The sequence below is a fragment of the Gammaproteobacteria bacterium genome, from assembly GCA_015709695.1.
Classification (GTDB): Bacteria; Pseudomonadota; Gammaproteobacteria; order Steroidobacterales.
The window spans coordinates 2,844,468-2,956,770 of the sequence record CP054183.1 but is presented as its reverse complement, the minus strand read 5'-3'; the positions used below and the strand labels follow the sequence as shown (position 1 = coordinate 2,956,770).

Sequence of the window (112,303 nt, the reverse complement as noted above, 5' to 3'; positions counted from 1 at the left end):
TGTCGTAGAGGCCGAAGGCATTGGGCGGGAACTGGCCGACGCGCGTCGTCATCGGCTGCGACCGCGAGAGCCGCTCGCCGTCGCGATCCCACCAGTCCTTCCACTGCTTGCGCGTGATGGCGTGGCTGATGTGCCAGGTTGCCGTGTTCGCCCCGTCGACCCGCCAGGCGTCGCCGAACACGTAGTCCTGCCCGTCCTTGCCACCGCGCGCGGCAAACTCCCATTCCGCCTCGGTCGGCAGCCGGTAGCGATTGCCAGTCACCCCGGACAGCCAGCGCGTGTAGGCGACGGCATCCTCGTAGCTCACGTTCACCACCGGGTGGTTCGGGTAGCGGTCCAGGTAGCCGTCCCAGCCCCGTGGTGGCAGGGGCGGCTCGCGCCGGGTCGCGCTGGTGAAGGCGAGGTACTGCGCATTGGTAACGAGGAAGCGGCTCATGCGAAAGGGCGAAAGCGTCACCTCGTGTACGTAGGCGAAGTCTTCGCTGGTCGTCGGGTTCACCGCGGGGCCGTTGTTGCCCATGCGGAAGTGCCCGCCGGGAATGGCCAGCACTTCGGGCAGCAGCACGCCCTTTTGCAGCACGCCGAAGCGGTCACCGTCCGCCGCCGCGGCGATGCCCGCCGCTGCCGCCGAGCCCACGATGGGCTGGGGCGGACCCGCCGGCGCGGGCCGTCGCCCGCGTCGTCCGCTGAAGGTCGCCTTGCCGTAGTCGCCGTACTCGATGCTGCCGCTCATGTGGTCTCCGTCCACCTTTGCCCGGTAGACCGCTGCCATGGGCTGGCCGCCGAACTCGAGCACGGCCGTGAACTCCAGTTCGTTGCCGTCGAGGTGGCCGACGAAGCGCCCGCTCGCCGAGTCGCTGCTGATGAAGCCGATCACGCGACTGCCCTCCTGGCGGAAGAGGAGTTCGCGCCAGCCTGGCCCGTTGGGCGACTGCACCTCGAAATACCACTCGCCGGAGAGATCGACTGCCGGGGTATCCGCCCTGGCCGCCAGCGCGAGTGCCATTCCCAACGCAAGCATGAAGTAGCGAAGCGTCTTCATCCGGATACTCCCGCCAGACCCTGGCAGCCATTCTAGAAGGGATGCCGGAAGCCACCCAATCGCCAGCTGTACCCGGCACGGACCCCGGCAAACGCCATCCCGGCGTGGCTGTGCTTCACACCCGCCACTCATCGTTGCAGTACCATCCGCGGAACAGCTCATGAGCGAAAGGATTTCCCGTGGAACTTCCCCCGAAGACCTGCACCATCGATCGCCTGGTCACCAACGAGGAAGGCGTGGCCCAGGTCCTTGCCGGCCGGAAGACCGCGCAACGCCGCAATGGTCGCTACGCCGACGTCGGCGAGACCTGGGAACTCGGTGGCAGGACGTTCCGGATCACGGCCGTCTACCCGCAGCTGCTCGGCGAGATGACCGAGGCCCAGGCCCGGGCCGAAGGCTATCCCTCGATGGAGGCCTACCGCGAGAGCATCCTCGCCCTGCATCCCGGCATGCCCTGGGTTCCCAAGGCCAAGGTCTGGGTCCACGAATGGCAGCCGGTTGCGGCGGGCTAGCCGGCCCTCCGGAGCAGGGCGTACTAGTCGCGGGGAACAGGTCGGCGACACAGTCGCTCGACCTTCTCACGCTGATGGCCTGCGGCTTGGCGGTTCGCGCCGGCGTTCGTCGAGTTACCGAAACCGTAACACCGGCACCGTCTTCCCCATCACCGGCTGGTCGGGTTGAAGCGGCGGATTCCGGCTTTTTCTGTGGCCTTTGCCAGCGCGATGTCGAGCGTGGCGAGCGGCAAGCCATTGCGCAGCGCGAGTTCGAGGTAGGACGCGTCGTAGGATGACAGGCGATAGCGACGAGCCAGCTGCAGCACGTCCGTCAGGGACTGCGGAAAGGTCCGCTCATCCGCGCGAATGCGGATCCCCGCCAGCATCTCCAGGAACGCCTCGCTCTGAGCCTCGGTGATGAGTTTCCTCGCCTCGGCCTTCGCGAGGACGTTCGCAACTTCCAGTCCCCAGGTCACCGGCACTTCAGCCACGGTATCCTGGGCCTTCATCGCCTCCAGAACGGAGTGCGCGTATCGGCGCTCGGCGGCACGGCCGTCAATCAGCAGCCAGGACAGCGTAACCGAGGCATCCAGCACCAGTCTCACTCACGACCCTCGACGATCAGCGCGCGGATTTTTGTCCGGCCCTTCACCGGGTTGGCCTGCATGAAACTCTGGAATCGCTCGATCGCCGCCCGCGGGTCGGTGGCGCCCACATCCTCACTCGGCACCAGGTCTGCAATGGCCTGGCCGCGATTGGTGATGGTGAAGCGCTGGCCGGCTTTCACTGCCCGCAGCAACTCGGGCAGACGCGTCTTGGCCTCATAAGCGCCAATTTCGTTCTTCATGCCAAGTCTCCCATGTGTTCAGACCAGACTATAGACCAGTTGGTGGCTGGTCAAGGAAGCTGATCGATGGAGCAGGTCGGCACCGGGACCCGGCGCCAGGGGGGCGGGCCCCGACCAGGAAACTGGCGTGCCGGCCCTGCGTCGCCGCCGGCCGGTTTGCCTGCCAGCAGCCTCGCCAGCCAGGCTGGCAGATCACCAGCCGGCTTTTCTGCGCGAGCGTTGCAAAAGGCGCGCGACGAGAATCTGCACCGAAGCCACAAAGAAAGAGCCCCGCCGAAGCGGGGCTCTCCATCTGACGCAGACGAAATGGTGACAGGCGGAAGCCTGTCACCATTCCCGCTGCCTTACATGTCACCCATGTCCGGCATCGGCGGGCCACCGGCGGACTTGTCGTCCTTCTTCGGCGCCTCGGTGATCATCGCCTCGGTGGTGAGCAGCAGGCCCGCCACGGAGGAGGCGTTCTGCAGGGCAGAGCGCGTCACCTTCGTCGGGTCGATGATGCCCATCGAGACCATGTCGCCGAACTCGCCGGTCTGGGCGTTGTAGCCGAAGTTGCCCTTGCCCTCGGCGACGCGGTTGAGGACCACCGCACCATCCTCGCCGGCGTTGATGACGATCTGGCGCAGCGGCTCCTCGAGGGCGCGCTTGAGGATGTTCACGCCGACGTTCTGGTCGTCGTTCTCACCCTTGACGCTGTCGAGGGCCTTCTTCGCGCGGATCAGCGCAACGCCACCGCCAGGAACCACGCCTTCCTCGACGGCCGCACGGGTGGCGTGCAGGGCGTCCTCGACGCGGGCCTTCTTTTCCTTCATCTCGACCTCGGTCGCGGCACCGACCTTGATCACGGCCACGCCGCCGGCGAGCTTGGCGACCCGCTCCTGCAGCTTCTCGCGATCGTAGTCGGACGTCGTGTCCTCGATCTCCTTGTTGATCTGCTCGATGCGGGCCTTGATGTCCTTGGTCTTGCCGCCGCCGTCGATGACGGTGGTGTTCTCCTTGGCAACCTGCACCTTCTTGGCGCGGCCGAGGTCATCCAGCTTGGCCTTCTCGAGCGACAGGCCCACTTCGTCGGAAATCACCACGCCACCGGTGAGGATGGCGATGTCCTGCAGCATGGCCTTGCGGCGATCGCCGAAGCCCGGGGCCTTGACGCCCGCGACCTTGAGGATGCCGCGGATGTTGTTGACCACCAGGGTGGCCAGCGCCTCGCCCTCGATGTCCTCGGCGATGATCAGCAGCGGCTTGCCGGCCTTGGCCACGCCTTCCAGCAGCGGCAGCAGCTCGCGGATGTTGGAGATCTTCTTGTCGTGCAGGAGGATGTAGGGGTTTTCCAGCTCGCAGCTCTGGGTGCTGGCGCTGTTGATGAAGTACGGCGACAGGTAGCCGCGGTCGAACTGCATGCCCTCGACCACCTCGAGCTCGTTCTCCAGGCCCGAGCCCTCTTCCACGGTGATCACGCCTTCCTTGCCCACCTTGGCCATGGCATCGGCGATGTTGTTGCCGATGACGGCATCACCGTTGGCGGAGATGGTGCCCACCTGGGCGATGGCCTTGTTGTCGGAGCAGGGCTTGGACAGCCGCTTCAGCTCTTCGGTGACCGCGGCGGAGGCCTTGTCGATGCCGCGCTTCAGGTCCATCGGGTTCATGCCCGCGGCCACGGCCTTCAGGCCTTCCTTGAGGATGGACTGCGCCAGCACGGTGGCGGTGGTGGTGCCGTCACCGGCGGTGTCGGAGGTGTGCGAGGCCACTTCCTTCACCATCTGCGCGCCCATGTTCTCGAACTTGTCGTCGAGCTCGATTTCCTTGGCCACCGAGACACCGTCCTTGGTGACGGTCGGGGCGCCGAAGGCCTTGTCGAGCACCACGTTGCGGCCCTTGGGGCCCAGGGTGACCTTCACGGCGTTGGCGAGGATATTGACGCCACTGAGCATGCGGCGGCGGGCATCATCGCCAAAGCGGACTTCCTTAGCTGCCATGTCTGTTTACCTCTCGAATGAAATGTCTTGCGATGCAGGGGAAGGGGCGATCAGCCCTCGATGACGGCCATGATGTCGTCTTCGCGCATCACGACCAGCTCGTCACCGTCCAGCTTGACCTCGGTGCCGCTGTACTTGCCGAACAGCACCGTGTCGCCCTTCTTGATGTCCAGCGGGCGGATCTCGCCCTTCTCGGTAATCCGGCCCGTGCCGACGGCAATGACCTTGCCGCGGATGGGCTTCTCGGTTGCGGTGTCGGGGATCACGATGCCGCCCGGCGACGTGCGCTCTTCCTCGAGCCGCTTGATGACCACGCGATCATGAAGGGGACGCAGCTTCATGTGACAATCTCCTTTGAATTCAAAGACTAGGCCGGATACCTGGGGGTCCCGGCATTGTTAGCACTCTCAAAAAGTGAGTGCTAATGGTATTCAGGAATCCGCCGTTTGCAAGCCCCGGCACCAGTCCGCATGCAGGCCATGGCGGTGGCGGGTATCCTTGCGCCCGGCACGGGATACGGGTTATTGCGGTGCAGCCATGGCTGAAGACTGTTTGCTGGTGCTGACCACCTGCCCCGGCCACACGATCGCGGCGGAAATCGCCACGGCGGTGATCGACCAGGAACTGGCCGCCTGCGTCAACCGCATCACCGGCGTCAAGTCCTGGTTCCGCTGGCAAGGCCATCTCCAGCAGGAAGACGAAGTGCTGTTGCTGATCAAGACCACTCGGGCGCGGTACGACCGGCTGGAAGCCGCCATCCGCACCCTCCACCCCAACGAGCTGCCCGAGATCATCGCCCTGCCCATCACCGCCGGTTCGGCCGCCTACCTGGACTGGATCCGCGGGAGCACCGCGCCGTGAGCATTTCGACGGTATCCCGCCGGCTGCTCCTCGCGGCCCTGGCCTGGCTGGCGCTGGCCGGTTCCGCCCCCGGTGCCGAGGAACCGCTGCGCCCCGAGCAGGCCTTCCGCTACACGGTGGCCGCCGAGGGGCGCGACATCGTTGTCCACTGGCGCATCGAGCCGGGCTACTACCTCTATCGCGAGCGCATGAGCTTCGCGCCGCGCAGCGCGGGCACCGAGCTGGGCACGCCGGCCATGCCCGAGGGACAGCCCTACAAGGACGAGTTCTTCGGCGACATGCACGTCTATCGCGGCGAGGCGGTGGTGCGCATCCCCGTGACCCGAGCGGCGGACGGGCCGGTGGAGTTCAGCATCAAGTCGCAGGGCTGCGCCGACATCGGCCTCTGCTATCCGCCGCAGAACTGGCAGGCCTCGGTGACACTGGCCGCGGCAGGCGCCACGCCCGGACCGGGCAAGGGCCTCGCGACCCTGCTGGCCGGTGATCACCCCGACGCGCCACTGCCCGCGGAGCAGGTCTTCCAGCCGGGCGCCGAACGCATCGGTGACAACGGCTTGCGACTGACCTGGGACATCCTGCCCGGCTACTACCTCTACCGCGACAGCATCAAGGCCAGGAGCCTGTCGCCGGGCGTCACGCTGGGTCCGCCGAGCCTGCCACAGGGCAAGGACAAGGAAGACGAGTACTGGGGCAAGACCCAGGTGTACTACGGCCAGGCCGTGGCCGAGGCCGCCCTGTCCGGCGCCGGCCCCGGCGCCGTGGAGATCGAAGTCTCGTACCAGGGCTGCAAGGAGGACAGCATCTGCTATCCGCCGCAGACGCGGATCCTGACGGCGGGCCCGGCCGCCAGCGGCGCAGCAGCCGTTGCCGGCGTCGCCGCTGCGGCACCGGCCGCGGCACCGATGGTGTCCGAGCAGGATCGCCTCGCCGCCATGGTCGGCAGCGCCAACCTCGCCCTGGTGATGCTGACCTTCGGCGGCCTCGGCCTGCTGCTCTCCTTCACGCCCTGCTGCCTGCCGATGGTGCCCATCCTCTCCGGCATCATCGTCGGCCAGGGCAAGGACGTGACCACCGGCCGCGCCTTTGCCCTCTCGCTCACCTACGTGCTCGGCATGGCGCTCACCTACACCATCGCCGGTGCCGCCTTCGCCGCCGCGGGCAGCCAGATCCAGGCGGCCCTCCAGCAGCCCTGGATCATCATCGGCATGGCCCTGCTGTTCGTGGCGCTGGCACTGTCGATGTTCGGGCTCTACGAATTGCAGATTCCCGCCGCGCTCATGAATCGTGTCCATGCCGCGAGCGGCCGCCAGCGGGGCGGCACCTTCATCGGCACCGCGGCCATGGGCGCCCTCTCGGCGCTGGTGGTCACCACCTGCGTGGCACCGCCACTGGTCGCGGCACTCACCGTCATCGCCCAGACCGGCGACATGCTGCGGGGCGCCCTGGCGCTGTTCGCGCTGTCCCTGGGGATGGGCCTGCCGCTGCTGGTGGTCGGCACCTCGGCCGGCAAGCTGCTGCCGAAGGCCGGCGCGTGGATGATCGCCGTGAAGGGTGCCTTCGGCTTCATGATGCTGGGCCTCGCGGTGTGGATGCTCGGCCGGCTGCTGCCCGATGGCGTGACCATGGTGCTCTGGGCCGTGCTGGTGTTCATGGCCGGCGTCTTCCTCGGCGCCTTCCAGGGTCTGGAGGCCGATGCGGAGCCGGCACGCAAGCTCGCCAAGGGTCTCGGGCTCCTCGCCGCGCTCTATGGCGCGGTGCTGCTGGTCGGTGCGCTCGCCGGCGGGCGCGATCCACTGCAGCCGCTCGGCACGCTGCAGGCCGGCGCGGCACGGCCTGCGGAGGTCCAGCCCGCCTTCCAGCGCATCAAGACGGTCGCCGACCTCGAGCAAACCCTCGCCGCGGCCGGCCAGGCCGGCAAGCCGCTGATGCTCGATTTCTATGCCGACTGGTGCACCTCCTGCATCGAGATGGAGCGCTACACCTTCAGCGACCCCGCGGTACAGGCCGCCCTGTCGGGCGCCATCCTGGTGCAGGCCGACGTCACCGCCAACGACGCCGAGGACCAGGCCCTGCTCCGGCACTTCGGCATCTTCGGTCCGCCGAGCATCATTTTCTTCGGTGCCGACGGACAGGAGCGCCAGGACTATCGCGTCGTCGGCTTCAAGGACGCGACCGCCTTCGCCAGCCACGTCCGCAGCGCCATCGGCCGCTGAAGCAGCGCGATGCATCGCACACCGCGCCTGCTTGTCCTGCTGGTGGTCTTCGCGGCTGCCGGCTACCTGGCAGGACGTGCGTTCTGGCCCGCACCACAGTCGGCCCCGCCGCCGGCACCGCCAGCCCGGCCTGCGCCGACGACGTTGCCGGATTTCCATCTGCGGGATCTCGCCAGCGGCCAGCAGCGATCCATCGGCGACTGGCGCGGCCAGGCCGTGCTGCTCAACTTCTGGGCAACCTGGTGTGCACCCTGCCGCAAGGAGATGCCGTTGCTGGAGCAGCTGCACCAGGACCGTGGCGCGCGCGGGCCGGCGGTGATCGGCATCGCCATCGACCGCGAGGAGCCGGTGCGCAGCTTCGTCGGCGAAACAGGCGTCACCTACCCCATACTGGTCGGCCAGGAAGATGCCATGGCGGTCGCCGAAGCCTTCGGCCCCTCTTTCGTCGGCCTGCCGCTGTCGGTGGTCGCGGCGCCGGGTGGCGAGATCCTCGCCATGCACATGGGAGAGTTGCATCCACAGGATCTCGCCCGCATCGTGGAGGTCGTCGACGCGCTGGCCGGGCAGGGCATGACGCTGACCCAGGCGCGGGAGGCGCTCAAGCTGCGCTGAGACAAAAAGCTTCTATTTGCTCCCAAAGTCATTAAACTTGCCGCCATCTGCCGTCAGCCAGGGGGTGCTCGCGGATGGCCCGCATCCTGCTTCTCAATGGGCCCAATCTCAATCTGCTCGGTACCCGCGAGCCGGGTGTCTACGGGCGCAGCAGCCTCGCTGACATCGAGCGCGCCACCGCGTCACTCGCCCAGTCGCTCGGCCACCAGCTCGAGGCCTTCCAGAGCAACGCCGAGGCCGCCCTCGTCGACCGCGTGCAGGCTGCCGCCGGACAGGCAGATTTCATCCTCATCAACCCCGGGGCGCTGACGCATACCAGCGTCGCGCTGCGCGACGCCATCCTCGCCGTCGGCATCCCCTGCATCGAGATCCACATCAGCAACGTGCATGCGCGGGAGGCATTCCGCCGGCATTCGTATTTTTCCGACATCGCGGTCGGGACCATCACCGGGCTCGGGCCCATCGGCTACGAGCTGGCCCTGCGGGCCGCCGACGAGCGCCTGCGCCATCCCGTGAAGTGATCCCCGCCGGAGGAGCAACCGCAACATGGATATCCGCAAGGTCAAGAAGCTGATCGAGTTGCTGGAGGAATCCGGGATCGCCGAACTCGAGATCTCCGAGGGCGAGGAATCCGTCCGCATCAGTCGCTATCCGCCGGGGGGTGCGGTGCAGCACTACGCCGTGGCGCCACCGGCAGCCGCCCCGCCTGTGGCCGCACCGGCAGCGCCTGCCGCGGCCCCGGGGCTGGCCGGCAAGGCCGCCGCAGCCGCTGCGGAGGCCGAGATCCCCGGGCACAAGGTGGTATCGCCCATGGTCGGCACCTTCTATGAAGGACCTGCGCCGGGCGCGGATCCGTTCGTGAAGGTCGGCAGCGAGGTTAAGGCCGGCGACACGCTGTGCATCATCGAGGCCATGAAGATGATGAACCAGATCGAGGCCGACAAGGGCGGCCGGATCGCCGCCATCATGGCCACCAACGGCGAGCCGGTGGAATACGGCCAGACCCTGTTCGTGATCCAGTAATGCTCGACAAGGTGCTCATCGCCAATCGCGGCGAGGTCGCGCTGCGGATCCAGCGGGCCTGCCGCGAGCTCGGCATCAAGACCGTCGCCGTGCACTCGACGGCCGACACCAGCCTCAAGCACGTGCTGCTGGCCGACGAGACGGTCTGCATCGGCCCGCCGCCGTCCGTGGGCAGCTACCTCAACATGCCGGCCATCATCAGCGCCGCCGAGGTCACCGACGCCCAGGCCATCCATCCGGGTTTCGGCTTCCTCTCCGAGAATGCGGACTTCGCCGAGCGCGTGGAGAATTCCGGCTTCGTGTTCATCGGCCCGCCGCCGGAAGTCATCCGCATGATGGGTGACAAGATCTCGGCCAAGGACGCCATGCGCAAGGCCGGCGTACCCACCGTGCCGGGCTCCGATGGCCCGCTCGGCGACGAGCTGGAGGAGAACCAGCGGCTGGCCAAGGACATCGGCTATCCGGTGATCATCAAGGCGGCAGCCGGCGGCGGTGGCCGCGGCATGCGGGTCGTCTACACCGAGGCCTCTCTGGCCAACGCCATCTCCGTGACCAAGGTCGAAGCCCGGGCCGCTTTCGGCAGCGACGTGGTGTACATGGAGAAATTCCTCGCCAGGCCACGGCACATCGAGTTCCAGCTGCTGGCCGATGGCCATGGGAACTGCGTCTACCTGTTCGAGCGCGACTGCTCGATGCAGCGGCGCCACCAGAAGGTGCTCGAGGAAGCCCCGGCGCCCGGCATCAGCGAGGAGCTGCGCCGGAGCATGGGCGAGCGCTGCGTCAGGGCCTGCCTGGAGGTCGGCTACCGCAGTGCCGGCACCTTCGAATTCCTGTTCCAGGACGGGCAGTTCTTCTTCATCGAGATGAACACCCGCCTGCAGGTGGAACACCCGGTCACGGAGATGATCACCGGCGTGGACATCGTGCGCGAGCAGCTGCGCATCGCCGCCGGCGAGAAACTCTCCTTCCGCCAGGAGGACCTGCGCATCAACGGCCACGCCGTGGAATGCCGCATCAATGCCGAGGACCCGAAGACCTTCATGCCCTCGCCGGGCCGGGTGGATCTCTGGCACCCGCCCGGTGGCCCCGGGGTGCGGGTGGACAGCCACCTCTACAGCGGCTACACGGTACCGCCCTATTACGATTCCATGGTCGCCAAGATCATCGCCCACGGGGACACGCGCGCCTCGGCCATTGCCCGCATGCACGTGGCGCTGACCGAGATGGTGGTGGACGGCATCAAGACCAATATCCCGCTGCACCTGGAGATCATCCAGCACTCCGCCTTCAAGAACGGCGGCACCGACATCCACTACCTCGAAAAGCGCCTGGGCCTCTGAACCGCTGGCTGCAACTGGAGTTCACGGTGCCCGTCGGCGCCGTCGACCAGGTCAGCGCCGTGCTGGACGCGGCCGGCGCGCTCGCCGTCTCGCTCGGCGATCCGGGAGGCGAGCCGATACTGGAGCCGGCCCCCGGCGCGACTCCGCTCTGGGACAGCGTGGTGGTGACGGCCCTCATGCCCGAGGGCACGGCGGAGGCGCCGCTGCGACGGGCCATCGAGGCCGCGGCGGGCGCGGCGCTGGCGGGGCTGTCCGCCTGCATCGTCGAGGAGCGCGACTGGATCGGCGAATTCCGCGAGAACCTGAAGCCCCTGCGCTTCGGCTCCCGTCTCTGGGTCTGTCCCGAGGGCAGCACCTGCCCCGATCCGGCCGCCGCCGTGATCCACCTGGACCCGGGCCTGGCGTTCGGCTCCGGCTCGCATCCGACCACGCGGCTGTGCCTGGAGTGGCTGGCCGGCATGGATCTCGCGGGCCGCCAGGTGCTCGATTTCGGCTGTGGCTCCGGCATCCTGGCCATCGCCGCGCTGGTGCTGGGCGCGCGGAGCGCCACGGCACTCGACCTGGATCCGCAGGCACTGCGTGCCTCCCGCGACAATGCCCTGCGCAACGGCTGCGATGCACGCCTGCGGGTCGTCGATCCCGCCGGCCTGGCAGCCGAGGCACGCTTCGGGGTGGTGGTGGCGAACATCCTCGCCGATACCCTGATCGCGCTGGCGCCGACGCTGGCACTTCACTGCCAGGCTGGCGCCCGCGTGGCGCTGAGCGGTATTCTCACCGGGCAGGCGAACCGGGTGCAGGAGGCTTGCGCACCGTGGCTCGACCTGCACCTCGCCGCCGAACTCGACGGCTGGGCGCTGCTCAGCGGTGCCCCGCTGCCGCACCGTTGAGCCGGGAACAGGCCACCCTTGTCCCAGGATCATGTACACCCGCTGCCCGAGTTGTAGCTCCACGTTCCGCGTCACCGCGGCCATCCTGCAGATGGCCGCCGGCGAGGTGCGTTGCGGCGCCTGCGGCGGCGTATTCAATGCCCTCGATACGCTGGTGGACGACTGGACCGGCTCCGACCTGCTGCTGCCTGGTGCGCCCCGCCTGACGCACCCCGACAATTCACCATCCGCACCCGAGCCGGAGCCGATGCCGGCTGACGGCGGGACAGCCGAGGACGCGCTCGAGTTCAATGTTCCCGAGAACGAGTGGCAGCGGTTTTTCCTGAGCCCGCCGGAGAACCCGTCCCTGGTGAACCCGCGACCGGAGCCGGCACTCGGCGACACCTTCCAGGAACCGGTGGACGACGCGGAGCAAGTCGCGGCAACCGTCGACGATGCGGAGACGGAGGGCGATGACAGGGAGCCCTGGCCGGACACGGGCGGCTTGCTGGATCGGGAAACCGCCGACACCGATACCTGGAAAGGGTTCCTGAACGAGGTCGAGCCCGAAGTACCCGCCATCCCGGAAGCGGACCTGGCGGAAGAAGCCGAGGACGATGCCGAGCCCCTGTTCGTCCTCGGCGACGAGGCCAACCATGCGGAGTCGACGCTGGTCATGCTCCACCGTCCCGGTGAGGCCGACGCCGGCCCGAAGGACGAGCCCGCCACGGTGGCGGAAGATCCGGCTGACGTCTGGGCCGGGCAGGTCGAGGCGGAGATCGAACCGGCGGACGACGCCGCCGGCGCAGGCCAGGTGGCCGGCGTCATGGCTGCCGCTGCCGCCCCGGAGACCGTGCTGGACTGGGGCCCCCCGCCCTCCTTCGGCACACGGCAGCCGGCCCGCGGGAGCCATGCCGGACGCTGGTTCGCCGCGAGCCTGGTCGCGGCACTGCTGCTGGCCGCACAGCTGCTGCACCAGTTCCGCGACGAACTGGCCGCCAGCCCGGCCTACGGCGCTGCGGTGCGCGGCGTCTACGCCCGGCTCGGCCTGCCGCTCGATCCGGACTGGCCGCTCGATGCCTACGAGATCCGCAGCCGCAAGGCGCAGGTCAGGAAATCGGCGCAGGGCACGCTCGATATCGCCGCCGAGATCGCCGTGACCAGCAGCTATCCGGTCGGCCTGCCGGTGCTGCGGGTGGTGTTGCTCGATCGCTGGTCGAACATCATCGCCAGCGGCGAGTTTGGTCCGGCCGAATACCTGGCCGAAACGCCGCCGTCTTCGTCGGTGTATCCGCCGGGCGCGCTGATCCCGGTCGCCATCAGCCTCGAGGATCCGGGCGACAACGCCACGGGCTGGGATCTCGACGTCTGCATGCCGAACCGCCATGCCGGCCTTCGCTGCAAGAAGGCGCGCGATCCCTTCCAGCGCTGAGCGCAGACCCCGGACCGAGTCCAGCCTGCGCCGACATCGCGTCGGCGGCCACACTCGCGCGCAGGCTTTCGGGTTCATGCACTTGTGGACGTCACGCCAACAGCAATCTAGTTTCCCGCGGTACCGTGGTTGGCATGTCGGCATCGCGTGTTATGATTCCGCCCCCGCAGAAGGAGGAGGGCGACGACAACGTCGCCGCTGTCGCAGCGAGGCACGACAAGGGCGCGCGGGATCGGCGCCAAGAACCACGCCTCGCACGGCATGCGCCCTGCGGTCATTCATCGTCGTCCGGCATCCGGCGCGGGGTTCCTGCGAGCCCGATGCCATCGCCGGAGAGCCGGGAGTCATTGCGGGAGCAGCCAGACCGTGGTCAATGCGAAGAAGAATTCCGCCACCCGCAAGTCTCCCTCCCGCCACCGCGACAGCGTCGTCCAGCTGCGCAACAAGCCGCTGCGCGACCTGACCGGCGATGCGCTGCGCACTTACTTCCGCGACCTGAACGGCCACAAGCCCAACGCCCTCTACGAGCTGGTGCTGGGCGAGGTGGAGCCGCCGCTGTTCGAGGCGGTGCTCGACTACACGGGTGGCAACCAGAGCCGCGCGGCGGAGATCCTCGGGCTGAACCGCGCCACGCTGCGCAAGAAGCTCAGGCAGTACGAGCTGCTCGGCTAGGGCAGGCTGCGGGGCCCCGGGCCCGCGACCGACGAGCCGGGTGACAGGCGGGTTGGCATGACAGGCATACAGCGGGCGCTGATCAGCGTCTCCGACAAGACAGGTGTCGTGGATCTGGCCCGCGGGCTGGCGGCCATGGGCGTCGGGATCCTCTCCACCGGCGGTACCGCCGCCGCGCTGCGCGCCGCCGGTCTTGCCATCACCGACGTCAGCGAGGTCACCGGCTTCCCCGAGATCATGGACGGCCGGGTGAAGACGCTGCATCCGGCCATCCACGGAGGGCTGCTCGCCCGGCGCGACGTCGATGCCCAGGCCATGGCGCAGCATGCCATCCGCCCCATAGACCTCGCCGTGATCAATCTGTATCCCTTCGAGGCCAAGGTGGCGAAAGCCGATTGCAGCCGCGAAGAGGCCATCGAGAACATCGACATCGGCGGTCCGGCCATGATCCGTGCCGCCGCCAAGAACCACGCCTTCGTCGCCGTGGTCGTCGACCCAGCCGACTACCCCGGCATCCTCGCCGAGCTCTCCGGCAATGCGGGTTCCCTGGGCGAGGCCACGCGCCGGCGCCTGGCCCGCAAGGCCTACGCCCACACTGCCAGCTACGATGCCGCCATCTGGCGCTACCTCGAGGATCGCGAGGGCGATGGTGCGCTGCCGGAGCGCCTGCCCATCGGCCTGAAGCGCCAGCAGGAGTTGCGCTACGGCGAGAACCCCCACCAGAGGGCCGCGCTGTACCGGCTGCCTGCAGCGGCGCCCGGCACGCTGCTCGAGGCACGACTGCACCAGGGCAAGCCACTGTCATTCAACAACCTTGCCGACGCCGATGCGGCGCTGGAATGCGCCAAGGCCCTGCCCGCTCCAGCCTGCGTCATCGTCAAGCACGCCAATCCCTGTGGCGTGGGCCTCGGCACCAGCGAGGGGCCGGACAGCGGTGCGAGCCTGCTGCGGGCCTACGAGAAGGCGTACGCCACGGACCCGGAGTCCGCCTTCGGCGGCGTCATCGCCTGCAACACGCTGGTGGATGGAGAGTTCGCCGCCACGGTCGTGGGCCGGCAGTTCCTCGAGGTGATTGTCGCGCCGGGATTCAGCGCCGAGGCGCTGGCGGCCTTCGCCGGCAAGCCCAACCTGCGCGTGCTGGCCACCGGCCCGCTGCCGGATGCCGCGGCGCCGTCGCTGCGCCTGCAGCAGATCGAGGGTGGCATCCTGGTGCAGGACAAGGACGTGGCAACGACTACCCGCGAACAGCTCCGGGTGGTGTCCAGGCGCCAGCCGGATGCAAAGGAACTCGATGACGCACTGTTCGCCTGGAGCGTCATCCGCTTCGTGAAATCCAACGCCATCGTCTACTGCCGCGATGGCGCCACGCTGGGCATCGGCGCGGGCCAGATGAGCCGCGTGATGAGCGCGCGCATCGCAGCCTGGAAGGCAGCCGAGGCCAAGCTCGACATCCGCGGCTCGGCGATGGCCTCTGACGCCTTCTTCCCGTTCCGGGATGGCATCGACACCGCCGCCACGCACGGCATCTCCGTGGTGATCCAGCCAGGCGGCTCCATGCGCGACGAAGAAGTGATCCGCGCCGCCGACGAGCACGGCATGGCGATGCTGTTCACCGGCGTCCGCCACTTCCGGCACTAGGAACCGCGGTGAAGGTCCTCGTGGTCGGCGGCGGCGGGCGCGAACATGCGCTGGCCTGGAAGATTGCCCAGTCCCGCCGCGTGGAGACCGTCATCGTCGCGCCCGGCAATGCCGGCACCGCGCTCGAGCCGAAGGTACGCAATGCGCCGGTGGCGGCCGACGACGTCGAGGTCCTGCTGCGGCTCGCCCGCGAGGAACATGTCGGGCTCACCGTGGTCGGTCCCGAGGCGCCGCTCGCCGCCGGCATCGTCGACCGCTTCATCGCCAACGGCCTGCGCTGCTTCGGGCCACGCAAGGCCGCGGCGCAGCTCGAGAGCTCGAAGCGCTTCGCCAAGGAATTCATGCAGCGCCACGGCATCCCCACGGCGCGCCACGAATCCTTCACCGACTTCGGCGAGTTCCAGGCCTACGTGGAAGCCCATGGCGCGCCCATCGTCATCAAGGCCGACGGGCTGGCGGCGGGCAAGGGCGTGGTGGTCGCGCAGAGCGTGGAAGAGGCGCTGGCGGCGGGCCAGGCCATGCTGGAGGGCAACGAGTTCGGTGCTGCGGGCAACGTGGTCGTGGCCGAGGACTTCCTGTCCGGCGAGGAGGCCAGCTTCATCGCCATGGTGGGTGTGGATGGCGCGATCCTGCCGCTGGCCACCTCGCAGGACCACAAGACCAGGGACGACGGCGACCGTGGCCCGAACACCGGCGGCATGGGCGCCTACTCCCCCGCACCCGTGGTGACCGAAGCCATCGCCTCGCGGGTGATGGCGGAGGTCATGCAGCCCGTGGTGGAAGGCATGCGGAAGGAAGGCGTGCGCTACTTCGGCTTCCTGTATGCCGGGTTGATGATCGGGCCCGACGGCACGGCACGTGTCCTGGAGTTCAACTGCCGTTTCGGCGACCCCGAGACGCAGCCGATTCTCTTCCGCTTGCGCTCGGATCTGGTGGACCTGCTCGATGCCGCGCTCGACGGCCGGCTCGGCAGCAGCCATGCCGACTGGGATCCGCGTCCCGCGGTCGGCGTGGTCATGGCCGCGGGAGGCTACCCGGGCAAGTACCGCAGCGGTGACGAGATCACCGGCCTGCCCACAGGCGAACTGCCCGACGCCAAGGTCTTCCATGCCGGTACCGGACGCGATGCCAGCGATCGCATCGTCACCCGCGGTGGTCGCGTGCTCTGCGTCGTCGGTCGCGGCGCCACCGTCGCTGCCGCCCAGCGCGAAGCCTACCGCCTCGTCAGCCAGATCCACTGGGAAGGCGCCCAGTACCGCCACGACATCGGCCACCGCGCCATCGCCCGCGAATAGCATGGTGCCAGGTCGGGCTTTTCGGGCTTATGGACATCCATAAGCCCGAAAAGCCCGACCGGCACCATTACAATTCCGCGGGCACCATTACAATTCCGCGGTGGAGCGCTGCTGCTCGTCGAGCATGGCTTCGATCCGTGAGGCGGGGACGACGCGCCCTTGGCCGACGCCGGGACAGAACGCGGCGATGGCTGTCCAGGCGCGGGCCGGCATGTTCTCGGGCCAGAACGGCCAGGTACGGCACTGGGTCGGCCGGTCCTCGTAGACCGAGCAGCGATGATCCACCAGGAAGCGGCAGTCGGGGCCGTCGTCCCTGAGGTGAAAATAGCCGTCGGTTTTCCGGCAGTGCAGCTGCGTGAAGCGGCGCGTCGGCAGGCCCAGCGCGGTGGCCAGCCGCCGGCGATCGGCGAGCGTCAGGTAGACGTAGCCGTAGGCACCCCGGGAAACGCAGCACCTGCCCGATCCCTGGCAGGCGAAGCGAACCCCACCGTTCCACCAGGGCTTCATGCCCCGCCTCAGCGCTTCATCGAATCGAAGAACTCGGCATTGGTCTTGGTGTCTTCCATCTTGCCGATGAGGAACTCGATGGCGGCGAGTTCATCCATGGGATGCAGCACCTTGCGCAGCACCCACATCTTCTGCAGTTCGTCGGGCTGGGTCAGCAACTCTTCCTTGCGGGTGCCCGAGCGGTTGATGTTGATCGCCGGGAACACGCGCTTCTCGGCAATGCGCCGGTCGAGGTGGATCTCGCTGTTGCCGGTGCCCTTGAACTCCTCGTAGATGACGTCGTCCATCTTCGAGCCGGTGTCGATCAGCGCGGTGGCGAGGATGGTCAGGCTGCCGCCCTCCTCGATGTTGCGCGCCGCGCCGAAGAAACGCTTCGGCCGCTGCAGGGCATTGGCGTCCACGCCGCCGGTCAGCACCTTGCCGGATGACGGCGCCACGGTGTTGTAGGCGCGCGCGAGGCGGGTGATGGAATCGAGCAGGATCACCACGTCGCGCTTGTGCTCGACCAGGCGCTTGGCCTTCTCGATGACCATCTCGGCCACCTGCACATGGCGGCTGGCAGGTTCGTCGAAGGTGCTGGACACCACCTCGCCGCGCACCGAGCGCTGCATTTCCGTGACCTCCTCCGGCCGCTCGTCGATGAGCAGCACGATGAGGTAGGCATCCGGGAAATTGGCGGTGATCGACAGCGCGATGTTCTGCAGCAGCATGGTCTTGCCGGCCTTGGGCGGCGAGACGATGAGCCCGCGCTGGCCGAGCCCGATGGGCGCCACCAGGTCGATGATCCGCGCGGTCATGTCTTCCTTGCTGCCGTTGCCCTGCTCGAGCTTGAGGCGCTTCTTGGGGAACAGCGGCGTCAGGTTCTCGAACAGCACCTTGCTGCGCGAGGAGTCCGGCGCGTCGTAATTGATCTCGCTGACCTTCAGCAGCGCGAAGTAGCGCTCGCTCTCCTTGGGCGGACGGATCAGCCCGGCGACGGTGTCGCCGGTGCGCAGGTTGAAGCGGCGGATCTGGCTCGGCGAGACGTAGATGTCGTCTGGCCCGGCGAGGTAGGAACCATCGGCGGAGCGCAGGAAGCCGAAGCCATCCTGCAGGATTTCCAGCACGCCATCGCCGAAGATGTCCTGGCCGCTCTGCGCGTGCGCCTTCAGGACCGCGAAGATGATGTCCTGCTTGCGCGAGCGTGCCATGTTCTCGAGCCCCATGGACTCGGCCATGTTCACCAGCGCGCTCACCGGCTTGTTCTTCAGCTCGGTGAGATTCATGACGTTGCGGTTGGCGAGGTCGAGCTCGCTGCGGGAGATGACGTCGTCCTCGCTGAAGGTCGGGGCGTCCTCCTCGTGGCCGCGCCGCATCCGCTGGTTCTGGTGCTGCTGCCGCATCATCGGATCGGCGACATTGCCGTTGCCGCCGCCCTTGTTGCGGTTGCCCTGCTGCTTGCCGCGGCCGCGGGCCGCGTTGCCGAGATAGCCTCTCACAGTTTTGAATCCAGTAGTTTCTTGAGGGTGTCCTTGGAGAGCATGCCGACCTGCTGGGCCTGGACGGCCCCGTCCCTGAAGAGAAGGAGCGTCGGGATGCTGCGTATGCCGTAGCGCATGGCGGTGCCCTGGTTGGAATCCACGTCCACCTTGGCGACGCGCAACCGGCCGGCGTATTCGCTGGATATCTGCTCCAGCACCGGAGCGATCATCTTGCAGGGGCCGCACCATTCGGCCCAGAAGTCCACCAGCACCGGGATGGAGGACTTCAGCACTTCGGAATCGAAGGTGCCATCGGTGATATGAACGATACTCATGTCTCGTGATCAGCCTTGTGGATGGTTTGGATTGGCGTTGGCCGCGCCCCCCAGGACGGCGGCAGGCAACATTCGAAATTGGGCGGCTTCAGCCCGTGGCGAAGCGGCCGGCCCGATCAGGCACAATGCTGGGATGAAGTGCGAAGCTTCCTTCGACCGAGTCAGTCAGCGTGGTGGCGTTGACCTGGGCAGGTGCGGTACTGGACCGCGGCGAACGAGTCCAATTTGAACCTGTCGCCGGTCAATTTGCAAGTACCACGCCACATTTTCGGCTATCGTTAGCGCCCCATGAACGGACCCAGGAACCTCTTGTTTTCAGAACTCGGGCTGCCCGAGCCCATCCTCGAGGGCATACGCCGTGCCGGCTTCCAGGCCTGCACCCCGATCCAGAGCCAGACCCTGCCGCTCGCCCTCGGCGGCCAGGACATCGCCGGCCAGGCGCAGACGGGCACCGGCAAGACCGCCGCTTTCCTCATCGCCACCTTCAACCGGCTGTTGCGCCATGCGCCGCCCGGCGCGGACCGGCTCGACGGCCCCCGCGCCGTGATCCTGGCGCCGACGCGCGAACTGGCGGTGCAGATCCACGCCGACGCGCTGGTACTGGGCGCCGCCACCGGGCTGCGCATCGCGGTGGTCTTCGGCGGCACGGACTACGACAAGCAGCGCGACCAGCTCGCCGCCGGTGTCGACGTGCTGATCGGCACCCCGGGCCGGCTGATCGACTTCTTCAAGCAGCACATCTTCTCCCTGCGCCACGTGCAGGTGATGGTGCTCGACGAGGCGGACCGCATGTTCGACCTCGGCTTCATCAAGGACATCCGCTTCGTGCTGCGCCGGCTGCCGCCCTTCGACCGGCGGCTGAACCTGCTGTTCTCCGCCACCCTGAGCTACCGGGTGCTGGAGCTGGCCTACGAGCACATGAACAACCCGCACCTGGTGCAGATCGAGCCGGACAAAAAGACGGTCGACAAGGTGACCCAGGTGGTCTACTTCCCCGCCAACCACGAGAAGCCCGGCCTGCTGATCTCCATCATGAAGCGCATGCAGGCCTCGCGGACCATGGTGTTCGTCAACACCAAGCGCGAAGCGGACCATGTGGCCGACATCCTCAATGCCAACGCCATCGGCGCCGCGGCGATCTCCGGCGATGTGCCACAGCCCAAGCGACTGAAGATGCTCAAGAACTTCCAGGAGGGTTCGCTCCCGGTGCTGGTCGCCACGGATGTCGCCTCGCGCGGCCTGCACGTCCCCGACGTCAGCCACGTGGTGAACTACGACCTGCCGCAGGATCCCGAAGACTACGTCCACCGCATCGGCCGCACGGCGCGCGCCGGCGCCAGCGGCGATTCGGTCAGCTTTGCCTGCGAGTCCTATGCGGTCACGCTGCCCGAGATCGAGGCCTATATCGGCCACCGTATTCCCGTCGGGCAGATCGATCCCGGCCTGCTGGTGGAAGTGAAGATTCCACCCCGCGAGGCACGACCGCGCTTTCCAGGCCGTGGTGGAGCCCGCGGCCGGCCCGGGAGTGGTGGTGGCAGCGGCGGCGGCCGCGGCCGCAGTGGCGGAAGCCGCAGCCGGCATCGGCCCGGTCGCGGCTGAGGATCAGGCCTCCAGCAGGCCCGCCACGCCCTCGACGCTGTGGTGCCGCTCGACCGGACGCGCTGGCGCCCGGCTGTCCGGCCGGCTGACACCGACGACGCCCGCGATGCCGAAATGCGCTGCCGCATCCAGAACCGGCAGGCTGTCGTCGACGAACAGGGTACGGGCTGGGTCGAACCCGATCACGGCCTGGAGCCGCGGCCAGAAATCCGCGGCCTCCTTCGGTGAACCGAGGGCGTGGGAGCTCACGCATGCCTCGAAGAACCGCCCGAGGCCCGATACGCCTTGCTTCACTTCCAGGGTCTCGGCATGGGCATTGGTGACCAGCACCAGCCGCTTGCCCGACACGCGTGCCTGCTGCAGGAACTCCCGCGCCCCGGGCAGGTAGCGGATGCGATGGCTGCTGGCTTCCTTGAGTGCCCGCAGGTCCAGGCCGAGTTCGCGGGTCCAGTAATCGAGGCAATACCAGTCCAGACTGCCCTGCTTGCGGGCGAAGTGCGCGAACAACCGCTCGCGCACCTCCGGCGCAGGGCCGCCGCTGGCCCGTGCCAGGCAACGCGGCACGGCTTCGCGCCAGAACCAGTTGTCGAACGAGAGATCGAGCAGCGTGCCGTCCATGTCCAGCAGGACGGTGTCGCACTCGCGCCAGAAACGGGCCGCAGGCCGGGCCGGGAGTGCCGCGCTCATGGCCTATACTCTGCTGCCGGATGCGCGCCCATGCGTTCATTCTAGCCCGATTCCGCCCTGCCACCCGGCCACCCGCATGAACCCCGATCCGAGTCGCCTGATGCAGCCGGTGCGAGCCATCGCCCGCGAGGCCGGGCTGCGCATCCTCGAGGTGTACCAGGCGGAATTCGCCGTCGAAACCAAGGCCGACCACACGCCGCTCACGGCGGCGGATCGCGCCGCCCACAGCCTCATCGTGCGCGAACTGGGCCTGCTCACGCCCGGCATGCCGGTGTGGTCCGAGGAGGGTGCTGCGGTTCCACTGGCGCAGCGCAGCCAGTGGCCCTGGTTCTGGCTGGTGGACCCGCTGGACGGCACCCGCGAGTTCATCGGCCGCAACGGCGAGTTCACCGTGAACATCGCGCTGGTCAGGGGACAGCAGCCGGCCCTGGGCATCATCCATGTGCCGGTGCTCGACCGCGACTACTGGGGCGGCCCGGATCTCGGCGCCTGGCGCGGCGACGGCGTGGGATCACCCCGCAGCATCCGCGTACGCCGCCCGCCAGCCCAGCCCCTGCGGGTCGCCGGCAGCCGATCCCACGGTGGCGATGCCCTGGCCCGCTTCCTCGCCGCGCTCGGCCCGCACGAACTGCTCTCCATGGGCAGCTCGCTCAAGTTCTGCCTCGTCGCCGAAGGCAACGCCGATCTCTACCCCCGCCTCGGCCCGACCTCGGAGTGGGACACCGCTGCCGGCCAGGCCATCGTCGAGGGTGCCGGCGGCCAGGTCGTGGACGCCCGCGGCCATCCCCTGCGCTACAACACGAGGGAGCAGGTGCTGAACCCCGATTTCCTGGCCTGCGGGGACACCGCAGCATCCTTCGCCAGCCTGCTGGCCCATGCCGCCGGCCGCCGGGATTTGGATTAGAATATGGGCCTCCAACGCGGCGCGCACGGAGCAACAACGAGAAGCGTGCCGGGGCAGGATCAGGGGGCTCGGGCGAAGAGCGTGATGAGCACCACCAACGTCGATACAGGCACTTTCGAAAACCGCGTCCGCCTCAAGGAGTTGCGTGTCCAGCACCGCGATCTCGACGTCGCGATCGCGGAACTTGCCAGGAACCCGCACGCCGACCAGCTGCGCGTCAGCCGCCTCAAGAAGCAGAAACTGCGGCTGAAGGACATGATCAGCAAGCTGGAGAGCCAGCTGATTCCCGACCTCAACGCCTGAGCCAATCCGGCACTTCCCCGGTGCCGCCGACCGCCGCAGCGTCGGTGAGCTTGACAGCAGGGCTTCATGCCCAAGCTGCTGATTCGAAAGCCATTCCAGGATAATCCGTGATGCCGGTCGCCGCCTCGCCTGGCCCGGCCTGTCGGCTGTCCTGACAACTGCCACGGCTCACGCCGGATCGCCCGGGCACCGGCAGGCCGGAGCGGGCAGCGGCGAGGCCGAAATGGGTGATCCCGCTCACACAACGGCCGTGCACCGGCGTCTTAGGTCAAGTCGCGAGACGCCGGCGGCATGCCTGGCACGTGGGGTGCATTGATATCCCCGAGACGCAAGACAGCCATTGCTCTCGCACACAACCCCAACGCAACGCAGACAACACAACGCACAACCCGAGGCCTGACAAGAACAAGAAGAAACAGGCCGCACAACAAGAAGAAGAACAAGACCGACAATTTCCGCGCCCATCCCTACCGCCCCCCACGGGGCGGTTTTTTTTGCCTCGCGGAAAGCCCGCTGCGTAGACTGTCGGCATGTCCCTGCTGGTGGCGGATATCGGTGGCACCAACACCCGCGTCGCGCTGGCATCCGGCGCGGGCATCGGCCCGGTCACGGCATTCCGCAATGCCGGCTTCCCGGATCTGGGCAGCCTCCTCGGGCACTATCTCGCTACCCAGCCTGCGGCAGAGCGGCCGCGGGCCGGTGCCCTGTCGGTGGCCGCCCCGATCCGCGGTGACGAGGTGCGCATGTCGAACATCGACTGGCACTTTTCGCGCGCCGGGCTGCGCCAGGCGCTGGTCCTGGACGAGCTGCTGGTCGCCAATGACTTCTCCGCCCTGGCCCGCTCGCTGCCCGAACTCGGCGCCGCAGATCTGGTCGCCGCAGGCGGCGGCACGGCCGTGGCGACGGCCCCACGCATCGCCATCGGTCCGGGCACCGGCCTCGGCGTGGCCGGCCTGCTGCCCATCGGCAGTGGCTGGCTCACGCTTCCGGGCGAAGGCGGTCATGCCACGCTGGGCGCCGCCGACGACCGGGAGGAAGTCATCCTGCGCGCCGCTCGCCAGCGCTACGGGCATTGCTCGGCCGAGCGCCTGCTGTCCGGCCATGGCCTGGCGTTCCTGCACGAAACCCTGCACGGCGGGACACCGCTGACGCCGGAGGCGATCGGCGCGCGCTTCGCCGCCGGCGAACGCGATGCCGCCGAGACGCTGTCGATGTTCTTCGGCCTGCTCGGCGGCATGGCGGCCAACGTCGCGCTCACGCTGGGTGCCTTCGGCGGCGTCTACATCGGCGGCGGCATCGTGCCCCGCTACCTCGACGCCTTCCTGCGCTCGCCGTTCCGCGAGCGCTTCGAGGCCAAGGGTCGCTACCGCGATTACCTGCGGGCCATCCCCGCCTGGGTGATCGTCGACCCCTATCCCGCGCTCAAGGGCCTTGTCGCCCTCGCCAGGGATGCGCGCCCCAAGCCGGCCGGCTAGCGGCCCTGCTCGTCGATCTGCGCGTCCATCGCGCGCTTCTGCTCAGCTTCGATCTGCTCGACGGACTTCGCGCGCTCGAGCGGGGCCTGCACCGCGTCCAGCAGTTGCCGGTTCTCCGCCGGCGCTTCTCTGGCGGCGGGCGTTGCGTCCTGGTCCGCCGACGGCCCGCCGCAGGCCGCCAGCACCAGCGTCGCGGCCAGGAGGATTCCCCATGCCATGTTCATCATTGCCTGCCTCCCCGTGTGCCGCTGGCCCCCACAGCAGCGCATCGAGCTGGATGCCTCCATCGAGGAGACGGCGGGGGACGCGGCCGTCACGCACCTCGATGCCCTCGGCACGCAGCCGGCGCACCTGCTCCCTGAAGCCGGCCGAAGCCGGCGGCAGGGCGATGCGGCCGGCGGCGTTCACCACCCGGTGCCAGGGTAGCTGCGCCGGGCATTGCGCGAGCGCCCGGCCCACCTGGCGCGCGCCGCGTGGCAGGCCGGCCCGCAAGGCCACCTGCCCATAGCTGGCGACCGCGCCCGCGGGAATGGCTGCCACGACGGCATGGATGCGCCGGTATCGCGCCGCCATCCCGGGATCCTGAACGCGGTGCCGGTTCGCCATGCGTCGAGTATGAACCATCGGCATTCGCGGCCGCAGGGCCTGCCATGACCTGGCAGCGGCCCGGCTTCCCGCACCCGACCGCTTGCAGTATGGTCCATGCTTGACTCAGGACATCGCCCTCTGCCTCGCCATCCTCATCGTCTCGGTGGTCTGCTTCGTCACCGAGGTGCTGCGCATGGACCTCGTGGCGCTGCTGGTCATGTGCGCGCTGGCGATCACCGGCATCGTCTCCCCGCCCGAGGCCCTCGCCGGCTTCAGCGACGAGGCCGTGGTCACGGTCTGGGCCATGTTCATCCTCAGCGAGGGACTGGCCCGCAGCGGCAGCGCGCAGATCGTCAGCCGTCGCCTGCTGCAGATTGCCGGGCACAGCGAGCCGGCGGTAGTCGGGGCGCTCATGCTGGCCGGCGGTGCACTCTCCGCCTTCATGCCGAACGTCGGCGTCGCCGCGCTCATGCTGCCGGTGGCGGTGGATATCGCCCGGCGCTCCGAGGTGCCGGCCTCCCGCCTGCTCATGCCGCTGTCCTTCGCCGCCCTGCTGGGCGGCACCACCACGCTCATCGGCACACCCGCCAACCTGCTGATCGGCAGCGCCATGACCGCGGCCGGCGTGGTGCCCTTCTCCATGTTCGACTTCGCGCCGGTGGGCATCGGCGCGCTGCTGGCGGGCACGGTCTTCGTGGCACTGGCCGGTCGCCGGCTGCTGCCACGGCAGGATCCGGGCCTGGAAGCGCAGCAGCGCAGCCAGCGCAACCTGCGGGCGCAGTACGGGCTGCAGGACCGCAGCTTCATGATGCACGTGCCCGAGGGCTCGGTCCTGGTCGGCAAGACGCTGGCGGACAGCCGGCTGGCATCGGCCGCCGGGATGATCGTCATCGCCCTGGAACGGCGCAACCGGGTCGAGGCGCTGCCCTCGCGCACCACGGTGCTCCAGGGGGGTGACCGTCTGCTGCTGCAGGGCCGTCCGGAACGCTTCGAGGAACTTCGGCACTGGAGCGAACTGGTGATCGAGCGCGAGGCGCCGGTGCTGCAGGGCCTGATGTCGGAGCAGGTCCACCTGGCCGAGGCAACCGTGGCGGAGAACTCCGCGCTGGCGAAAGACCTGCTCCACCATGCCGAGTTTCGCCGTCGCTTCAACGTCAACGTGCTCGCGGTGCGGCGCCGAGACCTGGTGCGGCGGGTCAAGCTCGCTTCCGTCCCGCTGCGCGCCGGCGACCAGCTGCTGCTGCAGGGTGACCCGGCGGCGCTGGCGGCGCTGGCGGCGACCCGGGAATTTGCCGACATCCGCGACATCACCGAGGCCGACCTGCGCGATACCTACCGGCTGCAGGAGCGGCTGTTCGTGGTGCGGGTGCCGCGGGACTCACGCCTGGGCGGCGCGACGCTGGGTCGCAGCCGGCTCGGCGATGCCTTCGACTTCCGCCTGCTGGCGACCTTTCGCGAGGGCGTGCTGCACATCATGCCGCCACCCGGGGAAGTGATCCTCGGCGGCGACCTGCTGCTGATCCAGGGCCGCCCCGAGGACCTCGATGTGCTGCGCGGCCTGCAGGAACTGAAGATCGGCGAACGCATTTCGCCGAATCTCGATGTCTTCGAGTCCGACCGGCTGGCGACACTGGAAGCGACGCTGGCGCCGCAATCACCGCTGGCCGGCAAGACCACGGCCGAGGTGAACTTCCACGACCGCTATGGCCTGGAGCTGGTGGCGGTCTGGCGCTCCGGGAAGGCCCGGCGCAGCGACCTCGAGAAGGTCACGCTGCAGTTCGGTGACGCGCTGCTGCTGGTCGGACCGCGACAGAAGCTCGCGCTCCTCAGCGACAACCCGGACTTCCTGGTGCTGACGCCGGTGAGGCTGGCGGTGACCGACAGCCGCCGCGCCCCGGCGGCGGCACTGATCATGCTCGGCGTGGTGGGCAGCGTGATCCTCGGCTGGCTGTCGATCGGCATTGCCGCGGTACTCGGCGCGGCCCTCATGGTGCTGTCGCGCTGCCTGACCATGGAACAGGCCTACCGCTCCATCGACTGGCACGCGGTGTTCGTCATCGCCGGCACCCTGCCACTCGGCGTGGCCATGGTGCACACCGGCACGGCGCAGTATCTGGCCGTGCACCTCATGGCGCTGCTCGCCGGCCTGGGGCCGTGGCCCATCATCCTCGGCCTCTACGTCATCACCGCGGCCGCCACGCTGGTGATCCCGACCCCGGCGCTGGTGGTGCTGATGGCGCCCATCTGCATCACCGCATCGCGCGAACTCGGCATCGCGCCGCAGACCGCGCTGATGGGCCTGGCCATGGCGGCGTCATCGGCGTTCGCCACGCCCATTGCCCATCCGGCCAACCTGCTGGTGATGGGCCCTGGCGGCTACCGGTTCAGCGACTACCTGCGCCTCGGCCTGCCGCTCACGCTGGTGGTACTGCTGGCGGTCATGGTGCTGCTGCGGCTGTTCTGGCCCGTCGGGCCCTGAACCGCCAGCGGTTACGGCAGCAACAGCGTCGAGCCGGTGGTGCGGCGCGCCTCGAGGTCGCGGTGGGCGCGCGCCACATCGGCCAGCGGGTAGGTCTGGCCGATGTGCAGCTTCAGCCCGCCGCCGGTGATCAGCGCGAACAGCTCCGCCGTGCCCGCCTCCAGTTCGGCGCGCTCGGCGATGAAGTCGAACAGCGAGGGCCGCGTCAGGTACAACGAACCGCGACGCGCAAGTTCCAGCGGCGTGAACGGCTCAACGGGCCCGGAGGCATTGCCGTAGCTGACCATGACGCCGTGCTTGCGCAGGCAATCCAGCGACTGCGTGAAGCTGGCCTTGCCGACCGAATCGTAGACCGCCGCAACCCCCGCACCCCCCGTCAGCCCGCGCACCCTGGCGACGAAATCCGGCGCGTCGGCGAGGATCACCTCCGCGTAGCCATGCGCCCTGGCCAGTTCCGCCTTCTCCGGCGTACCGGCGACGCCGATGGCGCGCACGCCGAGGCTGCGCGCCCACTGGCCGAGGATCAGGCCGACGCCGCCGGCCGCCGCGTATGCCAGCACCGTGTCCCCGCTGCGTACCGGATAGCTTCGCCGCAGGAGATACCAGGCCGTCAGGCCCTTGAGCATCGCGGCTGCGGCCATGCGGTCGTCCACGCCGGCAGGCAGTTTCACCAGCCGGTCGGCGGCCATGGCGCGCTTTGCGGCATAGGCTCCGGGCGGCGGGGTGCAGTAGGCGACGCGGTCGCCCGGTGCGCAGCTGGCCACGCCCGGCCCCACTGCTTCGACCACACCCGCGGCCTCCATGCCGAGGCCGGCGGGAAACGCCAGCGGATAGAGTCCCGAGCGATGGTAGGTGTCGATGAAGTTGAGGCCGATCGCCGTCTGGCGCACCACGGCCTGGCCTGGCGCGGCCACCGGCTCCGGCACATCCACGTACTCGAGCACTTCCGGGCCACCGCAGCGGTTGATCTGGATCGCCTTCATGAATGACTGGTCCTGTACTGAAGCCGGGGGAAGGTGGCGGCCGGCATGGCCGTCCACGCCAGTCAGTATAATCAGGGCAACAGTCCGAAAGCCTCCTTCATGCGCGATACCGTTGTCATTGCCGGGGCCGGCCAGGCGGCTGCCCAGGCCGTCATCTCGCTCCGCCACGGTGGCTACGGCGGGGCCATCCTCATGGCCGGCGACGAGCCGTACCTGCCCTACCAGCGCCCGCCATTGTCGAAGAAATTCCTCGCCGGGGAACTGGAGCAGGAGCGGCTCCACCTGCGGCCGGAGCAGTTCTACCGGGACCATGACGTGCAGCTGCGGCTCGGCACCCGCGTCGAGGCCATCGACCGCCGGCGGCGCACGGTATCCATCGATGGCCAGGCAGTCGGCTATGACAAGCTGATCCTCGCCACCGGCAGCCAGGTGCGCCGCGTGCCGATCCCGGGGCAGGATCTTCCCCAGGTGCATTACCTGCGGACCATCGATGATGTGCGCGGCATCCAGGCGGCATTCAGGCCGGGCCGGCGCATGGTGGTGATCGGCGGCGGCTACATCGGCCTCGAGGTGGCGGCGGTGGCGGTCACCGCGGGCCTCGATGTCTGCGTGGTGGAGATTGCCGACCGCATCATGGCGCGCGTGGTAGCCCCACCGGTCTCGCAGTTCTACCTGCAGGCTCACCAGGAAGCGGGCGTGCAGTTCCACCTTGGCGCCGGCGTCGCCGAAATCCGCAGCGACGGCGAGGGCGTCAGGGTGATCTGCACCAGCGGCGCCGAACTGCCGGCCGACCTGGTGGTGGTGGGTGTCGGCATCCTGCCCGCCACGCAGCTGGCCGAGGACGCTGGCCTGGAGTGCAGCAATGGCATCGTCGTCGACGAGTTCTGCCGCAGCAGCGACCCGGACATCTACGCCGCCGGCGACTGCACCAGCCACCCCAACCGCCTGCTTGGCCGGCGCCTGCGGCTGGAATCGGTGCACAACGCCACCGAACAGGGCAAGACCGCGGCGCTCGACATCCTGGGGCGGGCCGAACCCTACGCCCAGGTGCCATGGTTCTGGTCGGACCAGTACGACCTCAAGCTGCAGATGACGGGCATCGCCGACAACTACAGCTCCCTGGTCCTGCGCGGCGAACCTGCCAGCCGCAGCTTCGCGGTGTTCTACTTCGCCGGCGGACGACTCATCGCCGTCCATGCCGTCAACAGTCCGCGGGAATTCATGCTGTCGAAGAAGCTGATCGCCGATGGTGCCCGGCTCGATCCCGCCGCCGTCGCCGACAGCAGCGTGCCGTTCAAGGCACTGGCGGAAGCGGCCCTCGGCCACTGACCGCCTCGGCGGCGCTCACTCGGTGGCGAGGCTCAGCTGGCGCGAACCGGTGAGATCGCCCGGCCTGGCGGCGACAGGCGTGAATTCCTCGCGGAAGCTGCCATGGACCCCGGCAAAGGCTCCGGTGCCGGAAACGAGCCATGGCGCACCGAGGCGTGGCAGTGGCGGCAGCAGGTAATGTGCACGACCTGGCTGGTAGCCGCGGCCGCGCATCGCCGACCACAGCCCATCGCGAAAAGGCGCCCAGTAGTTCTCCGAGCCCGCCAGCATGACGCTGCCCTGGCCTGGCCACGCCAGGCTCCATGCCACCACCGTGCCAAGACGCGCCTGCAGCAGCGAGTTGCCGGTGCCGATCGCACTCAGCCGCACGCCCAGCACCGGCGGGCCGCCGCTGTCGTCGCTGAGTGCGACGATCTCCACGCGCGCATGCTCCAGGGCCGGATCACCGAAGGCCGCTGCACGACCCGCGGCGCTGCGCAGGCCCAGCAAGCCACCGGGCGTGAGCTCGAAGCCGCGGAAGCCGCCACCGGATTCCCAGGCGAGCACGCGCACCGCACCGGACAGCGCCGCCGGGGTGCCCTGCACGAGACTGATGGGATTGAGCATGAGCAGGACGGCACCGAGGAAGATGCCTGCCAGCAAGCCGAGCGTGGCGACCAGGATGCGCATCAGGGTGCAGCCTGCACGCGGGTGACGAGCGTGATCTGGCCGCTCGTGCTGCCATCTGCCGCCGGCTTGCCGGCTTCCCGGGCCTCATCGTAGCTGCCGATCAGCGCCGCGAACTCGCCGGTGCCGCCGGTGACCCGGCCGGACCCGCCTGTGCTGCCGCCTTCCGGCGTGGCACCACCGCCCTGCTGCCGGGACAGGAACAGGGTGCCGCGGCTCGGGATCAGCAATGCCCAGCTGGCGTCCTGCGTGCCGCCCGCATTGGCCGTGGTGCTGCGGCTCGCAAGGCCGATCACGTTGCCGGCCGCATCCCGCATGCGGAAGACCTCGACGCTGGCGCTGCCGCCGTCTGCCGCGGACAGGAACGAGGCGCCGCCCGCCGCCAGCACGATGGATCCGGCACGTCCAGCCTGCAGCGGCTGCACGCGGTCCTCGGGCCAGCGCATGATGAACCGCTCCTCGCGGCCGCCATCGGGTATCACGCTGACGATCGAGCGGTAGCGCGTGTGCTGCGGCAACGGGTAGACGCCGGCCAGCAGCACGGTGAGCACGACGCCCACGAGGACGCACACGTAGAAGAGTCGCGCCAAGCAATCAGACTCCGCGAAGAATGGCCCGCAGCATAGCAAATCACGGCCCCGGCGGGACCAGCTCAGGCGTAGTAGGCGCGGAGGTACTCGTCGAAGGGCAGGGTGTCGTGCTCCTCGATCCAGCACTGGCGGTCCAGCGAGGCGAGGGCCTCGGTCTCCAGCACGCGGTAGTGGGTGTTCGCCTCGTCTGCCATGGAGAGGAAGTGCTCCCGGTAACCGGCCGCGAGGCTCAGTCCGTAGCCGGAGAGCTGCTGTCCGCTGGCCCGCAGTTCGCGAAGCACGCGTGCCGAGGGGGTCGCCTCCGGCTCGCCGAGCAGCATCGCGCACTCGCGCAGGGCAGCCAGGCAGGCGCCGTCACCCCCATCGAGCAGTTCGGCCACACCCTGCATGGACTGGAGGATCTCGCCGGCCCAGTCACGCATGGCCACTTCGCGGCCCCGGCGCCGCAACACCAGGCCCGGCTCGCGTCCGCGCCGGGCGACGGCGCGATGGTTGAAATCGATCTCGCCCTGCTCCGCCGCGTCGATGCCGGGACTGTCGCACAGCAGGCAGTAGACCAGGAACACCTCGGCGAACAGCAGCTCGCGCAGGTTGACGCCGGTGGGCGCGAACGGGTCCAGGTCCAGGGCACGCAATTCCAGGTATTCGATACCGCCGCGACGCAGGGCCATCGTCGGGCGTTCGCCGCTCAGCGCCGAGCGCTTCGGACGGATGGTGCTGTAGTACTCGTTCTCGATCTGCAGCTGGTGCGGATTCAGCTGCCGCCATTCACCATCGACGTGCACGCCGATGCGCTCGAAGGCCGGGCTGGGTGTGCGGATGGCCCGGGTCAGGTCGGCGATGTACTCCTCCAGGCTGTTGGCAGAAATCCAGATGCCGTCCTGGCTGGCATTCTTGTAGCCGATGTCGCTCATGCGCAGCGAGGTGGCATGGGGTGCGAACCAGGTGTCCGGGCCGAATTCCGCCAATCCCGGGCCACCCTGCGGCAGGAAGCAGCGGCACACCGCGGGTGAGGCGCCAAACAGGTAGAACAGCAGCCAGTCCATGCGCCGCACGTTGCGCACCGCATCGAGGTAGGCCGCCGACTTCAGCTCGACGGCGCCGGCCCGCGAGCGCTCCAGTTGCGCGTACGCCGGCCAGAAGCCGCCGGGCAGCGAGAAGTTGAAGTGCACGCCGGCAATCGCCTGCATGAAGCGTCCGTAGCGATACCCCAGGCCTTGCCGGTACACGCTCTTCATCCGGCCGACGTTGGAGCGGCCGTAGCGGGCGATCGGGATGTCCTGCTCGCCGCGCAGCCGGCAGGGCATGGACAGCGGCCAGAAGAGTTCTTCGCCGATTGCCGGCCAGGCGAACTGATGGATGTCGCCGAGGAAGGACAGGGTGGCCGGCGTGTTGCGTTCCGGGGGCGTGATGAACTCGATGAGGGCCTCGGAGTAATCCGTGGTGATGTGGCGGTTGGTCAGTGCCGAACCCAGTGCCACCGGGTGCCCCGTCTGCGCCACCAGCCCGTCCGGCGTGACGCGCAGGCATTCCTTCTCCACGCCGCGCAGCCCGCCACGCAGCAGCTCCGGCTGCGCCAGCGTGGCCAGCGCCGCCAGGCGCTTGTCGAAGCGGCGCGTCACGGCTGGTTTGTCCCCTGGCTCATCCGTGCAAGGTTACACGGCCCGCGACCTCTGCAGTACCCATGTACCGCGACGCGGGGCAGGCTGTTCGCTGCATGGGCGTCAGGTGTCGAAGGCCCGGGCGACGAAGTCGTCGAGCCAGCTCTGCAGGCGGTATCCCTGCATGAACCCGCAATGGCCGCCATGGGCACTGCGATGCACGGTCAGCGCAGCCGCTGGCGCGAGCGCGGCCACGTCCGCGACCGGAATCACCGGGTCGTCATCGGCCAGCAGCACGTCGGCCGGGATCTCCAGCCCCGCCAGCCGGTCACCGGTGATGGCATAGCCCCGCAAGTAGGCATCCAGGTCCGGGAACCCGGTGAAATGGCTGACGAAGTATCCCGTCATCTCGCGCAGGCTGCGGAAGCGGCCGAGCCGGCCGAACTCGTAGAGATCGGGAAAGGCACGCCGCTTGCGCTCCAGCGAGCGGCGCCACTTGCGCAGGAAGTACAGGCGATACATCGGCAGGCCGCCGTCGAGTGCCTCCAGCGTGTGCCGCGGATCGAGCACCGGGCAGACGGCCACCACTTTCACCAGCCGCAGGCCGGCTGCCGGCGCAAGCGCCGCCACGCGCAGCGCGAAGTTGCCGCCCAGCGAGAAGCCCGCGAGGTGCAGGCGCTCGCCGGCAAAACGGTCCTGCAAGGTCGCCAGCGCGCCCAGCACTTCGTCGAGGCGGCAGGAATGGAAGATGCCCGGGTTCAGGTGATGCGAATCGCCATGGTCGCGCAGGTTGAGGCGCACCACGCGGAAGCCGTCCTGTACCAGTCGCGCCGCCAGGGAGACCATGTAGAGCGAAGCCGCGCTGCCCTCCCAGCCGTGGATCAGCACGGCGAGCCGCCCCGACCCGGCCACTGGCGGCGGCGTGTGCTCCGCGAGCAGGCGCACCCCGGCGCCGGCATCGAGCACCTCGCTGCGGGTGCCGCCCAGGGAAGCGCCCACGCGCCGCCACACCAGGTGCCGGCGCAATGGCAGGGTCGCGAGCAGCGACTGCAGGTGTGCGCCCCGCAGGCCGGGGGGAGCCTGGTAGATCACGTGGTTTCGCTGCGGTAGCCGGAATGCCACAGCCTAGCGCTGCGGCTGGCCCGGAAGAAGCGTGATGCTGACGCGGTTGTTCTGCCTGGCCACGGCGTTCCATTCGCCGGCGGTGAGGCCGGCCAGCAACGCCGGATACGGCACCGCCGGCTGCGCGTTGCCATGGGCCACGACCTCGATCCGCAACGCCGGATCGGCTGCACGGCTGCCGAGGTAATTGGCGAAGGCGACCGACTGGCGGGCCGATGCCGTGCGCGCCTCCTCCGTGCCGAGCCCCATGCGCGCGCAGCGCTCCACCGGCAGGTCGTCCGCGGCGAGCAGCAGCGTCCCGTCCGCGCCAGGCACGTAGCAGAAGTCACCGACATGGCCATCGAGGCGCACGGTGCCGGTGAAACCCAGGGCCGTCAGCCGGTCCACCAGGCCGCGCAGGACCTCCAGCCTCTGGCCGGCGAATGGCTCGCCACCCGGCGGAAACAGCGCCGCCTGGTTGACGCCCCATTCCACTGCAGCGATGAAGTCGGCATAGCGGCCGGCCGCCGCATCGCGCGCTGCCGCCACCTTCAGGGTGCTGTCATCGACAGCGGCCGCCGTGGCGTTGCGGCGTTCGTTGAGCGCATCCACCAGGCTTGCGTTCTGCTGCACGGCGCTGCGCCACTTGCGCTGCGCATCGAGGTTGAGCATGAAGAACGTGGCAGACACCGCGACCAGCGCCAGCAACACCAGCAGCAGCGGTGCGGCCCGGCGGCGGGCAGGCGGCGGTACTGCCGCGGCAGCCTCGCGCGCCGCCTCATGCTCGCGCAGGGCCCGGCTCACCGCGGCCTGCACATCGGCACGGATCTCCTGCGACTGGTGTGCCAGCAACGACTGCACCCAGAGTTCGAGATCGCCGCGGGGGTTTGCCTGGGCCTGGGCCTGGACCTGGGCCTGGGTCTGAGCCTGGGCCGGGACAGGGGCCGGATCAGCCCCGGCTGCCGGTACCGGCTCATCCGCGGCGTGGCGCCCGTCGGCGGCGGCTTCCACGAGATGCAGCGACTTCAGCAGCTCGGAAACTTCCACCGGCTTGATCTGCTTGGGCAGCACGCCGAGGGCGCCCAATGCGCGCGCCTGCCCGACATAGAGCTCGCCGCCCTGGGAGGTGTACATCATGATCGGGATGGTGGCGGTGGCCGGGTTGGTCTTGATGGCCTTGACGGCCTGGAGGCCGTCCATGCCCGGCATCAGGTGATCCATGAAGATCACGTCGGGGCGGCTGTGGCTCAGGAATTCGAGCGCCTCCTCCGCGGACGCCGCCGTCTCCACCCGCAGGCGGTTGGCTTCCAGCACGGTGCCCAGCGCCTGGCGGGCGGTCCGGCTGTCATCGACGATCAGCGCACTCTTGGACACGATGGTCAGGGGGGTAACCACGCTCGACACAACCCGGTGCGCGGCCATTGTAGCCCCGGCCCGGCCGGATTTTTCTGCGCGAGTTCGCACTGCGATGGAGAGCCCGCGGCGCAGGGGGGAAGGGACTGCCGGTGGGGGACCCGGTGCGCGCCTGGAGGGCGAGCGGCGCAGGGACAGCGAAAGCGAGCCCGACAGGCAGTGAGGCCGCACAGGGATGTGCGGCTGAACGGCAGCACCGGGTCCCCCACCGGCAGTCCCTTTCGCGCTGTCGGCCGCCCGGCCCCGCCGCTGCTAGAATCAGCTGCAAGCCGACCCGGGGCACCGGCACAACAACAAGCGCGAGCGGACGCATCGCGAGCCAGCCAATGAAGCCACTCAGCCTGCTGCCGAAGTACCTGCTGATCACCGCGGCCATCTGCGCCGTGGCGATCGCGCTCACCGGCCTCAGCCTCTACGTGGCCTTCCGCTCCTCGCTCGACACGGCGCTCAGCCAGAGCGCCCTGGTGTTCCAGGACCAGATGGTGGCGCGCATCGCGGAGCATGCGCACAGCACCACGCGCATCGTCGCCGAACGTGTCGGCACCCTGACGCGCAACGCCAGCCCGGCCGAGTTGGACACCACCCTGCGGCGCCTGTCGAGGCTCGACGGCGCCAGCCTGATCGTGATGTTCGACGCGGCAGGGAATGCCATCCATCATTCCGGTGACCCGGCGCTGATGGAGCGCTTCGCCGATATCGGTGTCGGCGAGGTGGAAACCCGTGACAGCTTCATCGTGGCGCGCATGCCGCTGCCCGGCGGCGACGGCGCCGGCTCGCTGGGCCAGGTCTTCGACACCACCATGACCAACGCCGATGCCAGCGTGCTGCGCAGCCTGCTCGCGGCGCTGGTGCTGAAGTTCGGCCGCGACACCGTCACCTGGGCCTTCGCCCTGGCCCTGCTGGTGATGATCGGCATCTTCTCCCTGCTGGTGGTGTTCGCCAGGCGCCAGGTCGGCGACATCCGCCTGCTCACCCGCGGCGCCGAGCGCATGAGTGCCGGCGATTACGATGGCGCCATCGTCCTGCCGCGCCAGGACGAACTGGGCCGCCTGGCCACCAGCTTCGATGAACTGCGCCGGAGACTGCAGACCACCACCATCTCCCGGGATTACCTCGACAAGGTACTCGGCAGCATGAGCGAGGCGCTGTTCATCGTCAGCCAGGAAGGTGTCGTCACCCGGGTCAATGCCGCCGCCTGCCGCCTGCTGGAGCTGCCGGAACCGGCGCTGGTGGGCAGGCCGATCGCCTCGCTGGTGGCGCCCGCGCACAGCGGGCAGTTCGCGCTGGGCGACACCGGCGCGAGCGCGCGCGAAGGCGCGCTGGTCAACCAGGCGCAGCGCGAGGTGCCGGTGTCCTTCACCATTTCGGCGATCCACGATGCGGACCCGGCCTTTCGCGGTTTCATCATCGCCGCCCGCAACATCGCCGAGCGCAAGCTCGCCGAGCAGCGCATCCGCTACCTGGCGCGCATCGATGCCCTGACCAAGGTTCCCAACCGCATGCAGTTCCAGCACCTGCTGCAGCGGTCGATTGCGCGCGCCAGCCGCCAGGGGCGCGGCTTCGCGCTGCTGTACCTGGACGTCGACCGCTTCAAGGACATCAATGACATCTACGGCCACAGCGCCGGTGACCTGTGCCTGGAGACGCTGACCGAGAGGCTGGGCCGCCTGCTGCCCTCAGGCACCATCATCGGCCGCTTCGCCGGGGACGAGTTCGGCATCATCCTCGAGAACCCGGCCGACGCGGTGGCGGCGAGCCTGCATCTGGCGGACACGGCCCGCGCCATCCTCGCGGAACTGGCGCGGATGCTGCCGTACCACGGCCACCAGATCTACATGACGGTCAGCATCGGCATCGCCACCTACCCCGTCGATGCCCGCAACGTGATCGATCTGGTGCGCAGCGCCGACTCGGCCCTGTACCACGCCAAGCGCACCGGCGGCGACAGCTTCGAGTTCTTCGACCCGGAGATGAACGCCGCCGCAACCGAGCGGCTGATGCTGAAGAGCAAGCTGCGCCGGGCCTACCAGCGCGAGGAGCTGCTGCTGCAGTACCAGCCCAAGGTGGACCTGCGCAGCGGCCGTGTCGCCGGCGGCGAGGCACTGGTGCGCTGGGAGATGTCCGACCGCGGCATCGTCCTGCCCTCGGAGTTCATCCCGCTGGCGGAGGAGAGCAACCTCATCCTCGATATCGGCGAATGGGTCCTGGATCGTGTCTGCCGCGACTTCCACGCCTGGCAGGCGCAGATGGCCTTCCCCGGCAAGATCGCCGTGAACCTCTCCCTGAAGCAGCTGCGCCAGCCCAACTTCGCGCAGCGCGTGGCCGCCATCTGCAAGCGCCATGGCGTGCCGCCGGCCAGCCTCGAGCTGGAGATCACCGAGAGCACGCTCATGGAGGATCCGGAACGCACGGTGAAGATCCTCGACGAGCTCTACGCCATGGGCCTCTCGCTCGCCATCGACGATTTCGGCACCGGCTATTCCTCGCTGAGTGCCCTGCAGAAATTCCCGATCAACACGCTGAAGATCGACCAGTCCTTCGTCCGCGACGCCGCCACCGACGCCGATGACGCCACCATCGTCGCCACCATCATCCAGATGGGCCATGGCCTGAAGCTCGATGTCATCGCCGAGGGCGTGGAGTCGCCCCACCAGCTGGCATTCCTGCGCTCCACCGGCTGCGACTTCGTCCAGGGCCTGCTGTTCGGCGAGCCGATGAATGCCCCGCAGTTCATGGACCTGCTGGTGGCGCAGCGTCACGGCCCGGCCGCCTTCCACGGCCTGTTCGGTTGAGCACCGCCCCGGCGCTGCGGCATAATCGACCGGCGCCGCCAACCCGAGAGGCACTGCCATGATGAGGTCATCCGCCATCCTGCTGAGCGTCCTGGCCGCAATCGCCCTGCAGCCGGCCATGGCTGCCTGCGAGTACCCGGGCGAGATCACCCTGCCGAGCGGCGCCAGCGCCACCGAGGCCGAGATGAAGGCCGCCAACCAGTCGGTGAAGCAGTACATGGCGTCCGTGGAGAGCTACCTGGCCTGCCTCGATGAAGAAGAGAAGGCGCTGGGCGATACGGTCACCGAGGAGCAGAAGAAGGTGCACACGCAGCGGCACAATGCCGCGGTGGATGCCCTCAATGCCGTGGCCGGCCGCTACAACGAGCAGCTGCAGATCTACAAGAAGAAGACCGCCAAGTAGCCCCCCGGGACTGCGGGAAGTACGCCTCCCGTCCCGTGTTTTTTCGGTGGTAGAATCCCCGCCCCGTCGAGGGTCCGGGGTGCCGCGTGCGGCAGGCACGGAGGCCACGGATCGCCGATCACCCCCAGTTTCATGAAGGAAGGCTTCCCATGACCCAAGCCGCCAGAGTCACCATTACGGGCGCCGCCGGCCAGATCGGCTACCAGCTTGCGTTCCGCATCGCTTCGGGCCAGTTGCTGGGCACCAGCCAGCCGGTGATCCTGCAGCTGCTGGAGATCACCCCGGCGCTCAACGCGCTGCGCGGCGTGGTGATGGAACTCGAGGATTGCGCCTTCCCCGCCCTGCAGGGCGTGGTGGCCACGGACAAGGCAGAGGAAGCCTTCCGCGATGCCGACTATGCGCTGCTGGTGGGCGCCAAGCCCCGCGGCCCGGGCATGGAACGCGCCGACCTGCTGAAAGAGAACGCCCGGATCTTCTCCGCGCAGGGCAAGGCGATGAACGAGCATGCCAGCCGCAACCTGCGCGTGCTGGTGGTCGGCAACCCGGCCAACACCAATGCACTGATCGCCCAGCGCAACGCGCCCGACCTCAATCCGGCGAATTTCACCGCGATGACTCGCCTCGACCACAACCGCGCCCTGGCACAGCTAGCCGCCCGGACCACCACCCACGTCAACCAGATCAAGCGCATGACGATCTGGGGCAACCACTCCTCCACGCAGTACCCGGACATCAGCCAGGCACTGGTCAACGATCGCGCCGCCAGGGACCTGGTGCCGCAGGAGTGGGTGACGAACGAATTCATCCCGACCGTGCAGCAGCGTGGTGCGGCGATCATCAAGGCGCGGGGCCTCTCCAGCGCGGCCTCGGCCGCCTCGGCGGCGATCGATCACATCCGCGACTGGGCACTCGGCACTCCGGGCGATGACTGGGTCAGCATGGCCGTGCCGTCGGACGGCAGCTACGGCATCAAGGAAGGAATCATCTACTCCTATCCCTGCCGCTGCGCCAAGGGCAAGTACGAGATCGTCCAGGGCCTGCCGGTCAGCGATTTCAGCCGCGCGCGCATGGACGCCACCGAGAAGGAACTGCGCGAGGAGCGCGCCGCCATCGCCGAGCTGCTGCCTCGCTAGGCAGCGCCGGCCGGGGCCGGGCCCAGGCCCGGCCTTTTCGTTAATATCCGGCAGGTGCCCGGCCCATCCCCCCGGAGGACCCCGCCGTGCTGGATTTCATCACCTGGCTGTTCTGGACCCTGGCGCTGGCCGGGGTAGCCCTGGCGCTGGCCTACCGGCGCGTGGACCTGCGCACGTCCACCGTGACGCTGGGCCTGGCGCTGCTGGCGTACATGGCGCTGGGCGAGGCCTGGTGGTGGTGGAACCTGCTGCTGCTGGCGGGCTGGGCCGCGCTGGCCGTGCTGAACCTCGGTGAGCTGCGGCGCGAGCACGTGACCGCACCGCTGCTGCGCTTCTACCGCACGCTGGTGCCGAGCATCTCGCAGACCGAGCGCGAGGCCCTCGAGGCCGGCACGGTGTGGTGGGACGGCGAGCTGTTCACCGGGCTGCCCGACTGGTCGAAGCTGGAGGCGCTGCCACCGCCACGGCTCTCCGACGCGGAGCGCGCCTTCCTCGATGGGCCCACCGAGGAACTCTGCCGCCGCGTCGATGACTGGCAGGTCACCCACGAGATCGGCGACCTGCCGCGGGAAATCTGGGAATACATCATCGAGCAGCGCTTCTTCGCGATGATCATCCCGCGCCGCTACGGCGGCCTGGAGTTCTCGCCACTCGCCGTCGCCATGGTGCTGTCGAAGCTGGCGAGCCGCAGCGCCGTCCTCTCCTCCACCATCGGCGTGCCGAACTCCCTGGGGCCCGCGGAGCTGCTGCTCCACTACGGCACCGACGCGCAGAAGGACCACTACCTGCCGCGCCTGGCCCGGGGCGAGGAGATTCCCTGCTTCGCGCTCACCAGCCCGCGTGTCGGCTCGGATGCCTCGTCGATCCTCGATACCGGCGTCGTCTGCCGCGGCAGCTTCCGTGACGAGGAGATGATCGGTATCCGGCTCAACTGGGACAAGCGCTACATCACGCTCGCCCCCATCGCCACGGTGCTGGGCCTGGCCTTCAAGCTCCATGACCCCGAGCACCTGATCGGCGACCGCGACGAATACGGCATCACCGCGGCGCTCATCCCCACCGACCTGCCCGGCATCGACATCGGCCGCCGGCATTTCCCGATCAACATCCCCTTCCAGAACGGGCCGACGCAGGGCCGCGATGTGTTCGTGCCGGTGGATTACATCATCGGCGGCCGTGAGCGGGCCGGCCAGGGCTGGCGCATGCTGGTGGAGCAGCTCTCCGCCGGCCGTGGCGTGACGCTGCCGGCCAATGCCATGGGCGGCGGCCGCGCGGCGGTGCACGCCACCGGCGCGTATGCCCGCATCCGCCGGCAGTTCAACCTGCCCATCGGCCAGTTCGAGGGCGTGGGCGAGGCGCTGGCACGCATCGCCGGCCACACCTACATCATCAATGCCGCCGTGACGGTGACCTGCACCGTGCTCGGCCGCGGCGAGAAGCCCTCCGTGCCCTCGGCCATCCTCAAGTACCACTGCACGGAGCTGGCGCGCAGGATCGCCAACGATGCCATGGACGTGCACGGCGGCAAGGGCATCATGCTGGGGCCGAAGAACTACCTGGCGCGCAACTACGAGGTGCTGCCGGTGGCCATCACCGTGGAAGGTGCCAACATCCTCACCCGCAGCCTGATCATCTTCGGCCAGGGCGCCATCCGCTGCCACCCGTTCGTGCTGAAGGAGATGGAAGCGGCCAAGGACCCGGATTTCGAGCAGGCACTGATCGAGTTCGACCGCCACCTGTTCGGCCACATCGGCTATGCGGTGAGCAATGCCGCCCGCTCGTTCTGGCTGGCGCTGACCAACGCCCGCTACAGCAATGTGCCCGCCGACGGACCCACCGCCCGGTACTACCAGCACATCAACCGCTACAGCGCCGCCTTCGCGCTGGCAGCCGACGTCGCCATGCTGACCCTCGGTGGCGGCCTGAAGCGGCGCGAGCTGCTGTCCGCGCGCCTGGGCGACGTCTTCAGCGCCATGTACCTCGCCAGCATGGTGCTGAAGCACTACGAGAACCAGGGCCGCCAGGCGGCGGACCTGCCGCTGGTGGAGTGGAGCTGCCGTACGCTGCTCTACCACGCCCAGGAGCAGCTGCACGGCTTCCTGCGCAACCTGCCGAACCGCTGGGTGGCGGCCGGCCTGCGCTCGCTGATCTTCCCCCGCGGCCGCATGTTCTCCGCGCCCTCCGACGAGCTTGGCCAGGAGATCGTCGCGCTGGTCACCCACCCGACCGAGACCCGCGAACGCCTGTGTTCCTGCATCTACGCGGCCGACGAGCCCGGCAGCCCGCTCGGTGCCCTGCAACGGGCGCTGGAGACCGCCGAGGCGCTGGTGCCGCTCGAGCAGCGCCTGCGCGACGCCGTGCGCAGCGGCCTGATCCTCGAGGACCATCCGCTGGAACAGATCGACTCCGCCGAACGCCAGGGCATCCTCAACGCCAGCGAGGCCGAGCAGATGCGCCGCCAGGATGCGCTGGTCATGGAAATCACCGGTGTCGATGACTTCGCGCCGGATGGCATCGGACGCGAGCCGGCACGGGGCTATCCGCTGCCCGGGACGACCGCCGGCTGAGCAAAAAAAACGGCGCCCGAAGGCGCCGCTTTTTTCGTTATCGAGGTGTCGCGTCAGGCGGCGCGGGAGGCACCACGGTTGCGGCGGCTGCCGACCCAGAGCAGGCCCAGCAGGCCGGTCGCGGCCAGAGCCAGCGAGGTGGGCTCGTCCACCCGGGTGAAGCGCATGCCGATGATCATGTCGTCGTGGTTGTCATCGTTGCGGGCACCGGAATCATCCCAGAAGGCGAACAGGTTGTCGCTGGGCCCGAGGCCGCTGCCGAAGCTGCGCGCACCCGTCGCCGGATCGAAGATGTCGGCCGTGGCATAGCCGATGCTGCGATAGCCGCCGACGCGGTCATGGTTGTACTGGCTGACGATCGACAGGGCGCTGTCGTTCCAGACACAGCGCGAGCCGAGAACCTTGTCGCCGCCATCGGTGCAGAAGCCGAAGTCGAGCAGCTGCCCGGCCGAAACCGCCAGCGAACCGATCAGCGGGAAAGGCGCATTGAAGCTGTCGGGCTGGCTGGCCGTGGAGGCCAGCAGGTTGTCCTTCACATAGAACTTGTTGGTGAAGCCCGCTTCCTTGCCGATGTAAAAGAAATCGACAACTCCCGTGCCGGTCGCACGCACCTGGCCAAAGTACAGGGTGCTCGGCCGGGGCAGCGGCATGTCGTTGCCCACCGTATCGGTGGTCGTCGCGTGCGGAATGAAGAACGAAGTCACCGCCGAGTCCACGATGAGGCTGGCATTGGCCGGCAGGGCCACGGCAGCCAGGAGCAGCGGGGTCAGGCGGGCGAAGCGGCGGATCTGGGTCATCATGCGGCGCACTTTCATTATGTTTTGTGGAAGCAGGGCAATCTTGTCCGGGTGGGTAACTGCAAGTGCCGTGCCAGCCGAATTCTTTCAGGAACTTGGCACTGTCGCAACGGGTTTTTCGCGCCGATCTGTAAGCATTGCCGACGTGAACCGCGTCACGGTTCGCCGCCCGCTCCCTTCAGGGACCGGCATGGTCCCGCCTCAGCACGGGGCCGGGCGAACGCCCGCCGGCCGCAGGCTCCTTCTCCGGTAACATGTGCCCCCCCACTTTCCGGGAGCACATCATGAAGACCTGCTTGCACGCCACCACCCTGTTCACGCTGGCCCTGGCCCTCGCCGCCTGCGGCGGCAAGCCCGCGCCGGAGACCGCACCTCCACCGCCCCCCGCGCAAACTGCATCCGCGCCCGCCGAGGCCGCACCGGCAACCCTGCCGCGCACGCCCTCGCCCGCCGGCGCCAGGGTGAGCATCACCAGCCCGGCCAACGGCGCCACGGTGAAGTCGCCGGTGAAGGTGACCTTCGGCATCGAGGGCATGACGCTCGCGCCGGCCGGCGATACCACTCCGGACAGCGGCCATCATCACCTGCTGATCGACACCGACATGCCGCCGCTCGACCAGCCCATTCCGACCGACGCCAATCACCTGCACTTCGGCAAGGCACAGACGGAGGCCGAGATCCAGCTGCCTCCGGGCCAGCATACGCTGCAGCTGCTGCTGGGCGACGCCCACCACGTGCCCCACGACCCGCCGGTCGCTTCGGAGAAGATCACCATCACGGTGGAGTGACCGCGTACGCCCTCACCGCGGCGCCTGCGGGCGTCGCGGTGAGCGGCTGCCCCGTCAGCCGCGTGCGACGCCGCCGACTCCTGCCCCGCCTGTGATGGTCATGACCCCGGCCTCGGCCAGCCGCCGGGCCGCGCGCCCGATTGCTGCCGGGTCATCGGACAGCAGCAGGCCGAAGTCGCCGCCGCCCGCGCCGGAAGTCTTGTAGAGGCAGCCGGCATCCGCGGCGAGCGCCGCCAGCTGCCGGTGCGCGGGCGTGGCGATGCCGATACCGGCATCGGCATCCAGTTCTTCCAGCGCCTGACGATAATCGGCCAGGGCCGCAAGCACCGGCACCGCGGTCCCGTGACGCCAGGCAGCGAGCGTGGCATCCGCTGCCGCCCGCAGGCGCTCGAGCAACGCCCCGCCGGCAGGGCTGGCGCCCTCCCGGTAGGTCATGAAGCGCCTGACCAGGGGTTGCGTCGGCGCGCCTCGGCCCGACCAGGCCGCGAGCCAGTGCAGCCCCGACGGCCATCCCAGCACTTCGACCCGGGCATCCGGCAGCAGCGCGAGCACACCACCGTACACCGCGGCCGCCACGTCGATGCCGCTGCCGCCGCCAGACTGAAGGCGGCGGTGCGCGGCATGGGCAAGCTGGAACAGGGCCTCTGACCCCGGCAGCTGACGGCCGGCCGCGGCGGCCAGGACGGCGGTCAGCGCCACGGTGAGGGCAGAGCTGGAGCCGAGGCCGAGCTTGTCGCCGCCGGCGCTATGGAAGCTGCGGGTGTCCAGTTCGACGGCCAGCGGCTGTCGCAGCCCGCTCCCGGCCTCGGCGAGCGTGGCCGCCACGGCATCCAGCAGCGCACCCTGGCCGGCATCGGGCACATCACGCCAGCGCGGCCGGCCATCGGCGTCCCAGTCGAACTCCCAGCTCCCTGCGCCAGGCAGGACGAGGCGGCAGGGTCCGGCAGCGGCGGTCGCCCGGGCACGCGCCCGGACATCGACGGCGACGGCAATGGCAGGCGCACCCGCCAGCACCGCGTACTCGCCGCAGATGACGAGCTTGCCGGGGGCATCGGCTTCAGGCATCGAGGCAGTACGCTCCCGGCCCGAGGCCGCTGTCGACGACCCGGATGACGCCCGGCACCGCGGCCAGCGCCTCGCGCACGGCCGGCACCGCGGCCGGCTCGCATACCGCCTTGACCTGCGGCCCGGCATCGATGGTGAAGAACACCGGGGTCCCCGCGCGCCGCAACGCCTGCACCGCCTGCAGGCAGCCCAGCGTGGCCGGCATCCAGTAGAGCAGCGGCGGGCGCGTCGTCATCATCACGGCGTGCATCTTCAGGCAGCTGTGCTCGGCGAGCGTCGCCAGCGCCGTGAAGTCCCGGCCCTGCACATGGCGCACGCCGGCGTCGAGATCCGCGGCATGGCTGTGCAGCCACTCACCGTAGTAGGGCGAGGTCTCCCTGCTGGCTGCCATGCCGTCACGCGAGCTCACTTCCTTGTGCGCCGCCGACGTGATGGCGATGACCACGCGCAGCGGCCAGGCTTCAGCCGCCAGCAACGGCCCGACCGCCACTTCGCCATCGGCCCGGTTGCGCAGCAGCGCGAAGCCGCCGAACAGCGAGCGCGGCGCCGAGCCGGAGCCGAGGCGCGCCACGCGGGCCAGCTCGTCGAGCGGGAGGTCGAGGCCCAGTGCCGCTGCAGCCGCCGTGACCAGCGCGGCGAAACCCGAGGCCGAGGAAGCCAGGCCCGCTCCCGTCGGAAAATCGTTGTCGCTGTCGACCACCGCACCGTGGCGCACGCCCGCCCGCCGGCGCAGCAGGTCGAGGCAGGCACTGACGCGCCGGCTGGTGCCGGCATCCTCGCGGCCGTCGAGCCGCACGCTGTCGCCGCTGCGGCCGGGCTCGAACCGCACCCGGGTACGCGAGCGCATGGCATCCAGCGTCACGGACAGCGACCCCGTGGCCGGCAGGTTCGCGGCATCGTCACGCTTGCCCCAGTACTTCACCAGGGCAATGTTCGGATGCGCGATGGCCGTGGCGGTGAGCGGCGCAGGCATGGTGGCGGGATTATCGTCTATCCTTGTGGGCCTTTGGGCGATGGCGGCAACCCCGCGCAGGTCTCGTGACATTCGCCGATCGCATACCGGCCTACCTCGAGCGGACGGAGCAGGCGCTGGAACGCGCGCTGCCCGACAGCTCGCGATCACCGCGCAAGCTGCACGAGGCCATGCGCTACTCGGTGCTCGGTGGCGGCAAGCGGCTGCGGCCGCTGCTGGTCTACGCCACCGGCGAAGCGTTCGCGGTGCAGCCCGACCGGCTCGACGCCCCGGCCGTGGCCATCGAGCTGATGCACGCCTTCTCGCTGATCCACGATGACCTGCCGGCGATGGATGACGACGACCTGCGCCGCGGCCGGCCGTCCACCCATCGCGCCTTCGACGAGGCCACCGCCATCCTCGCCGCCGACGCCCTGCAGCCGCTGGCCTTCGAGGTGCTGGCGACCGCTCCACCGCTGGCGACCGAACCGGAGATGCAGCTGCGGTTGGTGGCACTGCTCAGCGAGTCCTGCGGTCCCAACGGGATTGCCGGTGGCCAGGCCATGGACCTGGAGGCCGAGCGCCGTCGCCTGGACCCGGCCGAGCTCGAGCACATGTTCCGCCTCAAGACCGGACGGCTGTTGCGCGCCAGCGTACTGCTGGCGGCGCACTGCTCGCCGCAGGTCTCCACGACGCAGCTGCACCAGCTGGAAATTTTCGCCGACGCCCTGGGCATCGCCTACCAGATCCGCGACGACATCCTGGACTGCACGCTGCCCGGCGCGGATCCGAGCTCGGATGCGGTGAAGGCCAAGGCGACCTACCCCGGCCTGTTCGGCCTCGAGCAGGCGCAGGCCAGGACCGACCAGCTCCTCGATGTCGCCATCGCGGCCATCGCCGACCTGGGCGAGCGTGCCGAGGGCCTGCGCTGGATGGCCCGCTACACCATGCTGCGCAGCGAGTAGGCACGGCCGGCACGAGACCCCGGTCACAGGCGGCAGCGCCCCGCGGGCCAGCGCAGGGCTAGAATGGGTGGCGATGTACACCAGCTTCTTCGGCCTGCACGAAAAGCCGTTCTCGATCACCCCGGATCCGCGCTACCTCTTCATGAGCGAGCGCCACGCCGAGGCGCTCGCGCACCTGCTCTACGGGGTCAGGGAAGCAGGCGGCTTCATCCAGCTGACCGGCGAGGTCGGCACCGGCAAGACCACGCTGGTGCGCAGCCTGCTGCAGCAGCTGCCCGACACCGCCGACGTGGCGCTGGTGCTCAACCCGCAGCTGACGCGCATCGAGTTCCTCTGCGCCATCTGCGAGGAACTCGGGGTGCCGCTGCCGGAAGCCCGTGGCAGCATCAAGGCGCTCACCGATGCGCTCAACCGCTTCCTGCTCGAGAACCACAGCCGCGGCCGCCGCACCATCCTGATCGTCGACGAGGCGCAGAACCTCAAGCCCGACGTGCTCGAACAGGTGCGCCTGCTGACCAACCTGGAGACCACCAAGCAGAAGCTGCTGCAGATCATCCTCATCGGCCAGCCGGAGCTGCGGGTGCTGCTGGCGCGCAACGACATGCGGCAGCTGGCGCAGCGCATCACCGGGCGCTATCACCTCGAGCCGCTGTCACGACCCGAGGCCGAGGCCTACATCGACCACCGGGTGAAGGTCGCGGGCGGCGTCGGGCGCATCTTCGCCCGCGGCGCGCGTGGCGAAATCTACCGGCTCGGCCGCGGCATCCCGCGCATGATCAACGTGATCGCCGACCGTGCCCTGCTGGGCGCGTTCACCGCCGAGTCCAGCCAGGTGACGCCAGCCATCGTCCGGCGCGCGGCGGCGGAGGTCTACGACCGGCCAGGGGTGGCGCTGCCGCCGTGGATCCGCTGGCTCGGCCTCGGGATCCTGCCGGCGGCAGGCCTCGTGGCCTTGCTGGTCGCCGCGTGGTGGCTGCCCGGACGGGATGGCGGCCAGGCACCGGCGGATGCCCCGGCCCTGGCGACGACGGCGACACCGACCGCGGCGGGTACCATCGAGCGCAGCCCGGGACTCGATTCGCTGGGCGAGGCGCTCGATGCCCTGCCGGCGACCGCCGATGCGGATGCCGCCTACACGCGGCTGTTCACGCTCTGGAACGCCAGCTACCAGCCGGGACCGGACGGCGCCTGCCAGCAGGCCGAGGCCAGCGGGCTGCGCTGCCTGCTCCAGCACGGCACGCTCGATGACGTGGCGGCACTCGATACGCCGGTGATACTCAGCCTGCGCAGCCACAAGGGCATCGAGCACCAGGCCGTGCTCACCGCGCTCGACGACCGGACGGGGGACCTGAGCATCGCCGGCCATGATTACCAGGTCGCCGCCGGCGAGATCGCCAACTTCTGGCAGGGCGAGTACCTGCTGCTGTGGAAGCCCCAGACCCGGGACGTGAAGGCCTTCGTGCCCGGCATGCGCGATCCGGACATCCTCTGGCTGCGCGCCAGCCTCGCCACGATCCAGGGCAAGCCCGTCGAGCCGATGCAGTCGGACCTCTACGACGCCAATCTCGAGGCACGCGTCAGGCAATACCAGCGCGAACGCCACCTCGCCGCGGACGGGCTGGTGAGCCACCAGACCCAGATCGCCATCATCGCCGAGCTGGGCGCCGCCGGCACGCCGCGCCTGGCGCGGGTCGACTGAGGACACGACGGCATGTCATTCATCCTCGACGCATTGCGCAAGAGCGAAACCGAGAGGCAGCGCCAGTCCGGCCCCGGCCTCATCGATGCCGGGCATCGCCCGCCTGCCTCCCGCCGGGCGCTGTGGCTGCCGGTGCTGGTGCTGGTGCTGGCTGCCAACCTCGCGGTGATGGCCTTCCTCTGGCTGCGGCAACCGGCGCAGCCTTCCCCGCAGGCCGTGCAGACGCAGCCCGTCGCACTGCCCGACGCCGCGCGTTCCGCCGGCAGCCCGGCCGCCGCCGATGCCGCGCCGGCACCGACGGTGGTGCCTGGAGCCGCCGTCGCCGCCGCCGACAACGAGGCGGCTTACGCCACCACGGCCGACATGCCTGCGCTGGAGACGACCGCCGGGGCCACCACGGAAGTGCTGCAGCCGCCGCCGAATGCCGCCGCCGACGGCCAGCAGGCGGCAGCGGGCGCAGTGATCCAGGAGGGCCTGCCGACCGCTGGCGAACTCATCGCCAGCGGAGCCATCAGCACCCCCGCCCTGCACCTCGACATCCACGTGTTCACGGCGGATCCCGCCGGCCGGTTCGTCTTCATCAACATGCGCAAGTACACCGAGGGCGCACTGCTCACCGAGGGCCCGAGGCTGGAAGAGATCACCCGCGAGGGCGCCGTGCTCAGCCAGAATGGCCGGCGCTTCATCCTCAACCGCGACTGAGACCGATGCGTGGCCGGGACCCCGGCCCGAAGGCCCGGCACCATGCCTGGACGCCTGAGGCGGATCGACGGACTGCAGCTGCGCCTGGCGCTGCGCGTCGGCATCACGCGCGTCGAGGCGGCCACCGGGCTGCTCAACCGCATCAACGTCTATCCCGTTGCCGACGGCGACACCGGCACCAACCTGGCCATGACCCTGTCGGCCGTGGACGAGGTGCTGGCCGGATGCACCAGCCGCGTCGCCGGCGAAGTGCTGGCGCTGGCCGCCGATGCCGCCCTGGACGGCGCGCGCGGCAACTCCGGCGCGATCCTGGCGGCGTTCCTGCAGGGGCTCGCCGACGCCACGGCCGGGGCGCGGCGCATCGACGCCGTGCAACTGGCCGCGGCTTTCGCCAACGCCGACCACCTTGCCCGTGCCGCCCTCGAAGCGCCCGAGGAAGGCACCATCCTCTCGGCCATCTCGGCCACGGCGCGGGCGCTGGCCGATGCCGCGGGCGATCGGCATGCGGACCTGCGGGTCATCCTGCCGGCCGTCCTGGCGGCGACGCGCGAGGCCGTGGCCCACGGCCCGGACCTGCTGCCCGTCCTGCGCCGGGCCGGGGTCGAAGATGCGGGCGCGCGGGGCTACCTCCTGTTGCTGGAAGGCGCCGTCGATGCAGCGCTGCGCCGACCGGTGGCGGCCGCGCCGATCGATGCCGGCAGGACGCAAGCCGTCCCCGCGCCATGGCCCGTGGAGGAGACCCCGGGCGCTTACCGCTATTGCACCGAGTGCGTGATCAGCGGCACGGGCATCGACCGGCAGCGCCTGCGGGAAGCCCTGGCCGCGCTGGGAGACAGCCTCGTCGTCGCCGGCAGCCGCGACAAGCTGCGGATCCACATCCACAGCGACACGCCGGCAGTGGTGTTCGCACTGGCAGCCCGTCACGGCCTCGTCACCCGGCAGAAGGCCGACGACATGGGCCGGCAGGCCCAGGTCCTGGGCAAACAGCGCCAGCAGGTGGTGGTAGTGACCGACACCGGCGCCGACCTGCCCGAGGATGTTCTGGACGAGCTGGGCATCCACACCGTGCCACTGCGCCTGCACTTCGGCGAGCGCAGCTTCCTCGACAAGCTGGGCATGACGCCGGCGGAGTTCCTGCGCGAGGTCGCCACCAGCAGCGTGCACCCGAAGACCTCGCAACCCGCGCCCGGGGATCTGCGCCGCAGCTATGACTTCCTCGCCAGCCACTACGGGCACGTCCTTTCGCTCACCCTGCTCGGGAGGGTCAGCGGGACGCTGCAGGCCTCGCGCACGGCCGCGCAGCGCAGCAGCGATGCGGCACGCATCACGGTGATCGACAGCCGCAACCTCTCCGTGGGCCAGGGGCTGATCGTCATGTACGCCGCCGAATGCGCCCGCGCGCAGCTTCCCCTGCCGGTGATCCTCGCCGCGGTGGAGCGCGCCGCTGCCACCACGCGCCTCTGGGCCACGGTCGCCGACCTCGACTACGCCATCCGCGGCGGACGCCTGCCGCGCCTGGCGGCCTGGCTGGCTACGGTACTGCCCGTGCTGCCGGTGCTGCGCATCGGCGGCGGCCGCATCGGCATCGCCGGCCTCCTGCGCCGCGGCGGCGACCCGGTTCCGGCACTGCTGCGCCAGGTGTTGCGCCACGCGCATCACTCCCGGCGCTACTGCTTCGCCATCGCCCACGCCGGCTGCCCGGAGCAGGCCGCCCGGCTGCGCGCGGCGCTGGCGGCCGCCTGGCCCGGGGCCGATGCCATCCACCTGGTCGAACTCGGGCCCGCCGCCAGCGTCCATGCCGGTCCGGGCGCGCTGGGTGTCGCCGCGCTGGAGTACCAGCCACCCGAGTCCCTGCGCCCGCCGGTGTGACCCGGCCCGAAGCCGCCTGGCCGCGTGCGCTTCCGCTAGCTGCGGATGCCCGTACCGCGGCGGATCAGCAGCAGGCAGACCGCGAACAGCCCGGCGCCGAATCCCAGGATGATGGCGTAGGCCAGGCCGATGTCGATGTCGGAGACACCCAGCATGCCGTAGCGGAAGGCGTTGACCATGTAGAGGATCGGGTTCAGCCGCGAGAGGTGCTGGGCGAACTCCGGCAGCAGCGAGATCGAGTAGAACACGCCGCCCAGGTAGCTCAGCGGCGCCAGGACGAACGACGGGATGACGGAGACATCGTCGAAATTCTTCGCGAGGATGGCATTGATGAGACCGCCCAGCGCGAAGACGAAGGCCGTCAGCACCACCACCGAGAGCGTCACCAGCACATGCGCCACCTGCAGGCGGGTGAACAGCAGCGCCACCACGGTGACCGCGGCCGCCACCGCCATGCCGCGCACCATGCCGCCGAGCGCGTGCCCGAGGACGATGGCCCAGTCGGCCATCGGCGCCACCAGCATTTCCTCCAGGTGACGCTGCATCTTCGCCGAGAAGAACGACGACACGACGTTGCCGTAGGACGTGGTGATGACCTGCATCATGATGAGGCCGGGGGCGATGTACTGCGCGTAGTCGAAGCCGTCCATCTGGCCGATGCGGCGACCGATCAGGTTGCCGAAGATGAGGAAGTACAGGGCCGTGGTCATCGCCGGCGGCAGGATGGTCTGCAGCCAGATGCGGAACACGCGCGTGCATTCCTTGCGGACCAGGGTCTGCAACGCCACCAGTTGCGTGCCCGCGCTCATCGGCACCGCTCCATCATCCTGGCCGCACCGAACGCGCCGTGAGCCGCACGAACAGCTCCTCCAGGCGGTTCGACTTGTTGCGCATGCTGATCACGTGCAGCCCCGCGGCGGACAGCGCCGCGAACACCTCGTTGAGGCTCCGGTCCTTGGTCACCTGCACCTCGATCTCGTGGTCGCCGGTCCGCACCACCGCATGGCCCGGCAGCACCGGCGCCGCGGCCAGCGACTCGCGCAGGTTGAGCACGAAGGTCTCGGCACCCAGCTTGCGCAGCACGCTGGCCATGTCGTTGCGCTCGACGATCTGCCCGTGGTCGATGATGGCGACGTTGCGGCACAGGTTCTCGGCCTCCTCCAGGTAATGCGTGGTGAGGATGATGGTGGTGCCGGCCTGGTTGATGTCGCGGAGAAACTCCCACATGGAGCGGCGGATCTCGATGTCCACGCCGGCCGTCGGTTCGTCGAGGATCAGCAGCCGCGGCCGGTGCATCAGCGCCCGCGCGATCATCAGCCGGCGCTTCATGCCTCCGGACAGGTTGCGCCCGGTCTCGCGGCGCCTGTCCCAGAGCTGCAGCTGCCGCAGGCATTCCTCCGCGCGCGTCCTGGCCTCGCGCAGTCCCATGCCGTAGAAGCCGGCCTGGGTGGTCACGATGTTCATGACCGAATCCCAGTAGTTGATGTTGATCTCCTGCGGCACCACGCCGATGGCCGCCTTGGCGAGCGCGAGCTCGCTGTCGAGGTCATGGCCGAAGACGCGCACCTCGCCTGAGGTCTTGTTGACCAGCGAGGTGATGATGCCGATCAGGGTGGTCTTGCCCGCACCGTTCGGGCCGAGCAGGGCGAAGAAATCTCCCTCCGGCACCTCCAGGTCCACGCCGCGCAGCGCCTGCACGCCGTTCGGATAGGTCTTGACGAGATTGCGGACAGCAAGCGCGAGCATGGCGCGCCATTGTGCACAGGCACCGCCTACATGCCACTCCGGCGCGAGCGGCTACCGCATGGCGGCGGTGCGGGCCTGCGGCGCGATGCCGGCCAGCCGGCGGGGCGAACCGCTCTCCGCCACGGCGAGCTGAATGGCGGTCAGGCGGACCAGATCCATGCGCTGCGGCTGGCCGTCCCGGGCGGCGCGCACGAGGTCGGGCCAGAACCGCGTGTGCCGGCAGAAGCGCGCCTCGATGTGCAGCATCGCGCGGCTCGCGTAGCCGGGAATGTCGCGAAAACACAGGCCAGCGGCCGGCCCTTCCAGCGGTGGGCCGGCGCAGAGGGCGGCTCGCAGCGGGTCGCGACGCGCCATCTGCCAGACATAGGTGAGCAGACCGGCGGCAAATACCCGGGCGTCCCCGCCGCAGCCCGGCTCATCGCCGGGTGGCGGCTCGGCCACGCGTGCCAGGCCGCGGGCTGGCGTGCTCCTGAAACCCGCCAGCAGGCAGGGCGTCGCAGCCATGGCCTCGAGCTGGGCCGCGCCCAGGCGGCCCAGCGGCTCCAGAACGGCCGCATCGAGACCGAACAGCGGGGCGCCCGGCGGACGGTGGCGGCAATGGCCAAGGAGGGTGAGGAACTCAAGGTTCAGATCACGCATTTCGGCGTAGAAATGCTTATCCGGTGCTTCCCGCTCCATTTGCGCCCTCCTCGCGGCCATGCTGCATGGAGGTAGTATATTTACCGTATATGGGATTTTTTTCCCATATATGGCAAAAAACGCCAGGTTCAGGCCGCCAGGACCCTTTCCGGCGATAGCGGAGGAATTCACGATGCGCATCACCGACCATCGTTACTCGGCCGAGCTCGACAAGTTCGATCTCGCCGTGCGGATGATCCAGCACGAGGCCAGGACGGGCACCATCCGCGCCTGCACCGGCTTCAGCGAGGACCGCATCCGCAAGATATACGGCGCCTACTTCAAGGGCAGCGGCGCGGGCGGCGTGCGCCGCCGCCGCGGCAAGTCCCCGAAGCGCATCCACCAGTTCGTCAACTCCACGCCGCGGCAGCTGGAAGCCACGGTGCTGGCCGGCCTGTTCCTGCTCTGCGAAGCGGGAGAGATCGACAGCGGCGGCAAGGTCAGCCGCGCCCGCGGCGCGGACCGGGTCGGCCTCGGCCAGCGCCTCTGCCAGGCTTTCGAAGCCTACCGCGGCCTGCACCCGGACCCGCGGCTGTCGTTCGAGTGGGCCTGGAATCTGTACCATTCACTGGTGGACAGCCATGAGCTCTACCTTGCGCCCTGTGATGCCTGCGGGGGTCGCTACGTCCAGGATGCGTATGCGCTCGACTACCATCGCTGCCCTTTCTGCGAAATGAAGGACCACCGCGCCCTGCCCAGCGCCTGAGCCCCCGCCCGGAGCACGATGGCCGAGATCGAAACCCTCTTCGCTGGCGCCGACATCGACCGGGCCACCGGCATGCGCCACGATGCCGCGGCGCTCGCCACTGCCTGGCAGGACCCGGCGGCGCGCTTCCTGCCGGTCTGGGAGGCCCAGTGCCTGATCCGTGACGGAGCGGCCGGGCGGCTCACCGCGACGGAACTCGGCGCCCGCCTGCCGCCCCCGGAACAGGCGGTTTTCCTCGGGCTCGAGGCCGGCGCCCCGCGCTTCGCCGTGCAGCTCGCTTCACGGGAGATGCCGGCGGACCTCGGCCATTTCGGCGGCCTGCGTGACCTGATCAGCATGGTGCCGGCGCGCGATGCGGCCTTGCTCGCCTATGCGCGGGCCATGGTGAACTGGCATCGCCAGCACCGCTACTGCGGAGCCTGTGGCGCAGCCGTCCGCCTCGACGAAGGTGGCTTCGTGCTCCGCTGCACGGTGGAGGCCTGCGGCCACCGCAGCTTCCCGCGGCTGGACCCGGCCATCATCGTGCTGGTGCACCATGACCGGCATTGCCTGCTGGGTCGCCAGGCCTCCTGGCCGGAGCAGCGCTTCTCCACCATCGCGGGCTTCGTCGAGCCCGGCGAGGCGCTGGAGGATGCCGTGCGGCGCGAGGTCGCGGAGGAGACCAACATCCACCTCGCCCACTGCCGCTACCTGGGCTCGCAGCCCTGGCCTTTCCCCGCTTCGCTGATGATCGGCTTCCATGCCGCCGCCGCCACCGCGGACATCGCCCTCAACGACGGCGAGCTTGCCGAGGCCCGCTGGTTCAGCCGCACCGACCTGGCGGGCGGCGAGGTCGTGCTGCCGCCCCGCGCCTCGATCGCCTGGCGGCTGATCGAGGCCTGGTTCGATGCCGTGCCCGGCCCGGGCCTCGCCAGCCTGCACCGTGACGGCGCCTTTCTGCGCCCCGCCGCTGTCGCGCCCGAGCAGCGCTGAACCATGTGCCTGGTCGCCGTTGCCTGGAGGGCCCACCCGCGCTATCCGCTGGTCATCATCGGCAACCGCGACGAGTTCCACGGGCGGCCGGCGGCCGCGGCGGCATGGTGGGACGATGCAGCCCATGTATTCGGCGGGCGCGACCTGCTCGCCGGCGGCAGCTGGCTCGCGGTGAGCCGCAGCGGCCGCTTCGCCGTGATCACCAACAACCCGAGGCGGCCGCCCGGCCCCGCGCCGGGCCCCAGCCGCGGACAGCTGGTCCGGGATTTCGTCGCCGGTGACCGGCCCAGTGGCCGCTACCTCGACGGCGTACAGGTCCACGAACAGCATTACCCCGGCTTCTGCCTGCTGGCGGGCAACCGGGTGCAGGTGCGCGGCTTCGTCACCCCCGCGGGCAGTCACCCGCGCCGCTGGACGCTGCCCGTCGGGGTGACCGTGGTCAGCAACTCGCCGCTGGAGCAGCCCTGGCCGAAGGTGCGCTACCTGGAGAACGCGCTCGCAGCAGCACTGCAGGCCGATGACCTGGATCGCGAGGCGCTGTTCGCGCTGCTCGGGCGGCGCACGCCCGTGCCGGATGCCGGGGAAGACGACGGCCACCCCGCCAGCCGCCTGCCGTTTCTCACCGGTGAGCGCTACGGGACGCGCGCCAGCACGGTCGTGCTGATCGATGCCGATGGTCATTGCGACTTCGGCGAAAGGCGATTCGGGACTGCAGGAGAACCGGGGGGCGAGGTCCGGGAGCGCTTCGCCACAGGCTGACGGCGGAACACCTCCCGGCGGCTGGCTTGCATGCGCGCGACGGAAACCGCGACACTGCGCGGCGCCGGCGCCGGCCGGCCTCGCCATTTCCTGCGGAGCGGCTCCTGCGTGGACAATCCCTACATGACGGCGGTCGGGCAGGTGCCCGGCATATTCACGCCGGACGAATGCCTGTGGCTCAGCGGCGCACCGCTGGAGCAGGCAGCGGCCGGGGTCTATGACGCCCGCGGCCCCGAGGCCCGCGTCGACCGGCAGCTGCGTCGCACCCTCGAACGCCAGTTGCCGCGCAACCGCGAGTTCGCCTGGGTCTACGCCCGCCTCGACAAGGTGGCGCGCGAGGCCAACGACCGGGCGTACCACTTCCGGCTGGACGATCGCATCACCGCCCACGTGCTGGAATACGAGCCGGACGGGTTCTTCGACTGGCACATGGACCTCGGCACGGGTCCGACGGCCTCGCGCAAGCTCAGCCTCGTGACGTTCCTGACGCCTCCGGAGGCATACCTCGGCGGCGAGTTGCTGTTCATGGACGGCGGCTCACCCCTGAGGCCGGCCCAGGGAACCACCGCCGTCTTTCCCGCCTACCTGCTGCACAAGGTCAACCCCGTCACCCAGGGAACCCGCTGCACCCTGGTGGCCTGGCTGCACGGCCCCTGCTTCACCTGAGCGATGCAGCGCCCGGGGACGGGGCGACCCCGTGACCCTCAGTGCCGGTCGCCGTGCCCGCGGCCGCCCCGCCGGTCGTCGTCCCGGTGGTGGCGGGGGCGATCGCCGTGGTGGTGCCCGTCATCGCCGTGCCAGCCGTGGTCCCAGCCTGAATGGCGGTAGTCGACCTGGCGTGACCGCCAGTAACCCGGCGGCGGGCCCCAGGCCACATACCGCGGCGCGTAGACCGGCGCGGCGTAATACACCGGCACCACGGGCGCGACCGCATGGACGTGGTAGGGCGCCCATTGCGGCCCCGTTGCGAAGCTGGTGTAGAAACCCGGCGTGGCGATCTGGACGCTGATGGCCGGCGGTGGGCCGGCAAAGGCCGCGCTGGCGAGGCCGGACAGGGCGGCGCCGCCGAGCAGGGCGGCAGCGATGCGGATGGACGGTTGCCGTGGCGTAGTCAAGCGAACTCCCCTTTCCCTTGGTTACGGATCTGCCCCCGCCGCAGCGAGGCGCCGGGTGGGGACACTGGCTCGGACCAGCGCTCCCGGCGGCGGTTCCCGGCTGCTCGACCTGTCGCAGGAAGCACTGCCCGGCACGCCGCCGCGTGCAATAACGCAGGCGACGCCGCGGCGTTGACAGCCCCGCCGGGCGGCACCCTCCACGCTGCCTATTGACATTCCCGGTTTCCTGCATATTATGCGCATCCATTTTTCGTTATGCGCATGAGTTGCCATGCCCCAGGCCACCGATTCCATGCAGAAGCGGCAGAAGGCAATCCTGGCGATCCTGCGTGGCCGGCGGGTGGCCCGGCAGTCGGAACTGGTGCGCCTGCTGAAGGAGCGCGGCATCCGCGTGACGCAATCGAGCGTGAGCCGCGACCTGCAGCAGCTCGGCATCACCAAGCTCGACACCGGGTACCAGCAGCTCGAGCAGCCGCATCCGGAGGCCGACCGTGATGCGGCCATGGTGGCCGAGCTGCTGCGCGAGGTGCGCACCGCCGGCGGCCACCTCACGGTGGTGAAGACCGTGGAGGGCGCGGCGCAGCGCGTGGCGCTGTACCTGGACCGCAGCGGCTGGACCGAGATCGTCGGCACGGTGTCCGGCGACGACACGATTTTCGTCGCCACCCGCGGGGGTGGCGAACAGCGCCGGCTGCTGGTGCGGCTGCGCTCGCTGGTCCCCCGCGAGGGGGCTTGAGGCCCCCGGATTTGCCTTATTGATCGAGGACTTGCTTCCATGACCACCCAGGCCAATACATCCCCCATCATCCTCGGCTTCTCCGGCGGGCTGGACACCTCGTTCTGTGTCCCGTGGATGAAGGAGCACTACGGGCGGCCGGTGGTCACGGTGACCATCGACACCGGCGGCATCGACGCGGCGGCGGCCCGCGACCTCGAGGCCCGCGCCAGGGCGCTGGGCTCGCAGGAGCACGTGCTGGTGGAAGCCCGCCAGGTGTTCTTCGACCGGGTGCTCAAGTACCTGATCTTCGGCAATGTCCGGCGCGGACACCTCTACCCGCTCTGCGTCGGCGCCGAGCGGGGCATCCAGGCGACGCTGCTCGCCGAGCTCGCCAGGGCCCGCGGCAGCTCCACCGTCGCGCACGGGTGCACCGCCGCCGGCAACGACCAGGTGCGCTTCGAGGTGGCGCTGCGCACCATCAGCCCGGGACTCGAAGTCCTCGCCCCGGTGCGCGACCAGGCCTTCATCCGCAGCGAGCAGCAGCAGTACCTCGAGAAGCACGGCTTCCCGGTGCCCGCGCGCGGCTCCTCCTATTCCATCAACCGCGGCCTCTGGGGCGTGACCATCGGCGGCCGCGAGACCCTGGACTCGAAGGAGTCCATCCCGGAGAGCGCCTGGGTGCTCTCGCCGAACGCCTTCGAGAAGAACCTGCCGGCCACCCGGCACACCGTGGAGTTCACCCAGGGCGTACCGAGCGCACTCGACGGCAAGGCCATGGGCGCGGTGGAGCTGATCGAGGCGCTGGAGGCGCTGGCCGGGCCCTACGGCATCGGCCGGGGCATCCATGTCGGCGACACCGTGCTCGGCACCAAGGGTCGCGTGGCCTTCGAGGCCCCGGCGGCGGAGGTGCTGCTGGTGGCGCACCGCGAACTGGAGAAGCTGGTGCTCTCCGGCCTGCAGCAGCGCATCAAGGACCAGGTGGCCGCGCAGTACGGCGACTTCGTGCACGAGGGCAAGCAGCTCGACCCCGTGTGCCGCGACATCGAGGCGCTGCTCAGCTCATCGCAGCAGCGGGTCAGCGGCGAGGTTCGCCTGGTGTTGCGGCCCGGCAACCTGTTCGTCGAGGGCGTGGTGGCCCCGCACTCGCTGATGGCTGCCACCAAGGGGGTGTATGGCGAGAAGGCCGGCGAATGGACGCCAGCCGATGCGCTCGGCTACTCGCGCATCCTGTCGTTGCCCGGCATCCTGCAGACGCGGGCAGCGGGTGGCCGCAAGTGAAGACCGTCGTCGCCGACAAGATCGGTTCGGTGGCCCAGCACGCGCACCTGTCGCGCGAGCTGCGCCTCGGCACGGACATCCCCTGCGAGGAGGGGGTGCTGGTCGCCGCCGAGATCCTCAACAACAAGGGCACCTACAACACCCTGGAGCTGACCAGCGGCCGGCAGGCGCAGGTCAAGCGCGGCGACGTCATCGTCGGCGCGCTGGGCCATCGCAAGGCGCTGTTCGGCTACTCCGGCCACCTGCCGGAGAAGGTGGCCGTGGGCGATGTGCTCAACGTGCTCAACATGGGTGGGGTCATCGGCGTCTGCGATGCCATCAATGCGAGCTTCGGCCCGCCCTTCGACGCGCGCATCCTCGGCGCAGTGCTCGATTTCCCCTACCTGGGCGAGCGCATCGGCGTGCCGGCGCGCGCCGGTGCCGAGCCGCTCGACTACGATGCCCCGCTGGACACCCAGGGTGTACCCGTGGTGGCACTGGCCGGCACCTGCATGAATGCCGGCAAGACAGCGGCTGCCTGTGCCATCGTCAGCCGCCTGCGCCACCTCGGCCATACGGTCGATGCCTTCAAGTCCACCGGCGTGGCCCTGCGCCGCGACATCCTCGCCATGGAGGATGCAGGGGCGAGGAAGACCATGATCTTCTCGGACTTCGGCGTGGTCTGCACCACGGCCAGGAACGGCCCTGCGGTCACGCGCACCATGCTCACGCGGCTCGCCGCCGGGCGGCCGGACGTCATTGTCTTCGAGCTGGGCGACGGCATCCTCGGCGCCTACGGCGTGGAAGCCATCCTGCGCCAGCCCGACATCCGTGCCGCACTGACCTGCGTGGTGCTCTCTGCCAACGATCCGGTGGCCGCCTGGGGTGGCGTGGAACTGTTGCGGCGGGAGTTCGGCATCGACCCCAAGGTCGTCACCGGTCCGGCCACCGACAACCAGGTGGGCCGCGACATCATCGCCGAGCGCAGCGGGGTGCCCGCCGTCAACGCCGTGACCGATGCCGCCGAACTCGGCAACGTCGTCGCCCGCAGCCTCGGCTTCGAGGTGCCCGCATGAGCAAGTCGCAAGCCGATGCAGTACCCACGCTGATCCTCGGTGGCAGCGGCTACGTCGCCGGCGAACTGCTGCGCCTGGTGCTCGGCCATCCGCGGCTCGAGCTGGCCGGCATCATGTCGGACAGCCAGGCAGGCAGCGCGGTGGTGGCCGCGTTCCCGCACCTGCGCGCGGCCGTCGGCGGCCTGCTGTTCAGCAGCCGCGAAGAGCTGCTGGACCGCCTGGGGACCGGGCGGCTGCTGCTCCTCTCCGGAGCGCCCCACGGCGTGAGCGCCGGGCTGCTGGCCGGGTTCATCGAACGTGCCCGCGAGCGGGGCACGCAGCTGACGGTGGTCGACTGCTCGGCAGATTTCCGCTTTGCCACCGCCGCGGCCTACGAGGCGGTCTACCGGCACCCGCACGGCGCCCCGCAGCTGCTGGGCGAATTCGCCTGCGCGCTGCCCGAGCACCTGGCCGCCACCGACCGGCCGCACATCGGCCATCCCGGCTGCTTCGCCACCGCGCTGCTGATGGCCGCCGTGCCGCTGCTGAAGCTCGACATCGCCGAGAACGACCTGTTCGCCGTCGGCATCACCGGCAGCACCGGTGCCGGGCGCACGCCGATCGCCACCACCCACCACCCCGAAAGGCATGCGAACCTGTTCGCCTACCAGCCGCTGGTCCACCGGCACGCACCGGAGGTCATGGGCCTCTGCGAGCAGGTCACCGGCCGGCAGCCACGGCTGCATTTCGTGCCGCAGTCCGGGCCATTCGCCCGTGGCATCCACATGACGGTACAGGCCCGGCTCAAGGGCAGCCCCGGCGCCGATGCGTTGCGCACACAGCTGCGGGATTTCTACGCGGGGGCGCCATTCGTCACCGTGGTCGATGGCATGCCGCGGCTCAAGGACATCGTCGGCAGCAACCACTGCCAGATCGGCGTGACCGTGGATGCCGGCAGCGTCGCCGTCATGGTGGTCGAGGACAACCTCGTCAAGGGTGCTGCCGGTGGTGCCATCCAGTGGGCCAATCGCCAGCTCGGCTTCGCCGAGACCGCCGGCCTCGTCGCGCCGGGGATGGCCTGGGCATGAGCACCACCAGCCACCTGCTCGACGTCTACCCGTACCTGCCCTTCCGGCCCGAGTCGGCGCAGGGCGTGTACCTCATGGCGGGCGAACGTCGCATCATCGACTTCTACGGTGGCCATGCCGTGGCCGGCCTCGGCTACGGCCATCCCGATATCGTGCGCACCATCGAGACCCAGGCGCGCCGGCTGTTCTTCCAGAGCAATGCCGTGGCGCTGGAGGTACGGGAGGAAGCCGCACGCCGGCTGGTGGACTTCGCACCAGCCGGGCTCGAGCTGGTGTTCTTCGTCAACAGCGGTGCGGAAGCCAACGAGAATGCCCTGCGCCTGGCCTGCCGCGTCACCGGGCGCGGCCGCATCCTCGCCATCGAGCACGGCTTCCACGGACGCACCGCGGCCGCGGCTGCCGTCACCTGGTCGGCGGTGGGCAAGTGGTACGGCTTCCCGCGCACGCCGTTCGACGTCGGCTTCATCCCCCGCAACGACGCCGCGGCGGTGGCGGCGATGGTGGACGACAGCGTCGCCGCGGTGATCGTCGAGCCGGTGCAGGGCCAGGCCGGCGCCTTCGACCTGGACGCCGGCTTCCTGCGCAGCATCGCCGACGCCTGCCGGCGCCACGGTGCGCTGCTCATCGCCGACGAGATCCAGACCGGCATGGGTCGCTGCGGTGCGCCCTTCGCCATCGAACTCGCCGGCGTCCAGCCCGACATGCTCACGGTCGCCAAGGCCCTGGGCGCTGGCTTCCCCTGCAGCGCGCTCATGATGACGCGCGCCGTGGCAGCCAATCTGCGGCACGGTGACCTCGGCACCACCTTCGGCGGTGGCCCGCTGGCCAGTGCCCTGATGTCGACGGTGATCGAGGTCATCCGGCGCGACCGGCTCATCGACAATGTGCAGGCGCTGTCGCGCGAGATCATCGACGCCATGCCGCTCGGCCCCGTGGAGGCCGTGCAGGGCAAGGGCTTCCTGCTGGGACTGCGCTGCCGGCGGCCCGCGAAGCAGCTGCTGGAGGAACTGCTCCGGCGCGACATCCTGGTTGGCACCAGTGCCGATCCGCTGGTGATGCGACTGCTGCCACCGCTGACGCTCGAGCGCACGCACGTGCACGCTCTTCTCAACGCCCTGGCCGATATCGGCCCGGGCTGACTGCATCAACCACCAAGGGGCCGAAGATGCCATTGAAGGAATTCAACGATCTCGCCGACTTCCAGATCCAGGAAGTCGAGGCACTGCTGAAACTGGCGACACGCCTGCAGCAGCATCCGGAACCCCGGGCGCTGGCCGGCAAGGTGCTGGGGCTGCTGTTCCTGTCGCCGTCGCTGCGCACGCTGTCGTCCTTCCAGGCGGCGATGGTCCGCCTCGGGGGCGGCGCCTTCGTCATCTCGCCGGAGATGTCGATCCATGGCCTGGAGACCCGCTCGGGGATCGTCATGGATGGCGCGGCGGCCGAGCACATGCGCGAAGCGATCCCGGTCATTTCCTCCTACAGCGATGCCGTGGGCATCCGTGCCTTTGCCGGCAGGACCCGGCTCGAGGATGACCTCGCGGACAAGGAGTACGCCGCCATGCGGGCGCTGGTCAGCAAGCCGCTGATCAACATGGAGTCCGCCATCCAGCATCCCTGCCAGAGCCTGGCGGACTGGAAGACGCTCGACGAGCTGGAGGTGCCGCGCAAGGGCGGCAAGTTCGTCCTCTCCTGGGCCTGGCATCCCAAGGCACTGCCCCTGGCCGTGCCATCGGCGACGCTGCACATGGCTGCCATGCGTGGCATGGACGTCACCGTGGTCCGGCCCGAAGGTTTCGAGCTGCCACCGGCCGTCATGGACAAGGCCCGCAAGGCCGCCGCCCTGTCGGGTGGTTCGGTGCGCGAGACCGGCGACCGCAAGGAAGCCCTGGAAGGCGCGCATGTCATCTATGCCAAGGAGTGGTCCTCGACCCGCCACTACGGCGACCGGGTGGCCGACGCCAGGCTGCGCGAGGAACTGCAGGACTGGCGTGTCGACGACCCCTGGTTCGCCACCGCAAGGCCGGATTGCCGCTTCATGCACTGCCTGCCGGTACGCCGCGGCGTGGCGGTGACCGACCGGGTCCTCGACGGCCCGCGCAGCGTGGTGATCCACGAGGCGCAGAACCGCATGTGGGGCCAGATGGCCGTGCTGTACCAGATGATGGGACCGGGAGCCTGACCATGCCGCAGAATCCGCAGAACCGCGATATCGTCGTAGCAGCGCTGCGCCACGCCGCGCCGTACGTGCGCCTTTACCGGCGCAAGACCTTCGTCATCAAGGCAGGCGGCGAGGTGTTCGCCGATGCGAAGAGCACCCGCGCGCTCATCGAGCAGCTGGCCATCCTCCACCAGGTCGGCATCCGCACCGTGCTGGTGCATGGTGGCGGGCCGCAGAACACCCAGCTCGCCGAATCGCTGGGCATCGAGACCCGCATGGTCGAGGGCCGCCGCGTCACCGACGAGCGCACGCTCGGGGTGGCCACCATGGTGCTCAATGGCCAGATCAACACGCAGATCGTCGCCGCCTGCCGGCAGCTCGACCTGCCGGCCATCGGCGTCAGCGGCGTGGATGCCGGCCTGATCCGCGCGCACAAGCGTCCCCCCGCCCGGGTGGCCGGGCAGGCTGCGCCGGTGGATTACGGCTTCGTGGGTGACATCGAAAGCGTCGACCCGACCGTACTGCGCACCCAGCTCGAGAACGGCCTGCTGCCGGTGGTCAGTCCGCTTTCCGCGGATGACGACGGCACGCTGCTCAACATCAATGCGGATACCGTGGCGGCGGCCCTGGCCTCCTCCCTCGGTGCCGCCAAGCTGGTGCTGGCCACCGGAGCACCGGGCATCCTCGAAGACCGGGCCAACCCCTCCTCGCTGGTCTCCTACCTGGACCTGGCCGGCCTCGAGCGCCTGGAAAAGGCCGGCTCGCTGGCCGACGGCATGCTGCCCAAGGCGCGGGCCATCGCCGCCGCGATCCGCGGCGGCGTCTCGCGCGTACACGTGATCTCCTACAAGGTGCCGGACAGCCTGCTGCTGGAGGTCTTCACCAACGAGGGGACCGGCACGCTGGTGGTGGAGAACATCAACACGCTGTCCAAGGAAGAAAAGAACGCGTAGCGGCACCGCCGGGTCGCGCGCACAGGAGTGCACCATGAGCAGGCTTTGGGACAAGGGCGAGGCGCTGGACGCCCGAGTGCTCCGCTACACGGCAGGCGAGGACCACAGCCTGGACGAGCGGCTGGTGCCGTACGACGTGCGCGGTTCCATCGCCCACGCCACCATGCTGCACCGGCAGAAGCTGCTGCAGGACGCCGACTACGACGCCATCTGCGCCGGCCTCCAGGCGCTGGCGGCAGAGCATGCCGCCGGTGACTGGCACATCGGCCTCGATGACGAGGATGTGCACACGGCCCTGGAACGCCGCCTCACCGCGAAGATCGGCGAGGCCGGCAAGCGCGTGCACCTCGGCCGTTCGCGCAACGACCAGCTGCTGACCGCCCTGCGGCTCTACCTGCTCGACGCCGCCGCCGGCCTCGAGCGCGGCGCACTGGAAGTGGCCGGGGCGCTGGCGGCCCTGGGCCAGCGCGAGGCGGAAACCGCGCTGCCCGGCTACACCCACATGCAGCAGGCGATGCCGAGTTCCGTACCCCTCTGGGCCGAGGGTTTCGCCGCCGAGATCCGCGACGACGCGGCGGGCATCGCCGGCACCCGCCGGCGCCTGGCGAAGAGCCCGCTCGGCAGTGCGGCAGGCTACGGCGTGCCTGGACTGCCCATAGACCGGGAGGCAACGCGCAAGCACCTCGGGTTCGACAGCGTGCAGGAACCGGTGACGGCGGTGCAGATCTCGCGCGGCAAGGGCGAGGCCATGCTGGTGTTCGAGCTCTGCCTGCTGATGCAGGACCTCGGCCGCCTCGCCGCCGACCTGCTGCTCTTCTACACGCAGGAGTTCGCCTTCGTGACACTGCCTTCCGGCATGACCACCGGCTCGTCGATCATGCCGCAGAAGCGCAATCCCGACGTGCTGGAGCTGGTGCGGGGCGCCACGGCCACCCTGCAGGGCTCGCTGCTGGAGGTGCTGGCGCTGCCGGCGAAGCTGCCTTCGGGCTACCAGCGCGATCTGCAGCGCATGAAGGGCCCGCTGTTTCGTGCCATCGACGTCACCGCCGAGAGTTGTGCCGTGATGAAGCCGCTGCTGGATGGCGTGGCCTTCCGTCCGGAGAACATCCACCTGGACGCCGGGATCTACGCGGCCGGCCGCGCCAATCGCCTGGTGCTGGAGGAAGGCCTGAGCTTCCGTGATGCGTACCAGCGCGTGGCGGCGGAGCTGAAGAAGTCCGGCGGAGCCTGACCCTGCCCGGTCCGGACCAGGGCCCGGGCCCTGGCCCGCGCACCGTATAATCCGCCGATGAACAAGGCATTCCTGGCATTGGCGACTCTCGGCCTCTGCGGCTGCCTCGCCGCCTGCGGGCTGAAGGGCGACCTCTACCTGCCGCCACCCCGGGAGCAGGCGTCACCCCCCGCGGCACCGGCCGTTCCGGCAGATCCGCAGGCTGCTCCCTCACAGCACCAGGACGAGGACCAGGCGCCACCCGTGCAGTAAGCCTGCACGGGGCGCGGACTCGGAGCGATGGACATCCTGTTGCGGGCCGCGCGTGCCGACGACGCCGCTTCGATCACGGCGCTGGTCAACTCGGCTTACCGTGGCGACTCGGGGCGGCAGGGCTGGACCACGGAATCCGATCTGCTGGATGGCACCCGCATCAGCCTCGACACGGTTCGTGAGCTGCTCTGCGCAAGCGACTGCACGGTGCTGGTCGTGCAAGCCGCGGGTCGCATGGTGGGCTGCGTGGAACTGCGCCCGGATGGCAACCGGCTTTATGTCGGCATGCTGACCGTGAGCCCGGAGGCGCAGGGTCAGGGCATCGGCTCACGCCTCATGGACGCCGCCGGGCACCACGCTCGCGCGCTCGGCCTGCGCAGCCTGGTCATGACGGTGATCTCCGTGCGCCATGAGCTCATCGCCTGGTATGCCCGCCTGGGTTTCCGGCCCACCGGTGAAACCCGTGCCTTCGGTTTTGCCGATGAGAGCTTCGGCATCCCGCGCATGCCGCTGGAGTTCGCCGTGCTGGAGAAGCCGCTGGACTGAACCGCACCGCGGCTGCACGCGATGGCCGGCCTGGAAAACAAAGGACCCGCCACCTGGTATCGGGTGGCGGGTCCTCGTGCATGCCTTGCCGCTAGGCTGCTTGCCGCTGGCGCCTGCGCCAGAGGCCGGCGCCGGCCATGAGCATCGGCAGGAACAGGCCGATGCTGCCGCCACCACTGCTGCTGCCCTGGGTTCCACCACCCGTGGTGCCGCCGCCGCTGCCACCGCCGCTGCTGCCAGGGGCCGACGGGATGACCAGCGGACCGCTCGGATCGACGATGACGCCGTTGACGATGCCGTCGAAATCACCGATGCCACCGTCGACCAGATCGACGGAAGCAACGTTGCCGTTCATCCTCACGCTGCCCGCAAGTTCGAACAGGCTGCCGTTGGCGGCATCATACTTGTACCACTTCACGGCACCGGCCGGCGCCTGCGGCAGATGAACCTGCAGCGTCACCCGCGCGGGATTCATGGCATCCACGCGCAGCCCGGCGATGCGGAAGGCGAACAGGCCGTAGGGCATGCTGGTGCCGGTCGGAATCGCCGGCAGCTCGCTGGGGCTGACGGCGCGCAGGCACTCGGTGGTGCCCGCATTGGCCTGGATACCCACGAGGTTGTTGCTTTGGGCGTCGAGCAGGTCGCAGATGCCCTCGGAAGAATCCGTGACGCCGTTGCCGTTGACGTCGCCATCCGCCTGCGAGGGATGCGTCATGGCGGTCTGGGTCGTGACGGTCACCACCGGTGACCAGGCGGACTGCGCCCCGCGGATGTCGGTCTGGCGGGTACGGATCCAGTAGGTGTGCAGCGGCTCGAGCACGCCGGGTGCCAGCCGCAGGGCCGTGGCAGTCGGTCCGGCCACGGAGCGCTTCAGCACGAGATTGCTGAAGCCGTTGTCCTTGGCGATCTGCCACTCCGAGCTCAGCAGCGCATCGCCGTCGGGATCGGAGTAGGCCGTGCTGATGTCGAGGACGGTATCGCCCAGCTGCACCACGCTGTTGTTCGCCAGCGCGATCTGCGGCACCGCCGGTGCCTGGTTGCCGCTGCCACCGGAGGAACCGCCACCCGATCCGCCGCCGGTGCCGCCGCCGGCACCGGGCACGGTGATGGTGGCAGTGAGGTCGGCCTGCTGGCCTCCCGCGGTCTTCACCAGCGCACGCACCGAGTGGCTGCCGGCGCCGAGGGTCGCGAAGTCGAAGGTCTCGCCGCCGAGTTCGAACGGCGCGAAATATTCCGTGTGCTTGAAGACGCCATCGATGTAGTAGTCGACGGTGGTGACGCTGGTCTCCGGCATGACGTAGACGCGCGCCACACCCGCCAGCGACTGGCCGCCCAGCACCTGGCCGCTGGCGCTGCCGGCGACATCGAGCAGCATCTGGTAGGTCGTGGTCGACCCGCCACCGCTGCCACCGCCGCTGGAGCCACCACCGGAACCGCCGCCGGTACCGCCACCGGAGGTGACGGTCACGGTCACCGACTTCGTCGCCGAGCCGCAGGCCAGCGTGAAGGTCGTGGTGGCGGTCAGCGGCCCGACGGCCTGCTGGCCACTGGTAGCCTTCGATCCTGTCCAGCCGCCGGAGGCAGTGCAGGAGCTGGCGTTGCTGGATGACCAGGTGAGCGTCGGCGAACTGCCCGAGACCACGGAGCTGGCCGAGGCGGACAGGCTCACCGTCGGCGTCGGCGTCACCGGTGGCGTGCTGCCGCCAGGAGCCGCGATGGCCTGGCGCGAGACGATGACCTCGTCGTACCAGGTCGAGGCGTTCTGCGTGACTTCGCTGCCGTCCTTGCCGGTGTAGAAGGGTGTCAGCCAGATCTTGCCGTACTTGGCATCCGGGTGGCCATCGTGGCCCGACCAGCCGCTGACATAGCCGCGATCATCCGCGTTGTCGGGGTTCTGGCCCGTTGCCGAGTCCCAGTACTGGCCACGCGGGATCACGATGCCTTCGTGGCGGTGTGCCAGCTCGAACGCCCCGCCCTGGCGGGCGACGTAGAGCTCGTAGGTGCTGTTGACGAAACCGGGCTGGGACACCTTGCTGACGCTGCTCACGGCCCGTCCAACAGGCCCGAGCGTCATGTGGACCATGAAGGTCATCCACTCGTTCGGGTAGTAGAACAGGCAGCCGGAGGTGTCGGCACCGCGCGGGAAATAGATGCAGTTCTTCTGGCCCGAGGAATTCACCCGCATGTTCTGCTTGGTGTACTTGTCGCCGGGCACGAACTCGTCGAAGTTCATGTAGCGGCCGCATTCCATGTAGCCGCCGGGGAAGCCGGCTCCACCGAGGTTGCCGACGACGATCTCTGCCTCGCTGCAGGAGTAGCCCTTGAGGATCGAGCCGTTGGCCAGTGTGCGATCACCCTGCGCGAGGATGATCTGCTTCCAGGCGCCGTTGCCCGAGGTCTCGCGGTAGTCGTGGTCGATCATGTAGCTGTCGAAGCGCTGCCGCCACTGGACCCAGAACTCCTCGTTGGCGCCGAACTGCACGGAGTTGTCGTCGCTGAAGTTGATGGCAATGTTTCCGGCATCGCCCTCGCCGGTCTGCGAGCGGATGTCGAAGCGCAGCGAGCCGGCACCCGAGGCCTTGACGGCCGAATCCCAGGCATTCTCGCGGCATCCCGGGGCATAGCTCGGATTGCAGCCGCTGGTGTCGGCGTTGTACTTCAGCCACTCCGCCTGCGAATCGAAGCCGACGGCGCGCACGACGCCGGCCCCGTTGGCACGGGCAGCGAAGTTGGTATCGGCGGATGTGGAGCTGCCGCCCGTCGAACCACCACCGGTGGAGCCACCACCCGTGGAACCACCGCCCGTCGAACCGCCGCCGGTGGAGCCACCACCCGCAGCCTGTACCGTCACCGCGGCCGAGTTCGCCGCCGAGCCGTTGCTGCCGGTGCAGTTGAGCGTGTACGTCGCCGTCGCCGTCGGGCTGACGGCGAGCGTGCCGCTGGTTGCGCGGCTGCCGCTCCAGGCGCCCGAGGCCGTGCAGGAGCTGACGTTGCTGGCACTCCAGGTCAGCGTGGCGGAGCTGCCGCTGGTGATGGTCGCCGGGCTGGCGCTGATGCTGACCGTGGGGGTCGCCGGGGCGGTGCCGCCGCCACTGCTCAGCTTGTAGGCGTAGACATTCTCGTAGACGCTGTTGACGACGATGAAGGCGTTGTAGGCCGGCATGTATTCGAAGCGGCCGAAGGTGCCTTCCACGTAGGGTGTACCGGGATTCACGCTGTTGGTCGCCGAGTGCTGGGTCCAGGCCAGCGTGTCGAGGTTCAGCGTGTAGACGCTGCTGCCGCTGCACCAGCCGACGAACCGGTCGCTGACCGGATCGTAGACGAAGCCCGGCGCATCACAGTCGACGATGGTCTTCGGGCCACTGGTGGCCAGCGCCGTGCGCGCCCCGGGCGAGCCGTCCGCAGCCACGGAATACGAATAGGCCTTGCCGCGGCCGACATCGACGAAGCGGCGGCGCTTGGTATCGAGGGCGCCGGTCATGCCCAGGGCGTCATGGCCGTCACCGGTCAGGTTCCAGGCCTTGGTGGCGGGATTGAATGTGCCGGAGTTGTGGGCGCCGATGACGATGACCTTGCCGGAGGCCGGGTCATAGTCGGTGGTCATGTTGTAGTACCAGAAGTTGTAGACGCTCTCCGGCATCGGGCCGGCGTCGCTCCAGGTACCGGAGGCAAAGTTGAACAGCCAGGTGCTGCGGATCGCCGAACCCGACCCCCACTGCGCGCCGCCCGGGGCGAAGAAGGTGTCCTGGTTGGGCAGGTACTCGAGCTGGTCGTAGCTGTGGACCGAGACCGGGTCGGAGGAGGGGTTGGTCAGTCGCGCCCACTGGCCGGTGCCGACCGAGAAGGCGTAGATCTCGTTGCCTGCGTAGGCAGCATGGCCACCACCCCACACGATGAGGCGGTTGCGCTTGGTGTCGAAGGTGCCGCCGCTGTAGCTGAGGACGGCGGACTGCTCGCCTTCCGGCATCGGATTCGGCTTGAGGTCGCGCAGATGGGAGTTGGGAAACTCGTACCACTGGCCAGGCTGCAGCGTATCCAGCGGGCCCGCAAGGGCCGTGGCGCTGGAGAGGAGGCCGGCGAGCAGCGGCAGCGCCGCCGAGAGGTTCCAGGACTTCCGCTTCTGCATTTGCTACTCCAACTTTCCCTGTCGCGACGACAATCAAAGGGCCGGCAGCATCCCTTGCCGGGCCTCCGGTCTCATTCGAGGGGGGTAGCACGCAGAATCCAGGCCACACGAAAGTGGCAGCCCTGGTTATCTGGCGGCCCCGCTGTCATGGAGCATCAGCTCTACAGACCGGAAGCTTTGCGTCCCCGCCTTTCGACGGGTTTGCCCTGATTCAGATAGCGGCGGCAGTTTGCCTGAGCTGCCTTGCCGGAAATGTGACGCACCTCACCCAGCGGCGTTTTGGTTTCGATGAAAACTGCCGACAACGCCGGGCCTGGCGTATGACCTCCGCGCCAAAAACCCCCAACAACATCACGGCGCAGCCACTAACCCGTAAGCGGCCGCGCCAAGATTCCGGCGCAGCCTACCATAATGTCCTCCCGGGACCAGCCTCACGAGAGGCCGCACAGCCGCTCCCGGCCTGCGCCTCCTGCCTGCTGCCATGCCCGGGCGGCAGTTATCGTCAAATGCTCGCGCCATTTCTGGGCCGGCTACGGGCCCCGGACCACGGCCGGACGCGGGCGCGTGGCGCATCTTGCGCAGGCTTCCGGCAGCGGCCTGCCCGGCGCAGGCCGGGCAGGCAACCCTATAATCCATGCATGCCCCCGGCCCCGCGTCTCGTCCTGGTGGACGGCTCTTCTTATCTATATCGCGCCTTCCACGCGCTGCCGCCGCTCAGTTCGAGCCGGGGCGAGCCGACAGGCGCGGTACTGGGCGTGCTCAACATGCTGCATCGCCTGCTGCGCGATGAAGCCCCGCAGCTTGTCGCCGTAGTGCTCGATGCGCCGGGCCGTACATTCCGCGATGAGCTGTTCGCCGACTACAAGGCGCACCGGCCACCCATGCCCGATGAGCTGCGTGCCCAGGTGGCGCCCCTGATCGAGGCGGTGCAGGCCAGCGGCCTGCCGCTGCTGCGCATCGAGGGCGTGGAAGCCGACGACGTCATCGGCACGCTGGCGCGGCGCGCGGCGGCCCAGGGCATCGACACGCTGATCTCCTCCGGCGACAAGGACATGGCGCAGCTGGTGGGCCCGCGCATCACCGTGGTCGACACCATGGCGGGGAAAACCTATGACCGCGATGGCGTCATCGCCCGGTTCGACGTCACCCCGGAGCAGATCATCGACTACCTCGCGCTGGTCGGGGACAGCTCGGACAATATCCCGGGCGTGCCGAAGGTCGGCCCCAAGACCGCCGCGCGGTGGCTGAAGGAGTACGGCTCCCTCGACAACATCCGGGCACATGCCGGCCAGATAGCAGGCAAGGTGGGCGAAAGCCTGCGCGACCACCTGGCCACCCTGGAGCTGTCGAAGCAGCTGGCCACCATCGACTGCGCGCTGGACCTCGGCCTGGAGCCGCAGGATCTCACGCCCCGCGAGGCGGATACCACTGCCCTCCACGCCCTGTATGAACGCCTGGAACTGCGCAGCCTGCTGAAGCAGCTCGACGCGCAGCCGCCGCCGGCGCAGGCCAACCCTGCGGGACCTCCCGCCCGCACGGTGACGAACCACTACGAAACCGTGCTGACGCGGGAGCAGCTTGCCGTCTGGCTGGAGCGCATCGAAACCGCCGAGCTCACCGCCCTCGACACCGAAACCACCAGCCTCGATTACATGCAGGCGGAACTCGTCGGCCTGTCGCTCTGCACCACGGCCGGCACGGCGGCCTATGTACCGGTGGCGCATCGCTGCCCCGGCGCACCGGAGCAGCTGTCACGCCAGGAGGTCCTGGACCAGCTCCGGGGCTGGCTGGAATCGCCCAGGCACGCCAAGGTTGGCCATCACCTGAAGTACGATGCCCATGTCCTCGCCAACCACGGCATCCGGCTGGGCGGCATGGCCTTCGACACCATGCTCGAGTCCTACGTCCTCAACAGCACGGCCATCCGCCACGACATGGACTCTGCCGCCCGGCACTACCTGGGCCGCGACACCATCCGCTACGAGGACGTCGCCGGAAAAGGCGCCGGCCAGATCGGTTTCGAAGACGTCGCTGTCGACACCGCCACGGCCTATGCCGCGGAGGACGCCGACGTCACCCTGCAACTCCACCAGGTTCTCTGGCCGCAGCTGCAGGCCGAATCGGCGCTGGCCGCCGTGTACCGCGACATCGAGCAGCCGCTGGTCCCGGTGCTCCAGCGCATGGAAGAAGCTGGCGTACTGGTGGATGCGAAGCAGCTGCGGGCCATGAGCCACGAGTTCGCCGTCGGCATGGCCGAGATCGAGAAGCAGGCCCACGCGGCTGCCGGCCGGCCGTTCAACCTCAGCTCGCCGAAGCAGCTGCTCGAGATCCTGTTCGAACAGCAGCAGCTCCCCGTGCTGCGCAAGACACCCACCGGCCAGCCCTCTACCGCCGAGGACGTCCTGGAGGAACTGGCGGCCGACTATCCCCTGCCCCGGCTGATCCTCGACTATCGCGGCCTGGCCAAGCTCAAGTCGACCTACACCGACAAGCTGCCGGCACAGGTCTCGCCGAGGACGGGGCGCATCCACACCTCCTACCACCAGGCCGTGGCGGCCACTGGCCGGCTCTCGTCCTCGGATCCGAACCTGCAGAACATCCCGATCCGGACCGAGGCCGGACGCCGCATCCGCCAGGCCTTCATCGCCCCGCCTGGCCATGTGCTGGTCGCGGCGGACTACTCGCAGATCGAACTGCGCATCATGGCGCACCTCTCGGGCGACGAGGGGCTGCTGGCCGCCTTCGCGGCGGACGCCGACATCCATCGTGCCACCGCCGCCGAAGTCTTCGGGGTGGCCAGTGATGCCGTGACCAGCGACCAGCGCCGCTCCGCCAAGGCTATCAACTTCGGGCTCATCTACGGCATGTCCGCCTTCGGCCTCGCCCGGCAGCTTGGCATCGGCCGGGACCAGGCACAGGATTACGTGGACCGCTATTTCGAGCGTTACCCCGGAGTGAAGGCCTACATGGACCGCACCCGCCAGGAAGCGCGCGATCGAGGCTACGTCGAGACGGTCTTCGGCCGCCGGCTGTATCTCCAGGACATCCATGCACGGCAGGCGGCGCGCCGGCAGTACGCCGAGCGCAGCGCCATCAATGCGCCCATGCAGGGCAGTGCGGCCGACATCATCAAGAAGGCCATGCTGGCCGTGGACGCGTGGCTGGCCGGCGAGCGCATCGCCGCCCGCCTGACCATGCAGGTCCACGACGAACTGGTACTCGAGGTCCACGAACAGGCGCGGCCTCAGGTCATGGACGGTTTGCCACGGCTCATGTCAGCTGCGGCGCAGCTGCGGGTACCGCTCAAGGTGGACGTCGGCACGGGTGCCAACTGGGACCAGGCGCACTGAACCATCAGCCAGGGTGGCGGAGGAACTTTGTGCCCGCACCCGCCTCTAACCACCGGGCGTCGAAAGAACGCCCCCGCCTCTTCCTCCCTGGGCGGGCTTTGTCGGCCGGTCCCCCCAAACCGGCCGGAATATTTGCCCCGGTCGCTCCCCCTGTACTCCGCGACCGGGGCAATTTTTTTCTTCCGGGCCTCCTCAGGCTATCCAAGCAGCATCTCGCGCAACCGTGCCCGCGCGGCATCGACGCCGTCGCCGGTGGCGGCCGAGAACAGCTGCATCGTGACCCCGGGTCCGGCCGCCGCCGTGGCCGAACGTAATGTCGCGGTCGCCTCGGCCCTGCCCAGCTTGTCCGCCTTGGTCAGCAGCACGTGCACGGGGCGCCCGAGCGAGGCACACCACTCGAGCATCTGCAGGTCCAGCGGACCCAGCCCGCGGCGGCTGTCAACAGCCAGGAACAGCCCCCGCAGGGACGCCCGCGAACGGAAGTAGGTCTCCAGCAGCTGTCGCCAGTGGGCCTGCGTGGCCTCGGTCACCTTCGCGAAGCCATAGCCGGGGAGGTCGACGGCACGGGCGCCTGGCTCGAGATGGAAGAAATTCACCAGCTGCGTGCGCCCCGGCGTGCGGCTGGTGCGAGCCAGCTGGCGCCGGTTGGTGATGGCATTGATGGCACTGGACTTTCCCGAGTTGGACCGGCCGGCGAAGGCCACCTCCGCGCCCTCGTCGGGCAGGAACTGGTCGGGCCGGTGCGCGCTGCTGAGGAACCGGGCTTCCGGATAGCCGGCCATGGATACTCGCGGATGGCTGAGGGTGGATTCGCTGCGAAACGCTCGGTGCCGGAGCCCGCCCGCGGCGCCTGCGCGCAGGGGGCATTGGTGTAGAATGCGGCGCCGCGCCGAGTGTAGCACGGGCTTCGCGGCGCCCTGTTTTCCCACCACCATGGCAGACGACCGCATGACACCGATGGGCCGTATCGTTTCCACGCCAGCCGCCGTCGGCGCCTGGATCCTGCTGGCTGGCGTCCTGCTCGGCGTCGATCCGGCTGTTGCGGCGGGCTCCGCCGAAGCGGGGCAGTCGAAGGCCGTGGTCTGCGCGGCCTGCCACGGCGTCGATGGCAACAGCGTGAATCCGGAGTGGCCGAGTCTCGCCGGGCAGAATCCCGCCTACATCGCGCGCACGCTCCATGCCTTCAAGAGCGGCGAGCGCAGCAATGTGCTCATGACTGCCCAGGCCGCCGCGCTCAGCGACCAGGACATCGAGGACCTGGCCGCCTACTTCGCCTCCAGGGCGCCGCGCCCGGGGACGGCGAACCCGCAGGACGCCACGGCCGGCGAACGCCTCTACCGTGGCGGCAACAAGGACACCAGCGTCGCCGCCTGCCTGTCCTGCCACGGGCCCGACGGCTCCGGCAACGCCCCGGCCGGTTATCCGGCCATCGCCGGCCAGCACGCGCCCTATGTGGCCGCACAGCTGCGCGCCTATCGTGCTGGCCAGCGCAGCTCCGACCTGAACCAGATGATGCGCAACACCGCCGCGCAGCTCACCGACGCCGAGATCGACGCCGTCGCATCCTACGTGCAGGGACTGCGCTGAAGCCGGTATTGCCGCCCAGGAGAAGCCGAATCATGCCCAACGCTACCCGCCTGGTCCCGTCCCGTTTCCGCCACGCCGCACTGGCCCTCGTCGTCGGCCTGCTGGCCGCCTGCGGTTCACCATCGAGCAACGGCACATCGGCGCCGCCGGCACCGGCGCCAGCCGCCGATCAGCAGGCCCCTGCGGCCCCTGCTCCCGCGGCCGAGGAGGCCAGGCCTGCCGCGAGCTCCGCTCCGGCCAGCGTCCAGGAATCGGCTGCCACCGACACCGGCGGCGAACAGCTGAAGCTCGCGAGTGCCGCGCCCCCGGCGGGCGAGCCGAACTGGCGTTTCAAGGAAGGCACTGATTTCAAGGTGCTGACGACAGCCCAGGGCACCACGGGGGCGCCGGGAAAGATCGAAGTCACCGAGGCCTTCTGGTACGGCTGCCCGCACTGCTACCAGTTCGATCCGCTGCTGCAGGAGTGGGTGAAGAAGCTGCCGGCCGACGTCAGCTTCGTGCGGCTCCCGGTCATGTGGAATCCGACCCACCAGATCCACGCGCGGCTGTACTACACCGCACTGGCGCTGGGGAAGATCGACGAGATGCACTCGGCCATCTTTCGCGAGATGCACGTCGAAAAGCACATGCTGACCACCGAGGACGAGATCCAGGCCTTCTTCGCCAGGTTCGGCGTCAGCGCCGAGGAATTCCGCAACACCTTCCGTTCGTTCGCGGTCGAGAGCCAGCTGAAGCGCGCCAAGGAACTGACCGAGCGCTACCAGGTGCGCAGCGTGCCGCTGCTGATCGTCGACGGCAAGTACAGCACGGACGCGCCGGGCATCAAGAACCTCGAGGACATGCTGGCCGTGGCCAACGAGCTGATCGAACGCGAGCGACGCCGCTGAGCCGCGTCAGCGTACCTCGCAGTTGATCCAGCCCGAATCGCCGTCCGCATAGAATTCCTTCTTCCAGATCGGCACCCGGTCCTTCACCTCGTCGATGATGTAGCGGCAGGCCGCGAAGGCGTCGCCGCGGTGGTGGGCGCTGACGCCCACCCACACCGCCACATCCCCCAGCGCCAGCGGCCCCAGCCGATGCACGCAGCGTGCCTGCCGGATGGCGAATCGCCCGAGCGCTTCGCCCAGGACCCTCTCGCCCTCCTTCACCGCCAGCGCTTCATAGCCCTCGTATTCGAGGCGCTCGACCCGTCGCCCCTCGTTGTGGTTGCGCACGCGGCCCTCGAACGTCACCAGAGCACCGCAGCTGTCATCGCCGAGCAGGCGGCCGAGCGCGACCGGATCCAGCGCTTCGCGGCAGAAGGAAAAGCCGGCGCCCACGGGCCTAGCCACCGGCTACCGGCGGGATGAACACGATGGTGTCGCCGTCGGCAAGCGGGCTGTCCCAGTCGCGGAACTCGTCGTTGATCGCCAGCTTGAGGCTTGGCAGGCGCGGGAAGCCGTAGCGCGCATCGAGTTCGCTGAACAGCGCGCGGGCGGTGACGGCCTGGGTGTGGACGTCCTCGCCGCTGCGCCCGGTGTGCTCGCGCAGCACCGCAAAATACTCCACACGCAAGCGCAACATGGTCCCGGGTCCCGTCACAGCGGCATCCTGCCGTGGCGCGAGAAGGTACACCCCGGCCCGCGCGAGCGGCAAGGCGGGGCGCACATCAGCCGCCGCCCCAACGCTCGAGGTCGGCCAGCGTATCGATGTCGGATGCGGCAGACGGCATGGGCACGGTGGTGAGCCCCGGCGTCGCGGCCAGCAGGCCGCCGGCGCCGCGATCACCCTGCAGCTGTGCCAGCGCCGGCCAGCTGCGCCGCGGGAAGATGGCCGGCACGCCCGGTGAGCCGCCGTAGTGCGCGGCCGCCGGCTGCTCGGGCGCCGAACGCCAGGCTGCCACGAGGCGGGCGAGGTCCGCGACGCCTATCCCCGGCTGGTCACACAGCAGCACGAGGCAGGCGGCGGCACCGGCGGGCAACGCGTCGAGGCCGCAGCGCAAGGAGCTGGCCAGCCCCTCAGCCCAGGCATCGTTGCGCACCACGCGAACCGGCCGCTGCACCACCGCGCGTTCGACCGATGCCGCGTGGGCGCCCGTCACCACCACGACACCGGCGTCGCAGCAGGCGAGTGCCAGCGAGGCCGCACGCTCCACCAGCGCCAGCCCCGCCACCACCGCCAGTTGTTTCGGGCCACCGAAGCGGCTGGCAGCGCCCGCCGCCAGCACCAGCCCGGCAAGCCCTGGCCCGTCATCAGCCACGGGCGACTGCTTCCGCATGCGCACGCACGAAACCGTGGTTGCGATCAATCCGTATTCGCCGCAGTCCCGTACGCGGTTCAGCGTATGCCGCAGGCATGCCGGGCGGCGTAGAACTCGAGCGGAACGGGTGGGCTCCGGACGGGATGCGAGGGGAGTTCACGGCATGACCAAGGCGCGAAGGATCCTGGTCGTCGTCGATCCGGCGGCGGCCGAGCACCCGGCCGTGGCGCGCGGCGCCAGCGTGGCACGACGCCTTGGCCTGGAGCTGCGGTTGCTGGTCTGCGTGCACGGCGGCCTGCCTTCGCGCATGCCGCGGGGCGCCGACGCACAGGAAGTGCGCCGCGCACTGCTGCGCCAGCACCTGCGGCTCCTGCAACAGCTCGCGCAGGACTCTGCCGGGGTCGAAGTGACGATGAACGCGGTATGGGACCGGCCACTGCATGAGGCAATTATCCGCGAAACGCTGCGCAGCGAGCCGCAACTGGTCATGAAGGATTCACGCTACCACCCGACGATCTCCCGGGCGCTGGTCACCAACACGGACTGGCATCTGATCCGCGACTGCCCGGCGCCGCTGTGGCTGGTACGCGGACCAGCCTGGGAGGAGGCGCCACGGGTGGTGGCCTTCGTCGATCCGACCCACGAGCACGACAAGCCGGCGGACCTCGACCATCGCATCCTTGCCGAAGCCACCGCGCTCGCAACCGGGCTGGGCGGCGAAGCCCACGCCGTGCACTGCCACGACGGTTCGGCCCTGTTCGCTGCCGCCGGCGGCCCGGGCGTCAGCGCGGAGATCGAGGCACTTGGCGCCGAACTGCAGGCCGAGCACGCCGGCCGCCTGCGCGAGCTGGCCACCGCCCGCGGCATCGACCCGGCACGCACCCAGCTGCGCAGTGGCCGGCCCGCCGAGGCCATCCCCGCCACCGTACGCCAGCTCGGTGCGCATCTCGCCGTGATGGGTGCCGTGGCCCGCTCGCGGCTGCAGGACATCGTCCTCGGCAGCACTGCCGAGCAGGTACTCGACCAGCTGCCCTGTGACGTGCTGGTGGTGAAACCCGGGCGCTTCGAGAGCCCCGTGACCTACCGGGCGCAGGCCGCGGATTTCATGGAATTGCACTAGACGACAGGCCACGGCAACACACATCCCGGGCTCGTCACCGGATCAAGGGCTCCCGCCGTCGGCGCGGGCCACGGTTTCCGGGGGCAGGTGCCATTGCTCCCCCGTCCATTCATTCAGTGATTGGCGCCTGTCCCCGGTTCTCCTCCCTCCTGCCACGCAACTCGCGTCCCCCGCTGGCCGCAGGCCGACGGGCGGGTGTATCTTCTGCCCGCCTCGCGCCTTGCCACCGGAGGGCCCGCAACGTGACCGAATCCCGCCCCACCCAGGGCGCCGCGCCCAGCCCCGCCAGCCCGGCCGAGGCCAGCGAGTTCGATGCATTGCTCGACGCCGCGGTGGACGCGATCGTGGTCATCGACGACGACGGCCGCATGCTGCGCTTCAACCAGGCCGCCGAGACCATGTTCGGCTTCACGGCCGCCGAGGCACTGGGCAAGCCGCTCGGCATGCTCATGGCGCCCATGGATGCCCGTGCCCACCAGGCTTTCGTGGAGCGCTACAAGCGCACGGGCCGGCACAACATCATCGGCCTCGGCCGTGAGGTCCTCGCCCGCCGCAGCGATGGCAGCATCTTCCCGGCCTCGCTGTCCGTGGGCGAAGCCCACTCGGCGAAGGGCCGCCGCTTCGTCGGGCTGATGCGCGACCTGACGGCACAGAAGGCGGCCGAGGAAGAGGCACTGCGGCATCGCGAGCAGATGCTCCACGCCAGCCGCCTCACCACCATGGGCGAGATGGCCGCCACCATCGCCCACGAGATCAACCAGCCGCTCTCCGCCATCGCCACCTACACCGCCGCCTGCCAGCGCCTCCTCGACCAGGGGCCGGAAGCGCGCGCCGACGTCATCGCCGCCCTGCGCGAGATCGGCGGCCAGGCGCATCGCGCCGGGCAGATCATCCAGCGCATGCGCAATTTCACCCGCAGCCGTGAATCGCTGCGGCGGGTGGTGGTGTTCGACGACCTGCTCGAGGAGATCCGGCCGCTGGCCGAGCTCGATGCGCGCGGCAACCGCGTGGACCTGCGCATCGTCGTCGCGCCGGACCTGCCGATGATCAACGTCGACGGCGTGCAGATCCAGCAGGTGGTGCTCAACCTCCTGCGCAACGGCGTGGACGCCATGGGCGACATTCCCGAAACCGAACGCGTGCTGACCCTGCAGGCCGCGCTGGCCCCGGATGGCGAGGTGCGGGTGGAGATCAGCGACCGCGGCCACGGCGTCACGGAACGCGCCCGCGACCGGCTGTTCACGCCATTTTTCACCACCAAGCCCACCGGCATGGGTATGGGCCTGGCAATCAGCCGTTCCATCATCACCGCCCATGGCGGTAAACTCGACTGCAGCAACAACCCGGAAGGTGGCGCGACGTTCTTCTTCACGCTGCCGGCAGCATTGGAAAAGTAGCCTCATCATGGAGCCAAAAGTATTCGTCATCGATGACGACCAGGCGGTGCGGGACTCGCTGGGCCTGCTGTTGCGTTCCATGGGCCAGAAGGCCCGCCTGTTCGACTCGGCCCAGGCCTTCCTCGACGACTACGACCCCGGCATGGCCGGCTGCATCGTCCTCGACATCCGCATGCCGGGCATGAGCGGCATGGAACTGCAGCAGAAGCTCAAGTCCATGCATTGCACGGTACCGGTCATCTTCGTCACCGGCCACGGTGATGTGCCCATGGCCGTCGAGGCCATGCACCACGGCGCCTTCGACTTCATCCAGAAGCCGTTCCGCGACCAGGAGCTGCTCGACCGCATCAACCAGGCCCTGACCTGGGACCACGAGCACCGCTCCGACGAGGACTACCGGCGCGGCGTGCTCGAGCGCTTCCAGAGTCTGACACCCCGCGAGCGCGAGGTGATGGACTGCGTGGTCCGCGGCCTGGCCAACAAGGTCATCGCCATGGACCTGAACCTCAGCCAGCGGACGGTGGAGATCCACCGGGCCCGCGTCATGGAGAAGATGAACGCCCGCTCCCTGGCAGACCTGGTGCGCATGTCGCTGCTGGTCTCCCGGGAGCCCTGAGCACGCGGTGGCAAGCCGCCCGGGGATCACCATGGAACGATCGCCGAAGGAAGCCGAGGAGATTCGCGCCCGCCTGCTGGCGCACAAGGCCGACCTGCAGACACGCGTGACCACGATCCACGAGCACGCGCGCGATCCCCTCGACCAGGACTCCGCCGAACAGGCGGCGCAGCTCGGCAACGTCGCGGTGGTCTCGGCGCTGGAGAGCGAAGCGGTGCAGCAAATCGCGGAAATCGAAGCGGCCATTCGCCGCCTGGATGCCGGAACCTACGGCGTCTGCGTCAGCTGCGGCGAACCGATAGGCGATGGCCGCCTCAAGGTCCGGCCCGCCGCCACCCAGTGCCGGGACTGCGCGGAACTCGACGGCCGGCGGGCCTAGTCCCGCGACAGCCGGGCGATCTGCCGGTCGTGCCAGCGGCCGAGCAGCAGCAGCGCCAGCAACGCGCCGAGCAGCGCGAATCCCATGTCTGACTGCGTGTCCCAGACATAGCCCTGGGTGCCGAGGAAGGCATCGGCCGCCTGGGCGCTGACGAGGGCGACGGCCCACTCGATCAGCTCGTAGAAAGCGCTGATCGCCAGGCAGACGCAGACCACGAGGAAGTTCCGCCAGGCCGGCAGCCGGACGATGTGCAGCCGGATCATCAGCTCACGCGCGAGGATCGCCGGGACGAAGCCCTGGGCGAAGTGCCCGAGTTTGTCGTAGTTGTTGCGTGCCTCGCCGAAGGCCTCGCGCAGCCAGTCCCCGAGCGGCACCTCGGCGTAGGTGTAGTGACCGCCGACCATGAGGATCAGGCAGTGCACCAGCACCAGCACGTAGGCCAGCGGCGTCAGCGGGAAGCTCCGCCGCGTCCAGGCCAGCACCAGGAACCCCGCCAGCGCGGGTGCCACCTCGAGCATCCAGGTAACACCGTCCTTCGGGCGGATGGCGGACCAGGCGAGCACGCCCCAGAACACCGCGAGCCAGGCCCATTGCATGGCCCCTGCGGGCAGCGGGCCGCGGGGTGGCAGCCGGTCGGTCATGGCCTCGTTATGCGCGCAGCTCCGCCGCGGGTCAAGCCGTCGCGGCCCGTCGCGGCCCGTCGCGGCCAGTCGTACGGATCCCAGACCGGCGGCTGCGTCGCGAGGTGCCGGCGCAGTTCGCGCAGGATCAGGCCCGGTGGCAGCGATGATGGCACACCGCCGGACAGATACAGGCGCGGTGCGATGTCGAGACTGTCTTCCCAGATCCAGCGGCCATGGCGCTCGCGGCGATTCAGCCAGCGGGCGAGCGCGCCGAGATCGACCCGCAGTGCCGGCCGGCGCGACGTGATCTGCAGCCAGGACTCGTAGCGATACTGCACCTCCAGGCACCGGCCCTGGATGCGCACCAGGCGCCCGGCACGGGTACGGTTGTGGATCGCGCAGGGATGCAGCACCGCCTGCTCGCGCCGCAGGTAACGCCACAGCGGCCGCGCTGGCAACCCTTCCGGGATGCGCACGATGGCGAGATCCGCTTCCGGCTCCTCCTCGATGCTGACGCGGCCGGAGGCGATCAACGCCTCGCTGGCATCGAGGTGCCGGTCCTGGTCCTGCCAGAGGTGCTGCCAGCTGCCCGTATCGGCCAGCAGTCCCGGCAGGCGCGGCAGCAGGGCGCGGTACAGGGCGGCGATGCGCGCTGCGGGCGAGCCGGCGAAGGTCGCCGGCGGCAGCGGCGAGCGCTGCGGATCGGCGTGGCCCTCGATGATGAAGCACAGGCGCGCGGCCGCGCGTGTCCGGTACACGCCGAAGTCCCCCGTGCGGGCCGCATCGACCAGCAACGTCCGGTAGCGCCAGGCACGCCCGGGATCCAGCAGCGTGAACAGGCTGAACAGGCCGTCCTCGTCGAAGTGGCTGTTGGTGGCAATGCCGGCGACGCGGCGCGGGTCATTCTCCTCCAGCCAGGCCAGCGTGGTTTCCGTGGAGGTGTCGCGACGGTAGCGATCCGGCGTGGCATTGTTCGGCCAGTGCGACAGCGTGAGCACCGTCGAGGACTGCGGCGCGCCATCGACGACGATGTGCGGCAAGCCGCGGGCTTCGCGGTATGGCAGGTACCGCAGGGACGGGTGTCGCTGTGCCATGCGCGCGCTTCCGGCGGGAGGGCGGTGCGCCGCGTCAGGCGTGGCGCCGCGCGACGCGCAGCAGCCATCCGGCGAACCAGGCGAGGGCGCCCAGCGCGATGGTGAGGAGCAGCAGCAGCTGCGGACCGGCGAGGTACTCGCGCCCCGGCGCGATCTCCTCCGGGCTCACCGCGCGCCAGAGGTACCACAGGCTGCCGGCCAGCGCCGGCACCACCGAGGGTGACAGGGCGATGGCGGCAGCCAGGCCGTCCGTGCCGCGCACACCCCGCAGCAGCCATGCCGCGAACAGGCCACCGGCCAGCATCACCAGCAGGTTCATGCCGGCCACGGTCGCGAGGGTATCGGCGCGCGGCCCGAATACGCCGAGCGCCGCCAGGCAGGCTGCCGCGGGCAGCCCCGCCACGGCGAGCAGGTTGAACCTCCCGTAGCGCGTCATGCCGGCGGCGGCGCCAGGACTTGGAAGCCGGCGTCGTCCTCCGGCCACATGCCTTCGAAACAGAACGCCTCCAGCGCGGCCAGCCGTCCATCCCTGAGCTGGACGATGAACTCGGCCGGCTCCGCCAGGGCCGGATGGCTCGCATGCACCGCGCGCACCCGGCGCGCCTGCTCCGCATCGAGGGCCGCCGCATCCGCAGGCACCTCGAACCGCGTGACGAAACCGACGCCGCTGTGGCTGCGGCTGACCACCCGGGCGCGCCGGCATTGCGCAAGCCAGGCCGGCGCGGCATCCCCGAGGTTGCGGCCCTGCGCCTCGAGCACCGCGCGTTCCAGCGGCCCGAGGAACAGCCGCGAGCCAGGGTCGTTGCCCAGTTTCATGGCGCGCACCATAGCGCAATTCGGCGGGCAGGGGGCGCCGCCTCGCGCCTCAGCGGCGCGGCCCGCCCCAGTACCAGGTGGCCGCCACCAGCAGCCCGAAGGCGGTATAGGCGACGGTGAACACCCACATCGGTGCATCGAAGAAGATCAGCCGGTGCAGCCAGTGGGCGATGAAGGAGCCGCCATAGCCGCCCTCGCCGGCACGCGCGCGCAGCGCGTTCTCCAGCACGGTCAGCGGGCAGAGCACGCCTGCCCAGGCCTGGGCCACCACCACGCCGATGGCCGCCAGGTGCGCGATGCGCAGGCGCCGACCGCGCACCCAGCGCCAGCCGAATGCCAGCCCGGCCAGCACCAGCACCTGGCCGATGACCACGAAGGCCACGAACGCCGCATGCACCAGCAGGACGGCATCGGCCAGCGCGCCCCAGGCGTTCACGCCCGTCAGATCCAGCGTCGCACGCGGCGGCAGTACGCCGCGAAGGCCTCGCCAAAGGTATCCGCGAGCACCTGCTCCTCGTGCCGGATGAACACCACGGTGATCGCCCAGGCGAAGGCCGGCACCACCAGCAGGGCCGCCAGGCTGCCGAGCCACACCGCCACGCCCAGCAGGATGCAGGCAAGCGCGAGGTACAGGGGATTGCGCGTGTAGCGGTACGGCCCATCGGTGACGAGCTGGCTGGGCGCACCGAATGGATGCAGGGTGGTGTGGCGCCGGGCCAGCGCGCGCGCCGCGGGAGCCGCCAGCAGGAAGGCCGGAACGAGCAGCAACAACCCGAGCCAGCGCCAGCCGGGCCGGAGCAGCTCCGCGGCGGGCAGCAAGCGGTCGAGCACCAGCTGCAGCGCGAGCGCGACCAGGAAGTACACGGGCGGGACGAGGCGGATACGGCGCATGGGCATGAACGGCCGGGCCGGCTAGCCCGCGGCTCCGCCGCCGCGCCGCGCGCGCACCACCACGGTGCCCGCCAGCTTGTCGTGCCAGCCCTGCTTGCGCGCATCGAATGCCACCCACAGCAAGCCCAGGCCGAGCGGGATGGTGGAGACGAAGTAGCCGAGGTAGCGGCCCACGAGCTGTGTCGTGGTCGGGGGCGCGCCGGTCACGGCATCGACGATGCGCGCGCCGATGAGCATCTTCCCCGGGGTGGCGGCGCGGCAGATCCAGAAGGCGAGGATGGCGATCGCGGGAAAGCCGTAGGTCATCAGCGGGTCGAGGGGGCCGCGCCCGGCCGGCGCCGCTGCCAGCAGGTCACCGCCGAGCACCTGGCGGTAGTGACCGATGTAGGCGTCGAAGTAGCCCCAGCCATAGGCCACCCAGAGCACCGGCGCGATGACCATGGCCAGCAGCACGCTGTCGACGAGCGAGGCCCAGGCCCGCGCCCAGAAGCCGACGTAGCGGAATTCCCCGGCCTCGGCCACCGGCCTTCAGCCGAGGCGGCCGAGCGCTTCCGCATAGACCGGAACGAGCTCGTCCTGGCAGGCGATGCAGGTGCTCAGGTCACGCAGGCGGCCGTCGGTGAGGCTGTATATCCAGCCGTGAACGGTGACCGTCTGGCCGCGGGCCCAGGCTTCCTGGACCACGGTGGTCTGGCAGACGTTGACCGCCTGCTCGATGACGTTGAGCTCGCACAGGCGGTCCGCCTGCTGCGCCTCGCTGGCGAGCGCCTCGAGCATCGGCTGGTGCTTCAGCCGCACGTCCTGCACATGGCGCAGCCAGTTGTCGATGAGGCCGAGGCGGTCGTTGCGCAGGGCGGAGGCCACGCCGCCGCAGCCATAGTGGCCGACCACCATCACGTGCTTCACCCGCAGCACATCCACGGCGAACTGCAGCACCGACAGGCAGTTGAGGTCGGTGTGCACCACGACGTTGGCGACGTTGCGGTGCACGAAGACCTCGCCGGGCAGCAGGCCGACGATCTGGTTGGCCGGCACGCGGCTGTCCGAGCAGCCGATCCACAGGTACTCGGGCGATTGCTGCCGCGACAGCTTGAGGAAGAACTCCGGATCCCTCGCGCTGATGCGCTCGGCCCAGGCCTGGTTGTTCTGGAACAGGTGCTTGAGCAGGCGCATGGCGGCATATTAAGGCCGCCATGGCCCTGCACCAAGGCCGGGCCGTGCGGGAGCAGCCTGTTTCAGGCCTCGCGCGGCACCAGCTCGCAGGTCCCGCCCGGCGCCTCGAAGCCGATCCTGCGGTGGCTGCCGTCGCAGAACGGCTTGGCGGCGGACGCACCGCAGCGGCACAGGGCGATGCGGTCCTTCTTGCGGATCGGCGTGCCCTCGCCATCCCAGCTCCACTCGCCCACGGTATCGATGAGGATCGGGCCGTTGGGGACGATGGTGATCTTCATGCCTGCTCCCAGCGCGGTGCGCGCTTGTCGATGAATGCACTGACGCCCTCGGCGGCGTCCGGACCCAGCATGTTGCGGGTGATGCAGGCCGCGGCCTCGGCATAGGCGTCGGCCAGCGGGCGCTCCAGCTGCGAATAGAAGGACTGCTTGCCGGCCGCCACCACCGCCGGCGGCTTCGCCGCCAGCGTGCGCGCCAGAGCCAGCGTGGCCTCCTCCAGCCGCGCCACCGGCACCACGCGGTTCACCAGGCCCCATTGCAGCGCCGTCGCGGCGTCGATGAACTCGCCGGTGAACAGCATCTCGAAGGCGCGCTTGCGGCCGATGTTGCGCGATACCGGCACGGCCGGCGTGGCGCAGAACAGTCCGAGGTTGATCCCCGAGGTGGCGAAGCGCGCATCCTCGGCGGCCACCGCCAGGTCACAGGCCGCGACCAGCTGGCAGCCCGCCGCGGTGGCGATGCCCTGGACGCGGGCGATCACCGGCTGCGGCAGGGCCTGGATGGCCTGCATGATGGCGCCGCAGCGGCTGAACAGTTCGCTGATGAAGGCCTGCTCGCGCCGGGCCATCATCTCCTTGAGGTCATGTCCGGCGCAGAAGGCCCGGCCCGCGGCGGCGATGACCACCACCCTCGCGGCCGGGTCGCGGGCGATGTCCTGCAGCGCGGCCGCCAGCGCCCCGAGCAGTTCGCCGCCGAGGGCATTGAACTGCCGTGGCCGGTTCAGGGTCAGTGTGACGACACCCTCGGCCGCCGTGCGCAGCAGCGGCGCCTCGCCCGCGGCATCGATCGCGGTATTCATGCGGATTCCCCTTTCCTGGTACGACGGCGGCTCACTCGATGGCGCTCGCCGAGCGGGCCTGCTCACGCAGGATGAACTTCTGGACCTTGCCCGTGGCGGTGCGCGGCAGCTCGCCAAAGACCACGGCCTTCGGCACCTTGAAGCCCGCCAGCAGCCCGCGGCAATGGCCGATGAGCTCCTCTGCCGTCACGCTGGCGCCGGGCTTCAGCTCCACATAGGCCCGCGGGGTCTCGCCCCAGCGCGGATCCGGCTGGGCCACCACGGCGGCCAGAAGCACGGCCGGATGGCGGCACAGCGCATCCTCGACCTCGAGGGAACTGATGTTCTCGCCGCCGGAGATGATGACGTCCTTGGAGCGGTCGCGGATCTTCACGTAGCCGTCGGGCTGCATCACCGCCAGGTCGCCCGAGTGGAACCAGCCGCCGGCGAAGGCCGCGGCGGTCGCCTCCGGGTTCTTGAGGTAGCCCTTCATGGTGAGGTTGCCGCGGAACATGATCTCGCCCAGTGTCTGCCCGTCCCAGGGCACCGGCGTCAGCGTGGCGGGGTCCATGACGCCGATGGCTTCCTGCAGCGTGTAGGGCACGCCCTGGCGGCCGTTGCGCTCGACGCGCGCCGCGAGGTCGAGCTGCTGCCACTCCGGGTGCCGGGCACAGATTGCCGCCGGGCCGTAGACTTCGGTCAGGCCGTAGACGTGCACCAGGTCGAAACCCATGCGGTCCATGCCCTCGATCATCGCGGCCGGGGGCGAAGCCGCGGCCACCATGGCCGAGACGCGGTGGTCGATGCCGGCCTTCAGCTCCGCCGGTGCGTTGATGAGCAGGCTGTGGACGATCGGCGCAGCGCTGTAGTGGGTGACGCGATGGCGGCGGATGGCATCGAAGATGGCCGCCGCTTCCACGCGCCGCAGGCAGACGTGGGTGCCGCCGATGGCTGCCACCGCCCAGGTCAGGCACCAGCCGTTGCAGTGGAACATCGGCAGGGTCCAGAGGTAGACCGCGTGCTGCGGCATGCCCCAGTCGACGATATTGGACACCGCCGCGAGATAGGCGCCGCGGTGGTGGGTCACCACGCCCTTGGGATTGCCGGTGGTGCCCGAGGTGTAGCCCAGCGCGATGGCCTCCCACTCGTCCTGCGGGTGGCGCCAGCGGAAATCGGCATCGCCGCCGGCGAGCAGGGCCTCGTAGTCCATGCTGCCGAGCCGCTCGCCGCCGGGGCCCAGGCTGTCGTGCACGTCGATGACCAGCGGTGGCCGCTCGAGGCTGGCCAGGGCCTGGCGCACCACCGGGGCGAACTCGGTGTCCGTCACCAGCACCCGCGCCTCGCCGTGGCGAAGCATGAAGGCGATGGCCCCGGCATCGAGCCGCGTGTTCAGCGCGTTGAGCACCCCGCCGGTCATCGGCACGCCGAAATGCATCTCGATCATTTCCGGCGTGTTCGCCAGCATGGCGGCCACGGTATCGCCCGGACCGACCCCGCGGGCAGCCAGGGCCGAAGCCAGCCGGCGGCAGCGCGCATAGGTTTCGCGCCAGCTGTAGCGCCGCTCGCCATGCACCACGGCCAGGCGCCCGGGCCAGACCTGCGCCGTGCGCGCGATGAAGGACAGCGGCGTCAGCGCCACATGGTTGGCCGGATTCCGCTCGAGGCCCTGCTCGTAGATGTTCTGGCGTGACATGGCTGGATGGTGGTGGCTGCAGCGTCGGGCCATGCTAGCACTGCGCTTCGTGCTGCTGCGTTATGTCAGAACGTGACCGGCCGCATGGGATTCCCGAGCGCGAAGGACTATATTTACCGTGCCCGCACAACAAGAACAAAAGCCATGCCTCCCCACGCATCCCCCAAGGTGGCCCTGGCCGCCGACGACCCCGAAACCGACGTCACCGACGGTGGCTGGGATCCCTACGTCACCTCGCTGCTGGCCAGTGCCGCCGGCGGCAGCGCCGAGGCCGGCGACGAAGCCGACGACGGCGCGCCGGTGATGAGCTTCAGCCAGCCACCGCGTCCGCAGCGCTGACGCCTGGCTGCAGCGGCGTGGTCAGCCGCGCCACCACGGTATCCGGCGAGTGCAACTCGCCGTAGGCCCGCGCGAACTGCCGCGCCTGCGCGCGATAGTGTTCGTGCCGCGCGACCAGGTCGCGCAACAGCCGCGGGATCTCCGCCACCGCTGCGGCCGCGAGCCCGACGGCGCCCAGCGGCAGGCCCTGCGGCCCCGGATCGAGGAAGCACAGCTCGCTGGCCTCGATGCGAACCGTCAGCGGCTCGTTGGCGTGCGCGAGCCGCAGGCGCAGCCCGCGGGCGCCAGCCTTGATGTGCACCAGCAGGCGCAGCGGCTTGTCCCCTTGCCGCGCAGCCATGACGTCGAGCTGCCGCGCCAGCACCTGTCCCTGCCCATCGAGCTGCTCGCAGGCCAGGGCGAAGTAGTGGCCCGACCCGGCGGGACTGCCGAGCGACAGCGACAGCAGCAGTTCACGCGCACCGGTCGGGATGGCGCCGTCGCAACCCAGCGCGGGCGGTGACTGGTCCGCTGCCGGCGGCAGGGGCTGCCAGTCGCCGGCGCACGCCGTGCCCAGCGGCGACGCCCGCGCGCGCAGTACATCCAGGTGACGGAAGTTGGCCTCGGCGATCTCGTCCGCCAGCCAGCAGCCCGCGGGAACGATGACCGGCACCCCGGAGCAGAGCATTTCGATCAGCACGCCGCTCGCCCGGCCCTGGTAGCGAGCCGGATCGTAGAGGAACAGGCCGATGTCGGCCGCGCGGATCATGGCGCAGTAATCCGCGGCGGAAAGCGGGAACGGCAGGCGGCTGACGATGCCCGGTGCCGCCGGCCCCGGCAGCACCGGCAGTTCCGCATCGCGCTCCACCTGCACCAGCAGCTCGACCCGGCCGCTGGCGAAGAACTCGTCCCAGCCCTCCTTCAGCACCTCGCCCAGGCGCGAGGTGCCCTTCTCGGCACGGGCACCGCCGGCCGAGAGCATGCGCAGCCGCGCGGACGGCGCGGTCCGGTCGAGCGGCCGGAAGGCCGTGCTCACCGGATAGTCGAGCACCGTGAACGGCGCAAGGCCCATGCGGTTGTACTGCGCCGCGACCTGCGCGGTGGTGGCGTGGAAAGCCAGGCGCAACTGCCCCGCCGGCGCCAACAGCGCGGCGAAGTGCGCGCGCATGGCCGCCACCCGCTCCGCCTGGCGATCCTGCGCGGGTTCCGCGCCGTCGAGGTAGTTCAGGTGGAACTGCAGGTGCCAGCGGCAGGCTGCGGCCGGTGGCCGGCCCGCCAGGAAACGCAGCACCGCCACCAGGTCGAACTCCGACAGCGTCGGCACGAACACCACGTCGCCCGGCTGCACCGCCACCGCAGCGAACAGCGCCTCGCAGCCGCGGACAAAGCGGCCGAGGCGGCGGCGCTGCTTCAGCAGCAGCGCCGCGCGGCGCCACCAGGCCGCCGGCCCGCGCCCGCCCACCGGCATCCGCTGCCATGCGCCCCGCCGATACGGATTCTGCGGCAGGCTCGTGGCGCCCGATGTCACGGTGAAGCGGTTGTAGGTGTCGTTGCGGAACACGGCAATGACCCGCCAGGGCGCCAGGCTCGCCCCATGCGGCGCGAAGCGGCGATTGGTGGCCAGCACCGGCTCCCAGCCGGCGCCGGCCGCGGCCGCGGCGACGTGCAGGTCGTACTCGTAGTGATGGCCGCCGGGGGAGATCAGCGAGTGATCGATGATGAACAGGCGCGGCATCGCCGCACGATAGCGTCAGGCGGCGGGCCGGACAACGAACACTGAACAGGGGGCACCAGGGCCCCCTGTTCGCGGGAATGGCGCGCCCGGCGAGATTCGAACTCACGACCCCTGCCTTCGGAGGGCAGTACTCTATCCAGCTGAGCTACGGGCGCTTTCGAAGGGCGGCCATCATACCCTCGGCTCTCGGAGGGCGTCCACGGCCGGCCGGTGTGGTGACAGGGGGCGGTGCTTGCAGCGCCGCCGGGACCCGCGCCATGCTTGGCGGATGCCAGGCCGCCAGAAGCCGGAAGACATCTTCCTCGATGCGTTTGTCCATGCCCCGACCCGCGAGCTCGCGCCGGGGCAGGTGCTGCTCGCCGCGGGCGCGCCCGCGGACGAGGTGTTCAACATCCTCGACGGCATGCTCATGATGAGCCGCACCGGCAGCGACGGCCGCCGCCAGGTGCTGAGCTTCCTGTTCCGGGACAACTTCATCGGCCTGACCACCGCGGATCGCTACTACTTCACGGTGCAGGCGGTGACCGCTGCCCGCGTGGCCTGCCGCCCACGCGCGGATTTCGAGTCGCGGCTGGCGCGCGATCCGGAGGCCGATCGCACCTTCCGCAACATGACGCTGCGCGTGCTCGAGGACCTGCTCGACAAGATCTACAGCCTCGGCCAGCGCTCGGCGCTGGAGCGCCTCGCCGTCTTCCTCCTCTACCTGCGCCATTCCCACCGCCTGGCCCACGGCATGGGCGAGGACGGCGACCCGGCCAGCAACGAGGTGAGCCTGCCCATGACCCGCGAGGACATCGCCGACTACCTCGGTCTGCAGAAGGAAACCGTCAGCCGCAGCTTCGGCCAGCTCGAGAAGCGGGGCCTGATCCGGCGCGTGGACAACCACCGGGTGCAGCTGGTGGACCTCGAGCGGCTGCGCGAGCTCGCCGGTGTGATGGATTTCGCCTCCCCCCAGCGCCTGCCGCGCAGCTGATTGCAGCGTGGCCGCAGCCGCGGCCGCGCTTTCTGTTTGCCGATCCGCCGCTTATACTGCGGCCCCGCCATGCGGGCCTGCCCGCACAGCAGCAGAAGGGGGCGCAGCTTGAGCAGCCAGGACCAGAAGTTCTTCGACGTATTCATCCTCGTGATCGGCAGCCTGGTGGCCATCGCCATCGTGCTCATCGTCACCGCGCGCTCGATTGGCGCTGCCACCCAGATCAAGTGGGTCCACGAGTACCCGATCTACGCCAAGGCGGTTTCCGAGAGGCTCCAGCCCGCCGGCAGGCTGGCGTTGCCGGGCGAGCCCGGCAGCGAACCGCCGCCGGCAGCCGCAGCAGTGGCCGCCGCCGCAGCCCCGGTCGCCGCCCCGCTCTCCGGTCCGCAGGTCTTCAACCAGGCCTGCAACGCCTGCCACGGCGCCGGCATCGCCGGCGCACCGAAGCTCGGCGACAAGGCGGCCTGGGCACCGCGCATCGCCCAGGGTGCCGACACCCTGCACAAGCACGCGCTCCAGGGCTTCCAGGGCAAGACGGGCGTCATGCCCGCGAGGGGTGGCTGGGCGAACCTCTCCGATGCCGAAGTGGCTGCCGCCGTCGATTACATGGTGAGCCAGGCCCGCTGAGGCCGGGCCTCAGCCCGCCGCACCCGCAACGCGACGCTTGACCTCCGCCAGCAGGCGGCGGCTGATCGGCAGCGGCTGTTCGCGGTGGGCGATCCAGGCCAGGGAACGGCCGTCCTCGGTCGTCTCGATCCGCTGCAGGAACTTGCGCGCCACCAGCGTGTTGCGGTGGATGCGGATGAACTCGCCGGGGAACTCGGCCTCGAGGTCCTTCAGGGTCTCGTCGCTGACCTCCTCGCCGTCGGCCAGCATCAGCGTCACGTACTTCTGGTCGGCCTGGAAGCCGAGGATCTCGCCCACCGGCACCAGCCGCAGGCCCTTCGCCTTGCGCACGCAGATATGGCTGCGGCGGCCGCCCTCCCCGGCAGCAGCGGCGGCCGTGGCCAGGCCGCTGCGCGACAGGCGCGAGGCCTGCTGCAGGGCGCGCTCCAGCCGTTCGCGCCGCACCGGCTTCACCAGGTAGCCGATCGCCTGGGCCTCGAAGGCCTGGATGGCATAGTCGCTGTAGGCGGTGGTGAAGATCACCGCCGGTGGTGAGGCCAGCGCATGCAGGTGGCGCGCCACCTGGATGCCATCCATCTCCGGCATGCGGATATCGAGCAGCACCACGTCCGGGTCCAGGCTCTGGCAGAGATCCAGGGCCTGCCGGCCATGGGCGGCCTCGCCGGCCACCTGCCAGCCGCCGATGTCCGTCAGCAACTGACGCAGCCGCGCGCGCGCGGGCGACTCGTCATCGACGATCAGCACGCTGCCGGGCACCGCATTCATGGCTGCGGCATCCGGTAGGGAAACCACAGCGTCACGCGGAAGCTGCCGGGCGGGGCCTCGGTGGCGAGGCCGGCCTCATCGCCGAAGACCAGGGCGAGGCGTTCGCGGATGTTCTCCAGCGCAAGGCGGTGTCCCGGGCGCCCATCCTCGACCGTGGCCGCTTCGGGTACCGGGTTGGTGACGGTGAGTCGCAGCGTGGCACCTTCGCGGCTGCCCGCCACCTCGACCACGCCGGGGCCCGCGAGGCGTTCGATGCCGTGGTAGATGGCATTCTCCAGCAGCGGCTGCACCGTCAGGCCCGGCAGCATGGCATCGGCGGGCAGCTGGCCCACGTCCCAGCGCACCTCGAGCCGGTCGCCGAGCCGCTGGCGCTCCATGCGCTCGTAGACCCGCGTGATGTCCAGCTCGTCGGCGAAGCTGATGTTCTGGCGGGTATCGGCCAGCGAGGCGCGGAACAGGTCGGCGAGATCCTCCACCGCCTGCTCGGCCGCGGCGGGATTGCTGCGCGTCAGGCTGGCGATGGTGTTCATGCTGTTGAAGAGGAAGTGCGGACGGATGCGCGCCTGCAGCGCGTGGATGCGCGCCTGTGCCTCGCGCCGGACATTGCGCTGCCATTGCTCGGACACGTAGAAGTACCGCAGCAGGCCGCCGGTGATCAGCCCGCCCACGGCGAGGTTGCGTGCCGCGAAGAACCAGTGGTCCACCGGCAGCCAGGCGCCGCTGGCGATGCCCGGGGCGATGGCGTAACCCACCCAGTAGAGCGCCTCGGACACCAGCAGCACGTTGGCCAGTACCGCGGCGAAGGCCAGCGTCGAACCCTGGCGCAGCGGCAGGCGCGCCAGCCGCGGCCGCAGGCCGCAGAGCACGGCGGCGGAGGTCAGCGCCAGCCATTGCAGCACCACCGAGGTGGAACCCAGGTCCGCGAAGAAATTGACCCAGTGGCTCTGCCGCGCCAGGGCCAGGGTGATGGCCATGAGTTCGGCGACCAGCACCACACCCAGCACCGCCATGGGCGCGCACAGATCGGGCAGGTAGCTGCAATCCTCCGCGCGCGGCGCTGGCGGCGCGGCGGTCACCGCCGGAGCCGGATCACTCCGAGCACCAGTCGGCCACGGACTTGCGAGCCTCAGCGCGGGCAGCATCGATTTCCTCGTCACTCAGGTACTGGCGCTGGCCATCGGCACCCGGCCGGTACAGCCGGTGCGCCGTCTCGTATTTCTGCAGCTTCTCGCGGGCCTGCTCGCAGCCCTTCTCGCGCTCGCCCTTGACCTGCTCGCGGTCGTCGGCATCGGCCTTCTTGTCCCCGGCCTGCTGCGCCTTGCGCAGCTCCGCCGCGCTGTCCAGCCCGGCCTTCTTCTGCGCCGCCGCGGCCATGGCCTCGGAGTCCGTCATCCGGTAACGCAGGTTCATCTCCGTGGCCGACTGGCCGGCATTGGTGCCTTCCGGCGGACGGTCCTGGTAGTGCGGCGTACCGTCCTTGTCCACCCACTGGTACACGGCACCCTGATCGGCGGCGACGGCGCGGGCAGCCAGCCCGGCAAGGAAAACGGACGCAATGACCGTGGAGCAGACGGCAACGGCTTTCATGGTGAACGCCCTCGTGATTCCAACCGGCGCAGGAGCGGCAGCTGCCGCCCGCGACACATTTCATTATGCCATCGCGGCCGGCCCGGGGAGTTTGAACCCCGTCACGCAAAAGCAGCCAGTACGCCCGGATTGGCGCGATGTCCGGGGCCGGCCCTGCCCGGCTGGCCCCGTTCCGGGAGACTCAGGTATAGGCACTCTCGCCGTGGGACACGGTGTCCAGGCCCTGGCGTTCCTCGTCCTCCGTGACCCGCAGGCCGATGGTGGCGTCGACGAGGGCATAGGCCGCGCCGGCGACGATCGCCGACCAGAGGATGGTGACCAGCACGCCCCAGAGCTGGCTGCCGAACTGGGCCGCCGTGGAGTACGCGGCCACGGCATTGGCGGCGTAGTCGTAGACACCGGTGCCGCCCAGCGCGGGGTTGCAGAACACCGCGGTCAGCAGCGCCCCGAGAATGCCGCCGACGCAGTGCACGCCGAATACGTCCAGCGAGTCGTCATAGCCCAGCGCCGCCTTCAGCCTGGTGACGGCCAGCACGCAGACGATCCCGGCGGCCAGGCCGATGACGATGGAACCCATGGGGCCGACCCAGCCGCAGGCGGGCGTGATGGCCACCAGTCCGGCGACGGCGCCCGATGCCGCGCCGAGCATGGTGGGCGTGCCCCGCCAGAACCACTCCGCGAATGACCAGGACAGTGCCGCGGCAGCGGTGGCGAGCAGGGTGTTGGCGAACACCTGCGCGGCCAGCCCGTTGGCCTCCAGGTTGGAGCCGACATTGAAGCCGAACCAGCCGACCCACAGCAGCGAGGTGCCGATCATCACCATGGGCAGGTTGTGCGGCGGCATGGGCACGCGGCCGTAGCCGACGCGCTTGCCGACGAACAGCGCACCGACGATGCCGGCGATGCCGGCGTTGATGTGCACCACCGTGCCGCCGGCGAAGTCGAGCGCGCCCTTCTGGAAGATGAACCCGGCGGTCGCCGTGGCGGCTTCGGCCGCGGCGGCGTCCGTGTAGGCATCCGGGCCCGCCCAGAACCAGACCATGTGCGCAACCGGCAGGTAGGCGAAGCTGAACCACAGCACCAGGAACAGCAGCACGGCCGAGAACTTCATGCGCTCGGCGAAGGCGCCGACCACCAGGCAGGGCGTGATGGCGGCGAAGGTCGCCTGGAAGGCGAAGTAGGCCATCTCCGGGACCACCACGCCTTTGGAGAAGGTGGCCACCACGGATTCCGGCGTCATGCCCGACATGAACAGCCGGTCGAAGCCGCCGAAGAAGGCGTTGCCCTGGGTGAAGGCAATGCTGTAGCCGTAGATGGCCCACAGCAGCACCATGACGCAGAAGGTGATGAACACCTGCATCAGTACCGAGAGCACGTTCTTGGAGCGGACCATGCCGCCGTAGAAGAGCGCCAGGCCCGGGATGGTCATGAGGATGACCAGCATGGTCGAGGTGAGCAGCCACGCGGTGTCGCCCTTGTCCGGCACGGGAGCCTCGCCCGCCAGTGCCACCAGCGGCGCCAGCCACAGGACCGGGGCCAGCGCCAGGCCGGGCCCGATCCGGTTCATCCATGTGCGAATCTTCACAGTCCTGCTCCTGCCGGTTGCGGTGCGCCCCGCGGCGCCACCGTGGTTACAGTGCCTCCGCGCCGGTCTCGCCGGTGCGGATGCGGATGACCTCGTCGAGGCCGCTGACGAAGATCTTGCCGTCGCCGATCTTGCCGGTACGGGCGGCCTTGATGATGGCCTCCAGCGCCTGGTCCAGCAGCTCGTCGGCCACCGCGATCTCCAGCCTCACCTTGGGCAGGAAATCCACCACGTACTCGGCGCCCCGGTAGAGCTCGGTGTGGCCGCGCTGGCGGCCGAAACCCTTCACTTCCGTGACGGTGATGCCCTGCACGCCGACCTCGCCGATGGCCTCGCGGACATCGTCGAGGCGGAAGGGCTTGATGATTGCGGTGATGAGCTTCACGCCGGGTCCTCCTTGCGGCTGCCTAGGGGTTGAGGCTGAAGGTCTTGCTGACGCTGATGACCAGGCGGGTGTCGTCATCCGCACGGCCGTCGCCATCGGTGTCGCCCAGCAGGTCCTTCGTGCTGTGGATGACGGCAACCCTGTAGTCGAGGCCGATCGGCGCGAAGCGGCTGCCGTAGCCTGCCTCGTAGTACTCGCCGTCGAAATCGTTGCCGAAGATGCCCGCCAGGCCGTAGAAGCCCTTGTAGTCCAGGCGCGGCGAGATGAAGCTGTAGTCGAGCTTCCTGTTGGGCTGTGTGTTGCCCGGCTCGATGCGGCCCGCGAAGTTGTCGTACTCGCCGAAGGCGGCGCTGACGCTGAACAGCTTGTAGCCGCCGCTCAGGTTGACTTCCTGGTAGGTGTCGTCGAAGTCGTCGGTGTAGTAGTAGCCGGTGACGCCGGCGCCATAGCTGAAGTCCCCGGCGCTGCCGTTGTAGCCGCCGTAGGCGTCGACCTCCATGCCCTGGTCCACGTCCGCAGCCCAGCTGCCGGCATAGAAGCCGTCCTGCTTCAGGTCGAGACCGCCCATGGCGACGGAATCGGCCTGGTGGATGCCACGGAAGATGTAATCGCTCATGAAGCCGATGTTCGCCGTGAACTCGGCCGCCTGCGCGACCGGCGCGGCAGCGAGGGCGATCGCCAGGGCGGAAAGACATTTCCTCATCGATCCGGTCCTTTGTCCGTATTGCTGCCGGCTGCCGGGATTGGCAGGATGCGGCCAGGTCGGAACGGCTGTTTGCAGGTTTCGTGCCAGGCATCCCGGGTGGCGACAATGGCGCGCCACGGGCCGGATTCCGCCTGCGCAAGCCCGCACAGGCGAGCGGGGATGCACCAGCGCAGGGCGCAGCGCCGGCCCTGTGCCCGGTCCCGGGGCAGCCGCAGCGGCGAGAGCCAACAGAGGAGTCAGGAAGCGATGGACACCAAGCTGATCGAGGAACTCGCCCGCAAGCTCGCCGCCAGCGTGCCATCCGGCGTGCGGGCCATGCAGGCCGACATGGAGCAGAATTTCCGCGCCCTGCTGGAAGGCGGGCTCTCGCGCATGAACCTGGTGACGCGCGAGGAATTCGACGTGCAGCAGCGCGTGCTGGAGCGCACCCGCGAGAAGCTCAAGGCGCTGGAAGAGCGCATCGCCGACCTGGAGAGCCATCCGCCGCAGGCCCACTGACGCGCGGCAACACGGAGGGCAGCCGGTGCGCCTGGCCTGCGCCATCACCCGTGGCGAACTCGGCCTCGAGGCACCGGAAGTCAACGTCGAGGTCTGCCTGAGCGGCGGCCTGCCGGGGCTCGGCATCGTCGGCCTCGCCGAGACCACCGTGAAGGAAAGCCGCGAGCGGGTCCGTGCGGCGATCGGCCAGTGCGGCTTCGAGTTCCCGGGCCGGAAGATCGTCGTCAACCTCGCGCCGGCGGACCTGCCGAAGAGCGGCGGACGCTTCGACCTCGCCATCGCCGTGGGCGTGCTCGCGGCATCGGGCCAGATCCGGGCGGCACGCCTGGGCGGGCTGGAACTGCTGGGAGAACTCGCCTTCACCGGCAGCCTGCGCCCGGTGACCGGCCTGCTGCCCGCGCTGCTCGCGACGCGGCGCGCCGGACGGACCGCGGTGGTGCCCGCGGGCTGTGCCGCCGAGGCGGGGCTGCTGCGCGGCGCCGACATCAGGCTGGCTGATCACCTGGCTGCGGTGCTGCGTTTCATCCAGGGCGACGACACGCTGCCGCAGCCTGCGGCTGCCGGCGACGGCGCGGCTGGCGCCGTGGAGGACCTGGGCGACATCCACGGCCAGCCGCTGGCGAAGCGGGCGCTGGAAATCGCCGCGGCCGGCGGGCACAACATCCTCTTTGTCGGGCCGCCAGGGACCGGCAAGAGCATGCTGGCGCGTCGCCTGCCCGGCCTGTTGCCGCCGATGACCGAGGAAGAAGCCGTCGAGAGCGCCGCGCTCGGTTCGCTGGCCGGCAGCCCGCTGCCACGCGCCTGGGCGATCCGGCCATTCCGCGCGCCACACCACACGGCCACCACGGCCGCCCTGGTCGGCGGCGGCAGCTGGCCGCGGCCGGGCGAGATATCGCTGGCGCACCACGGCGTGCTGTTCCTCGACGAGTTGCCGGAATTTTCGCGCGGCACGCTGGAAGCCCTGCGCGAGCCGCTGGAAACCGGCCGCATCGCCGTGGCCCGCGCCGCCCGCACCCTGGAATTCCCCGCCCGCTTCCAGCTGGTGGCAGCCATGAATCCCTGCCCCTGCGGCTTCCACGGCGACCCCACCCGCCCCTGCCGCTGCTCGCCGGACCAGGTGCGGCGCTACCAGGAGCGACTGTCCGGCCCGTTCCTCGACCGGCTCGACATCCGCCTGCCGGTGGGCCGCTCGGCGATCCAGCTCGTCGGCAGCCAGGCCGCCGGGGCCACGGAGTCCTCCGCGCTGGTTGCCGCACGGGTGGCCGCGGCGCGCGTCCTGCAGATGCGCCGGGCCGGAAAACCCAACGCCGCGCTGGCACCGCCGGAGATCCGCGAGCACTGCATGCCGGTGGCCGCGGGCGTCGGCTTGCTGGAGAGCGCAGCCGCCCGGCTGCAGCTGTCGCACCGGGCCTGCGATAGCGTCCTGCGGCTGGCGCGCACGGTGGCCGACCTCGCGGCGACCGCGGAGGTGTCCGCCGCGCAGGTTGCGGAAGCCCTGAACCTGCGCAACGGCTGCCTGCGCGTGGGGGCGGGCTGAGCACCGGTGTACCATGCGGGCCCCGACCGGAGCGGCCGTGCCGCCCCAGGCGCCACCAGAGTCCCACCGAGACCCCTGCCGATGGCCGAACCCGCTGCACCCGGCGTGCGCATCGCGCTCGCCTTCCTGTGCATCCTCGTCGTCTGGGGCACCACCTACCTCGCGATTGCCATCGTGCTGCGGGACCTGCCGCCGTTCCTGTCGGCCGCCATGCGCTTCCTGCTGGCCGCGGCACTGCTCTACGGCCTGCTCCGGCTGCGCGGACCGAAGCCGCTGGCCGGCCTGCCGGCCCGCACGGTGATCGTCAGCGGCGTCCTGCTCTGTGGACTGGGCAACGGCTTCACGGTGTTCGCCATGCAGGGCGTGCCCTCGGGCATCGCCGCGCTGCTGAACTCGACGATCCCGATCTGCGTGACGCTGCTCGACTGGGGCTTCTTCAACCGGCGCCGGCCCCGCATCTGGACCGGCATCGGCCTGGTCGTCGGCGTCTGTGGCGTGGGGCTCATCGTCAGCCAGACGGCATCGACCACGGGCCTGCGGGGGCTCGGCTACATGGTCTCGCTGGCGGTCGCGGTGACGGCCTGGAGCATCGGCACACTGGTACAGCGCGGAGCGGTGCCTCGCCAGCGCCTGCTGGCGCTGGGCTGTGGCCAGTTCGCCGCCGGAGGCGCCTTTCTCTGCCTGGCGGCACTGCTGCACGGGGAGTTCTCGGGGCTGCGCCTCGACACCGTGGCGCCGGCCGGCTGGCTGGCGCTGGCCTTCCTCGCGGTCTTCGGCAGCATCCTCGCGCAGTCCAGCTACCTCTGGCTGCTGACACGCTGGCCCGCGGAGAAGGTCACCACCTATGCGGTGGTCAACCCGGTAATCGCGCTGTTGCTCGGCAGCCTGGTGCTGGACGAGCCGGTCAGCTGGTCCGGCACGGCGGGTGCGGCGCTGGTGCTGGCGGGCGTGACGCTGGTGCTGTTCGAGCACAAGATGGCGGTGCTGGTGGCGCGCGCGTTCCGCCGCGGCTGAGCGCCGCGAGGACGGCGGGCCCCGGGGCCCTCCATGCCGACGTCGCCGCAGCGCCGTGGCAGAATGACGGCGTCTTCGCAGCCACACGGGCTTCGCGCCATGAGCGGAACGAGCGACAACGCCCCTCCACCGGATCGCGGCCGACGCTTCGGGCGGCTCGTCACGCTCATCGTCGTCATCGCCCTGGCGGCCGCCGCTGCGCAGTGGTTCGGCCGCGGCGGGCGCGAGCCGGAGCGCGGCCAGCGCGACGAGCTGGCGAAGCTGCAGCGTCGCCTGGGCTCGCTCGAAGATCGTGTCAGCCGCGAGCGCGAGGACCTCGGCCGCCTGGCCACGCGCCTGGGCCCGGCCGGCACCAGCCAGGAGAGCATCGCCGCCAGGATCGACCGCCTCGACGAGGCGCTGGCCAAGCTGCCCGGTGGCGACCATGCGCGCAATGCCTGGCTGGTGGACCAGGCCGCCTACTTCCTGCGCATCGCCAATGCCCAGGAGAATCTCGCCGGCAACAGCGGCAGTGCGCTGAAGGCGCTGGCCATCGCCGATGAGTACCTGCGCGATGCGGGCGACCCGCGCCTGCTGCCGGTGCGCAAGCTCATCGCCAGCGAGCAGGCCGCCCTGCGCGCGGTGCCGGCGGTGGATGCCGAAGGCCTGGTGCTGAAGCTCGACGCCCTGGCGACGCAGCTGCGCCAGCTGCCGCAGCGGCAGGCGCCGGTGGAGTTCCGGCCGGAGGCCGCGCGGGCTCCCGCGGAGCTGACCGGCACGGAGCGTGCGCTGGCAACCCTGCGCAGCGCCTTCTTCAGCGTCGTCAGCGTGCGCCGCACGGATACGCCGCCGGCCACCGCGGTGACCGCCGAGACCGGCGACCTGGTGGCGCGCAGCCTCGGCATCGAGCTGCAGATCGCGCGGCTGGCGCTGCTGAGGAACGAGCCGCGCGCCTTCCGTGCCTCGCTGGCGGAAGCCCGCCGCCAGCTCCTGCAGTACTACGACACCGACAGCGCCGGCGGGGCCGCGGCGCTGGCCTCGCTCGATGCCATCGCCGGCACGGCCTTGCCGGATGCCCTGCCGGACATCTCCGCCTCGCTGGCGGAGCTGACGCGTCTGCGGGAGCGCGGGTCCACGCCATGAAGGGCGGGCTGGCCATTGCGCTGGCGCTGGCCCTCGGGGCACTGGCCGGGCATTTCCTCCTGCAGGACAACGGCTACGTCCTGGTCAGCTTCCAGGGCTACGTCATCGAGATGTCGGTGCCGATCGCCCTCGCCCTGCTGGTGCTGGCCTACCTGGCGGTGCGTCTGTTCGCCTGGCTCTGGCGCGTGCCGCGGCAGCTGGGCGAGGCCACCGCGCGGGCGCGCGTGCGCTGGGCCGGCCGCCAGGCCACCCGCGGCTACATTGCCATCGCCGCGGGCAAGCTCGACCAGGGCGAACGCCTGCTCACCCGCGGCGCCCGCCGCAGCGGCGCGCCGCTGATGAACTACCTGGCGGCGGCCCGGCTCGCCCACCAGCGCAACGACCCGGATCGCCGCGATGGCTGGTTGCGCATGGCCTACGAGCAGGAACCGGCCGCGGCCGACGCCGTGCTGCTGGCCCAGGCCGAGATGCAGATGGATGACCAGTCCTTCGACCAGGCGCTGGCCACGCTCAACCGCATCCGCGAGCACAACCCGAAGCATGCCCAGGCGCTGAAGCTCCTCGCGGCCCTCTACTGGCGCCGGCAGGACTGGCGCGCGCTGCTGGATCTGCTGCCGGCGCTGCGCGCGACACCGCCGCTGCCGCAGGCCAAGCTCAACCGCTGGGCCACGGATGCCTTCGAGGCGCTGCTGGCCGATCCCGCGCTGGACGAGGCCGGCCTCGACGGCCTGTGGGACGAAGTGCCGAAGGGACTGCGAAGCGAGCCGCGCCTGGTGCTGGCAAGGGCCCGGACCCTGGCACGTTGCGGCGCGGTGGCGACCGCGGAGACCGAGGTCCGCCGGGCGCTGCGTGAGCGCTGGGACGCAGGCCTGATCCGGCTCTACGGCGAGCTGCCGGTGCCCGAGGCCGCACAGCACCTGAAGAATGCCGAGGCCTTCCTGCGCGAACGGCCCGAGGATCCGGACCTGTTGCTCAGCGTCGGCCGGCTCTCGTTCCGCAACCAGCTCTGGGGCAAGGCGCGCAGCTACCTGGAGACCAGCCTGTCGATCCGGCCCACCCCGGAGGCCTGCGCCGCCCTGGGCCAGCTGCTGGAACGCATCGGCGATCGAGAGGCCGCGGCCCGCGCCTGGCAGCGCGGCCTGGCGCTCAGCACCGCGGGCCCGAAGGCGGCGATGCCGGCCACGTCGGCCGGCACGCGCTAGGCGCGCGGCGGCCTCAGGCGGCGACGACGGGGCGGCTGCGCCGGCTGCCGAGCCAGTCGAGCAGCGGCTCCCACTGCTCCCAGTCGGGCCAGGCCAGGTACTCCGGCAGCTCGAAGATGCCGAGCCCGCGGGTATAGGCACGGATGTAGTTCTGCGCCTCCCGCAGCTTGGTCAGGTAAGGCGTCTTCAGGCCATCGAGGTACTCGTCGAGCTCGCCGGCGATCAGCGTGTTCTCCCGCACCCGGTTGCCCACCACCGCGATGCGCACCTCGCGGCGCTCGACACGGCCGACGTCGGTCAGGTCCTCGAGGAACTTGGCCGCGGCGCTGATATCGATGGTCGAGGGCAGCACCGGCACGATGATGGTCTCCGCATGGCGCACCATCTCGGTGAGTTCCGGGCCGTGGACGCGGGCCGGGGCATCGATGACCACCACCTCGGCATTGCGCGGCGTGCCGCGCAGCCCCTGCTTGTAGGCCTCCAGGCCCTCGATGGGTGCCCGGTCCGCCGGCCGCCTGGCCAGCCAGTCGAGACTCGAGCGCTGGGGATCGTAGTCGGCCAGCACCACGCGCTTGTCCTGCGTCGCGAAGTAGCTGGCCAGGTTGGTGGCGATCGTGCTTTTCCCGCAGCCGCCCTTGGCGTTGAGCACCATGATATGCCGCATCGTTGTTCTTCCCTGGTTGCCCGGCGTCGGCCCGCCGGCCGCAGCGTGGTAGCCGGGCGGCGGCCCCCGGCTCCGCGCCGGGGATCTAGAAGGTAATGGGGCATTTGACAAAAGTCCATGCCGATATAATGACCGGCCAGTCGCGGAACGGACCCATGCGCATTCCCTTCACGAAGATGCACGGCCTCGGCAACGATTTCGTCGTCGTGCGTGCCGGCAATGGCGCGCCACCCGCGGCGCAGGTCATCCGCGCCCTCGCCGATCGCAAGACCGGCATCGGCTTCGACCAGCTGCTGTGGCTGGAGAAGCCGCACATCGCCGGCGCCGCAACCTACTACCGCATCTTCAACACCGATGGTTCGGAGGCCGAGCAGTGTGGCAACGGCGCCCGCTGCATCGCCCGGCTGGTGGGCGGCGAGGGCTCTGGCTCGCTGGTGCTCCAGCACCGCGGCGGCACGTCGCGCGCGCGTCTCGAGCACAACGGCCTGGTCAGCGTGGAGATCGCCGTGCCGCGCTTCGATCCCGCGAGCCTGCCATTCCTGGCGGACGCCGAGGCCGCGAGCTACAAGCTGAAGGTGGGCCGGCGCAATGTCGAGCTGCGCGTCGTCTCGCTCGGCAATCCGCACGCGGTGCTGCGCGTGGACGACGTCGGCGATGCGCCCGTCGACACGCTCGGTGCCGCGCTGGAGCGCCACGAGCGCTTTCCAAACCGTGCTAACATCGGTTTCATGCAGGTGCTCGACCCGGAACACATCCGGCTCCGCGTTTTCGAGCGCGGTGTGGGCGAGACCCGGGCCTGTGGCACCGGCGCCTGCGCAGCGGCGGTGGTCGGCCAGCGCGCCGGCTGGCTCGCGCCGCGGGTTCAAGTCAGCCTTCCGGGCGGCGAGCTGATCGTGCGCTGGGATGGAGCCGACACTCCCGTCTGGCTCACCGGTGAAGCGATTACCGCATTCGAGGGGACGGTGGACATATGAGTTCGGTCACGCAGCTCGAGTACCCGGAAATCGCCGAGGAATCCGTCGCCGGCTATCTCAAGGCCCACCCCGACTTCTTCGAGCGCAACCTCACCCTGCTCTCCGGCCTGCGCCTGCCCCACCGCACCACCGGCGGCGCCATTTCCCTGGTGGAGCGCCAGCTCGACGTGCTGCGCCAGCGCAGCCTGGCCATGGAGACGCGGCTGAAGGAACTGGTGGAGGTGGCCCACGGCAACGACCGCCTCGCCAGCCGCATCCATGCGCTGGCGCTGCTGCTGATGCGCTCGCGCAGCCGCGAGAACGTCATCGACATCCTCGACGAACAGCTGCGCGAGGGCTTCGCCGTCGACCAGGCGGCGCTGGTGCTGTTCGACAGCGTCCCCGGCCTGGCGCAGGGCCATTCGGGTTTCGTTCGGGTCGTGCACCGCGAAGACCCGGCCCTCGGCCCGTTCAAGTCCTTCCTGCAGACCTCCGCGCCACGCTGCTCGCGCCTGCGCGAGGCGCAGCGCGATTTCCTCTTCGGCCCGGGAGCGGACATGCAGTCGATGGCGCTGGTGCCGCTCGGCCCGCGCTCGGAGTTCGGCTTCCTCGCCATCGGCAGCCGCAATCCCGAGCACTTCCACCCGGCCAAGAGCATCGATTTCCTGGCACGGCTGGGCGAACTCACCGCCTGTGCGCTGAGCCTGCACTAGGCAGGACGGCGCAACAGCCGACGCGGGCCGGCGCAGGTCAGGGCCAATGGAACCCGCCGAGTGGAACAGGGTGGAGCGCTTCCTCAGCCACCTGCAGCTCGAGCGCCGCCTCTCCCCGCACACTGCCAGCGCCTACCGGCGCGACCTCGCCTGTCTCGCCGAGTTCTGCGATCGCGAGGGCATCGCCGCCTGGCGTGACCTCAAGGTCCACCACCTGCGCCGCTTCGCCGCCACCAGCCACGGCAGCGGCCTGAACCCGCGCAGCATCCAGCGCCGGCTGTCCGGCGCCCGCAGCTTCCTGCGCTACCTGCTGCGCGAGGGCGAGATCAACGCCAATCCCGGCGTTGGCGTGTCGGCACCCCGCGCCGCACGCCGCCTGCCGGCCACGCTGGACGTGGACCAGATGGGCCACCTGCTGCAGATGCGCGGCGATGACCCGGTGACCCTGCGCGACCGCGCCATGCTCGAGCTGCTGTACTCCTCCGGGCTGCGCCTCGCCGAGCTGGTGGGTCTGGACCTCGGTGACATCGATCTCGGCGACGGCCTGGTGCGCGTCACCGGCAAGGGCCGCAAGACGCGGCTGGTGCCGGTGGGCCGTGCCGCGCGCGAGGCGGTGGCCGGCTGGCTGCGGGAGCGCGCCGGCATGGCTGCCGCGGGGGAGCGCGCGGTGTTCACCGGCGTTCGTGGCCGGCGCATCAACCCGCGTTCGGTGCAGGCACGGGTCGCCTACTGGGCGCGGCGCTCGGGCCTCGGCCAGCGCGTGCACCCGCACCTGTTCCGCCACAGCTTCGCCAGCCACCTGCTCGAATCCAGCGGCGACCTGCGCGCCGTGCAGGAAATGCTGGGACACGCCAACATCAGCACCACGCAGATCTACACCCACCTGGACTTCCAGCACCTCGCGCAGGTCTACGACAAGGCCCACCCCAGGGCGCGCAAGCCCTCCAGGCCATGACGGCGCCCGTGCCCGGGGCGGCCCGCTCCGGTCAACCGCCGCGGGCCCGGGCCGTTCCTGTCCCATGCGGCCGGAACCGGCAGCACATGGAGATGCTGCGCCGGCTGCCAACCCCAAGGAGACCCCATGTCAGCCAGGACCCTGATCACGTCTGTTTCCATGACCGCCCTGCTGGCGCTGGCGCCGCCGGCCCTGTGGGCCGATGACGCGGCGCCGCCAAACATGCCGCAGGCACAGGAGTGGTGTCAGAAGAACCCGGAGAAGTGCGCCGAGATGCGCCAGAACCGCGAGGAATGGTGCAGGAAGAACCCGGCCGAGTGCGAGAAGATGAAGGCCAAGCGTGCCGAGCGCGAGGAATGGTGCAGGAAGAATCCCGCCGAATGCCAGAAGCAGCGCGAGGAGCGCAAGCAGCGCATGCAGGAGATGAAAGCGAAGTGCGACGCCGATCCGGCCAAGTGCGAGCAGCGCAAGCAGCAGATGCGCGACCGCTGGCAGCAGAAGCAAGGGGATGGTGCAGGCAAGACCCAGCCCTGAGCGGCTGTCAATCCGAGCCTGACGCAGCGGGGCCCCTCGTGGGCCCCGCTGCCTTTATTCTGCCGCCGGCCCATTGAATGCCACCGATTCGTCCCGACCTGGGCGGCAGGTCGTGTAGCATTTTCACCCCCGCCGCCAGCCCAGCGAGTTCCCCCGATGCAGCAGTTCGACGGCACCACCATCGTCTCCGTGCGCCGCAACGGCGTGGTCGCCATCGGTGGCGACGGCCAGGTCACCCTCGGCAACACCGTCATGAAGGCCAATGCGCGCAAGGTCCGCCAGCTGGCCGAGGGCAAGGTGATCGCCGGCTTCGCCGGTGGCACGGCCGATGCCTTCACCCTGTTCGAGCTCTTCGAGGCCAAGCTGACCCAGCACGGCAACCTCACCCGCTCGGCCATCGAGCTGGCCAAGGACTGGCGCACCGACCGCCGCCTGCGCCGCCTGGAGGCGCTGCTCTGCGTCGCCGACATGGAGAAGTCGCTGGTGATCTCCGGCAACGGCGATGTCATCGAGCCCGAGGACGACCTCATGGCCATCGGCTCCGGCGGCCCCTACGCCCAGGCTGCCGCGCGCGCACTGCTGGACCACACCCGGCTCGCCGCCGCCGAGATCGTGCGCCATGCGCTGGAGATCGCCGCCGGCATCTGCATCTACACCAACAGCAACATCGTCATCGAGACCCTGCCGCGCTAGCTGCGCGCCGGGCCAGGGAGCAGCCATGTCGCAGATGACCCCGCGCGAGATCGTCCAGGAACTCGACAAGCACATCATCGGCCAGGACCAGGCCAAGCGCGCCGTCGCCATCGCGCTGCGCAACCGCTGGCGGCGCATGCAGGTGGCCGAGCCGCTGCGCCAGGAGATCACGCCGAAGAACATCCTGATGATCGGTCCCACCGGCGTCGGCAAGACCGAGATCGCGCGCCGCCTCGCACGCCTCGCCAACGCTCCCTTCGTCAAGGTCGAGGCGACCAAGTTCACCGAGGTCGGCTATGTCGGGCGCGACGTCGACAGCATCATCCGCGACCTGGCGGACGCGGCGGTGAAACTGACGCGCGAGACCGCCACCGCGGGGGTGCGCCACCGCGCCGAGGATGCCGCCGAGGACCGCGTGCTCGACGCGCTGCTGCCGCCACCCCCGGGCGGCTTCGGTGCCGGCCAGGCGCCGGGCGGCGGCCGCGAGTCGGAGACCCGGCAGAAATTCCGCAAGATGCTGCGCGAGGGCCAGCTCGACGATCGCGAGATCGAGATCGAGCTGCGGGCGGTGCCGGCGGGCGTGGAGATCATGGCGCCGCCCGGCATGGAGGAGATGACCAGCCAGCTGCAGGGGCTGTTCCAGAACCTCGGCGCGCAGCGCCGGAAAGTGCGCAAGCTCAAGGTACGCGATGCGCTGGACCTGCTGGTGGACGAGGAGGCCGCGCGCCTGGTCAACGACGAGGAGATCAAGGCCGAGGCGCTGCGCAACGTCGAGCAGAACGGCATCGTCTTCATCGACGAGATCGACAAGGTTGCCCGGCGCGGCGAGACCATCGGCGGCGCGGATGTCTCCCGCGAGGGCGTGCAGCGCGACCTGCTGCCGCTGGTGGAGGGCTGCACCGTCAGCACCAAGTACGGCATGGTGCGCACCGACCATGTGCTGTTCATCGCCTCGGGGGCCTTCCATGCCTCCAAGCCCTCGGACCTGGTGCCCGAGCTCCAGGGCCGCTTCCCGATCCGCGTCGAGCTCGCCTCGCTGACCGCGGACGATTTCGTGCGCATCCTCACCGAACCGGATGCCTCGCTCTGCGCGCAGTACACGGCGCTGCTCGCCACCGAGGGCATGGGCGTGGCCTTCGCGGCCGATGGCGTGCGGCGCCTCGCCGAGATTGCCCACCACGCCAACCAGCAGATGGAGAACATCGGCGCCCGCCGCCTGCACACCGTGCTGGAACGCCTGCTGGAGTCGGTCTCCTTCGAAGCGGCCGACCGCGGCGGCCAGGCGCTGACGGTGGACGCCGCCTACGTCGACCAGCACCTCGGCGACCTGGCGAAGAACCAGGACCTCAGCCGGTACATCCTCTGAATCGCGCACCGGGAACGGCTTCGCGGCAGCTGCCGTGCGCCCCGCGGTGCCGGCCGGTGCCATCGCGGCTGGCTCCTCCGGGAATTGAGTAAACTGTCCGCCGTGTCCGACACCACTCATTTCGGCTACCAGACCGTCCCAGTCGCCGAGAAGGCCGGCAGGGTCCGCGAGGTCTTCGACTCCGTCGCCGACCGCTACGACCTGATGAACGACCTCATGTCCGGCGGCCTGCACCGGCTCTGGAAGCGCTTCGCGCTGGCCCGCACCGGCCTGCGTCCCGGCCAGGCGGCGCTCGATGTCGCCGGCGGCACCGGCGACATCGCCGCCGGCCTCTGCCGGCAGGTGGGCCGCGAGGGCCGTGTCGTCCTCACCGACATCAATGCCGCCATGCTGGCCAGGGGTCGCCAGCGTCTCGTCGACCGCGGCTTCGTCGGCAATGTCCGCTGCGTCCAGGCCGATGCCGAGCGGCTGCCCTTCGCGCCGGAGAGCTTCCACTGCGTCACCATCGCCTTCGGGCTGCGCAACGTCACCGACAAGGCCGCGGCACTGCGCAGCATGGCGCGCGTGCTGCGTCCGGGCGGCCGCCTGCTGGTGCTGGAGTTCTCGAGGCCCGCGCTGCCGCTGCTGGCGCCGGTCTACGACAGCTACTCGTTCAGGATCCTGCCGTGGCTGGGTCGCATGGTGGCGGATGATGAGGCCAGCTATCGCTACCTCGCCGAGTCGATCCGCATGCATCCGGACCAGGAGACGCTGCGCCGGATGATGGCCGACGCCGGGCTCGAGGACTGCCGCTTCCACAACCTGAGTGGCGGCATCGTCGCGCTGCACCTCGGCTTCCGTTACTGAGGACCGCGGGTCATGCTGGCCGAGATGCTGTTCCGCCCCTTCGCGCTGCTGCTCAACCGCGGCCTGGCGCAGTCGACCAGCGCCCAGGCACTGGCGCAGGGGCTCGAGGGACGGATCCTCGGCCTCTGCATAGAGGGCACGCCCCTCGACCTGCGGCTCAAGGTCAGCGGCGGACGCATCGACCTGGCGCTGCCTGACGGTGCCGCGCCGGATGCCACCCTGAGCGGCACCCTGCTCGGGCTGGGCCGGCTGCTGCGCGAGGACCCGCAGGCCGCGGTCCGCGAAGGCGCGGTGCGGATGACGGGCGACACCGATATCGCCGGCCGGTTCCGCGACCTGCTGCGCTTCGCTGCCCCGGACCTCGAGGAGGAGCTCGCGCGCCTGGTGGGCGACCCGCTGGCGCGGCAGGCGGGCAATGCGGCGCGCGCGGCCGGCAGCTGGGGCGCGGATGCCGGGCGCAGCGTGGCGCGCAGTGTTTCCGGATACCTGCAGGACGAGGCGCGCGTGGTGGCGACGGCCAGCGAACTCGCGGCCTTCGCCCGGGCGGTCGACACGCTGGCCGAGGACGCGGACCGCGCCGAGGCGCGGCTTGCCCGGCTGGAGGAGGACAGGCGCCGTTGACGGCAACGGGGGCGCGGCGGGCGACAGCCCCGAAGCCGCTCCCCGTCATTCGCTTCGTTCGGGGGTATCCCCCGCCGCGCCGATGCCTCTGCGCGGAGCAGCCGGAACCGACCGCAACATGACCATGCCGCGCCTTCGCCTCATCCTCCGCCTCCTCGTCATCCAGCGCGTGCTGTTCCGGCACGGGCTCGACGAGTTCATCGTGCAGATCCACCTGTTCCGGCCGTTCCGCTTCCTGCTCTACCTCTGGCCGTTCTACTGGCTGGGCCGCGACACCGCGCGGCCGCGCGGCGTGCGCCTGCGCGAGGCGCTGCAGGAGCTGGGGCCGATCTACGTGAAGTTCGGCCAGTCGGTGTCCACCCGCCAGGACCTGCTGCCCGCGGACATCGGCGTGGAGCTGGCGAAGCTGCAGGACCAGGTGCCGCCGTTTCCGTCGGAGCAGGCGCTGGCGGAGCTGGCCCGCGCCTACGGCCGCCCGGCGAGCGAGGTCTTCGCGAGCTTCGAGGAGCAGGCGCTGGCCGCCGCCTCCATTGCCCAGGTGCACGCGGCGCGGCTGCCGGGCGGCGAGGATGTGGTGGTGAAGATCCTGCGCCCGCGGGTTCGCGAGCAGGTGGAGCAGGACCTGGAGGTGCTCTACGCCGTGGCGCGCCTCGCCGGGCGCTGGTGGCGCGACAGCCGCCGGCTGCGGCCGGTGGAACTCGTGGCGGAGTACGAGAAGACCATCCTCAACGAACTCGACCTGATGCGCGAGACGGCCAACGCCGCGCAGCTGCGCCGCAACTTCGAGGGCGACCCCAAGCTGTACGTGCCGCAGGTGTACTGGGACTACTGCCGGCCGAGCGTCATGGTGATGGAACGCATCCACGGCATTCCCATCGACGACATGGCGGCGCTGCAGGCGGCGAAGGTCAACATCCCGCGGCTCGCCGCCAACGGCGTGGCGATATTCTTCACCCAGGTGTTCCGCGACAACTTCTTCCACGCCGACATGCACCCCGGCAACATCTTCGTCGACGCGCGCGATCCCGAGTATCCGAAGTACTGCGCGGTGGACTTCGGCATCGTCGGCACGCTGGGTGAGGCGGACCGCCGCTACCTCGCCGAGAACTTCCTCGCCTTCTTCGACCGTGACTACCAGCGCGTGGCGCAGCTGCACCTCGACTCGCACTGGGTGCCGGCCGGCACCCGCGTGGACGAGTTCGAATCGGCGATCCGCTCGGTCTGCGAGCCGGTGTTCAACAAGCCGCTCAAGGACATCTCCTTCGGCCAGGTGCTGCTGCGCCTGTTCCAGACCGCGCGGCAGTTCGACATGGAGGTGCAGCCCCAGCTGATGTTGCTGCAGAAGACCCTGGTGCAGATCGAAGGCCTCGGCCGCGCGCTCTACCCCGAACTCGACCTCTGGGAGACCGGCTACCCGGTGCTCAAGGCCTGGGTGCGCGAGCAGGCCGGCCCGCGGGCAACGCTGCGGCGGCTGCGCCGCGAGCTGCCCGACCTGCGCTACGCGCTGGAGAAGCTGCCCGGCGCACTGCGGCGATTCGTCGAGAACAATTCGGCAGGGGGCCCGGCCGCCGCCACCGGACCGAGCGAGGCGGCCCCCGGGAACCGCGCCCCTGCCACGGGGCGCGAGCCTTCACGGTACTGGCTGGGATGCGGGGCCAGCCTGCTGGTGAGCGGCGTGCTCTTCCTCGGCCTCGGCATCGATCCGGAGTGGATCGGATGGAGCCTGGGCGCCGCGGGGCTGGTGGCCCTCTGGGCGGGGCGACCCGCGAACTGAATCCTCATTTAGTCAAATCGGATCAATGTCCTGGAATGCACAAGGCGGTTGACGATCCAGCCCGCCGGGGCGCACACTGCTGCTGGACACGGTAGCGTCGGACAGGAAGAAGCGAAGGCCTCTGGAAGAAGGCCGGAGATTTGTCTGACTTCCCCGCCAGAAATCACAACAAGGCATGCCAGTGCCGACCAGTGGGAGTCCATCATGATCAAGCGCATCCATTCGGGCCTCTTCGGGGCGATCCTGCTGCTGGCCGCCAGCGCCACGGCGAACGCGGCCATCATCGGTACGCTGACATTCAGGGATCCGACAGGCACCGTGAACTCGAACGAGGCCATCGACGTCTGGGTGACGCTGACGCTGGATTCGGCATCCGACCCGCTGGTGTATGACAACACCATCGATTCCTTCGGCGGCATCAACCCGGCCACCTTCCCGGCAACAGGGCAACTGCAGGTGTCTCCGTATGGCGAAGTGCCGTTCGACAGCTACGACTACGTCAGTCAGTTCATTAGACGCTCCTGCAACGACACGTTTGCGGCCCCCGGCTGCGGCGGCCCGACCTCCGCCTACCAGTGGGATGTCCCCCCCCCGCCCAATGGATGGTTCGACTGGAACGGCACGCTGAACCCGGGAGAGAGCACCGACATTTTCCTGTACCGGCTCACCCCAGTCGGCGGCAATGCACCAGCCGGCACCTACCAGGCTTTCAACGTGGGCTTGGGCCTGACCCTCCACGGGCACAACGACATGTACGAGGCTGAAGTGGAGGAGGATCTGTTCTCCATCTCCACCGGTTGCGCCCCCGGCGGCTGCTCCTTCACCCGCAACGTGGTCGCAGCCGTGCCCGTGCCGGGCGCGCTCTGGCTGCTGGGCAGTGGCATGGCTGCCCTGGGCCTGATCCGCCGCCGCGCCGCATGAGCTGACTGAACACCACCCCTCTCGAAAGGTGCTGGTGACCGATGGAGTATTGATTGCCGGCGCCACCCGTGGCACCGGACTCGAGGTGGCGCGCCTGCTGGCCGCGCGAAGCGAGGCGGTCACCGTCCTGGTGCGGCCGACTTCCGGCCTGCAGGACCTGCAGCAGCTGCCGGTCAGGCTCTGCCGCGGCGATGTACTGGATCCGCAGGCAGTGCAGGCGGCGGTGGCGTCCGGGACGTTCCGCGCCATCGTCTGCACCGTGGGCGGCAAGCGCGGCGAACCGCGGCCCGACTACCAGGGCACGCGCAACCTCGTGGATGCGGCCAGGGCGGCCGGCATCCGCCGCTTCGTGTTCGTCACCGCCGTGGGCGCCGGCGACAGCCGCCCGAGCGTTCACCCGAAGGTGCTGGAATTCCTCGGCCCGGTGCTCGATGAGAAGACCCGGGGCGAAGACTACCTGACGGCCAGCGGCCTCGAGTACACCATCCTGCGGCCGGGCGGCATGGGCGACGATCCGGCGAGTGGAACGGCCGTGCTCACCGAGGACCGCAGCGTCATGGGCGTCATCAACCGGGCCGACCTCGCCCGCCTGGTCGTCCGCTGTCTGGATGATCCCGCCACGATCGGCCACACCTTCCATGCCTTCGATCCGGCCATCAAGCGGCAGCCACCCCTGCAGCGGGGCGAGGATCTGCCCGGCGGCCGGATCGGCTGACCGAGGAAAGGTGCCCGAGAAGGGTGCCCCGAAACCGTA

Annotated in this window: 113 protein-coding genes, 1 tRNA gene, 1 pseudogene and 1 riboswitch (1 of these 116 running past the window's edge); of the genes and pseudogenes, 67 read left to right on the top strand and 48 right to left on the bottom strand. The window is 69.8% G+C overall.

The features are described 5' to 3' along the window. Positions 1 to 1,042, bottom strand: partial view of a formylglycine-generating enzyme family protein gene (locus tag HRU81_13690; GenBank protein QOJ33088.1) — the 5' portion only. It extends 224 nt beyond the left edge of the window; 1,042 of the gene's 1,266 nt are visible here — the first part of the coding sequence; its start codon is at positions 1,040 to 1,042; the stop codon falls past the left edge of the window. A 179-nt stretch (positions 1,043 to 1,221) separates the two neighbouring features. On the opposite strand from HRU81_13690, the gene HRU81_13685 reads away from it, so the two are divergent. Next, positions 1,222 to 1,554 (top strand): ASCH domain-containing protein, encoded by a 333-nt coding sequence (locus HRU81_13685; protein QOJ33087.1) that lies wholly within the window; start codon positions 1,222 to 1,224, stop codon positions 1,552 to 1,554. A 149-nt stretch (positions 1,555 to 1,703) separates the two neighbouring features. On the opposite strand, the gene HRU81_13680 is transcribed toward HRU81_13685, so the two are convergent. The 4 genes from HRU81_13680 to groES all read right to left on the bottom strand — a co-directional run bounded on the left by HRU81_13680 (position 1,704) and on the right by groES (position 4,700). Then, positions 1,704 to 2,141, bottom strand: a complete 438-nt coding sequence (locus HRU81_13680) for a type II toxin-antitoxin system VapC family toxin (protein ID QOJ33086.1) — start codon at positions 2,139 to 2,141, stop codon at positions 1,704 to 1,706. Further along, complete coding sequence (locus HRU81_13675) at positions 2,138 to 2,383, bottom strand: type II toxin-antitoxin system prevent-host-death family antitoxin (protein ID QOJ33085.1); 246 nt, start codon at positions 2,381 to 2,383, stop codon at positions 2,138 to 2,140. The genes HRU81_13680 and HRU81_13675 overlap by 4 nt, the downstream gene beginning before the upstream one ends. 344 nt (positions 2,384 to 2,727) lie before the next feature. Then, positions 2,728 to 4,359, bottom strand: a complete 1,632-nt coding sequence (gene groL / locus HRU81_13670; protein ID QOJ33084.1) for a chaperonin GroEL — start codon at positions 4,357 to 4,359, stop codon at positions 2,728 to 2,730. A gap of 50 nt (positions 4,360 to 4,409) precedes the next feature. Continuing rightward, positions 4,410 to 4,700 (bottom strand): co-chaperone GroES, encoded by a 291-nt coding sequence (gene groES / locus HRU81_13665; protein QOJ33083.1) that lies wholly within the window; start codon positions 4,698 to 4,700, stop codon positions 4,410 to 4,412. A 196-nt stretch (positions 4,701 to 4,896) separates the two neighbouring features. Between groES and HRU81_13660 the strand changes: the two genes are divergently transcribed. From HRU81_13660 to purD, 11 genes are all read left to right on the top strand, one after another. Beyond that, positions 4,897 to 5,220, top strand: a complete 324-nt coding sequence (locus HRU81_13660; protein QOJ33082.1) for a divalent-cation tolerance protein CutA — start codon at positions 4,897 to 4,899, stop codon at positions 5,218 to 5,220. Between the two features lie 2 nt (positions 5,221 to 5,222). Then, positions 5,223 to 7,433: a protein-disulfide reductase DsbD gene (gene dsbD, locus HRU81_13655; GenBank protein QOJ33416.1), complete on the top strand. Its 2,211-nt coding sequence runs from the start codon at positions 5,223 to 5,225 to the stop codon at positions 7,431 to 7,433. A 9-nt stretch (positions 7,434 to 7,442) separates the two neighbouring features. Then, entirely contained in the window at positions 7,443 to 8,045 is a 603-nt protein-coding gene (locus HRU81_13650; GenBank protein ID QOJ33081.1) for a TlpA family protein disulfide reductase, read from the top strand. A 74-nt stretch (positions 8,046 to 8,119) separates the two neighbouring features. Next, a complete protein-coding gene (aroQ, locus tag HRU81_13645; protein ID QOJ33080.1) occupies positions 8,120 to 8,566 on the top strand; it encodes a type II 3-dehydroquinate dehydratase in 447 nt (148 codons plus the stop codon). Between the two features lie 25 nt (positions 8,567 to 8,591). Then, positions 8,592 to 9,068 (top strand): acetyl-CoA carboxylase biotin carboxyl carrier protein, encoded by a 477-nt coding sequence (locus HRU81_13640; GenBank protein QOJ33079.1) that lies wholly within the window; start codon positions 8,592 to 8,594, stop codon positions 9,066 to 9,068. Further along, on the top strand, positions 9,068 to 10,408 hold the full coding sequence (gene accC, locus HRU81_13635) for an acetyl-CoA carboxylase biotin carboxylase subunit (GenBank protein QOJ33078.1): 1,341 nt from the start codon (positions 9,068 to 9,070) through the stop codon (positions 10,406 to 10,408). Before HRU81_13640 ends, accC begins: the two co-directional genes overlap by 1 nt. An 8-nt stretch (positions 10,409 to 10,416) precedes the next feature. Further along, entirely contained in the window at positions 10,417 to 11,295 is an 879-nt protein-coding gene (gene prmA / locus HRU81_13630) for a 50S ribosomal protein L11 methyltransferase (GenBank protein QOJ33415.1), read from the top strand. A gap of 31 nt (positions 11,296 to 11,326) precedes the next feature. Further along, positions 11,327 to 12,706, top strand: coding sequence for a DUF3426 domain-containing protein (locus tag HRU81_13625; GenBank protein ID QOJ33077.1), 1,380 nt, complete (start codon positions 11,327 to 11,329; stop codon positions 12,704 to 12,706). Between the two features lie 261 nt (positions 12,707 to 12,967). Beyond that, positions 12,968 to 13,378, top strand: a complete 411-nt coding sequence (fis, locus tag HRU81_13620; protein ID QOJ33076.1) for a DNA-binding transcriptional regulator Fis — start codon at positions 12,968 to 12,970, stop codon at positions 13,376 to 13,378. Positions 13,379 to 13,435: 57 nt separating this feature from the next. Further along, positions 13,436 to 15,016 carry a bifunctional phosphoribosylaminoimidazolecarboxamide formyltransferase/IMP cyclohydrolase gene (gene purH, locus HRU81_13615; protein QOJ33075.1) on the top strand — a complete coding sequence of 527 codons (1,581 nt, stop codon included), beginning with the start codon at positions 13,436 to 13,438 and terminating at the stop codon, positions 15,014 to 15,016. Between the two features lie 8 nt (positions 15,017 to 15,024). Beyond that, the gene (purD, locus tag HRU81_13610; GenBank protein ID QOJ33074.1) at positions 15,025 to 16,311 is read left to right on the top strand and encodes a phosphoribosylamine--glycine ligase; all 1,287 of its coding nucleotides are present in this window, start codon (positions 15,025 to 15,027) and stop codon (positions 16,309 to 16,311) included. A gap of 87 nt (positions 16,312 to 16,398) precedes the next feature. Here the strand turns inward: purD and HRU81_13605 are convergent, their stop codons facing one another. The 3 genes from HRU81_13605 to trxA all read right to left on the bottom strand — a co-directional run bounded on the left by HRU81_13605 (position 16,399) and on the right by trxA (position 18,613). Next, positions 16,399 to 16,818 (bottom strand): YkgJ family cysteine cluster protein, encoded by a 420-nt coding sequence (locus HRU81_13605; GenBank protein ID QOJ33073.1) that lies wholly within the window; start codon positions 16,816 to 16,818, stop codon positions 16,399 to 16,401. Positions 16,819 to 16,826: 8 nt separating this feature from the next. After that, on the bottom strand, positions 16,827 to 18,200 hold the full coding sequence (gene rho / locus HRU81_13600; GenBank protein QOJ33414.1) for a transcription termination factor Rho: 1,374 nt from the start codon (positions 18,198 to 18,200) through the stop codon (positions 16,827 to 16,829). A gap of 92 nt (positions 18,201 to 18,292) precedes the next feature. After that, complete coding sequence (gene trxA / locus HRU81_13595) at positions 18,293 to 18,613, bottom strand: thioredoxin TrxA (GenBank protein ID QOJ33072.1); 321 nt, start codon at positions 18,611 to 18,613, stop codon at positions 18,293 to 18,295. A gap of 288 nt (positions 18,614 to 18,901) precedes the next feature. Between trxA and HRU81_13590 the strand changes: the two genes are divergently transcribed. Then, positions 18,902 to 20,212, top strand: a complete 1,311-nt coding sequence (locus HRU81_13590; protein QOJ33071.1) for a DEAD/DEAH box helicase — start codon at positions 18,902 to 18,904, stop codon at positions 20,210 to 20,212. Between the two features lie 3 nt (positions 20,213 to 20,215). On the opposite strand, the gene yrfG is transcribed toward HRU81_13590, so the two are convergent. Next, on the bottom strand, positions 20,216 to 20,899 hold the full coding sequence (gene yrfG, locus HRU81_13585) for a GMP/IMP nucleotidase (GenBank protein ID QOJ33070.1): 684 nt from the start codon (positions 20,897 to 20,899) through the stop codon (positions 20,216 to 20,218). Between the two features lie 76 nt (positions 20,900 to 20,975). Here yrfG and cysQ point away from each other — a divergent pair, with 76 nt between their 5' ends. The 3 genes from cysQ (at position 20,976) to glk (ending at position 23,581) form a co-directional block, all read left to right on the top strand. Then, complete coding sequence (gene cysQ, locus HRU81_13580) at positions 20,976 to 21,803, top strand: 3'(2'),5'-bisphosphate nucleotidase CysQ (GenBank protein QOJ33069.1); 828 nt, start codon at positions 20,976 to 20,978, stop codon at positions 21,801 to 21,803. 84 nt (positions 21,804 to 21,887) lie between these two features. Continuing rightward, positions 21,888 to 22,106 carry a YdcH family protein gene (locus HRU81_13575; protein QOJ33068.1) on the top strand — a complete coding sequence of 73 codons (219 nt, stop codon included), beginning with the start codon at positions 21,888 to 21,890 and terminating at the stop codon, positions 22,104 to 22,106. Between the two features lie 530 nt (positions 22,107 to 22,636). Further along, a complete protein-coding gene (gene glk / locus HRU81_13570; GenBank protein QOJ33067.1) occupies positions 22,637 to 23,581 on the top strand; it encodes a glucokinase in 945 nt (314 codons plus the stop codon). 42 nt (positions 23,582 to 23,623) lie between these two features. Here the strand turns inward: glk and HRU81_13565 are convergent, their stop codons facing one another. Continuing rightward, positions 23,624 to 24,154 (bottom strand): MGMT family protein, encoded by a 531-nt coding sequence (locus tag HRU81_13565; GenBank protein QOJ33066.1) that lies wholly within the window; start codon positions 24,152 to 24,154, stop codon positions 23,624 to 23,626. 133 nt (positions 24,155 to 24,287) lie between these two features. On the opposite strand from HRU81_13565, the gene HRU81_13560 reads away from it, so the two are divergent. Beyond that, positions 24,288 to 26,648, top strand: coding sequence for an SLC13 family permease (locus tag HRU81_13560; GenBank protein ID QOJ33065.1), 2,361 nt, complete (start codon positions 24,288 to 24,290; stop codon positions 26,646 to 26,648). Between the two features lie 11 nt (positions 26,649 to 26,659). Here the strand turns inward: HRU81_13560 and HRU81_13555 are convergent, their stop codons facing one another. Beyond that, entirely contained in the window at positions 26,660 to 27,631 is a 972-nt protein-coding gene (locus HRU81_13555; GenBank protein QOJ33064.1) for a quinone oxidoreductase, read from the bottom strand. Positions 27,632 to 27,730: 99 nt separating this feature from the next. Here HRU81_13555 and HRU81_13550 point away from each other — a divergent pair, with 99 nt between their 5' ends. Further along, positions 27,731 to 28,960: an FAD-dependent oxidoreductase gene (locus HRU81_13550; protein ID QOJ33063.1), complete on the top strand. Its 1,230-nt coding sequence runs from the start codon at positions 27,731 to 27,733 to the stop codon at positions 28,958 to 28,960. A gap of 15 nt (positions 28,961 to 28,975) precedes the next feature. On the opposite strand, the gene HRU81_13545 is transcribed toward HRU81_13550, so the two are convergent. From HRU81_13545 to HRU81_13525, 5 genes and pseudogenes are all read right to left on the bottom strand, one after another. Further along, entirely contained in the window at positions 28,976 to 29,629 is a 654-nt protein-coding gene (locus tag HRU81_13545; GenBank protein ID QOJ33062.1) for a hypothetical protein, read from the bottom strand. Further along, positions 29,629 to 30,216 carry a hypothetical protein gene (locus HRU81_13540; GenBank protein ID QOJ33061.1) on the bottom strand — a complete coding sequence of 196 codons (588 nt, stop codon included), beginning with the start codon at positions 30,214 to 30,216 and terminating at the stop codon, positions 29,629 to 29,631. Before HRU81_13540 ends, HRU81_13545 begins: the two co-directional genes overlap by 1 nt. 62 nt (positions 30,217 to 30,278) lie before the next feature. Next, positions 30,279 to 31,838, bottom strand: a complete 1,560-nt coding sequence (locus tag HRU81_13535) for a glutamate--cysteine ligase (GenBank protein ID QOJ33060.1) — start codon at positions 31,836 to 31,838, stop codon at positions 30,279 to 30,281. 102 nt (positions 31,839 to 31,940) lie between these two features. Then, a complete protein-coding gene (locus tag HRU81_13530; protein QOJ33059.1) occupies positions 31,941 to 32,909 on the bottom strand; it encodes an alpha/beta fold hydrolase in 969 nt (322 codons plus the stop codon). Between the two features lie 1,098 nt (positions 32,910 to 34,007). Next, a pseudogene (locus HRU81_13525) lies at positions 34,008 to 34,295 on the bottom strand (response regulator). Between the two features lie 362 nt (positions 34,296 to 34,657). Here HRU81_13525 and HRU81_13520 point away from each other — a divergent pair. The 4 genes from HRU81_13520 to HRU81_13505 all read left to right on the top strand — a co-directional run bounded on the left by HRU81_13520 (position 34,658) and on the right by HRU81_13505 (position 41,226). Next, the gene (locus HRU81_13520; GenBank protein ID QOJ33058.1) at positions 34,658 to 37,123 is read left to right on the top strand and encodes an EAL domain-containing protein; all 2,466 of its coding nucleotides are present in this window, start codon (positions 34,658 to 34,660) and stop codon (positions 37,121 to 37,123) included. Positions 37,124 to 37,181: 58 nt separating this feature from the next. Then, positions 37,182 to 37,526, top strand: a complete 345-nt coding sequence (locus HRU81_13515) for a hypothetical protein (protein QOJ33057.1) — start codon at positions 37,182 to 37,184, stop codon at positions 37,524 to 37,526. A 149-nt stretch (positions 37,527 to 37,675) separates the two neighbouring features. Further along, positions 37,676 to 38,659, top strand: a complete 984-nt coding sequence (locus HRU81_13510; GenBank protein ID QOJ33056.1) for a malate dehydrogenase — start codon at positions 37,676 to 37,678, stop codon at positions 38,657 to 38,659. Between the two features lie 107 nt (positions 38,660 to 38,766). Next, positions 38,767 to 41,226 (top strand): acyl-CoA dehydrogenase, encoded by a 2,460-nt coding sequence (locus HRU81_13505; GenBank protein ID QOJ33413.1) that lies wholly within the window; start codon positions 38,767 to 38,769, stop codon positions 41,224 to 41,226. 53 nt (positions 41,227 to 41,279) lie between these two features. Here the strand turns inward: HRU81_13505 and HRU81_13500 are convergent, their stop codons facing one another. Continuing rightward, positions 41,280 to 42,026, bottom strand: a complete 747-nt coding sequence (locus HRU81_13500; protein ID QOJ33055.1) for a hypothetical protein — start codon at positions 42,024 to 42,026, stop codon at positions 41,280 to 41,282. Positions 42,027 to 42,277: 251 nt separating this feature from the next. On the opposite strand from HRU81_13500, the gene HRU81_13495 reads away from it, so the two are divergent. Further along, positions 42,278 to 42,811: a DUF4399 domain-containing protein gene (locus tag HRU81_13495; GenBank protein ID QOJ33054.1), complete on the top strand. Its 534-nt coding sequence runs from the start codon at positions 42,278 to 42,280 to the stop codon at positions 42,809 to 42,811. A gap of 54 nt (positions 42,812 to 42,865) precedes the next feature. Here the strand turns inward: HRU81_13495 and HRU81_13490 are convergent, their stop codons facing one another. After that, positions 42,866 to 43,876, bottom strand: a complete 1,011-nt coding sequence (locus tag HRU81_13490) for a hypothetical protein (GenBank protein ID QOJ33053.1) — start codon at positions 43,874 to 43,876, stop codon at positions 42,866 to 42,868. After that, entirely contained in the window at positions 43,869 to 44,849 is a 981-nt protein-coding gene (gene mvaD / locus HRU81_13485; protein ID QOJ33052.1) for a diphosphomevalonate decarboxylase, read from the bottom strand. Before mvaD ends, HRU81_13490 begins: the two co-directional genes overlap by 8 nt. A 170-nt stretch (positions 44,850 to 45,019) precedes the next feature. Here mvaD and HRU81_13480 point away from each other — a divergent pair, with 170 nt between their 5' ends. From HRU81_13480 to HRU81_13465, 4 genes are all read left to right on the top strand, one after another. After that, complete coding sequence (locus HRU81_13480) at positions 45,020 to 45,793, top strand: polyprenyl synthetase family protein (protein ID QOJ33412.1); 774 nt, start codon at positions 45,020 to 45,022, stop codon at positions 45,791 to 45,793. Positions 45,794 to 45,866: 73 nt separating this feature from the next. Then, a complete protein-coding gene (locus HRU81_13475; protein QOJ33051.1) occupies positions 45,867 to 47,492 on the top strand; it encodes an AAA family ATPase in 1,626 nt (541 codons plus the stop codon). A 12-nt stretch (positions 47,493 to 47,504) separates the two neighbouring features. Next, a complete protein-coding gene (locus tag HRU81_13470) occupies positions 47,505 to 48,194 on the top strand; it encodes a general secretion pathway protein GspB (GenBank protein QOJ33050.1) in 690 nt (229 codons plus the stop codon). A 42-nt stretch (positions 48,195 to 48,236) separates the two neighbouring features. Then, positions 48,237 to 50,063, top strand: coding sequence for a DegV family EDD domain-containing protein (locus HRU81_13465; GenBank protein ID QOJ33049.1), 1,827 nt, complete (start codon positions 48,237 to 48,239; stop codon positions 50,061 to 50,063). A gap of 35 nt (positions 50,064 to 50,098) precedes the next feature. Here the strand turns inward: HRU81_13465 and HRU81_13460 are convergent, their stop codons facing one another. The 3 genes from HRU81_13460 to HRU81_13450 are packed head-to-tail and all read right to left on the bottom strand — an operon-like array spanning position 50,099 to position 52,628. After that, entirely contained in the window at positions 50,099 to 50,872 is a 774-nt protein-coding gene (locus HRU81_13460) for an ABC transporter permease (protein QOJ33048.1), read from the bottom strand. A gap of 13 nt (positions 50,873 to 50,885) precedes the next feature. Next, positions 50,886 to 51,809: an ABC transporter ATP-binding protein gene (locus tag HRU81_13455; GenBank protein ID QOJ33047.1), complete on the bottom strand. Its 924-nt coding sequence runs from the start codon at positions 51,807 to 51,809 to the stop codon at positions 50,886 to 50,888. A 51-nt stretch (positions 51,810 to 51,860) separates the two neighbouring features. Then, complete coding sequence (locus HRU81_13450) at positions 51,861 to 52,628, bottom strand: hypothetical protein (protein ID QOJ33046.1); 768 nt, start codon at positions 52,626 to 52,628, stop codon at positions 51,861 to 51,863. On the opposite strand from HRU81_13450, the gene HRU81_13445 reads away from it, so the two are divergent. Genes HRU81_13445 through HRU81_13430 form a run of 4 tightly spaced genes read left to right on the top strand, consistent with a single transcriptional unit; the run spans position 52,621 to position 55,590 of the window. Next, entirely contained in the window at positions 52,621 to 53,193 is a 573-nt protein-coding gene (locus HRU81_13445; GenBank protein ID QOJ33045.1) for a hypothetical protein, read from the top strand. The two genes, HRU81_13450 and HRU81_13445, sit on opposite strands and share 8 nt — an antisense overlap. An 18-nt stretch (positions 53,194 to 53,211) precedes the next feature. Beyond that, positions 53,212 to 54,165: an NAD(+) diphosphatase gene (gene nudC / locus HRU81_13440; protein ID QOJ33044.1), complete on the top strand. Its 954-nt coding sequence runs from the start codon at positions 53,212 to 53,214 to the stop codon at positions 54,163 to 54,165. 3 nt (positions 54,166 to 54,168) lie between these two features. After that, positions 54,169 to 54,924, top strand: coding sequence for an NRDE family protein (locus HRU81_13435; GenBank protein QOJ33043.1), 756 nt, complete (start codon positions 54,169 to 54,171; stop codon positions 54,922 to 54,924). 30 nt (positions 54,925 to 54,954) lie between these two features. Beyond that, positions 54,955 to 55,590: a 2OG-Fe(II) oxygenase gene (locus HRU81_13430; GenBank protein QOJ33042.1), complete on the top strand. Its 636-nt coding sequence runs from the start codon at positions 54,955 to 54,957 to the stop codon at positions 55,588 to 55,590. Between the two features lie 38 nt (positions 55,591 to 55,628). Here HRU81_13430 and HRU81_13425 read toward each other — a convergent pair whose 3' ends face one another. After that, the gene (locus tag HRU81_13425) at positions 55,629 to 56,039 is read right to left on the bottom strand and encodes a hypothetical protein (protein QOJ33041.1); all 411 of its coding nucleotides are present in this window, start codon (positions 56,037 to 56,039) and stop codon (positions 55,629 to 55,631) included. A 271-nt stretch (positions 56,040 to 56,310) separates the two neighbouring features. Here HRU81_13425 and HRU81_13420 point away from each other — a divergent pair, with 271 nt between their 5' ends. The 10 genes from HRU81_13420 to HRU81_13375 are packed head-to-tail and all read left to right on the top strand — an operon-like array spanning position 56,311 to position 65,297. After that, entirely contained in the window at positions 56,311 to 56,775 is a 465-nt protein-coding gene (locus tag HRU81_13420; protein ID QOJ33040.1) for an ArgR family transcriptional regulator, read from the top strand. Positions 56,776 to 56,814: 39 nt separating this feature from the next. Continuing rightward, positions 56,815 to 58,035, top strand: a complete 1,221-nt coding sequence (gene argG, locus HRU81_13415; protein ID QOJ33039.1) for an argininosuccinate synthase — start codon at positions 56,815 to 56,817, stop codon at positions 58,033 to 58,035. Then, positions 58,032 to 59,090, top strand: coding sequence for a hypothetical protein (locus tag HRU81_13410; protein ID QOJ33038.1), 1,059 nt, complete (start codon positions 58,032 to 58,034; stop codon positions 59,088 to 59,090). Before argG ends, HRU81_13410 begins: the two co-directional genes overlap by 4 nt. Further along, entirely contained in the window at positions 59,087 to 60,157 is a 1,071-nt protein-coding gene (argC, locus tag HRU81_13405; protein ID QOJ33037.1) for an N-acetyl-gamma-glutamyl-phosphate reductase, read from the top strand. The genes HRU81_13410 and argC overlap by 4 nt, the downstream gene beginning before the upstream one ends. Then, positions 60,154 to 61,296, top strand: coding sequence for an aspartate aminotransferase family protein (locus HRU81_13400; protein ID QOJ33036.1), 1,143 nt, complete (start codon positions 60,154 to 60,156; stop codon positions 61,294 to 61,296). Before argC ends, HRU81_13400 begins: the two co-directional genes overlap by 4 nt. Before the next feature lie 26 nt (positions 61,297 to 61,322). Further along, a complete protein-coding gene (locus HRU81_13395) occupies positions 61,323 to 62,336 on the top strand; it encodes an N-acetylornithine carbamoyltransferase (GenBank protein ID QOJ33035.1) in 1,014 nt (337 codons plus the stop codon). Between the two features lie 2 nt (positions 62,337 to 62,338). Beyond that, positions 62,339 to 63,268 (top strand): acetylglutamate kinase, encoded by a 930-nt coding sequence (gene argB / locus HRU81_13390; protein QOJ33034.1) that lies wholly within the window; start codon positions 62,339 to 62,341, stop codon positions 63,266 to 63,268. A gap of 34 nt (positions 63,269 to 63,302) precedes the next feature. After that, positions 63,303 to 64,499: an argininosuccinate lyase gene (gene argH / locus HRU81_13385; protein QOJ33033.1), complete on the top strand. Its 1,197-nt coding sequence runs from the start codon at positions 63,303 to 63,305 to the stop codon at positions 64,497 to 64,499. Positions 64,500 to 64,556: 57 nt separating this feature from the next. Continuing rightward, entirely contained in the window at positions 64,557 to 64,751 is a 195-nt protein-coding gene (locus HRU81_13380; protein QOJ33032.1) for a hypothetical protein, read from the top strand. Between the two features lie 27 nt (positions 64,752 to 64,778). Beyond that, a complete protein-coding gene (locus HRU81_13375) occupies positions 64,779 to 65,297 on the top strand; it encodes a GNAT family N-acetyltransferase (protein ID QOJ33031.1) in 519 nt (172 codons plus the stop codon). 91 nt (positions 65,298 to 65,388) lie between these two features. Here HRU81_13375 and HRU81_13370 read toward each other — a convergent pair whose 3' ends face one another. After that, on the bottom strand, positions 65,389 to 69,423 hold the full coding sequence (locus HRU81_13370; protein ID QOJ33030.1) for a hypothetical protein: 4,035 nt from the start codon (positions 69,421 to 69,423) through the stop codon (positions 65,389 to 65,391). A 129-nt stretch (positions 69,424 to 69,552) separates the two neighbouring features. Then, positions 69,553 to 69,639: riboswitch (cyclic di-GMP riboswitch) on the bottom strand. Positions 69,640 to 70,061: 422 nt separating this feature from the next. On the opposite strand from HRU81_13370, the gene polA reads away from it, so the two are divergent. Beyond that, on the top strand, positions 70,062 to 72,773 hold the full coding sequence (gene polA / locus HRU81_13365; protein QOJ33029.1) for a DNA polymerase I: 2,712 nt from the start codon (positions 70,062 to 70,064) through the stop codon (positions 72,771 to 72,773). 197 nt (positions 72,774 to 72,970) lie between these two features. Here the strand turns inward: polA and HRU81_13360 are convergent, their stop codons facing one another. Beyond that, positions 72,971 to 73,555, bottom strand: a complete 585-nt coding sequence (locus tag HRU81_13360) for a YihA family ribosome biogenesis GTP-binding protein (GenBank protein ID QOJ33028.1) — start codon at positions 73,553 to 73,555, stop codon at positions 72,971 to 72,973. Positions 73,556 to 73,721: 166 nt separating this feature from the next. Here HRU81_13360 and HRU81_13355 point away from each other — a divergent pair, with 166 nt between their 5' ends. Continuing rightward, the gene (locus HRU81_13355) at positions 73,722 to 74,360 is read left to right on the top strand and encodes a cytochrome c4 (GenBank protein ID QOJ33027.1); all 639 of its coding nucleotides are present in this window, start codon (positions 73,722 to 73,724) and stop codon (positions 74,358 to 74,360) included. A 32-nt stretch (positions 74,361 to 74,392) separates the two neighbouring features. Further along, entirely contained in the window at positions 74,393 to 75,247 is an 855-nt protein-coding gene (locus HRU81_13350) for a thiol:disulfide interchange protein DsbA/DsbL (protein QOJ33026.1), read from the top strand. Positions 75,248 to 75,253: 6 nt separating this feature from the next. On the opposite strand, the gene HRU81_13345 is transcribed toward HRU81_13350, so the two are convergent. The 3 genes from HRU81_13345 to HRU81_13335 form a co-directional block, all read right to left on the bottom strand. Continuing rightward, positions 75,254 to 75,679 carry a molybdenum cofactor biosynthesis protein MoaE gene (locus tag HRU81_13345; protein ID QOJ33025.1) on the bottom strand — a complete coding sequence of 142 codons (426 nt, stop codon included), beginning with the start codon at positions 75,677 to 75,679 and terminating at the stop codon, positions 75,254 to 75,256. A 4-nt stretch (positions 75,680 to 75,683) separates the two neighbouring features. Then, positions 75,684 to 75,923: a MoaD/ThiS family protein gene (locus HRU81_13340; protein ID QOJ33024.1), complete on the bottom strand. Its 240-nt coding sequence runs from the start codon at positions 75,921 to 75,923 to the stop codon at positions 75,684 to 75,686. Positions 75,924 to 76,008: 85 nt separating this feature from the next. Continuing rightward, on the bottom strand, positions 76,009 to 76,599 hold the full coding sequence (locus HRU81_13335; protein QOJ33023.1) for a nucleotidyltransferase family protein: 591 nt from the start codon (positions 76,597 to 76,599) through the stop codon (positions 76,009 to 76,011). A 163-nt stretch (positions 76,600 to 76,762) separates the two neighbouring features. On the opposite strand from HRU81_13335, the gene HRU81_13330 reads away from it, so the two are divergent. The 4 genes from HRU81_13330 to HRU81_13315 all read left to right on the top strand — a co-directional run bounded on the left by HRU81_13330 (position 76,763) and on the right by HRU81_13315 (position 80,111). Next, on the top strand, positions 76,763 to 77,719 hold the full coding sequence (locus HRU81_13330; GenBank protein ID QOJ33022.1) for a universal stress protein: 957 nt from the start codon (positions 76,763 to 76,765) through the stop codon (positions 77,717 to 77,719). Positions 77,720 to 77,961: 242 nt separating this feature from the next. Further along, positions 77,962 to 79,116 (top strand): PAS domain S-box protein, encoded by a 1,155-nt coding sequence (locus HRU81_13325; protein ID QOJ33021.1) that lies wholly within the window; start codon positions 77,962 to 77,964, stop codon positions 79,114 to 79,116. Positions 79,117 to 79,123: 7 nt separating this feature from the next. Beyond that, on the top strand, positions 79,124 to 79,732 hold the full coding sequence (locus HRU81_13320) for a response regulator transcription factor (GenBank protein ID QOJ33020.1): 609 nt from the start codon (positions 79,124 to 79,126) through the stop codon (positions 79,730 to 79,732). Between the two features lie 31 nt (positions 79,733 to 79,763). Then, complete coding sequence (locus tag HRU81_13315) at positions 79,764 to 80,111, top strand: TraR/DksA family transcriptional regulator (GenBank protein QOJ33019.1); 348 nt, start codon at positions 79,764 to 79,766, stop codon at positions 80,109 to 80,111. Here the strand turns inward: HRU81_13315 and HRU81_13310 are convergent. From HRU81_13310 to HRU81_13260, 11 genes are all read right to left on the bottom strand, one after another. After that, entirely contained in the window at positions 80,108 to 80,707 is a 600-nt protein-coding gene (locus tag HRU81_13310; protein QOJ33411.1) for a DUF2238 domain-containing protein, read from the bottom strand. The genes HRU81_13315 and HRU81_13310 overlap by 4 nt on opposite strands. A 41-nt stretch (positions 80,708 to 80,748) precedes the next feature. Beyond that, positions 80,749 to 81,828 (bottom strand): hypothetical protein, encoded by a 1,080-nt coding sequence (locus tag HRU81_13305; protein ID QOJ33018.1) that lies wholly within the window; start codon positions 81,826 to 81,828, stop codon positions 80,749 to 80,751. Between the two features lie 34 nt (positions 81,829 to 81,862). After that, positions 81,863 to 82,264, bottom strand: coding sequence for a hypothetical protein (locus HRU81_13300; GenBank protein ID QOJ33017.1), 402 nt, complete (start codon positions 82,262 to 82,264; stop codon positions 81,863 to 81,865). Continuing rightward, positions 82,261 to 82,644 carry a hypothetical protein gene (locus HRU81_13295; GenBank protein QOJ33016.1) on the bottom strand — a complete coding sequence of 128 codons (384 nt, stop codon included), beginning with the start codon at positions 82,642 to 82,644 and terminating at the stop codon, positions 82,261 to 82,263. Before HRU81_13295 ends, HRU81_13300 begins: the two co-directional genes overlap by 4 nt. A 49-nt stretch (positions 82,645 to 82,693) precedes the next feature. Then, complete coding sequence (locus HRU81_13290) at positions 82,694 to 83,089, bottom strand: DUF2784 domain-containing protein (GenBank protein QOJ33410.1); 396 nt, start codon at positions 83,087 to 83,089, stop codon at positions 82,694 to 82,696. Next, the gene (locus HRU81_13285) at positions 83,086 to 83,535 is read right to left on the bottom strand and encodes an isoprenylcysteine carboxylmethyltransferase family protein (protein ID QOJ33015.1); all 450 of its coding nucleotides are present in this window, start codon (positions 83,533 to 83,535) and stop codon (positions 83,086 to 83,088) included. The genes HRU81_13290 and HRU81_13285 overlap by 4 nt, the downstream gene beginning before the upstream one ends. Positions 83,536 to 83,556: 21 nt before the next feature. Next, complete coding sequence (locus HRU81_13280) at positions 83,557 to 84,057, bottom strand: RDD family protein (GenBank protein ID QOJ33014.1); 501 nt, start codon at positions 84,055 to 84,057, stop codon at positions 83,557 to 83,559. Positions 84,058 to 84,063: 6 nt separating this feature from the next. Beyond that, complete coding sequence (gene can, locus HRU81_13275) at positions 84,064 to 84,708, bottom strand: carbonate dehydratase (protein QOJ33013.1); 645 nt, start codon at positions 84,706 to 84,708, stop codon at positions 84,064 to 84,066. A gap of 62 nt (positions 84,709 to 84,770) precedes the next feature. Then, entirely contained in the window at positions 84,771 to 84,986 is a 216-nt protein-coding gene (locus tag HRU81_13270) for a CDGSH iron-sulfur domain-containing protein (protein ID QOJ33012.1), read from the bottom strand. Then, a complete protein-coding gene (locus HRU81_13265; protein ID QOJ33011.1) occupies positions 84,983 to 85,783 on the bottom strand; it encodes an enoyl-CoA hydratase in 801 nt (266 codons plus the stop codon). Before HRU81_13265 ends, HRU81_13270 begins: the two co-directional genes overlap by 4 nt. A 31-nt stretch (positions 85,784 to 85,814) precedes the next feature. Beyond that, positions 85,815 to 87,455: an acyl-CoA synthetase gene (locus tag HRU81_13260; GenBank protein ID QOJ33010.1), complete on the bottom strand. Its 1,641-nt coding sequence runs from the start codon at positions 87,453 to 87,455 to the stop codon at positions 85,815 to 85,817. 144 nt (positions 87,456 to 87,599) lie between these two features. Between HRU81_13260 and HRU81_13255 the strand changes: the two genes are divergently transcribed. Then, entirely contained in the window at positions 87,600 to 87,794 is a 195-nt protein-coding gene (locus tag HRU81_13255; GenBank protein QOJ33009.1) for a hypothetical protein, read from the top strand. Here the strand turns inward: HRU81_13255 and HRU81_13250 are convergent. Further along, a complete protein-coding gene (locus HRU81_13250) occupies positions 87,766 to 89,508 on the bottom strand; it encodes a hypothetical protein (GenBank protein QOJ33008.1) in 1,743 nt (580 codons plus the stop codon). The two genes, HRU81_13255 and HRU81_13250, sit on opposite strands and share 29 nt — an antisense overlap. Positions 89,509 to 89,586: 78 nt before the next feature. Then, positions 89,587 to 89,663 (bottom strand) — tRNA-Arg (locus HRU81_13245). 113 nt (positions 89,664 to 89,776) lie between these two features. Between HRU81_13245 and HRU81_13240 the strand changes: the two genes are divergently transcribed. Continuing rightward, the gene (locus HRU81_13240; protein QOJ33007.1) at positions 89,777 to 90,481 is read left to right on the top strand and encodes a Crp/Fnr family transcriptional regulator; all 705 of its coding nucleotides are present in this window, start codon (positions 89,777 to 89,779) and stop codon (positions 90,479 to 90,481) included. Positions 90,482 to 90,550: 69 nt separating this feature from the next. Then, positions 90,551 to 91,108: a cytochrome c5 family protein gene (locus tag HRU81_13235; protein QOJ33006.1), complete on the top strand. Its 558-nt coding sequence runs from the start codon at positions 90,551 to 90,553 to the stop codon at positions 91,106 to 91,108. A 9-nt stretch (positions 91,109 to 91,117) separates the two neighbouring features. Here HRU81_13235 and HRU81_13230 read toward each other — a convergent pair whose 3' ends face one another. The 6 genes from HRU81_13230 to HRU81_13205 all read right to left on the bottom strand — a co-directional run bounded on the left by HRU81_13230 (position 91,118) and on the right by HRU81_13205 (position 96,133). Further along, a complete protein-coding gene (locus tag HRU81_13230; GenBank protein QOJ33005.1) occupies positions 91,118 to 91,873 on the bottom strand; it encodes a response regulator transcription factor in 756 nt (251 codons plus the stop codon). After that, on the bottom strand, positions 91,870 to 92,949 hold the full coding sequence (locus HRU81_13225; protein QOJ33004.1) for a histidine kinase: 1,080 nt from the start codon (positions 92,947 to 92,949) through the stop codon (positions 91,870 to 91,872). Before HRU81_13225 ends, HRU81_13230 begins: the two co-directional genes overlap by 4 nt. Before the next feature lie 13 nt (positions 92,950 to 92,962). Next, positions 92,963 to 93,460 carry a DUF4124 domain-containing protein gene (locus HRU81_13220; GenBank protein QOJ33003.1) on the bottom strand — a complete coding sequence of 166 codons (498 nt, stop codon included), beginning with the start codon at positions 93,458 to 93,460 and terminating at the stop codon, positions 92,963 to 92,965. Positions 93,461 to 93,641: 181 nt separating this feature from the next. Then, the gene (locus tag HRU81_13215) at positions 93,642 to 95,027 is read right to left on the bottom strand and encodes an ammonium transporter (GenBank protein ID QOJ33409.1); all 1,386 of its coding nucleotides are present in this window, start codon (positions 95,025 to 95,027) and stop codon (positions 93,642 to 93,644) included. 64 nt (positions 95,028 to 95,091) lie between these two features. Beyond that, positions 95,092 to 95,430 carry a P-II family nitrogen regulator gene (locus HRU81_13210; protein ID QOJ33002.1) on the bottom strand — a complete coding sequence of 113 codons (339 nt, stop codon included), beginning with the start codon at positions 95,428 to 95,430 and terminating at the stop codon, positions 95,092 to 95,094. Positions 95,431 to 95,452: 22 nt separating this feature from the next. After that, positions 95,453 to 96,133 carry a hypothetical protein gene (locus HRU81_13205; GenBank protein QOJ33001.1) on the bottom strand — a complete coding sequence of 227 codons (681 nt, stop codon included), beginning with the start codon at positions 96,131 to 96,133 and terminating at the stop codon, positions 95,453 to 95,455. Positions 96,134 to 96,382: 249 nt separating this feature from the next. On the opposite strand from HRU81_13205, the gene HRU81_13200 reads away from it, so the two are divergent. From HRU81_13200 to HRU81_13180, 5 genes are all read left to right on the top strand, one after another. Further along, positions 96,383 to 96,634, top strand: a complete 252-nt coding sequence (locus tag HRU81_13200) for an accessory factor UbiK family protein (protein ID QOJ33000.1) — start codon at positions 96,383 to 96,385, stop codon at positions 96,632 to 96,634. Positions 96,635 to 96,659: 25 nt separating this feature from the next. Next, on the top strand, positions 96,660 to 98,171 hold the full coding sequence (locus tag HRU81_13195) for a YifB family Mg chelatase-like AAA ATPase (GenBank protein ID QOJ32999.1): 1,512 nt from the start codon (positions 96,660 to 96,662) through the stop codon (positions 98,169 to 98,171). Positions 98,172 to 98,252: 81 nt separating this feature from the next. Beyond that, positions 98,253 to 99,185 carry an EamA family transporter gene (locus tag HRU81_13190; GenBank protein QOJ32998.1) on the top strand — a complete coding sequence of 311 codons (933 nt, stop codon included), beginning with the start codon at positions 98,253 to 98,255 and terminating at the stop codon, positions 99,183 to 99,185. A gap of 99 nt (positions 99,186 to 99,284) precedes the next feature. Then, the gene (locus tag HRU81_13185) at positions 99,285 to 100,307 is read left to right on the top strand and encodes a uroporphyrinogen-III C-methyltransferase (GenBank protein QOJ32997.1); all 1,023 of its coding nucleotides are present in this window, start codon (positions 99,285 to 99,287) and stop codon (positions 100,305 to 100,307) included. Beyond that, complete coding sequence (locus HRU81_13180; GenBank protein QOJ32996.1) at positions 100,304 to 101,509, top strand: heme biosynthesis protein HemY; 1,206 nt, start codon at positions 100,304 to 100,306, stop codon at positions 101,507 to 101,509. Before HRU81_13185 ends, HRU81_13180 begins: the two co-directional genes overlap by 4 nt. Before the next feature lie 13 nt (positions 101,510 to 101,522). Here HRU81_13180 and HRU81_13175 read toward each other — a convergent pair whose 3' ends face one another. After that, the gene (locus HRU81_13175; GenBank protein ID QOJ32995.1) at positions 101,523 to 102,173 is read right to left on the bottom strand and encodes a ParA family protein; all 651 of its coding nucleotides are present in this window, start codon (positions 102,171 to 102,173) and stop codon (positions 101,523 to 101,525) included. A 155-nt stretch (positions 102,174 to 102,328) separates the two neighbouring features. Here HRU81_13175 and dapF point away from each other — a divergent pair, with 155 nt between their 5' ends. From dapF to HRU81_13120, 11 genes are all read left to right on the top strand, one after another. Next, entirely contained in the window at positions 102,329 to 103,147 is an 819-nt protein-coding gene (dapF, locus tag HRU81_13170; GenBank protein QOJ32994.1) for a diaminopimelate epimerase, read from the top strand. Further along, a complete protein-coding gene (locus HRU81_13165; protein ID QOJ32993.1) occupies positions 103,144 to 103,839 on the top strand; it encodes a DUF484 family protein in 696 nt (231 codons plus the stop codon). Before dapF ends, HRU81_13165 begins: the two co-directional genes overlap by 4 nt. A 46-nt stretch (positions 103,840 to 103,885) precedes the next feature. Beyond that, positions 103,886 to 104,794 carry a tyrosine recombinase XerC gene (xerC, locus tag HRU81_13160; GenBank protein ID QOJ32992.1) on the top strand — a complete coding sequence of 303 codons (909 nt, stop codon included), beginning with the start codon at positions 103,886 to 103,888 and terminating at the stop codon, positions 104,792 to 104,794. A gap of 126 nt (positions 104,795 to 104,920) precedes the next feature. Continuing rightward, entirely contained in the window at positions 104,921 to 105,328 is a 408-nt protein-coding gene (locus tag HRU81_13155; GenBank protein ID QOJ32991.1) for a hypothetical protein, read from the top strand. A 156-nt stretch (positions 105,329 to 105,484) separates the two neighbouring features. Further along, positions 105,485 to 106,021, top strand: coding sequence for an ATP-dependent protease subunit HslV (hslV, locus tag HRU81_13150; protein QOJ32990.1), 537 nt, complete (start codon positions 105,485 to 105,487; stop codon positions 106,019 to 106,021). A gap of 25 nt (positions 106,022 to 106,046) precedes the next feature. After that, a complete protein-coding gene (gene hslU / locus HRU81_13145) occupies positions 106,047 to 107,387 on the top strand; it encodes an ATP-dependent protease ATPase subunit HslU (protein QOJ32989.1) in 1,341 nt (446 codons plus the stop codon). Positions 107,388 to 107,471: 84 nt separating this feature from the next. Then, on the top strand, positions 107,472 to 108,233 hold the full coding sequence (gene ubiE / locus HRU81_13140; protein ID QOJ32988.1) for a bifunctional demethylmenaquinone methyltransferase/2-methoxy-6-polyprenyl-1,4-benzoquinol methylase UbiE: 762 nt from the start codon (positions 107,472 to 107,474) through the stop codon (positions 108,231 to 108,233). Between the two features lie 12 nt (positions 108,234 to 108,245). After that, positions 108,246 to 108,854 carry an SCP2 sterol-binding domain-containing protein gene (locus HRU81_13135; GenBank protein QOJ32987.1) on the top strand — a complete coding sequence of 203 codons (609 nt, stop codon included), beginning with the start codon at positions 108,246 to 108,248 and terminating at the stop codon, positions 108,852 to 108,854. A gap of 118 nt (positions 108,855 to 108,972) precedes the next feature. Beyond that, positions 108,973 to 110,628: a ubiquinone biosynthesis regulatory protein kinase UbiB gene (gene ubiB / locus HRU81_13130; GenBank protein ID QOJ32986.1), complete on the top strand. Its 1,656-nt coding sequence runs from the start codon at positions 108,973 to 108,975 to the stop codon at positions 110,626 to 110,628. 204 nt (positions 110,629 to 110,832) lie between these two features. Beyond that, positions 110,833 to 111,549, top strand: coding sequence for a hypothetical protein (locus tag HRU81_13125; GenBank protein QOJ32985.1), 717 nt, complete (start codon positions 110,833 to 110,835; stop codon positions 111,547 to 111,549). A 34-nt stretch (positions 111,550 to 111,583) separates the two neighbouring features. Further along, positions 111,584 to 112,264 (top strand): SDR family oxidoreductase, encoded by a 681-nt coding sequence (locus HRU81_13120; protein ID QOJ32984.1) that lies wholly within the window; start codon positions 111,584 to 111,586, stop codon positions 112,262 to 112,264. Positions 112,265 to 112,303 lie beyond the last annotated feature (39 nt).

Coding starts and splice junctions, on each gene's coding strand:
- HRU81_13675 (QOJ33085.1), bottom strand. CDS start 2,383: ATGAAGAACGAAATTGGCGCTTATGAGGCCAAGACGCGTCTGCCCGAG.
- groL (QOJ33084.1), bottom strand. CDS start 4,359: ATGGCAGCTAAGGAAGTCCGCTTTGGCGATGATGCCCGCCGCCGCATG.
- groES (QOJ33083.1), bottom strand. CDS start 4,700: ATGAAGCTGCGTCCCCTTCATGATCGCGTGGTCATCAAGCGGCTCGAG.
- HRU81_13660 (QOJ33082.1), top strand. CDS start 4,897: ATGGCTGAAGACTGTTTGCTGGTGCTGACCACCTGCCCCGGCCACACG.
- HRU81_13650 (QOJ33081.1), top strand. CDS start 7,443: ATGCATCGCACACCGCGCCTGCTTGTCCTGCTGGTGGTCTTCGCGGCT.
- aroQ (QOJ33080.1), top strand. CDS start 8,120: ATGGCCCGCATCCTGCTTCTCAATGGGCCCAATCTCAATCTGCTCGGT.
- HRU81_13640 (QOJ33079.1), top strand. CDS start 8,592: ATGGATATCCGCAAGGTCAAGAAGCTGATCGAGTTGCTGGAGGAATCC.
- accC (QOJ33078.1), top strand. CDS start 9,068: ATGCTCGACAAGGTGCTCATCGCCAATCGCGGCGAGGTCGCGCTGCGG.
- HRU81_13625 (QOJ33077.1), top strand. CDS start 11,327: ATGTACACCCGCTGCCCGAGTTGTAGCTCCACGTTCCGCGTCACCGCG.
- fis (QOJ33076.1), top strand. CDS start 12,968: ATGCGCCCTGCGGTCATTCATCGTCGTCCGGCATCCGGCGCGGGGTTC.
- purH (QOJ33075.1), top strand. CDS start 13,436: ATGACAGGCATACAGCGGGCGCTGATCAGCGTCTCCGACAAGACAGGT.
- HRU81_13605 (QOJ33073.1), bottom strand. CDS start 16,818: ATGAAGCCCTGGTGGAACGGTGGGGTTCGCTTCGCCTGCCAGGGATCG.
- rho (QOJ33414.1), bottom strand. CDS start 18,200: ATGCGGCAGCAGCACCAGAACCAGCGGATGCGGCGCGGCCACGAGGAG.
- trxA (QOJ33072.1), bottom strand. CDS start 18,613: ATGAGTATCGTTCATATCACCGATGGCACCTTCGATTCCGAAGTGCTG.
- HRU81_13590 (QOJ33071.1), top strand. CDS start 18,902: ATGAACGGACCCAGGAACCTCTTGTTTTCAGAACTCGGGCTGCCCGAG.
- yrfG (QOJ33070.1), bottom strand. CDS start 20,899: ATGAGCGCGGCACTCCCGGCCCGGCCTGCGGCCCGTTTCTGGCGCGAG.
- cysQ (QOJ33069.1), top strand. CDS start 20,976: ATGAACCCCGATCCGAGTCGCCTGATGCAGCCGGTGCGAGCCATCGCC.
- HRU81_13575 (QOJ33068.1), top strand. CDS start 21,888: ATGAGCACCACCAACGTCGATACAGGCACTTTCGAAAACCGCGTCCGC.
- glk (QOJ33067.1), top strand. CDS start 22,637: ATGTCCCTGCTGGTGGCGGATATCGGTGGCACCAACACCCGCGTCGCG.
- HRU81_13565 (QOJ33066.1), bottom strand. CDS start 24,154: ATGGCGGCGCGATACCGGCGCATCCATGCCGTCGTGGCAGCCATTCCC.
- HRU81_13555 (QOJ33064.1), bottom strand. CDS start 27,631: ATGAAGGCGATCCAGATCAACCGCTGCGGTGGCCCGGAAGTGCTCGAG.
- HRU81_13550 (QOJ33063.1), top strand. CDS start 27,731: ATGCGCGATACCGTTGTCATTGCCGGGGCCGGCCAGGCGGCTGCCCAG.
- HRU81_13545 (QOJ33062.1), bottom strand. CDS start 29,629: ATGCGCATCCTGGTCGCCACGCTCGGCTTGCTGGCAGGCATCTTCCTC.
- HRU81_13520 (QOJ33058.1), top strand. CDS start 34,658: ATGAAGCCACTCAGCCTGCTGCCGAAGTACCTGCTGATCACCGCGGCC.
- HRU81_13515 (QOJ33057.1), top strand. CDS start 37,182: ATGATGAGGTCATCCGCCATCCTGCTGAGCGTCCTGGCCGCAATCGCC.
- HRU81_13510 (QOJ33056.1), top strand. CDS start 37,676: ATGACCCAAGCCGCCAGAGTCACCATTACGGGCGCCGCCGGCCAGATC.
- HRU81_13500 (QOJ33055.1), bottom strand. CDS start 42,026: ATGATGACCCAGATCCGCCGCTTCGCCCGCCTGACCCCGCTGCTCCTG.
- HRU81_13495 (QOJ33054.1), top strand. CDS start 42,278: ATGTGCCCCCCCACTTTCCGGGAGCACATCATGAAGACCTGCTTGCAC.
- HRU81_13490 (QOJ33053.1), bottom strand. CDS start 43,876: ATGCCTGAAGCCGATGCCCCCGGCAAGCTCGTCATCTGCGGCGAGTAC.
- mvaD (QOJ33052.1), bottom strand. CDS start 44,849: ATGCCTGCGCCGCTCACCGCCACGGCCATCGCGCATCCGAACATTGCC.
- HRU81_13480 (QOJ33412.1), top strand. CDS start 45,020: ATGCGCTACTCGGTGCTCGGTGGCGGCAAGCGGCTGCGGCCGCTGCTG.
- HRU81_13475 (QOJ33051.1), top strand. CDS start 45,867: ATGTACACCAGCTTCTTCGGCCTGCACGAAAAGCCGTTCTCGATCACC.
- HRU81_13470 (QOJ33050.1), top strand. CDS start 47,505: ATGTCATTCATCCTCGACGCATTGCGCAAGAGCGAAACCGAGAGGCAG.
- HRU81_13465 (QOJ33049.1), top strand. CDS start 48,237: ATGCCTGGACGCCTGAGGCGGATCGACGGACTGCAGCTGCGCCTGGCG.
- HRU81_13460 (QOJ33048.1), bottom strand. CDS start 50,872: ATGAGCGCGGGCACGCAACTGGTGGCGTTGCAGACCCTGGTCCGCAAG.
- HRU81_13455 (QOJ33047.1), bottom strand. CDS start 51,809: ATGCTCGCGCTTGCTGTCCGCAATCTCGTCAAGACCTATCCGAACGGC.
- HRU81_13445 (QOJ33045.1), top strand. CDS start 52,621: ATGCGCATCACCGACCATCGTTACTCGGCCGAGCTCGACAAGTTCGAT.
- HRU81_13450 (QOJ33046.1), bottom strand. CDS start 52,628: ATGCGCATCGTGAATTCCTCCGCTATCGCCGGAAAGGGTCCTGGCGGC.
- nudC (QOJ33044.1), top strand. CDS start 53,212: ATGGCCGAGATCGAAACCCTCTTCGCTGGCGCCGACATCGACCGGGCC.
- HRU81_13435 (QOJ33043.1), top strand. CDS start 54,169: ATGTGCCTGGTCGCCGTTGCCTGGAGGGCCCACCCGCGCTATCCGCTG.
- HRU81_13430 (QOJ33042.1), top strand. CDS start 54,955: ATGCGCGCGACGGAAACCGCGACACTGCGCGGCGCCGGCGCCGGCCGG.
- HRU81_13420 (QOJ33040.1), top strand. CDS start 56,311: ATGCCCCAGGCCACCGATTCCATGCAGAAGCGGCAGAAGGCAATCCTG.
- argG (QOJ33039.1), top strand. CDS start 56,815: ATGACCACCCAGGCCAATACATCCCCCATCATCCTCGGCTTCTCCGGC.
- argC (QOJ33037.1), top strand. CDS start 59,087: ATGAGCAAGTCGCAAGCCGATGCAGTACCCACGCTGATCCTCGGTGGC.
- HRU81_13400 (QOJ33036.1), top strand. CDS start 60,154: ATGAGCACCACCAGCCACCTGCTCGACGTCTACCCGTACCTGCCCTTC.
- HRU81_13395 (QOJ33035.1), top strand. CDS start 61,323: ATGCCATTGAAGGAATTCAACGATCTCGCCGACTTCCAGATCCAGGAA.
- argB (QOJ33034.1), top strand. CDS start 62,339: ATGCCGCAGAATCCGCAGAACCGCGATATCGTCGTAGCAGCGCTGCGC.
- argH (QOJ33033.1), top strand. CDS start 63,303: ATGAGCAGGCTTTGGGACAAGGGCGAGGCGCTGGACGCCCGAGTGCTC.
- HRU81_13380 (QOJ33032.1), top strand. CDS start 64,557: ATGAACAAGGCATTCCTGGCATTGGCGACTCTCGGCCTCTGCGGCTGC.
- HRU81_13375 (QOJ33031.1), top strand. CDS start 64,779: ATGGACATCCTGTTGCGGGCCGCGCGTGCCGACGACGCCGCTTCGATC.
- HRU81_13370 (QOJ33030.1), bottom strand. CDS start 69,423: ATGCAGAAGCGGAAGTCCTGGAACCTCTCGGCGGCGCTGCCGCTGCTC.
- polA (QOJ33029.1), top strand. CDS start 70,062: ATGCCCCCGGCCCCGCGTCTCGTCCTGGTGGACGGCTCTTCTTATCTA.
- HRU81_13360 (QOJ33028.1), bottom strand. CDS start 73,555: ATGGCCGGCTATCCGGAAGCCCGGTTCCTCAGCAGCGCGCACCGGCCC.
- HRU81_13355 (QOJ33027.1), top strand. CDS start 73,722: ATGACACCGATGGGCCGTATCGTTTCCACGCCAGCCGCCGTCGGCGCC.
- HRU81_13350 (QOJ33026.1), top strand. CDS start 74,393: ATGCCCAACGCTACCCGCCTGGTCCCGTCCCGTTTCCGCCACGCCGCA.
- HRU81_13340 (QOJ33024.1), bottom strand. CDS start 75,923: ATGTTGCGCTTGCGTGTGGAGTATTTTGCGGTGCTGCGCGAGCACACC.
- HRU81_13330 (QOJ33022.1), top strand. CDS start 76,763: ATGACCAAGGCGCGAAGGATCCTGGTCGTCGTCGATCCGGCGGCGGCC.
- HRU81_13320 (QOJ33020.1), top strand. CDS start 79,124: ATGGAGCCAAAAGTATTCGTCATCGATGACGACCAGGCGGTGCGGGAC.
- HRU81_13315 (QOJ33019.1), top strand. CDS start 79,764: ATGGAACGATCGCCGAAGGAAGCCGAGGAGATTCGCGCCCGCCTGCTG.
- HRU81_13310 (QOJ33411.1), bottom strand. CDS start 80,707: ATGCAATGGGCCTGGCTCGCGGTGTTCTGGGGCGTGCTCGCCTGGTCC.
- HRU81_13305 (QOJ33018.1), bottom strand. CDS start 81,828: ATGGCACAGCGACACCCGTCCCTGCGGTACCTGCCATACCGCGAAGCC.
- HRU81_13300 (QOJ33017.1), bottom strand. CDS start 82,264: ATGACGCGCTACGGGAGGTTCAACCTGCTCGCCGTGGCGGGGCTGCCC.
- HRU81_13295 (QOJ33016.1), bottom strand. CDS start 82,644: ATGAAACTGGGCAACGACCCTGGCTCGCGGCTGTTCCTCGGGCCGCTG.
- HRU81_13285 (QOJ33015.1), bottom strand. CDS start 83,535: ATGCGCCGTATCCGCCTCGTCCCGCCCGTGTACTTCCTGGTCGCGCTC.
- can (QOJ33013.1), bottom strand. CDS start 84,708: ATGCGCCTGCTCAAGCACCTGTTCCAGAACAACCAGGCCTGGGCCGAG.
- HRU81_13270 (QOJ33012.1), bottom strand. CDS start 84,986: ATGAAGATCACCATCGTCCCCAACGGCCCGATCCTCATCGATACCGTG.
- HRU81_13265 (QOJ33011.1), bottom strand. CDS start 85,783: ATGAATACCGCGATCGATGCCGCGGGCGAGGCGCCGCTGCTGCGCACG.
- HRU81_13260 (QOJ33010.1), bottom strand. CDS start 87,455: ATGTCACGCCAGAACATCTACGAGCAGGGCCTCGAGCGGAATCCGGCC.
- HRU81_13255 (QOJ33009.1), top strand. CDS start 87,600: ATGCCTCCCCACGCATCCCCCAAGGTGGCCCTGGCCGCCGACGACCCC.
- HRU81_13250 (QOJ33008.1), bottom strand. CDS start 89,508: ATGCCGCGCCTGTTCATCATCGATCACTCGCTGATCTCCCCCGGCGGC.
- HRU81_13240 (QOJ33007.1), top strand. CDS start 89,777: ATGCCAGGCCGCCAGAAGCCGGAAGACATCTTCCTCGATGCGTTTGTC.
- HRU81_13235 (QOJ33006.1), top strand. CDS start 90,551: ATGCGGGCCTGCCCGCACAGCAGCAGAAGGGGGCGCAGCTTGAGCAGC.
- HRU81_13230 (QOJ33005.1), bottom strand. CDS start 91,873: ATGAATGCGGTGCCCGGCAGCGTGCTGATCGTCGATGACGAGTCGCCC.
- HRU81_13220 (QOJ33003.1), bottom strand. CDS start 93,460: ATGAAAGCCGTTGCCGTCTGCTCCACGGTCATTGCGTCCGTTTTCCTT.
- HRU81_13215 (QOJ33409.1), bottom strand. CDS start 95,027: ATGAACCGGATCGGGCCCGGCCTGGCGCTGGCCCCGGTCCTGTGGCTG.
- HRU81_13205 (QOJ33001.1), bottom strand. CDS start 96,133: ATGAGGAAATGTCTTTCCGCCCTGGCGATCGCCCTCGCTGCCGCGCCG.
- HRU81_13200 (QOJ33000.1), top strand. CDS start 96,383: ATGGACACCAAGCTGATCGAGGAACTCGCCCGCAAGCTCGCCGCCAGC.
- HRU81_13190 (QOJ32998.1), top strand. CDS start 98,253: ATGGCCGAACCCGCTGCACCCGGCGTGCGCATCGCGCTCGCCTTCCTG.
- HRU81_13185 (QOJ32997.1), top strand. CDS start 99,285: ATGAGCGGAACGAGCGACAACGCCCCTCCACCGGATCGCGGCCGACGC.
- HRU81_13180 (QOJ32996.1), top strand. CDS start 100,304: ATGAAGGGCGGGCTGGCCATTGCGCTGGCGCTGGCCCTCGGGGCACTG.
- HRU81_13175 (QOJ32995.1), bottom strand. CDS start 102,173: ATGCGGCATATCATGGTGCTCAACGCCAAGGGCGGCTGCGGGAAAAGC.
- dapF (QOJ32994.1), top strand. CDS start 102,329: ATGCGCATTCCCTTCACGAAGATGCACGGCCTCGGCAACGATTTCGTC.
- HRU81_13165 (QOJ32993.1), top strand. CDS start 103,144: ATGAGTTCGGTCACGCAGCTCGAGTACCCGGAAATCGCCGAGGAATCC.
- xerC (QOJ32992.1), top strand. CDS start 103,886: ATGGAACCCGCCGAGTGGAACAGGGTGGAGCGCTTCCTCAGCCACCTG.
- HRU81_13155 (QOJ32991.1), top strand. CDS start 104,921: ATGTCAGCCAGGACCCTGATCACGTCTGTTTCCATGACCGCCCTGCTG.
- hslV (QOJ32990.1), top strand. CDS start 105,485: ATGCAGCAGTTCGACGGCACCACCATCGTCTCCGTGCGCCGCAACGGC.
- hslU (QOJ32989.1), top strand. CDS start 106,047: ATGTCGCAGATGACCCCGCGCGAGATCGTCCAGGAACTCGACAAGCAC.
- HRU81_13135 (QOJ32987.1), top strand. CDS start 108,246: ATGCTGGCCGAGATGCTGTTCCGCCCCTTCGCGCTGCTGCTCAACCGC.
- ubiB (QOJ32986.1), top strand. CDS start 108,973: ATGACCATGCCGCGCCTTCGCCTCATCCTCCGCCTCCTCGTCATCCAG.
- HRU81_13125 (QOJ32985.1), top strand. CDS start 110,833: ATGATCAAGCGCATCCATTCGGGCCTCTTCGGGGCGATCCTGCTGCTG.